The 112,306-nt window shown below is 73.0% G+C and carries 107 protein-coding genes, 2 pseudogenes and 1 riboswitch (2 of these 110 running past the window's edge); of the genes and pseudogenes, 67 read left to right on the top strand and 42 right to left on the bottom strand.

All coding sequences use genetic code 11. The annotated features are described in order from the left end of the window. The 8 genes in view from ACGFIE_RS08845 to ACGFIE_RS08810 are tightly spaced (at most 28 nt apart) and all read left to right on the top strand, a layout consistent with a single transcriptional unit that may run on beyond the window. On the top strand, window positions 1–2,160 hold the 3' portion of the coding sequence (locus tag ACGFIE_RS08845; protein ID WP_393292588.1) for an amino acid adenylation domain-containing protein. 4,266 nt of this gene lie to the left of the window's left edge; 2,160 of the gene's 6,426 nt are visible here — the last part of the coding sequence; its start codon lies off the left edge, out of view; the stop codon is at window positions 2,158–2,160. Further along, a complete protein-coding gene (locus tag ACGFIE_RS08840; protein ID WP_393292585.1) occupies window positions 2,157–7,184 on the top strand; it encodes an amino acid adenylation domain-containing protein in 5,028 nt (1,675 codons plus the stop codon). Before ACGFIE_RS08845 ends, ACGFIE_RS08840 begins: the two co-directional genes overlap by 4 nt. Window position 7,185: 1 nt before the next feature. Beyond that, window positions 7,186–8,295: an NAD(P)H-binding protein gene (locus ACGFIE_RS08835; protein WP_393292583.1), complete on the top strand. Its 1,110-nt coding sequence runs from the start codon at window positions 7,186–7,188 to the stop codon at window positions 8,293–8,295. Continuing rightward, on the top strand, window positions 8,292–9,485 hold the full coding sequence (locus tag ACGFIE_RS08830; protein ID WP_393292581.1) for a Gfo/Idh/MocA family oxidoreductase: 1,194 nt from the start codon (window positions 8,292–8,294) through the stop codon (window positions 9,483–9,485). Before ACGFIE_RS08835 ends, ACGFIE_RS08830 begins: the two co-directional genes overlap by 4 nt. Then, window positions 9,482–10,258, top strand: a complete 777-nt coding sequence (locus ACGFIE_RS08825) for a thioesterase II family protein (protein ID WP_393292579.1) — start codon at window positions 9,482–9,484, stop codon at window positions 10,256–10,258. Before ACGFIE_RS08830 ends, ACGFIE_RS08825 begins: the two co-directional genes overlap by 4 nt. Continuing rightward, complete coding sequence (locus ACGFIE_RS08820; RefSeq protein WP_393292577.1) at window positions 10,255–11,085, top strand: FAD binding domain-containing protein; 831 nt, start codon at window positions 10,255–10,257, stop codon at window positions 11,083–11,085. Before ACGFIE_RS08825 ends, ACGFIE_RS08820 begins: the two co-directional genes overlap by 4 nt. Next, window positions 11,082–11,585, top strand: coding sequence for a (2Fe-2S)-binding protein (locus tag ACGFIE_RS08815; RefSeq protein WP_393292575.1), 504 nt, complete (start codon window positions 11,082–11,084; stop codon window positions 11,583–11,585). The genes ACGFIE_RS08820 and ACGFIE_RS08815 overlap by 4 nt, the downstream gene beginning before the upstream one ends. Before the next feature lie 28 nt (window positions 11,586–11,613). After that, window positions 11,614–13,305 carry a carbamoyltransferase gene (locus tag ACGFIE_RS08810; RefSeq protein WP_393292573.1) on the top strand — a complete coding sequence of 564 codons (1,692 nt, stop codon included), beginning with the start codon at window positions 11,614–11,616 and terminating at the stop codon, window positions 13,303–13,305. A 46-nt stretch (window positions 13,306–13,351) separates the two neighbouring features. Here ACGFIE_RS08810 and ACGFIE_RS08805 read toward each other — a convergent pair whose 3' ends face one another. Both ACGFIE_RS08805 and ACGFIE_RS08800 read right to left on the bottom strand, forming a co-directional pair. Continuing rightward, complete coding sequence (locus ACGFIE_RS08805; protein WP_393292571.1) at window positions 13,352–13,852, bottom strand: VOC family protein; 501 nt, start codon at window positions 13,850–13,852, stop codon at window positions 13,352–13,354. 11 nt (window positions 13,853–13,863) lie between these two features. Next, on the bottom strand, window positions 13,864–14,946 hold the full coding sequence (locus ACGFIE_RS08800; RefSeq protein WP_393292569.1) for a methyltransferase: 1,083 nt from the start codon (window positions 14,944–14,946) through the stop codon (window positions 13,864–13,866). Between the two features lie 59 nt (window positions 14,947–15,005). Between ACGFIE_RS08800 and ACGFIE_RS08795 the strand changes: the two genes are divergently transcribed. The 3 genes from ACGFIE_RS08795 to ACGFIE_RS08785 all read left to right on the top strand — a co-directional run bounded on the left by ACGFIE_RS08795 (window position 15,006) and on the right by ACGFIE_RS08785 (window position 18,162). Then, on the top strand, window positions 15,006–16,403 hold the full coding sequence (locus ACGFIE_RS08795) for an LLM class flavin-dependent oxidoreductase (RefSeq protein WP_393292567.1): 1,398 nt from the start codon (window positions 15,006–15,008) through the stop codon (window positions 16,401–16,403). 301 nt (window positions 16,404–16,704) lie between these two features. Beyond that, the gene (locus ACGFIE_RS08790; protein WP_393292565.1) at window positions 16,705–17,184 is read left to right on the top strand and encodes a hypothetical protein; all 480 of its coding nucleotides are present in this window, start codon (window positions 16,705–16,707) and stop codon (window positions 17,182–17,184) included. A 228-nt stretch (window positions 17,185–17,412) separates the two neighbouring features. Continuing rightward, a complete protein-coding gene (locus ACGFIE_RS08785; RefSeq protein ID WP_393292564.1) occupies window positions 17,413–18,162 on the top strand; it encodes a hypothetical protein in 750 nt (249 codons plus the stop codon). Between the two features lie 181 nt (window positions 18,163–18,343). Here the strand turns inward: ACGFIE_RS08785 and ACGFIE_RS08780 are convergent, their stop codons facing one another. Next, on the bottom strand, window positions 18,344–19,495 hold the full coding sequence (locus tag ACGFIE_RS08780; protein ID WP_393292562.1) for an acyl-CoA dehydrogenase family protein: 1,152 nt from the start codon (window positions 19,493–19,495) through the stop codon (window positions 18,344–18,346). A gap of 91 nt (window positions 19,496–19,586) precedes the next feature. Between ACGFIE_RS08780 and ACGFIE_RS08775 the strand changes: the two genes are divergently transcribed. Genes ACGFIE_RS08775 through ACGFIE_RS08765 form a run of 3 tightly spaced genes read left to right on the top strand, consistent with a single transcriptional unit; the run spans window position 19,587 to window position 22,777 of the window. After that, window positions 19,587–21,314, top strand: a complete 1,728-nt coding sequence (locus ACGFIE_RS08775; protein WP_393292560.1) for an AMP-binding protein — start codon at window positions 19,587–19,589, stop codon at window positions 21,312–21,314. Window positions 21,315–21,338: 24 nt separating this feature from the next. Then, window positions 21,339–21,644, top strand: a complete 306-nt coding sequence (locus ACGFIE_RS08770) for an acyl carrier protein (RefSeq protein ID WP_007460186.1) — start codon at window positions 21,339–21,341, stop codon at window positions 21,642–21,644. Beyond that, window positions 21,641–22,777 carry a class I SAM-dependent methyltransferase gene (locus tag ACGFIE_RS08765; protein WP_393292558.1) on the top strand — a complete coding sequence of 379 codons (1,137 nt, stop codon included), beginning with the start codon at window positions 21,641–21,643 and terminating at the stop codon, window positions 22,775–22,777. Before ACGFIE_RS08770 ends, ACGFIE_RS08765 begins: the two co-directional genes overlap by 4 nt. Before the next feature lie 43 nt (window positions 22,778–22,820). Here ACGFIE_RS08765 and ACGFIE_RS08760 read toward each other — a convergent pair whose 3' ends face one another. Next, window positions 22,821–24,413, bottom strand: coding sequence for a (2,3-dihydroxybenzoyl)adenylate synthase (locus tag ACGFIE_RS08760; protein WP_393292556.1), 1,593 nt, complete (start codon window positions 24,411–24,413; stop codon window positions 22,821–22,823). A 93-nt stretch (window positions 24,414–24,506) separates the two neighbouring features. Here ACGFIE_RS08760 and ACGFIE_RS08755 point away from each other — a divergent pair, with 93 nt between their 5' ends. The 3 genes from ACGFIE_RS08755 to ACGFIE_RS08745 are packed head-to-tail and all read left to right on the top strand — an operon-like array spanning window position 24,507 to window position 26,774. After that, on the top strand, window positions 24,507–25,544 hold the full coding sequence (locus tag ACGFIE_RS08755; RefSeq protein ID WP_393292554.1) for a methyltransferase: 1,038 nt from the start codon (window positions 24,507–24,509) through the stop codon (window positions 25,542–25,544). Window positions 25,545–25,553: 9 nt separating this feature from the next. Further along, window positions 25,554–26,576 carry a methyltransferase gene (locus tag ACGFIE_RS08750; protein WP_393292552.1) on the top strand — a complete coding sequence of 341 codons (1,023 nt, stop codon included), beginning with the start codon at window positions 25,554–25,556 and terminating at the stop codon, window positions 26,574–26,576. A 3-nt stretch (window positions 26,577–26,579) separates the two neighbouring features. Continuing rightward, entirely contained in the window at window positions 26,580–26,774 is a 195-nt protein-coding gene (locus ACGFIE_RS08745; RefSeq protein WP_007460197.1) for a ferredoxin, read from the top strand. Between the two features lie 53 nt (window positions 26,775–26,827). Here ACGFIE_RS08745 and ACGFIE_RS08740 read toward each other — a convergent pair whose 3' ends face one another. From ACGFIE_RS08740 to ACGFIE_RS08725, 4 genes are all read right to left on the bottom strand, one after another. After that, window positions 26,828–27,304 carry a hypothetical protein gene (locus ACGFIE_RS08740; RefSeq protein ID WP_393292550.1) on the bottom strand — a complete coding sequence of 159 codons (477 nt, stop codon included), beginning with the start codon at window positions 27,302–27,304 and terminating at the stop codon, window positions 26,828–26,830. Window positions 27,305–27,633: 329 nt separating this feature from the next. Further along, complete coding sequence (locus ACGFIE_RS08735) at window positions 27,634–29,901, bottom strand: xanthine dehydrogenase family protein molybdopterin-binding subunit (protein ID WP_393292548.1); 2,268 nt, start codon at window positions 29,899–29,901, stop codon at window positions 27,634–27,636. A gap of 23 nt (window positions 29,902–29,924) precedes the next feature. After that, a complete protein-coding gene (locus ACGFIE_RS08730) occupies window positions 29,925–31,133 on the bottom strand; it encodes a cytochrome P450 (RefSeq protein WP_393292546.1) in 1,209 nt (402 codons plus the stop codon). Beyond that, on the bottom strand, window positions 31,130–32,341 hold the full coding sequence (locus tag ACGFIE_RS08725; protein WP_393292543.1) for a cytochrome P450: 1,212 nt from the start codon (window positions 32,339–32,341) through the stop codon (window positions 31,130–31,132). The genes ACGFIE_RS08730 and ACGFIE_RS08725 overlap by 4 nt, the downstream gene beginning before the upstream one ends. 78 nt (window positions 32,342–32,419) lie before the next feature. On the opposite strand from ACGFIE_RS08725, the gene ACGFIE_RS08720 reads away from it, so the two are divergent. From ACGFIE_RS08720 to ACGFIE_RS08635, 18 genes are read left to right on the top strand one after another with little or no spacing between them, the layout of a single operon-like run. After that, entirely contained in the window at window positions 32,420–33,694 is a 1,275-nt protein-coding gene (locus ACGFIE_RS08720; RefSeq protein ID WP_393292541.1) for a cytochrome P450, read from the top strand. Between the two features lie 41 nt (window positions 33,695–33,735). After that, window positions 33,736–34,875 carry a steroid 3-ketoacyl-CoA thiolase gene (locus ACGFIE_RS08715; RefSeq protein WP_393292539.1) on the top strand — a complete coding sequence of 380 codons (1,140 nt, stop codon included), beginning with the start codon at window positions 33,736–33,738 and terminating at the stop codon, window positions 34,873–34,875. A gap of 5 nt (window positions 34,876–34,880) precedes the next feature. Further along, window positions 34,881–36,134 (top strand): CaiB/BaiF CoA transferase family protein, encoded by a 1,254-nt coding sequence (locus tag ACGFIE_RS08710; protein ID WP_393292537.1) that lies wholly within the window; start codon window positions 34,881–34,883, stop codon window positions 36,132–36,134. A gap of 12 nt (window positions 36,135–36,146) precedes the next feature. Beyond that, a complete protein-coding gene (gene fabG / locus ACGFIE_RS08705) occupies window positions 36,147–36,899 on the top strand; it encodes a 3-oxoacyl-[acyl-carrier-protein] reductase (RefSeq protein ID WP_393292535.1) in 753 nt (250 codons plus the stop codon). Continuing rightward, the gene (locus ACGFIE_RS08700; protein ID WP_393292533.1) at window positions 36,896–37,369 is read left to right on the top strand and encodes a hypothetical protein; all 474 of its coding nucleotides are present in this window, start codon (window positions 36,896–36,898) and stop codon (window positions 37,367–37,369) included. The genes fabG and ACGFIE_RS08700 overlap by 4 nt, the downstream gene beginning before the upstream one ends. Further along, window positions 37,366–37,839 (top strand): 3-hydroxyacyl-ACP dehydratase FabZ family protein, encoded by a 474-nt coding sequence (locus ACGFIE_RS08695; protein WP_393292531.1) that lies wholly within the window; start codon window positions 37,366–37,368, stop codon window positions 37,837–37,839. The genes ACGFIE_RS08700 and ACGFIE_RS08695 overlap by 4 nt, the downstream gene beginning before the upstream one ends. An 18-nt stretch (window positions 37,840–37,857) precedes the next feature. After that, a complete protein-coding gene (locus ACGFIE_RS08690) occupies window positions 37,858–38,112 on the top strand; it encodes an acyl carrier protein (RefSeq protein WP_393292528.1) in 255 nt (84 codons plus the stop codon). A gap of 2 nt (window positions 38,113–38,114) precedes the next feature. Then, window positions 38,115–39,320, top strand: a complete 1,206-nt coding sequence (locus ACGFIE_RS08685) for a beta-ketoacyl-[acyl-carrier-protein] synthase family protein (RefSeq protein WP_393292526.1) — start codon at window positions 38,115–38,117, stop codon at window positions 39,318–39,320. Further along, complete coding sequence (locus ACGFIE_RS08680; RefSeq protein WP_393292524.1) at window positions 39,317–40,351, top strand: beta-ketoacyl synthase N-terminal-like domain-containing protein; 1,035 nt, start codon at window positions 39,317–39,319, stop codon at window positions 40,349–40,351. The genes ACGFIE_RS08685 and ACGFIE_RS08680 overlap by 4 nt, the downstream gene beginning before the upstream one ends. A gap of 3 nt (window positions 40,352–40,354) precedes the next feature. Continuing rightward, window positions 40,355–41,470, top strand: a complete 1,116-nt coding sequence (locus ACGFIE_RS08675; protein WP_393292522.1) for a beta-ketoacyl synthase N-terminal-like domain-containing protein — start codon at window positions 40,355–40,357, stop codon at window positions 41,468–41,470. After that, complete coding sequence (locus ACGFIE_RS08670; RefSeq protein WP_393292520.1) at window positions 41,467–42,495, top strand: beta-ketoacyl synthase N-terminal-like domain-containing protein; 1,029 nt, start codon at window positions 41,467–41,469, stop codon at window positions 42,493–42,495. Before ACGFIE_RS08675 ends, ACGFIE_RS08670 begins: the two co-directional genes overlap by 4 nt. Continuing rightward, window positions 42,492–43,301, top strand: coding sequence for an alpha/beta fold hydrolase (locus ACGFIE_RS08665; protein WP_393292518.1), 810 nt, complete (start codon window positions 42,492–42,494; stop codon window positions 43,299–43,301). The genes ACGFIE_RS08670 and ACGFIE_RS08665 overlap by 4 nt, the downstream gene beginning before the upstream one ends. Continuing rightward, window positions 43,298–44,206 carry an acyl-CoA thioesterase gene (locus ACGFIE_RS08660; protein WP_393292515.1) on the top strand — a complete coding sequence of 303 codons (909 nt, stop codon included), beginning with the start codon at window positions 43,298–43,300 and terminating at the stop codon, window positions 44,204–44,206. Before ACGFIE_RS08665 ends, ACGFIE_RS08660 begins: the two co-directional genes overlap by 4 nt. Then, on the top strand, window positions 44,206–44,898 hold the full coding sequence (locus ACGFIE_RS08655) for a 2-hydroxychromene-2-carboxylate isomerase (RefSeq protein ID WP_393292513.1): 693 nt from the start codon (window positions 44,206–44,208) through the stop codon (window positions 44,896–44,898). Before ACGFIE_RS08660 ends, ACGFIE_RS08655 begins: the two co-directional genes overlap by 1 nt. After that, complete coding sequence (locus ACGFIE_RS08650) at window positions 44,891–45,649, top strand: class II aldolase/adducin family protein (RefSeq protein WP_393292511.1); 759 nt, start codon at window positions 44,891–44,893, stop codon at window positions 45,647–45,649. The genes ACGFIE_RS08655 and ACGFIE_RS08650 overlap by 8 nt, the downstream gene beginning before the upstream one ends. Before the next feature lie 3 nt (window positions 45,650–45,652). After that, window positions 45,653–48,433: a cytochrome P450 gene (locus tag ACGFIE_RS08645; protein WP_393292510.1), complete on the top strand. Its 2,781-nt coding sequence runs from the start codon at window positions 45,653–45,655 to the stop codon at window positions 48,431–48,433. A gap of 4 nt (window positions 48,434–48,437) precedes the next feature. Then, complete coding sequence (locus ACGFIE_RS08640; RefSeq protein ID WP_393292508.1) at window positions 48,438–49,607, top strand: LLM class flavin-dependent oxidoreductase; 1,170 nt, start codon at window positions 48,438–48,440, stop codon at window positions 49,605–49,607. Further along, window positions 49,604–50,188 carry an NAD(P)H-dependent oxidoreductase gene (locus ACGFIE_RS08635; RefSeq protein WP_393292506.1) on the top strand — a complete coding sequence of 195 codons (585 nt, stop codon included), beginning with the start codon at window positions 49,604–49,606 and terminating at the stop codon, window positions 50,186–50,188. The genes ACGFIE_RS08640 and ACGFIE_RS08635 overlap by 4 nt, the downstream gene beginning before the upstream one ends. On the opposite strand, the gene ACGFIE_RS08630 is transcribed toward ACGFIE_RS08635, so the two are convergent. Both ACGFIE_RS08630 and ACGFIE_RS08625 read right to left on the bottom strand, forming a co-directional pair. Next, window positions 50,175–50,711: a hypothetical protein gene (locus tag ACGFIE_RS08630; protein WP_393292504.1), complete on the bottom strand. Its 537-nt coding sequence runs from the start codon at window positions 50,709–50,711 to the stop codon at window positions 50,175–50,177. The two genes, ACGFIE_RS08635 and ACGFIE_RS08630, sit on opposite strands and share 14 nt — an antisense overlap. 177 nt (window positions 50,712–50,888) lie before the next feature. Then, window positions 50,889–53,687: a LuxR C-terminal-related transcriptional regulator gene (locus ACGFIE_RS08625; protein ID WP_393292502.1), complete on the bottom strand. Its 2,799-nt coding sequence runs from the start codon at window positions 53,685–53,687 to the stop codon at window positions 50,889–50,891. A 458-nt stretch (window positions 53,688–54,145) separates the two neighbouring features. On the opposite strand from ACGFIE_RS08625, the gene ACGFIE_RS08620 reads away from it, so the two are divergent. Then, the gene (locus tag ACGFIE_RS08620) at window positions 54,146–54,940 is read left to right on the top strand and encodes a hypothetical protein (RefSeq protein WP_393292499.1); all 795 of its coding nucleotides are present in this window, start codon (window positions 54,146–54,148) and stop codon (window positions 54,938–54,940) included. Between the two features lie 123 nt (window positions 54,941–55,063). Here the strand turns inward: ACGFIE_RS08620 and ACGFIE_RS08615 are convergent, their stop codons facing one another. Beyond that, a complete protein-coding gene (locus ACGFIE_RS08615; RefSeq protein WP_393292497.1) occupies window positions 55,064–55,798 on the bottom strand; it encodes an SDR family oxidoreductase in 735 nt (244 codons plus the stop codon). A gap of 127 nt (window positions 55,799–55,925) precedes the next feature. Here ACGFIE_RS08615 and ACGFIE_RS08610 point away from each other — a divergent pair, with 127 nt between their 5' ends. Beyond that, window positions 55,926–56,411 carry an RrF2 family transcriptional regulator gene (locus ACGFIE_RS08610; protein WP_393292495.1) on the top strand — a complete coding sequence of 162 codons (486 nt, stop codon included), beginning with the start codon at window positions 55,926–55,928 and terminating at the stop codon, window positions 56,409–56,411. Window positions 56,412–56,417: 6 nt separating this feature from the next. On the opposite strand, the gene ACGFIE_RS08605 is transcribed toward ACGFIE_RS08610, so the two are convergent. Then, a complete protein-coding gene (locus ACGFIE_RS08605) occupies window positions 56,418–57,971 on the bottom strand; it encodes a glycosyltransferase family 39 protein (RefSeq protein ID WP_393292493.1) in 1,554 nt (517 codons plus the stop codon). A gap of 110 nt (window positions 57,972–58,081) precedes the next feature. Here ACGFIE_RS08605 and ACGFIE_RS08600 point away from each other — a divergent pair, with 110 nt between their 5' ends. The 3 genes from ACGFIE_RS08600 to ACGFIE_RS08590 are packed head-to-tail and all read left to right on the top strand — an operon-like array spanning window position 58,082 to window position 60,249. After that, a complete protein-coding gene (locus tag ACGFIE_RS08600) occupies window positions 58,082–59,113 on the top strand; it encodes an aldo/keto reductase (RefSeq protein ID WP_393292491.1) in 1,032 nt (343 codons plus the stop codon). Then, entirely contained in the window at window positions 59,110–59,616 is a 507-nt protein-coding gene (locus ACGFIE_RS08595; RefSeq protein ID WP_393292489.1) for a DUF664 domain-containing protein, read from the top strand. Before ACGFIE_RS08600 ends, ACGFIE_RS08595 begins: the two co-directional genes overlap by 4 nt. Window positions 59,617–59,664: 48 nt before the next feature. After that, the gene (locus ACGFIE_RS08590; protein WP_393292487.1) at window positions 59,665–60,249 is read left to right on the top strand and encodes a GNAT family N-acetyltransferase; all 585 of its coding nucleotides are present in this window, start codon (window positions 59,665–59,667) and stop codon (window positions 60,247–60,249) included. On the opposite strand, the gene ACGFIE_RS08585 is transcribed toward ACGFIE_RS08590, so the two are convergent. Then, entirely contained in the window at window positions 60,250–61,533 is a 1,284-nt protein-coding gene (locus ACGFIE_RS08585) for an MFS transporter (protein WP_393292485.1), read from the bottom strand. Window positions 61,534–61,752: 219 nt separating this feature from the next. Between ACGFIE_RS08585 and ACGFIE_RS08580 the strand changes: the two are divergent. Together ACGFIE_RS08580 and ACGFIE_RS08575 are read left to right on the top strand one after the other, a co-directional pair. Next, window positions 61,753–62,076 (top strand): annotated as a pseudogene (locus ACGFIE_RS08580) (Scr1 family TA system antitoxin-like transcriptional regulator); the annotation flags it as partial. Further along, on the top strand, window positions 62,067–62,258 hold the full coding sequence (locus ACGFIE_RS08575; protein WP_393292482.1) for a DUF397 domain-containing protein: 192 nt from the start codon (window positions 62,067–62,069) through the stop codon (window positions 62,256–62,258). The pseudogene ACGFIE_RS08580 and the gene ACGFIE_RS08575, both read left to right, overlap by 10 nt. Before the next feature lie 40 nt (window positions 62,259–62,298). Here ACGFIE_RS08575 and ACGFIE_RS08570 read toward each other — a convergent pair whose 3' ends face one another. Continuing rightward, the gene (locus ACGFIE_RS08570) at window positions 62,299–63,633 is read right to left on the bottom strand and encodes an MFS transporter (protein WP_393292480.1); all 1,335 of its coding nucleotides are present in this window, start codon (window positions 63,631–63,633) and stop codon (window positions 62,299–62,301) included. Between ACGFIE_RS08570 and ACGFIE_RS08565 the strand changes: the two genes are divergently transcribed. From ACGFIE_RS08565 to ACGFIE_RS08550, 4 genes are all read left to right on the top strand, one after another. After that, window positions 63,601–64,107, top strand: coding sequence for a MarR family winged helix-turn-helix transcriptional regulator (locus ACGFIE_RS08565; protein WP_393292478.1), 507 nt, complete (start codon window positions 63,601–63,603; stop codon window positions 64,105–64,107). The genes ACGFIE_RS08570 and ACGFIE_RS08565 overlap by 33 nt on opposite strands. A gap of 77 nt (window positions 64,108–64,184) precedes the next feature. Further along, on the top strand, window positions 64,185–65,357 hold the full coding sequence (locus ACGFIE_RS08560) for an epoxide hydrolase family protein (RefSeq protein ID WP_393292476.1): 1,173 nt from the start codon (window positions 64,185–64,187) through the stop codon (window positions 65,355–65,357). Next, window positions 65,261–65,521 carry a DUF2087 domain-containing protein gene (locus ACGFIE_RS08555; RefSeq protein WP_393293202.1) on the top strand — a complete coding sequence of 87 codons (261 nt, stop codon included), beginning with the start codon at window positions 65,261–65,263 and terminating at the stop codon, window positions 65,519–65,521. The genes ACGFIE_RS08560 and ACGFIE_RS08555 overlap by 97 nt, the downstream gene beginning before the upstream one ends. Before the next feature lie 10 nt (window positions 65,522–65,531). After that, window positions 65,532–66,026: a GNAT family N-acetyltransferase gene (locus ACGFIE_RS08550; protein WP_393292475.1), complete on the top strand. Its 495-nt coding sequence runs from the start codon at window positions 65,532–65,534 to the stop codon at window positions 66,024–66,026. 55 nt (window positions 66,027–66,081) lie between these two features. On the opposite strand, the gene ACGFIE_RS08545 is transcribed toward ACGFIE_RS08550, so the two are convergent. After that, the gene (locus ACGFIE_RS08545; RefSeq protein ID WP_393292473.1) at window positions 66,082–67,089 is read right to left on the bottom strand and encodes a helix-turn-helix transcriptional regulator; all 1,008 of its coding nucleotides are present in this window, start codon (window positions 67,087–67,089) and stop codon (window positions 66,082–66,084) included. Window positions 67,090–67,184: 95 nt separating this feature from the next. Here ACGFIE_RS08545 and ACGFIE_RS08540 point away from each other — a divergent pair, with 95 nt between their 5' ends. Both ACGFIE_RS08540 and ACGFIE_RS08535 read left to right on the top strand, forming a co-directional pair. Then, window positions 67,185–68,183, top strand: coding sequence for a tyrosine-type recombinase/integrase (locus tag ACGFIE_RS08540; protein ID WP_393292471.1), 999 nt, complete (start codon window positions 67,185–67,187; stop codon window positions 68,181–68,183). Window positions 68,184–68,212: 29 nt separating this feature from the next. Beyond that, on the top strand, window positions 68,213–69,058 hold the full coding sequence (locus tag ACGFIE_RS08535) for an LLM class flavin-dependent oxidoreductase (RefSeq protein ID WP_393292469.1): 846 nt from the start codon (window positions 68,213–68,215) through the stop codon (window positions 69,056–69,058). A 13-nt stretch (window positions 69,059–69,071) separates the two neighbouring features. Here the strand turns inward: ACGFIE_RS08535 and ACGFIE_RS08530 are convergent, their stop codons facing one another. After that, entirely contained in the window at window positions 69,072–69,443 is a 372-nt protein-coding gene (locus tag ACGFIE_RS08530) for a VOC family protein (RefSeq protein ID WP_393292467.1), read from the bottom strand. A gap of 77 nt (window positions 69,444–69,520) precedes the next feature. Continuing rightward, on the bottom strand, window positions 69,521–71,224 hold the full coding sequence (locus ACGFIE_RS08525) for an acyl-CoA dehydrogenase family protein (protein WP_393292465.1): 1,704 nt from the start codon (window positions 71,222–71,224) through the stop codon (window positions 69,521–69,523). A 126-nt stretch (window positions 71,225–71,350) separates the two neighbouring features. On the opposite strand from ACGFIE_RS08525, the gene ACGFIE_RS08520 reads away from it, so the two are divergent. The 3 genes from ACGFIE_RS08520 to ACGFIE_RS08510 are packed head-to-tail and all read left to right on the top strand — an operon-like array spanning window position 71,351 to window position 74,200. Then, entirely contained in the window at window positions 71,351–71,809 is a 459-nt protein-coding gene (locus tag ACGFIE_RS08520) for a hypothetical protein (protein ID WP_393292463.1), read from the top strand. Next, on the top strand, window positions 71,796–72,989 hold the full coding sequence (locus tag ACGFIE_RS08515; RefSeq protein WP_393292461.1) for a low temperature requirement protein A: 1,194 nt from the start codon (window positions 71,796–71,798) through the stop codon (window positions 72,987–72,989). Before ACGFIE_RS08520 ends, ACGFIE_RS08515 begins: the two co-directional genes overlap by 14 nt. Then, complete coding sequence (locus ACGFIE_RS08510; protein ID WP_393292458.1) at window positions 72,986–74,200, top strand: low temperature requirement protein A; 1,215 nt, start codon at window positions 72,986–72,988, stop codon at window positions 74,198–74,200. The genes ACGFIE_RS08515 and ACGFIE_RS08510 overlap by 4 nt, the downstream gene beginning before the upstream one ends. Here the strand turns inward: ACGFIE_RS08510 and ACGFIE_RS08505 are convergent. From ACGFIE_RS08505 to ACGFIE_RS08490, 4 genes are all read right to left on the bottom strand, one after another. After that, window positions 74,167–74,883, bottom strand: a complete 717-nt coding sequence (locus tag ACGFIE_RS08505) for a thymidine kinase (RefSeq protein ID WP_393292456.1) — start codon at window positions 74,881–74,883, stop codon at window positions 74,167–74,169. The two genes, ACGFIE_RS08510 and ACGFIE_RS08505, sit on opposite strands and share 34 nt — an antisense overlap. A gap of 56 nt (window positions 74,884–74,939) precedes the next feature. Continuing rightward, a complete protein-coding gene (locus tag ACGFIE_RS08500) occupies window positions 74,940–76,331 on the bottom strand; it encodes an MFS transporter (protein ID WP_393292453.1) in 1,392 nt (463 codons plus the stop codon). A 20-nt stretch (window positions 76,332–76,351) separates the two neighbouring features. Next, window positions 76,352–77,119 (bottom strand): glycerophosphodiester phosphodiesterase, encoded by a 768-nt coding sequence (locus tag ACGFIE_RS08495; protein ID WP_393292451.1) that lies wholly within the window; start codon window positions 77,117–77,119, stop codon window positions 76,352–76,354. An 81-nt stretch (window positions 77,120–77,200) separates the two neighbouring features. Further along, window positions 77,201–77,698: a MarR family winged helix-turn-helix transcriptional regulator gene (locus ACGFIE_RS08490; protein ID WP_393292448.1), complete on the bottom strand. Its 498-nt coding sequence runs from the start codon at window positions 77,696–77,698 to the stop codon at window positions 77,201–77,203. Window positions 77,699–77,733: 35 nt separating this feature from the next. Between ACGFIE_RS08490 and ACGFIE_RS08485 the strand changes: the two genes are divergently transcribed. Beyond that, entirely contained in the window at window positions 77,734–78,633 is a 900-nt protein-coding gene (locus tag ACGFIE_RS08485; protein ID WP_393292446.1) for an alpha/beta hydrolase, read from the top strand. 36 nt (window positions 78,634–78,669) lie between these two features. Here the strand turns inward: ACGFIE_RS08485 and ACGFIE_RS08480 are convergent, their stop codons facing one another. From ACGFIE_RS08480 to ACGFIE_RS08460, 5 genes are all read right to left on the bottom strand, one after another. Beyond that, a complete protein-coding gene (locus tag ACGFIE_RS08480; RefSeq protein WP_393292444.1) occupies window positions 78,670–79,872 on the bottom strand; it encodes a serine hydrolase domain-containing protein in 1,203 nt (400 codons plus the stop codon). A 127-nt stretch (window positions 79,873–79,999) separates the two neighbouring features. Next, window positions 80,000–80,644 (bottom strand): response regulator, encoded by a 645-nt coding sequence (locus tag ACGFIE_RS08475; protein WP_393293201.1) that lies wholly within the window; start codon window positions 80,642–80,644, stop codon window positions 80,000–80,002. A 2-nt stretch (window positions 80,645–80,646) separates the two neighbouring features. After that, the gene (locus ACGFIE_RS08470) at window positions 80,647–82,068 is read right to left on the bottom strand and encodes a sensor domain-containing protein (protein ID WP_393292441.1); all 1,422 of its coding nucleotides are present in this window, start codon (window positions 82,066–82,068) and stop codon (window positions 80,647–80,649) included. A 163-nt stretch (window positions 82,069–82,231) separates the two neighbouring features. Beyond that, window positions 82,232–83,074, bottom strand: a complete 843-nt coding sequence (locus tag ACGFIE_RS08465) for an SDR family oxidoreductase (RefSeq protein ID WP_393292438.1) — start codon at window positions 83,072–83,074, stop codon at window positions 82,232–82,234. A 162-nt stretch (window positions 83,075–83,236) separates the two neighbouring features. Further along, on the bottom strand, window positions 83,237–84,010 hold the full coding sequence (locus ACGFIE_RS08460) for a lysophospholipid acyltransferase family protein (RefSeq protein WP_393293199.1): 774 nt from the start codon (window positions 84,008–84,010) through the stop codon (window positions 83,237–83,239). 152 nt (window positions 84,011–84,162) lie between these two features. Between ACGFIE_RS08460 and ACGFIE_RS08455 the strand changes: the two genes are divergently transcribed. From ACGFIE_RS08455 to eis, 3 genes and pseudogenes are all read left to right on the top strand, one after another. Further along, a complete protein-coding gene (locus ACGFIE_RS08455) occupies window positions 84,163–85,578 on the top strand; it encodes a cytochrome ubiquinol oxidase subunit I (RefSeq protein ID WP_393292436.1) in 1,416 nt (471 codons plus the stop codon). Window positions 85,579–85,592: 14 nt separating this feature from the next. Next, complete coding sequence (cydB, locus tag ACGFIE_RS08450; protein ID WP_393292434.1) at window positions 85,593–86,591, top strand: cytochrome d ubiquinol oxidase subunit II; 999 nt, start codon at window positions 85,593–85,595, stop codon at window positions 86,589–86,591. Between the two features lie 35 nt (window positions 86,592–86,626). Beyond that, window positions 86,627–87,526: pseudogene (gene eis / locus ACGFIE_RS08445) on the top strand (enhanced intracellular survival protein Eis); the annotation flags it as partial. Window positions 87,527–87,647: 121 nt separating this feature from the next. On the opposite strand, the gene ACGFIE_RS08440 reads toward eis, so the two are convergent. Then, window positions 87,648–88,079, bottom strand: a complete 432-nt coding sequence (locus ACGFIE_RS08440; RefSeq protein ID WP_393292431.1) for a hypothetical protein — start codon at window positions 88,077–88,079, stop codon at window positions 87,648–87,650. Window positions 88,080–88,175: 96 nt separating this feature from the next. Between ACGFIE_RS08440 and ACGFIE_RS08435 the strand changes: the two genes are divergently transcribed. Further along, the gene (locus ACGFIE_RS08435) at window positions 88,176–88,628 is read left to right on the top strand and encodes a MarR family winged helix-turn-helix transcriptional regulator (protein WP_393292428.1); all 453 of its coding nucleotides are present in this window, start codon (window positions 88,176–88,178) and stop codon (window positions 88,626–88,628) included. Window positions 88,629–88,635: 7 nt separating this feature from the next. On the opposite strand, the gene ACGFIE_RS08430 is transcribed toward ACGFIE_RS08435, so the two are convergent. From ACGFIE_RS08430 to ACGFIE_RS08420, 3 genes are all read right to left on the bottom strand, one after another. Beyond that, window positions 88,636–89,325: a hypothetical protein gene (locus ACGFIE_RS08430; protein ID WP_393292425.1), complete on the bottom strand. Its 690-nt coding sequence runs from the start codon at window positions 89,323–89,325 to the stop codon at window positions 88,636–88,638. An 81-nt stretch (window positions 89,326–89,406) separates the two neighbouring features. Next, window positions 89,407–89,868: a peroxiredoxin gene (locus tag ACGFIE_RS08425; protein WP_393292422.1), complete on the bottom strand. Its 462-nt coding sequence runs from the start codon at window positions 89,866–89,868 to the stop codon at window positions 89,407–89,409. 45 nt (window positions 89,869–89,913) lie between these two features. Beyond that, a complete protein-coding gene (locus ACGFIE_RS08420) occupies window positions 89,914–90,747 on the bottom strand; it encodes a patatin-like phospholipase family protein (protein WP_393292420.1) in 834 nt (277 codons plus the stop codon). A 77-nt stretch (window positions 90,748–90,824) separates the two neighbouring features. On the opposite strand from ACGFIE_RS08420, the gene ACGFIE_RS08415 reads away from it, so the two are divergent. Further along, window positions 90,825–91,553 carry an SDR family oxidoreductase gene (locus ACGFIE_RS08415; protein ID WP_393292418.1) on the top strand — a complete coding sequence of 243 codons (729 nt, stop codon included), beginning with the start codon at window positions 90,825–90,827 and terminating at the stop codon, window positions 91,551–91,553. A 33-nt stretch (window positions 91,554–91,586) separates the two neighbouring features. Here ACGFIE_RS08415 and ACGFIE_RS08410 read toward each other — a convergent pair whose 3' ends face one another. The 3 genes from ACGFIE_RS08410 to zwf form a co-directional block, all read right to left on the bottom strand. Continuing rightward, window positions 91,587–91,712 (bottom strand): hypothetical protein, encoded by a 126-nt coding sequence (locus ACGFIE_RS08410; RefSeq protein WP_363685853.1) that lies wholly within the window; start codon window positions 91,710–91,712, stop codon window positions 91,587–91,589. Next, window positions 91,709–93,121, bottom strand: a complete 1,413-nt coding sequence (locus ACGFIE_RS08405) for an OFA family MFS transporter (RefSeq protein ID WP_393292416.1) — start codon at window positions 93,119–93,121, stop codon at window positions 91,709–91,711. The genes ACGFIE_RS08410 and ACGFIE_RS08405 overlap by 4 nt, the downstream gene beginning before the upstream one ends. 112 nt (window positions 93,122–93,233) lie before the next feature. Then, window positions 93,234–94,613 carry a glucose-6-phosphate dehydrogenase gene (zwf, locus tag ACGFIE_RS08400; RefSeq protein WP_393292414.1) on the bottom strand — a complete coding sequence of 460 codons (1,380 nt, stop codon included), beginning with the start codon at window positions 94,611–94,613 and terminating at the stop codon, window positions 93,234–93,236. Window positions 94,614–94,895: 282 nt separating this feature from the next. Here zwf and ACGFIE_RS08395 point away from each other — a divergent pair, with 282 nt between their 5' ends. From ACGFIE_RS08395 to ACGFIE_RS08385, 3 genes are all read left to right on the top strand, one after another. Beyond that, window positions 94,896–95,675, top strand: a complete 780-nt coding sequence (locus ACGFIE_RS08395; protein ID WP_393292412.1) for an alpha/beta fold hydrolase — start codon at window positions 94,896–94,898, stop codon at window positions 95,673–95,675. 54 nt (window positions 95,676–95,729) lie between these two features. After that, entirely contained in the window at window positions 95,730–96,320 is a 591-nt protein-coding gene (locus ACGFIE_RS08390) for a DinB family protein (RefSeq protein WP_393292410.1), read from the top strand. A gap of 331 nt (window positions 96,321–96,651) precedes the next feature. Further along, window positions 96,652–97,506, top strand: coding sequence for an endonuclease/exonuclease/phosphatase family protein (locus ACGFIE_RS08385; RefSeq protein ID WP_393292407.1), 855 nt, complete (start codon window positions 96,652–96,654; stop codon window positions 97,504–97,506). A gap of 143 nt (window positions 97,507–97,649) precedes the next feature. On the opposite strand, the gene ACGFIE_RS08380 is transcribed toward ACGFIE_RS08385, so the two are convergent. Together ACGFIE_RS08380 and ACGFIE_RS08375 are read right to left on the bottom strand one after the other, a co-directional pair. Further along, entirely contained in the window at window positions 97,650–98,411 is a 762-nt protein-coding gene (locus ACGFIE_RS08380) for a hypothetical protein (protein WP_393292404.1), read from the bottom strand. Continuing rightward, a complete protein-coding gene (locus ACGFIE_RS08375; RefSeq protein ID WP_393292401.1) occupies window positions 98,408–98,710 on the bottom strand; it encodes an AAA family ATPase in 303 nt (100 codons plus the stop codon). Before ACGFIE_RS08375 ends, ACGFIE_RS08380 begins: the two co-directional genes overlap by 4 nt. Before the next feature lie 148 nt (window positions 98,711–98,858). Between ACGFIE_RS08375 and ACGFIE_RS08370 the strand changes: the two genes are divergently transcribed. Then, entirely contained in the window at window positions 98,859–99,866 is a 1,008-nt protein-coding gene (locus ACGFIE_RS08370) for a tyrosine-type recombinase/integrase (RefSeq protein ID WP_393292398.1), read from the top strand. A gap of 7 nt (window positions 99,867–99,873) precedes the next feature. On the opposite strand, the gene ACGFIE_RS08365 is transcribed toward ACGFIE_RS08370, so the two are convergent. Continuing rightward, a complete protein-coding gene (locus ACGFIE_RS08365; protein ID WP_393292395.1) occupies window positions 99,874–100,653 on the bottom strand; it encodes an endonuclease/exonuclease/phosphatase family protein in 780 nt (259 codons plus the stop codon). A gap of 181 nt (window positions 100,654–100,834) precedes the next feature. On the opposite strand from ACGFIE_RS08365, the gene ACGFIE_RS08360 reads away from it, so the two are divergent. Next, complete coding sequence (locus ACGFIE_RS08360; protein ID WP_393292392.1) at window positions 100,835–101,608, top strand: sulfite exporter TauE/SafE family protein; 774 nt, start codon at window positions 100,835–100,837, stop codon at window positions 101,606–101,608. Between the two features lie 38 nt (window positions 101,609–101,646). Here the strand turns inward: ACGFIE_RS08360 and ACGFIE_RS08355 are convergent, their stop codons facing one another. Both ACGFIE_RS08355 and ACGFIE_RS08350 read right to left on the bottom strand, forming a co-directional pair. Then, window positions 101,647–102,156: a peptide deformylase gene (locus tag ACGFIE_RS08355; protein WP_393292390.1), complete on the bottom strand. Its 510-nt coding sequence runs from the start codon at window positions 102,154–102,156 to the stop codon at window positions 101,647–101,649. Between the two features lie 31 nt (window positions 102,157–102,187). Beyond that, the gene (locus ACGFIE_RS08350) at window positions 102,188–103,408 is read right to left on the bottom strand and encodes a chorismate-binding protein (protein WP_393293197.1); all 1,221 of its coding nucleotides are present in this window, start codon (window positions 103,406–103,408) and stop codon (window positions 102,188–102,190) included. Between the two features lie 96 nt (window positions 103,409–103,504). Here ACGFIE_RS08350 and ACGFIE_RS08345 point away from each other — a divergent pair, with 96 nt between their 5' ends. Beyond that, entirely contained in the window at window positions 103,505–103,705 is a 201-nt protein-coding gene (locus tag ACGFIE_RS08345; RefSeq protein WP_007460326.1) for a DUF5999 family protein, read from the top strand. A 123-nt stretch (window positions 103,706–103,828) separates the two neighbouring features. Here the strand turns inward: ACGFIE_RS08345 and gcvP are convergent, their stop codons facing one another. From gcvP to ACGFIE_RS08330, 3 genes are all read right to left on the bottom strand, one after another. Further along, window positions 103,829–106,657: an aminomethyl-transferring glycine dehydrogenase gene (gene gcvP / locus ACGFIE_RS08340; protein ID WP_393292387.1), complete on the bottom strand. Its 2,829-nt coding sequence runs from the start codon at window positions 106,655–106,657 to the stop codon at window positions 103,829–103,831. A 71-nt stretch (window positions 106,658–106,728) separates the two neighbouring features. Then, window positions 106,729–106,827, bottom strand: a riboswitch (glycine riboswitch). A 60-nt stretch (window positions 106,828–106,887) separates the two neighbouring features. After that, window positions 106,888–107,748, bottom strand: coding sequence for an NAD-dependent protein deacetylase (locus ACGFIE_RS08335; protein ID WP_393292384.1), 861 nt, complete (start codon window positions 107,746–107,748; stop codon window positions 106,888–106,890). Between the two features lie 51 nt (window positions 107,749–107,799). After that, a complete protein-coding gene (locus tag ACGFIE_RS08330) occupies window positions 107,800–108,867 on the bottom strand; it encodes a MerR family transcriptional regulator (protein WP_393292381.1) in 1,068 nt (355 codons plus the stop codon). 101 nt (window positions 108,868–108,968) lie between these two features. Here ACGFIE_RS08330 and ACGFIE_RS08325 point away from each other — a divergent pair, with 101 nt between their 5' ends. The 4 genes from ACGFIE_RS08325 (at window position 108,969) to ACGFIE_RS08310 (ending at window position 112,029) form a co-directional block, all read left to right on the top strand. Beyond that, window positions 108,969–109,625 carry an SDR family oxidoreductase gene (locus tag ACGFIE_RS08325; protein WP_393292378.1) on the top strand — a complete coding sequence of 219 codons (657 nt, stop codon included), beginning with the start codon at window positions 108,969–108,971 and terminating at the stop codon, window positions 109,623–109,625. Between the two features lie 178 nt (window positions 109,626–109,803). Next, entirely contained in the window at window positions 109,804–110,139 is a 336-nt protein-coding gene (locus tag ACGFIE_RS08320) for an ArsR/SmtB family transcription factor (RefSeq protein ID WP_393292376.1), read from the top strand. 27 nt (window positions 110,140–110,166) lie between these two features. Next, a complete protein-coding gene (locus ACGFIE_RS08315; RefSeq protein WP_393292373.1) occupies window positions 110,167–110,418 on the top strand; it encodes a hypothetical protein in 252 nt (83 codons plus the stop codon). Between the two features lie 27 nt (window positions 110,419–110,445). After that, window positions 110,446–112,029 carry a serine hydrolase domain-containing protein gene (locus ACGFIE_RS08310; protein ID WP_393292371.1) on the top strand — a complete coding sequence of 528 codons (1,584 nt, stop codon included), beginning with the start codon at window positions 110,446–110,448 and terminating at the stop codon, window positions 112,027–112,029. A gap of 49 nt (window positions 112,030–112,078) precedes the next feature. Here ACGFIE_RS08310 and ACGFIE_RS08305 read toward each other — a convergent pair whose 3' ends face one another. Continuing rightward, window positions 112,079–112,306, bottom strand: partial view of a DivIVA domain-containing protein gene (locus ACGFIE_RS08305; RefSeq protein ID WP_363685819.1) — the end only. 468 nt of this gene lie beyond the right edge of the window; 228 of the gene's 696 nt are visible here — the last part of the coding sequence; the start codon falls outside the window, past its right edge; the stop codon is at window positions 112,079–112,081.

Below are 112,306 nucleotides of genomic sequence, written 5' to 3'. Positions count from 1 at the left end.
CTGGTACGCCGACTACAGGAGCGCATGTGGGACGGCATGGAGCACAACGCCGTCTCCGCCATCTGGGTGCTGCGGGAGATCGCCCGGCGCACCGGCGCCCCTGCCGCCGCGATGCCCGTGGTCTTCACCAGCGCGCTGGGCATCAGCGACGAACTGGTGAGCATGTCCCTTCCGTTCGGCGAGCAGATCTGGGGCGCCTCGCAGACCCCGCAGGTGTGGCTGGACAACCAGGTCATGGAACGCGACGGTGGCCTGAGCATCAACTGGGACGTGGTGGCGGAGCTGTTCCCGCCCGACGTGGTGGAGACGATGTTCGCCGCGTACGTCGAACTGCTGACCACCCTCGCGGCCGGGAACTGGGCGCGGCAGGTGCCGGTCGGGCTGCCCGCCGGGCAGCGGGCCGTGCGCGAGCGGGTCAACGCGACAGCCGCGCCGATACCGCCCGGCCTGCTGCACGACGGGTTCTTCACCCGGGCGGCCCGGGAGCCTGATCGGGTGGCGCTGCTCGGCGACGGGGTGTCGGTGTCCTACGGGGACCTGGCCGCTCGGGCGTTGACCCTGGCCGGGGCGCTGACGCGGGCCGGGGTCGCTCCGGGGGACGCGGTGGGGGTCTGCCTGCCCAAGGGCGTCGACCAGGTCGTCGCCGTGCTGGGTGTGCTCGCCGCCGGTGGCGTGTACGTGCCTGTCGGCGTCGACCAGCCGGTCGTCCGCCGGGAGCGGATCCTCACCCGCGCCGACGTGAAGACTGTCATCGGCGCGGGCGGGCTCGACCCGGCCGGCGACGGCGGCCCGGCCCTGGACGGCTGCGTCCCGGTGGACCCGGCTGCGCTGGCGTACGTCATCTTCACCTCCGGCTCCACCGGCGAGCCCAAGGGCGTCGAGGTGTCCCACGCGGCGGCCGGAAACACCATCGCGGCGGTCAACGACCGGCTGCGCCTCGGCCCGGACGACCGGGTCCTCGCCGTGTCGGCGCTGGACTTCGACCTCTCGGTGTACGACACCTTCGCCCTGCTCGGCGTCGGCGGCGCGGTGGTGCTCGTCGAGGAGGGGCAGCGACGCGACGCCCGCGCCTGGCTGCGGCTCGTCAACGAGCACGACGTCACCATCTGGAACACCGTGCCGGCCCTGCTCGACATGCTGCTCACCGCGGCCGCCGACGAACCGCTCGGCGCGTTGCGGCACGCCCTGGTCTCCGGCGACTGGGTCGGCCTGGACCTGCGCGACCGGCTGGTCGCCCGCCGACCCGACGCCCGGCTCACCGCCCTCGGCGGCGCCACCGAGGCGGGCATCTGGTCCAACGCGTTCGACGTGGGGGAGGTGCCGGCGCACTGGCGGTCCATCCCGTACGGCTTCCCACTGCCCAACCAGCGTTACCGGGTCGTGGACGGGCGGGGACGGGACTGCCCCGACTGGGTGGTCGGTGAACTGTGGATCGGCGGAGCGGGAGTCGCGGCCGGCTACCGGGGGGATCCGGAGCGCACCGCGCAGCGGTTCGTGACACACGACGGAATGCGCTGGTATCGCACCGGTGACCTGGGTCGGTACTGGCCGGACGGCACGTTGGAATTCCTGGGGCGGGCGGACTTCCAGGTCAAGATCCGGGGGCATCGCATCGAGCTGGGCGAGGTCGAGGCGGCCCTGACCGACTGCCCCGGGGTGCGCGAGGCGGTGGTGGTGGCCGTGGGTACCAGCACCCGCCGGCTCGCCGCCGCCGTCGTACCGGAGGCGGGCGTCACCCTCGACCCGGACGCCACGGGCGCGTTCGTCGTCGAGCGGCTGCCCGCGTACATGGTCCCCGAGCACGTCGCAGTGCTCGACGCGCTGCCGCTGAGCGGAAACGGCAAGATCGACCGGGGCGCGGTGGCCACCCTGCTCGCCAGCGGAGACGCCGCACCGCCCGACGAGCCACCCCACGCCGGCCTGGAGAGCGACCTCGGCGCGCTCTGGGCGGAACTGCTGAACAGCCCCGTTCCCGGCCGCACCCGCAACTTCTTCAGCCTCGGCGGGGACAGCCTGCTCGCCACCCGGCTGCTGGCCGTGCTGCGCGAACGCTACGGCGTCGACCTGCCGATGCGGGGCCTGCTCGACCGACCGACCATCGCGGACCTGGCCACCGCCGTGCAGCACGCCGCCGGCACGTACGAGGAAGGGGCGATATGAACGGGCAGGACCTCATCGCCGAACTGGCGCAGGTCGGCGTCCACCTCTGGGAGGAGGACGGCCAGCTCCGCTTCCGGGCACCCACAGGCGTTCTCACCGACCAGCGCCGCGCCGCGCTCCGCCAGCACAAGGAGCAGGTGCTGGCCGTGCTGCGCGACGCCGCCGCGCCCACCGCCGTGGCGCACCCCGAGCAGCGGTACGAGCCGTTCCCGCTCACCGACGTGCAGAGCGCGTACCTGCTCGGGCGGGGCGACAGCTTCGCCTACGGCGGGGTCGGCTGCCACGGCTACGGCGAGCTGACCTTTGCCGAGCTGGACGTGGACCGGCTGGAACGCGCCTGGCACGAGGTCGTCGCCCGGCACGACATGCTGCGGGCCGTCGTCAACCGCGACGGCTCCCAGCAGGTACGACCCGACGTGCCGGCGTACCGGATCGAGGTGCGCGACGCCGAAGCGGCCGGCTTCGCCGACGCGGTGGCCGCCACCCGGGCGGAGCTGGACCACCGCCGCTACGACCCGCAGCAGTGGCCGCTGTTCGCGCTGCGGGTCACCCGCGGCCCGCAGCGCTGCGTCCTGCACTTCTCGATCGACTTCCTGGTCTGCGACTTCGTCAGCATCAACATCCTGCTCGACGAGCTGGGCCGCCGCTACGCCGGTGACCCGCCCAGCGACGAGCTGACGCTGACGTTCCGCGACCACCTGCTGGCCACCGAGCCGCTGCGCGGCGGCCCCCGCCACGACGCCGACCGGGACTGGTGGCTGGCCCGGCTCGACGACCTGCCCCCGGCGCCGGAGCTGCCCCTGCGCGGTGAGGCCACGGCCGCGCCGCCCCGCTTCCGCCGCCTCGACCTGCGGCTCGACCCGACCGAGTGGGCCGGGTTGCGCCAGCGCGCCGGGCAGCACGGCATCAGCCCGTCCGGCGCGGTGCTCGCCGCGTACGTCGAGGTGCTCGCCGCGTGGAGCGTGCACCCGCGCTTCACAGTCGACGTCACCCTGCTCAACCGGACGCCCACGCACCCGCAGGTGGACCGGATCGTCGGCGACTTCACCTCGGTCAGCCTGCTCGCCGTGGAGCAGAGCCCGGACGCGCCGGTGCAGGAACGGGCCAAGCGCATCCAGGCGCAGCTCTGGTCCGACCTGGACCACCGCCGGTTCTCCGGCGTCGACGTCGTCCGTGAGCTGGCCCGCCGCCGGGGCGCCGACGCCGCGCTGATGCCCATCGTCTTCACCAGCGCCATCGGGCTGGGCGGCGACACAGGCGTGGAGGGCTTCGGTGAACTGGGGTACGGCATCAGCCAGACCCCGCAGGTGTGGATCGACTGCCAGAACATCGAGCGCTCCGGTGGGCTGGCCACCAACTGGGACGTCCGCGAAGGAGTCTTCCCCGACGGTGTCGTCGACGAGATGTTCGCCGCGTACGCCGCGCTGCTGCGCCGGCTGGCGGGCACCGACGAGGCGTGGGAGGAGCTGGCCCCGGTGGCGCTGCCCGAGGCGAGCGCCCGCCGCCGCGCCGAGGTCAACGACACCGGCGCGCCGCTGCCCGACGGGCTGCTGCACGAGGGGGTGCTCGCCCAGGCGCTGCGGACCCCGGACCGGGTGGCCGTGGTGGCCGCCGACGGCACCCTCACGTACCGGCAGCTCACCGGCCGTGCCACGGCGGTGGCCGCGCGGCTCGTCGAGGCCGGCTGCCGGCCCGGGGACCTGGTCGCGGTGGTCGCCGAGAAGGGCTGGCGGCAGGTGGTGGCGGTGTTCGGCGTCCTGCTGGCCGGTGGGGCGTACGTGCCCGTCGACACCAATCAGCCGCCCGTGCGCCGCGACCTGATCCTCGACGGCGCGGGGATCCGGCACGTCCTCACCGAGGCCGACCGGGTGGCCGGCGACTGGCCGGAGCCTGTGACGCCGATCGCTGTGGACGACTGCGACGGGCCGGCGCCGACGGCCCTGCCGGCCCGCACGGTCGGCCCGGACGACCGCGCGTACGTCATCCACACCTCCGGGTCGACGGGCACCCCGAAGGGCGTGGTGATCACCCACCGGGCGGCCCTGAACACCGTGGCGGACATCAACGCCCGGTTCGACGTGACGCCCGACGACCGTGTCCTCGGCCTGGCCAGTCTGGGCTTCGACCTGTCCGTCTACGACCTGTTCGGCCCGCCGGCGGTAGGCGCGGCGCTGGTGCTGCCCGCGCCGCAGCGGCGGGGCGATCCCACCCACTGGGCGGAGCTGGTCGCCGAGAACGAGGTGACCCTCTGGAACTCGGTGCCGGCGCAGTTGCAGATGCTCGCCGACTACCTCGCGGCCGCGCCGATGGTCCGGATCCCCTCGCTGCGGCTGGCCCTGCTCAGCGGCGACTGGATCCCGGTCACGCTGCCGGACCAGATCCGCGATCTCGTCCCCGGTCTGGCAGTGGTCAGCCTCGGCGGCGCGACCGAGGCCGCCATCTGGTCGATCATCCACCCGATCGGGCGGGTCGACGCGTCCTGGCGCAGCATCCCGTACGGGGTGCCGCTTACCAACCAAAGCTGGCACGTCCGCGACGCCGCGCTGCGGCCCCGCCCGGACTGGGTCGCCGGGGAGCTGTACATCGGCGGCGCCGGGCTGGCGTTGGGCTACCTCGGCGACGAGGCCCGCACCGCCGAGCGGTTCGTCACCGACCCGTCCACAGGCGAACGCTTGTATCGCACCGGCGACCTGGGCCGCTACCGACCCGACGGGACCATCGAGTTCCTCGGCCGGGAGGACTTCCAGGTCAAGATCCGTGGCCATCGGATCGAGCTGGCCGAGGTCGAGTCGGCGCTGCTCGCACACCCGGGGGTGGGCGGAGCCATCGCGGTGGTCGACGGAGACTCGCCACTGGAGAGGCGACTGGCCGCCGTCGTCCAGCCCGCCGCGGTCGAGCCCGGCAGTGGGCAGCCGGTCGACCCGGCCGGACCCACCGTGGCCGGGTCCGCGCTGGTGGCCGGCACCGACCTGGGGGCCTACGAGGCGTACCTGCACGAGCTGGACTCTCTCGGCCTCGCCGCCATGCTGGACACCCTGCGCGCCGCCGGCCTCGCGCTCGACGACCGCCCGCACAGCCTGCCCGAGGTGTACGCCGCCACCCGCGTCGCGCCCCGGCACCGCCGGCTGCTGCGCCGCTGGCTGCGGGCGCTCACCGACAGCGGGGTGCTGCGCCACGACGACGACGGCTACCGGCTGGCCGGCGCGCCACCACCTGCCGCGCGGGCCTGGGACGCGGTGGCCGAGCGGGCGGCGGCGGTCGGCGAGTCCCCCGAACTGGTCCGCTACTTCCAGGCCAGCGCCACGGCGCTGCCGGCGCTGCTGCGCGGCGACGAGGACCCCCTGGCGCTGCTCTTTCCCGGCGGCGAACTGGCCGTGTCGGACAACCTCTACGCCGACGCCCTGTTCAACAGGTGGGCCAACGCGGTCGCGGCGGCGACCGTCCGGTCGCTGGCCGAGCGGTTGGACGGGCCGGTGCGCATCGTCGAGGTCGGCGCCGGGTCCGGCGGTACGACAGCTGCGGTGCTCGACGCCCTGGACGGCCTCGACGTCGACTACCTCTACACCGACCTGTCCGCGTTCTTCCTCGGCGCCGGCCGGCAACGCTTCGCCGACCGGCCGGGGCTGCGGTTCGCGCAGCTCGACCTCGACGCCGACCTGGCCGGGCAGGGCATGGCCCCGAACAGCGCCGACATCGTGATCGCCGGCGACGTCCTGCACGCCACCCGGGACGTGCCGGCCACGCTGGCCCGGCTGCGCGGCCTGCTCGCCCCCGGCGGGCACCTGGTGCTGCTGGAGATGACCCGGGAGCACTACCAGATCATGACGTCACTGGAGCTGCTGGTGCGGCTCGACGACGACCTCGGCGACTTCGCCGACCTGCGCCGGGGCACCGACCGCACGTTCCTCACCGGCGACGAGTGGCGCGGCCTGCTCGCCGACGCCGGGGCGTCGCCCGTGCTCGACCTGCCGTCGGCCGCCGACCCGATGGCCGGGCTCGGCATGCGGATCATCGCCGCGCGGGTGAAGGCCGACCGGCGGCGGGTCGTTCCCGACGAGCTGCGGGCGCACCTGGCCGACCGGCTGCCCGACTACATGATCCCGGGCGTGCTGCAGGTCGTCGACGACCTGCCCCGCACGGCCAACGGCAAACTGGACCGGGCGGCCGTACGCCGGCTGGTGGCGGCCACGACCGCCGGTCCCGAGGCGAGCGCCACGGCCCCGCTCACCGAGCTGGAGGAGCAGATCGCAGCCGTCTGGGCCGACGTGCTGCGGGTGGAACGGGTCGGACGGGACGCGGACTTCTTCGCCCTCGGCGGTGACTCGCTGCTCGCCGCGAAACTCGCCGGTCAGCTCGCCGAGCGGGTACCGGCCGCCGCCGACGTCTTCTTCGACGAGCTGCTGCGCCGGATCCTGGAGCACCCGAGCGTCGCGGACCTGGCCGATCACCTGGCTGCCGTGGGCAGCGTCCGACCCGACGAGGAGCCGACCGTCAGCGACACCGGCGAGGTGGTGGCGCTGGCCGGTGAGGGCCCGCCCCGCTACGTGCTGGTGCACGACGGCAGTGGCGGCCTCGACGGGTACGCCGGGCTGGCCGAGCGGCTGGCCGCCACCGGGGCGGTGTGCGGGATCGTGGACGGCGGACTGCACCGCTACGCGGGTCTCGACCCGGCGCCGCTTGTGCAACGCCTCGCCGCCGACTACACGAGCGCGCTGGCCGGGCACGTGTCGGCCGGGGAACTCGTGCTGGTGGGTCGGAGCGCGGCCGGGGTGCTGGCGCTGGAGCTGGCCCGGCAGCTCACCGAGTCCGGGGTGGACGTCGCGACCCTGGTGATCGCCGACCCGGTCGACGGCGACGGCTACGGCAGTTCCCCGTACGCGGGCGACGTCACGCTGCTGTGCGCGGACGAGCCGGACCCGACGAGCGTCGACTGGTGGCGCGACGTGTGTCTGGGCGAGCTGACCGTGCGACGGGTGCCCGACGACCCGGGCGAGTGGGCCGGCCCGATCGCCGAGGACGGCTGACATGGCCGCGACTGTCGCCCTGCTGGGCGCCACCGGCGGGGTGGGCCGGCACGCCCTGGCACACCTGCTGGCCTGGAGCGTGGACGACGTTCGCGCCGGCGCCCGCGATCCCGCCCGCCTCGGCGTGGACGATTCCCGGGTGCAGGCGCGGGCGGTGGACGTCACCGACCCGGCGAGCCTGGACGCGTTCTGCGCCGGCTGCCACACAGTCGTCAACTGCGCCGGGCCGGCGGCCTCGATCGGCGACACGGTGGCCCGCGCGGTGGCCCGCTGCGGCGCCGGCTACGTCGACGCGGCCGGCGACGACCCGCTGCACGCGGCGGTGTCCGCCCTGCCCGGGGCCGCCGACCGGGTCGCGGTGCTGTCCGCCGGTCTGATGCCCGGCCTGTCCGGGCTGCTCCCCGCCCACCTCGCGGCCCGGGTGCCGGGGGCGCGGCGGATGACCGGGTACGTCGGCGGTCGCGACGGGTTCACACCCGGCGCCGCCCTGGACTTCCTCGCCGCCGGAGACGCCGAGTACGGCGAGCCGTCGGCCGCGTGGCGTGACGGCGCGCGACGCAGCCACGCCCTCGCCGCCCGGGCGGAGGCGCCGGTGCCGTTCTTCGACGAGCCGGTGCTGTTGCAGCCGTACCTCAGCACCGAGACCGAGCGGCTCGCCCGCCGGCTGGGCCTGACCGACGTCGACTGGTGGTCGGCTTTCGCCGGCAGCCGGTTGCCGGCGGCGCTCGCCGCGGGCGCCCGCCGAGCGCGCGACGGCGCGACGGCGGCGCAGCTCGCCGACGCGGCCGCGCAGCTGTGCCGGGCGGCCGAGCTGGACACCTTCGGGCGACCCCGCTACCAGCTGCTCGTCGTCGAGCTGACCGGCCCGGCGGACGCCCGCGTGCTGGTCTGCCGGGGGACCGGCGCGAACGCGCTCACCGGCGCGGCTGTCGCCCTCGGCGCCCTCGCGGTCGCCGCCGGCGACGTGCCACCGGGCGTGCACCACCTGGCCGAGGCGGTGGATCCCGGATGGGCGGTGGACCTGCTGCGCACCAGCCCGGCGGTCACGTCACTGCGCGTCGAGGACGGCCCGTTGGCGTCGTACGACCTGATCGAGGAGGGGGTGGCGTGAAACCCAGAGTGCTTGTCGCCGGCACCAAGTTCGGCCAGGTGTACCTGCAGGCGTTCCGGCAGCCGGACTTCCCGTTCGAGCTGGCCGGGATCCTCGCCGGGGGCAGCGCCCGGTCGGCGGCCTGTGCCCGGCACTACGGGGTCCCACTGTGGACCGACGTCGCCCAGGTGCCCGAGGACGTGACGCTCGCCTGCGTGGTCATCCGTGGTGGCCTGCTGGGCGGGCCGGGCGGCGAGGTGGCCCGGGCGCTGATGCGGCGCGGCCTGCACGTGTTGCAGGAGCATCCGCTGCACCACGACGAGCTGGTCGAATGCCTGCGCACCGCCGGCCGGGCCGGTGTCGTCTACCACCTGAACTCGTTCTACGTGCACACCGCCCCGGTACGCCGGTTCCTCGCCGCGGCGCGGGCGCTGCTGGCCCGGCAGCCGGCCCGCTACGTCGACGCGGCCTGCGGGTTCCAGGTCGCGTACGCGCTGCTGGACATCCTCGGTCAGGCCCTCGGCGGCGTCCGACCGTGGGGCCTGGCCCCGGCGGTCGAGCTGCCCGAGCAGGTACGCCGGCTGTCTCGGGTGGACGTGCCGTTCCGCAGTCTCGACGGGGTGCTCGCCGGTGTGCCGTTGACGCTGCGGGTGCAGAACCAGATGGACCCGGCGGACCCGGACAACTACGCGCACCTGCTGCACCGGGTGACGATCGGCACCGAGGCCGGCAACCTGACCCTGGTCAGCACGCACGGGCCCACCGTGTGGAGCCCTCGGCCGGACTTCCCGCAGCAGGTGCAGGACCGGGGCGTGGGCCGGCCGCACTTCGCCGACGGCGAGAGCGACGAACCGGACCACCTGGACGTGCCGAGCGCGCAGCCGCTGGCCGACACCGTCGCGCCCAGCTACCGAAGGGTGTTCGACGAGGTGTGGCCGGCCGGCGTCGGGTACGCGCTGGGCAACCTGCACGCCGCGGCGCTGGGTGGGCAGAAGCTGGCCCGCCACGGCCAGTACCACCTGAGCCTGTGCCAACTGTGGCAGGACGTCACCGCCCGGCTCGGGCCACCCGAGCTGGTGCACTCCGTACCGCCGCGGATGTTCGGGGCGTCCGACGTGGCGGATTTGGCCGACGCGGCGGCGAGGGCGGTCGACCCGTCGCCGGCCGACGTGTCGTGGGCCGGCGAACAGCCGGTCGGAGCGCGGCCGTGACCCCCGTCGCGCGGACGTGGCTGCGGTGCTTCCGGCCGCTGCGCTGGCCCGCGCTGCGCCTCGTCTGCTTCCCGCACGCCGGCGGCAACGCCGCGTTCTACCGGACGTGGTCGGCGCAGGTGCCCGACGACGTCGAGGTGCACGGCGTGCAGTATCCGGGCCGGATGGACCGGTCGACGGAGCCGTTCGCGGCCGACCTGCCGAGCCTGGCCGAGGGCGTCGCGCAGGCGGTGCGGGCGCTGCCGGCCGACGCGCCTGTCGTCCTGTTCGGGCACAGCCTCGGCGCGTCGGTGGCGTACGAGACGGCACGCCTGTTGGACGGGCCGGGCAGCGTACTGCGGGCGCTTGTCGTCTCCGGTCGCCCCGGCCCGGGTCGGCTGCGGGCCACGAGCGTGCACCTGGCCGACGACGACACGCTGTGGGCGGAGACCGGACGCCTCGGCGGCACCGGCCGCGAGGCCCTCGACCACGAAGGGGTACGCGCCATCGCCCTGCCGGTGCTGCGCGCCGACTACCGGATCGCCGAGACGTACCGCCCGGAGCCACCCGTACCGCTGCGCGCGCCGGTGCTGGCCTGCGTCGGCGCGGACGACCCGGAGGTCACCGCCGACGAGGCCGGCGACTGGGCGCTGCGCACCCGCGGCGAATTCACCGTGCACACCTTCCCCGGCGGGCACTTCTACCTGCTGGCGCGGCGCAACCAGCTCATCGACACCATCCTGCGGGCCACGCACCGCAGCCCGGTGCCCACCTGGTCGGCGGCCGGCCCGTGATCCCGGCGAGCCTGCACTACCACCGGGCCCGGGACCTCACCGAGGCGCTGGATCTGCGCCGGGCGTACGGGGACCAGTTGCGGCCACTGGCCGGCGGGCAGTCACTCCTGCCGGCGCTCAAGCTGCGCCGGGACCGGGTCGACACGCTGTTGGACCTCGGCCGGGTCACCGAACTGTCGTACGTGGCGCACCGCGACGACCACCTGGCCGTCGGCGCGCTGACCCGCTACCACCGGCTCCTCGGCGACCCGCTCGTCGACAGGTACGCCCCGCTGCTGGCGGTCGCGGCCGCGGCCGTCGGTGACCCGCAGGTGCGGCACCTCGGCACCGTCGGCGGGGCGCTCGCGCAGGCCGATCCGGCCGCCGACCTGCCCCTGTCCCTGGTCGCGCTGGACGCCGTGGTGGTGCTGCGCAGCGCGACGGGAGCACGGCAGGTGGCCGCCGCCGAGCTGGCCGTCGCGCCGGGCGTGACGGTGTGCCGGCCCGACGAGCTCGTCACCGAGGTACGCGTGCCGCTGCCCGGCCCGGCCCGGTGGCGCTACCTGACGTTCGCCCGCCCGGCGTTGGAGTGGTCGGTGGTGGCCGTCGCCGTCGCCGACTCGCGGGTGGCGCTGGCCGGGATGGGTCCGACCATCCGGCGGGCGTACGGGGTCGAGGCGGCCCTCGCCGAGGGCGCCGGTGTCGCGGTCGCGGCGGCACGCGCCGACGAGGGGTGCGACCCGTCCGACGACGTACGGGCCTCGGCCGCGTACCGGCGGCACCTCAGCCGGGTGCTGGTGGCCCGCGCCCTGACCGATTCCGGCACGACGGTGGAGGAGCCACGATGAGCATCGACGCCCGGCCCGGTACGACGACAGTCGCCGTCACCGCCACCGTCAACGGCCGCCCGGAGAGCCGTCGGGTTCCGGCGCGCACCCTGCTGGTGCACCTGCTGCGGGAGGAGTTGGGGCTGACCGCCGCGACGGTGGGCTGCGACACCACCTCCTGCGGCGCCTGCACCGTGCTGTTCGACGGTCGGTCGGTCAAGTCGTGCACCCTGCTGGCCGCGCAGGCCGACGGCGCGGACATTCGCACCGCCGAGGGGCTCGCCGACGGCGACCGGCTGCACCCGGTGCAGGAGGCGTTCGCCGAGCACCACGCCCTGCAGTGCGGCTTCTGCACACCGGGGATGGTCCTCGCGGTGGTGAGCCTCCTTCAGGAGAACCCGGGGCCGCTCACCGAGCACGACGTGCGGCACGCCCTCAAGGGCAACCTGTGCCGCTGCACCGGCTACCACAACATCGTCCGTGCCGTGCTCGCCCTCGACGGGGCCCGACGGGCCGGATGACCGCCAGAGACCGGAAGGGAGGCCGACCATGTCGGCGCGTTACGTACTCGGGGTGAACATCGGCTTCCACGACTCCAGCGCGGCGCTGGTCCGCGACGGCGCGCTCTGCGCCCTGGTCGAGCAGGAGCGGGTCAGCCGCCGCAAGCACGCGGTGGGGCAGCCGCCCGCCGAGGCGATCGCCGCGTGCCTGGCGATGGCGGGCATCGGCGCACGGGAGGTGGACACCGTCGCCATCGGCTGGGACTTCCGGGACATCCCGCTGGGCCGCAACCGACGGTTCACCACCGAGGGGCTGCGGGCGATGCTCTTCCCCGACGACGAGGACCTGCCCATGCCTGCGGTCCGCTGGGTGCCGCACCACGTCGCGCACGCGGCCAGCGCCGCGTACAGCTGCGACTGCGACGAGGCCGCCGTCCTGGTCCTCGACGGCGCCGGCGAGACGCAGTCGACCTCGTTCGGCAGGTACGCCGACGGCGAGATCGAGATCCTGCGGGAGTGGCCCGTGGAGCAGTCGCTGGGCTTCTACTACAACGCCGCAGCCGAGTGGGCCGGACTGGGCTACTGGGGCACCGGCAAGCTGATGGGCCTCGCCGCCTACGGCAGACCCGGTCCGGGCGCGCCGGTGCGACCCGTCGCGGGCGGGTACGAGCTGGTCCGCGGCACGCCCACCGCCGAGGTCCCGAGCCGACGGGCCGCGACGCTCGGCCCGCTGATGGCGTACTACCCGGCCGTCGCCGAGTCACTCAAACCCGAGTTCGGCAAGCTGTTCCCGTACGCGCCGCGCACCGGCGAGGAACCCATCGCGTACGCGGACTTCGCCGCGACCATCCAGCAGGGGCTGGAGGAGACGGTGCTGTCCCTGGCGGCCGAGCTGCGTCGGCGGGTCGACACCCCGGTGCTGGCGCTCGCCGGCGGGGTCGCGATGAACTGCACCATGATCGGTGTGCTGGTCCGCAGTGGACTCTTCGACCGCGTCTACGTCCCGCCGGTGCCCACCGACGCGGGGGTGTCCCTGGGGGCGGCGCTTGTCGCGGCGCGGGAGTGCGGGGAGTTCACGCCCACCCGCATCGACCACGCGTACTGGGGTCAGCCGATCACCACGGAGGCCGGTGAGGCGGCGGCCGCGCGCGCCGGCATGGTGCACCGCCGCCTCGGCGACGACGAGTTGGCCCGCTCCGTGGCCGGTGAACTGGCCCGAGGTCGGATCGTGGGCTGGGCGCGCGGCCGGGCGGAGATCGGGCAACGGGCGCTCGGCGCCCGCAGTCTGCTTGCCGATCCGCGGTCCCGGCGCAACCTGGAACGCCTCAACGTGCTCAAGGGCCGGGAGATGTGGCGCCCGGTGGCGCCGAGCATCCTCGCCGAGCACGTGTCGGACCTGATCGAGGGGCCGGTCGGCGAACCGTCGCGGTTCATGCTGGCCGCCGCGTCGCTGCGCCCGGACGCCCGGCTGCGGGTGCCGGCGGTGACCCACGTGGACGGCTCGGCCCGCCCGCAGACCGTGCACCGCGACACCAACCCCGGCTACTGGGCGCTCATCGAGCAGTTCCGGCAGCTCACCGGCGTGCCGGCGGTGGTCAACACGTCGTTCAACCTGGCCGGTGACCCGATCGTGAACTCGGCAGTCGACGCGGTCGACACCTTCGTACGCGCCAAGGAGATCGACCTTTTGGTGCTCGGCGACGCGGTGGTGGCCCGCAGCGAGGCCGACCTGCCGGCCTGACATGCGTTGGGGCCGCCCGACCGGGCGGCCCCAACGTGTCGCGGGCTCAGGCGCGCGTTGACTGGCGGTCGCGGCGCCACACCTGGCGGAGCCGGTCGACGAAGAAGTCCCGGTTCACCCAGTAGAACTCCAGCCAGATGTTGTCCGGGTCGCGCAGCCAGATCTGCGATCCGGCCTCGTGCTTGCTGGTGGTGATGCCGGAGTGCGTGACGCCGACGGCGTCCAGGTGGGTCACCCACTCGTCCAGGTCGCCGCGCTCGGGCACGTGGTAGGCCAGGTGGTGCAGTCCCGGTCGCCGCTCGTCGAAGCGCTCGCCGCCGGTGGGGCGGTCGCCGTCGACGCCGGTCTCGGGCGGGTTCTCGACGCAGCCCAGCACCACCGAGGCGAACGACGCCGTGTGCAGCAGGGTGCGGAAGCGGAAGCCGGACTCGGGTGGGGTGACGTCGTTGACCACCACCATCTCGAACACCGAGCAGTAGAACGCGGTGCTGCGTTCCAGGTCGACGACTGTGAGGTTGATGTGGTTACGGCCGTCCAGGCGTGGCATCGCCGGCCTCCTCAGGCGGTCCGGCCGGCCGCCGCGACGGCAGGTCTGCCGGTGGCCCGGTCGCCGTCGGCCGCGGGCACCGCCGGCACGGCCTCCAGGACCGACATCGACGAGGTCGGCGTGATCCGCGCCAGCCGGAACCCGGCGTCGTCGAGCAGCGCGCGGAACTCCGGCTCGGTGCGGGTCCGCCCGCCGAAGAGGGCGAGCGCCTTGACGTCCATCACCTTGCCGGTGTCGTCGTGGTTGCCGTAGCGGCTCACCGATTCGACGATTACCACTCGGCTGTCGGGCCGGGCCGCGGCGTGGACGTTGCGCAGGATCGCGGCGGCCTGCTCGTCCGGCCAGTCGTGGATGATCGTCTTGAGCAGGTACACGTCGGCGCCCTCGGGCAGCCTGTCGAAGAAGCTGCCGCCGCGGACCTCGCACCTCTCGGCGACACCCGCGGCTGCCAGCACGTCCGGCGCCTCGGCTACCACGTGCGGCAGGTCGAGCAGGATCGCGCGCAGCTCGCGGTGGCGGGCGAGCAGGCCGGCGACGAAGGTGCCGTGCCCGCTGCCCACGTCCACGAGTGTCCGGGCCGCGCCCAGGTCCAGCGCCGGCGCCACGGTGCGCAGCACGAACGGGTTGACGCTCTCGGCCGACCGCTCGAACCGGACGCACTCGTACGGGTGGTCGGCGAAGTGGTCGTAGTAGCGCGTGCCGCCGTGCACGTGCCCGAACGCGGTCTCGCCGGTGCGCAGGCTGTGCGTCAGGCGGGCCCACGAGTAGATGTCCGGCGGCATGAGGGGGAAGCACTCGCGTACCGAGAACGGGTGGTCGCTGCGCAGCGGCTCGGCCAGCGGGGTGAGCCCGAACACCTCGGGCGTGACCTCGGTGAAGATGCCCCGGCCGGCAAGCGCGCGCAGGCCACGGGTCAACGCGGCGGGGTCGGCGCCGACGCGGCGGGCCAGCACGTCCACCGGCAGCGGACCCTCGATGAGCTGGTCGGCGACCGCCAGGTCACACATGACCCGGATGGTGAACGGAACGATGTAGTCGGCCAGTTCGGTGAGGCGGGTGACCGACGCGAGGTCGATGCGAGGCGTCACGGGCATGTCCGTACCGTATCCGGTCGAGCGTTGCGATACCAGATAGCATACGAGACACTTGATACGTGCATCTGAACCTGTTCACCCAGTGCTCGCCGTCGCCGCAGTTCAAGGGGTTCTGGCGGCACCCCGCCGACCGCACCGCCACCGGCTACCGCGACCTCGGCTACTGGGTCGAGCTGGGTCGCCGGCTGGAGGCCGCCTGCCTGGACGCGCTCTTCTTCGCCGACGTGCACGGCACGTACGACGTCTACCAGGGCTCCTGGCGGGCGGCAGTGCGGCACGCCGTGCAGATTCCGTCGATCGACCCGCTGCTCGTGCTGCCGGCGATCGCGGCCACCACCTCGCGGCTGGGCCTCGCCGTCACCTACTCGACGACGTACCACGCCCCGTACGAGTGCGCCCGGGTGTTCAGCTCGCTGGACCACCTCACCGGCGGACGCATCGCCTGGAACATCGTCACCTCGTATCTGCGCTCCGCGTCGGCGAACGGGCTCGGCTCCTACCTGGATCACGACGAGCGCTACGACCGGGCCGACGAGTACGTCGAGGTGGCCCGCCGGCTCTGGGAGGAGAGCTGGGACGACGACGCGGTCCGGCGCGACGTCGCCGCGAACGTCTTCACCGACCCGGACCGGGTGCGCGAGATCGGCCACGACGGCCGCTGGTTCTCGGTGCGGGGTCCGCACCAGTGCGAGCCGTCACCGCAGCGCACACCTGTGCTCTACCAGGCCGGCGCGTCCGGGCGGGGGATGACGTTCGCGGCCCGGCACGCCGAGGTCGTCTTCCTGACCATGGCCGACCCGGCCAGCGGCGCGTCGCAGGTGGCGAGACTGCGTGCCGAGGTGGCCGCCCACGGGCGTGACCCGCGCGCGGTCAAGGCGTTGCAGGGCAGCATGGTGATGGTCGCCCCGACCAGGGCGGAGGCACGGCGGCGGGCCGAGGAGTACGTGGCGCTGTGGAGTGGCGAGGGCCAACTCGCCAAGTGGTGCGGCTGGATGGACGTGGACCTCGCGGCGTACCCGGACGAGACGCCGGTGGCGGAGATCGCCGGGCAGGGCAGCCAGAGCTTCGTGGGCTTCCTGCGCCGACTCGGACCCGAACGTACCTGGACGGTGGGCGACGTGCGCTACCTGGTGGCGACGGCCCGCCGACCCCGCACCGGAGCGCCGGTGACCCTCTTCGGCACTGTCGAGCAGGTCGCCGACCGGATGGAGGAGTGGTGCGCGGTGGCCGACGTGGACGGTTTCAACCTCATCCCCTGCCCGACGACCCAGGGCATCGACGACATCTGTGACCTGCTGGTGCCGGAGTTGCAGCGGCGTGGCCTGTTCCGCACCGCGTACGACCCGGCCGAGCGGACCCTGCGGGAGCGCTACTTCGGCGCCGGCGCGTCCGTGCCCGCCCGGGTGCCGGCACGGGACACGCACGCGCCTGCCGAACCCGCCGCCGCGCGGGGCTGACGTGCCGCCTCGGCCGCGCGCCGCTCGGGCGCGCCGTGGCCTGAACATTGCGCGGTCAAAACGACGCCACAGTCGGAACGGCGCTACGACCTGAATAATGCCGCGCTCAGAACGGGTGCCGGGCTCAGAACGCCGCCGCGGCCAGGACAGCCCGCCGTCAGGAAGTGGTTCGGGAGCCTATGTCGCGCGGATCGTCACGGCAGACGTCGTCGTCACACCTGGTACGACCGGCCCGTACCTCGCTAGTGTGCGATGCAGGACTAGCGAGAACAGTGAGAATATGGAACGACCAACCAGGGCAGTGGCGGAGCTGGCCGAACAGCGCGGCTACGGTTCGCATGTCGTGACGGCGGTGCTGGCCGACATCGGCTCCGGGTGCCTGAGCGTCATCGCGCCCTTCGTCCTGGTACTCGTCGGCACCGGGCTGCTCGTCGCCGGCGGTGGCCCGGTGACGACCGCGGTGGGCATCGCTCTGATTGTTCTTGCACCCGTGGTCGCCTTCCTCTTCTGGCGGGCGTACGGCCGGACCTGGGCGCGAGCACCCAGGTTGTACTGCTTCGAAGCCGGCTTCGTTCTTGCCGGGAACGGACAGCTGCGGCCCTATGCGTGGAACGAGGTGGATGTGCGGAAGGGGTCGAAGACCCATCTTGTCGGGCAGGGGCAGAGCCCCCAGACCTTCGCCTACCTCGAGGTGCGCACAAAGGAGGGCGAATTGCTGGTCACTCTGGGTGAGGCGAACCATCTCCGAGAGGTTGCAGAGTTGGCGGCACGCGTTCCGTAGCCGACCTGCCTGCGGCAAGGTGCGAACGCCGTCGCGGCGTCGATGTGCACGAGAACCTGTCCCAGGTATCGCCGACGCGTCGGTCGCTTCTCGGCGGTAACCTGTCGGGCTGACGCCGGGTTGGCGGCGAAGGTTGGAGGCCGGATGGTTCACGAAACGACGAGCCGCGCAGTCTGGGAGGCGGACCGGACGATCGCCCGGCTGTGCGCTACGAGCTATGTACAACAGGTGTTTCCCGAAGCGGTCCGCCTCTGGGGCACGGACGGCGATCCGACCGAACCCGACGAGCTCGACGCGGTGTGGCGGATGCCGGGAGAGCACGGCGAGCGGCTGCTCGCGGTCACCGCGCTGGCCGGCGAGTACGAGCTGCCGCGACGGCGTCTCCCGTACGGGACGACGGTGGTCGGTGGCACCCGCGACTATCTCCGCTACACCGTCGACCGGCTCCGTGAGCATGGGCGGAACGACCTCGCCGGGGCGATCGAACAGGAGATGTACGCCGACCGGCTGTGGTATTTCGAACTCGCCGCCGTGGTGACCATGGTGAACGGGGAGCACCGGGTGGAGGACGTCCGTGCCCGGCAGTACGACATCAGCGACGCCAGCCTGCTGCGCGCCCTGTTGACGGCGATTCGGGCCGGCGACCGCGACGCGACCGAGAAGCTACGCCAACCGTTCGGAGAAGACCTGCTCAAGGCTCTGGTCGACGCGTACCCCTCGCTGGACACCTGGCCGCAACGCGCCCAACTGGTGCGGGCAGTCTCCGGCCGCCACGGTCCAGTGGTCACACCGGTGATGGCAGCCATCCTCGACATCCCGGACGACGCAGGCGGATCGGACGACCCCGACATGGCACGGGAGGTCCGGGCCATCGCGCTGAACGTGCTGGAGGCCGGCGGCTCCGTCGAGCGGTTCATGCGCTACTACGAGGACGACGAGGCCGCCGCCGCCGCGATTGCCCGGTACCGGGCGGGATAGCCGCTACGCTCCCGCGCCACGCACCGTTACCGCTCGTCGGCCCGCTGGCCACCGTCGGCATCGGACGCTCAGTCGCCCCCTCGGCTGCTCGTCGCTCGATCGAGTAGAAGCCGGAGATCTGGATCATCGTGTCGTCGGTGCAGGTGTAGCGCTCAGGCCAGATCAGTCCTGACGAGCACGCTCAGAACATCGTGGTGTCGACGTCGGCGCCGGAGAGCAGGGCGCCGACAGTGGCGTAGCTGTCGCGGCTGTTGACGAAGTGCTGTGTCGCGGTGTTGATGTCGCGCAGCCGACGTTGCAGCGGCGAGGAGTCGAACACGGTCGACGCGCCGGCCAGCGCGTACGCAGTCTGCACGGCCTGCAGCGCGGTGGCCGTGACCTGCGTGGCGGTGGCCCGCAGGCAGGCGCGGTCCAGCGCGCTGAGCACCTCGCCGCGCCGCGCGGTCTCCCAGGCCCCGGCCGCCTCGTGGTGCAGCAGCGCCCGGGCCGCGCGCAGGGCCACGTGGGCCTCGCCGAGCCGGTCGTGGAACACCGGCGAGTCGGCAAGTGACCGGGTGCTGAACGTCCGCCGACGGCCGGCGGCGGCGTGCGCCGCCGCGTCGTGCACGGCCCCCTGCGCGATGCCGAGGTCGACGGCCGCGATGAGCAGCCCGGCCTGGGCGATCCGGAAGACGGTGCGGCGTACGTCGTCGCCGTCGCCGACGAGGCTGAAGCCGCGGTGCTCGGGGCAGGTGCGGCCGGCCGCCCGCACGTCCTGGCTGGCCGTGCCGCGCAGGCCCAGCACCTGCCAGGTGTCGACAGGCTCCAGCTCGCCGGCGGGGAAGAGCACCATCCGGGTCAGCGGGGCCCCGTTGGGCAGGGTCCGGGGGGTCCGCCCGTCGAGCACTATGCAGTTCAGGTAGATCCAGCTCGCCTGCGGGCTGCCGGTCACGAACGGCCACTGGCCGCTGACCCGCCAGCCGCCCGCCCCGTCCGGGGCCGCCCGGCCCTTCGGCGCGACCGCGCCCGCGCCCAGCACGTCCGGACCGTGCGCGTAGATCTCGTCGCGGGCGGCGTCGGGAAAGCAGGCGAACAGCAGGTGCGCCAGGCCGACCTGGCCGATCAGCCAGCCGGTGGAGGCGTCCACGGTGGAGAGCTGCTCGATGACGCGCAGCGCCTCGCCCAGCGGCAGGTCGGTGCCACCGTACGCGGCCGGCACCAGCATCCGCAGGCAGCCCGCCGCGCTCAGCTCGGCGAGAACGTCCTCGGGGACCCGTCCCGCCCGGTCAATCTCCGCCGCCCGCTCGGCGAGCGCGGGGAGCAGTCCGTCGACGCGGGGAAGCGTACTGGTCACGGTTGGACTCTATCGCCTTCCTCGTATCTTGTTTAGCCTTGTATCTGCTATCAATCTCGGATAGACGTATCGGGGAGGAGGTGACGGGCCGATGACCGCACACGCCGTGGCGGGATCGCCGCTGCTGAGCTGGCTGGAGCGTCCCCGACAGGACCGGGGTGTGCACTTCGCCGCCGGCGGTGACGACTGGAGCTTCCTGTCGTACGCCGAGCTGGCCGACCGGACCCGGGTGATCCTGGCCGGCCTGCGGGCGGTCGGGGTGACGCCGGGTGACGTGGTGTCCATCGTCGAGCCCGCCGGCCCCGACTTCGTCGCCACGCTGTTCGCCGCGATGGCCGCCGGGGCGGCGCCCTCGCCGATCGCCCCACCGCTGAACTTCCAGGACCGCGCGGTCTACGGGGAACACGTGCTGGGTCTCCTGCGCGCCGCCGCGCCGCGGGTGGTGGTCTGCGCGGCCACCCTCACCGCCGCCATCGCGCCGCTTGCCGAAACCGCAGGGGTTCCGCGCGTGCTGACGGCCGACGAGCTGGCCGACGCCGCAGGCGGGTCCCGGGGAGCGGTCGCGGATCCCGGCCAGCTGGCCCTGCTGCAGTTCACGTCCGGCTCCAGCGGCCGCGCCCGGGGCGTGCAGGTGCCGCACGCGGCGCTGGCCGCCAACGTCGCGGCGATCCGGCGGTGGCTCGCGATGACCCCCGACGACCCGACCGCGTCCTGGCTGCCGGTGCACCACGACATGGGGCTCATCGGTTGCCTGGTCACCCCGGTGGTCAACACCAGCGACCTGTGGCTGATGCCGCCGGAGGAGTTCGTCCGCAACCCCGGGCGCTACCTGCGCTGCTTCGGGGCGCACGGCGCGCGCCTGACCTCGATGCCGAACTTCGGGCTGGAGTACATCGCCCGCCGCGTCCGTCCCGAGGCGCTGACCGGGCTGGACTTCTCCGCCTGGCGCGCGGTCATCGTCGGCGCCGAACGCGTCGACGCCGAGGCGCTGCGCCGCTTCTGCGCCCTGCTCGGCCCGCACGGCTTCGACCCACGCGCGCTGCTGCCCGCGTACGGGCTGGCCGAGGCGACCCTGGCCGTCACCGGACTGCCGCTCGACGAGCTGTACCACGCCGTCGAGCTGCGCCCGGACCGACTGCGGCTGGGCGCGCGGGCCGTTGCGGACCCGGGCGAGCCGGTCGACGGCGACGTCGAGGCGTACCCGGTGGTGGGCTGCGGCCGGCCGTTGACCGGGGTGCGGGTGCGGATCGTGGACGAGGCCGGCGCACCGCTGCCGGACGGGGTGGTCGGCGAGATCGAGGTGCACGGCCCGTCCGTCGCCCAGGGGTACGTCAACGCGGCCGACTCGGCGTCGCAGACCGCGCTGGGCGGTGGGGTGCTGCGCACCGCGGACGCCGGGTTCCTGCACGACGGGCAGTTGCACGTGCTGGGCCGCCTCGGCGACAGCATGAAGGTGCGCGGCCGGGCGGTCTTCGCCGAGGATCTCGAGTGGGCCATCTGCCGCCCCGGGGTGCCGGCGCAGCGGATGGCCGCGCTGCTGGGCCACCACGCCGGCACCGCGACTGTGGTGGCCGTCTTCGAACAGGCCCAGCCGGAGTGGCTGGCGCAGGCGGAGCGCGAGCTGCGCCGCCGGGCGGAGGGCGCGCAGGTGGTCATCGTGGACGCGCCACGCGGCACGATCGCCCGCACCTCCAGCGGCAAACCCAAACGACGCCAGCTGTGGCAGGCGTTCGTCGATGACCGGCTGCCCGGCACCGTGGTCACCACGGGACCGGTCGGTCAGCGAGACCAGACCGAGCAGACGACGACGGCGTCCTGAGGGACGTTCGGACAGGAGGCGGGAATGACCGACGCGACCAGGTCGACGACAGCCGAGGTGCGGACCGAGGCGGAGGTGCGTGACTCGGTGACGGCGATCGTCACCGAACTGGCGCCCAACCCGGAGCAGACCGAGGGGGCGGGTGACTCGCGGCTGGTCGAGGACCTCGGCTTCCACTCCCTCGCGCTGCTGGAGTTGGCCTTCACACTGGAGGACGAGTTCGAGCTGCCGCCGATCGACGAGACGACGGCCCGCAAGATCGTCACGATCGACGCGGTGGTGGAGCACGTGAAGGACATCCTGCGCTCGCGCGGCGAGCTGGCCAGTTGACCGGCCGCCCGGGGAACGCGCCGGGCACGGCGACACTGCGCCCACCGGCGCCCGGCGAGCCGGACCAGCGGGCCCGGGCGTTGTCGCTGCGGCTGTTCCTGGCCATGCTGCACACCCAGGAGCTGCTGGCCGGTTACCTGGGCGCCCGGTTGGGGCTGTACGAGGCGCTGGACCGTGGTCCGGCCGACGTGGCCGAGCTGTGCGCGCGTACCGGGATCGACAGCCGGTACGCGCGCGAGTGGCTGGAACAGCAGGCGGTCGCCGGGTTCGTCGACGTGGACGACGTGACGGCCGCGCCCGAGCGGCGGGTCTACCGACTGCCACCGGGGCACGCCGAGGTGCTGCTCGCCTCGGACAGCCCGCTGTCGCTGGTGTCGCTGACCATGCTGCCGCTGGGCGGGGTGGCCGGCGCGCTGCCGGAGCTGCTGGAGGCGTACCGCACCGGCGCCGGGGTGCCCGACGACGTGTACGGCGACGACTGGCGGCACGGGCACTCCGGCGCCAACCGGGCGCTGTTCACGTACTCCCTGCCCGGGTGGCTCGCCTCGGCGCTGCCGCAGCTCCACCAGCGGCTCGCCGCCGCGCCGAGCCGGATCGCCGACGTCGGCTGCGGCGCGGGCTGGGCGGCGATCGCGCTGGCCCGGGCGTACCCCCTCGCCGAGGTCGACGGCTACGACCTGGACGCGCCGACGGTGGCCGCGGCACAGGCGAACGCCGCGTCCGCAGGCGTCGCCGACCGCGTGCGGTTCCACCGGCGCGACGCCGCGGATCCGGAGCTGGCCGGCAGGTACGACCTGGTCTGCGTCTTCGACGCGTTGCACGAGATGAGCCATCCGGTGTCGGTGCTGGCGGCCTGCCGGCGGCTGCGCGCCGACGGCGGCGCGGTGCTGGTGCTCGACGCCAAGGTGGCGCACCGGTTCGTCGCGCCCGGCGACGAGGTCGAGCGTTTCCAGTACGCCACAAGCGTGCTGCACTGCCTGCCGGCCGGTCTGGCCGCTCCCGACTCGACGGCCAGCGGCACGGTCCTGCGGCCCGCGCAGGTCCGTCTGTTCGCCACCGAGGCCGGCTTCGCCGACGTGCAGATAGTGCCCGTGGACGACCGGTTCCACAGGCTGTACCACCTGACCGGCTGAAACAGGGGCGGGGGAGGGCGGCGGCGCCTTCCCCCGCGCCGGCTCAACCCGCCAGCTCGGCGCCGAGCGCCCGCTTGTCCACCTTGCCCACCGCCGTGTGCGGCAGCGCCGCGCGCAGCTCCAACCGGTCGGGCAGCTTGTACGCGGCCAGCCCCCGGTCGGTGAGGAAGTCGCGCAGCTGCCCCAGGGTGGGGGCGTCGGCGCGGGGCACCACTACCGCGCAGGTCTTCTCGCCCAGGACCCGGTCGGGAACGGCGAGCACGGCGACCTCGCGGACCGCCGGGTGGGCGAGCAGGTGCTCCTCGACCTCGCCGGCCGGGACCTTCTCGCCGCCCCGGTTGACGACCTCCTTGATCCGGCCGACCACTACCAGCTCACCCGTCGGCGTCCACCGGACCAGGTCCCCGGTGCGCAGGAAGCCGTCCGGGGTGAAGGTGTGCGCGTTGTACTCCGGCACCCGGTAGTAGCCGCGCAGGGTGGTCGGGCCGCGCACGATCAGCTCACCCACCTCGCCGGCCGCGACCCGCCGGCCGTCCTCGTCGACGACCTGGAACTCGTCGTCGGCCGACAGGGGACGGCCCTGGGTGTGCGCGGCCAGCTCCGGCCTGTCGTCCGGGCGGGTGCAGCAGATCGGGCCCTCGGCCATGCCGAAGAAGTGCGCCAGGCGGATCCCCAGCTCCCGGGTCACCCGCTCGGCCACGGCGGGACTGAGGTTGGCCCCGCCGACCTCGACCACCAGGCCGCTCAGGTCGGCGCCGAGCATCGGCGCGAGGTCGGCCCACAGCGGCAGGAAGGGCGGCATCAGCGTGGTCAGGGTGACCCGCTCGCGGGCGATCAGCCGGAACGCCTCGTCGGGGCTGGGACTGCCGGCCAGCACGGCCGTGGCCCCCACCCGCAGCGCGCCGAGCACGCCGGGGCAGCCGAGCGCCGCGTTGTGGGCGACCGGCAGCGCGGCGAGATAGACCCCGTCCGGCCCGAAACCCATCGCCGCCGCCGTCGCCCGCAGCTGGTACGCGTAGTCGTCGTGGGTGCGGGGGATCAGCTTCGGCAGGCCTGTCGAGCCGCCGGAGAGCAGGAAGAACGCGACGTCGGACGGGTCCGGGGCGGGCAGCGGCACCGGTTCGGCGTCCACGTCGGACAGGGCGGTGAACTCGCCGGGGTCGCCGACGACGAACACCTCCCGCAGCGACGGCGTCTCGGCGCGGACGTCGGCGGCGAGCTTGCGCAGGTCGTAGCCCTGGACCTGGTCGACCGTCACGTACGCGACCGCCTCGGTGTGCGCGCACAGGTGACCGATCTCGGCACGCCGGTGCGCCGGCAGGGCCAGCACGGGCAGCGCGCCCAGGCGGAACAGCGCCAGGCACAGCACCACGAACTCCACGCTGTTGGGCAGTTGCACCACCACGCGGTCGTGCCGGCCGATGCCGTGGGCCCGCAGCCCGGCGGCCATCCGGTCGGCCCGACGGTCGAGGTCGCCGTAGGACACCCGCACGTCGCCGGTGACAAGCGCGACGCGCTCCGGGTCGGTCCGCGCCCATTCCCGGCCCAGGTCGGCGAGGGACTCGCCGCGCCAGTAGCCCTGCGCGCGGTAGCGCTCGGCCAGCTCCCGCGGCCAGCTCACACATCCGTCCAGCATCCCGTGCCTCCCGTGACGACGGTGACAGCGACCCGCTCACAAGCTAGTGTGCAGATACACGAGATACAAGACACGCGATAGTGGAGGCGGTTGATGCTGGCGGCGCGGCCCCGTACCGACCTCGGTGCGCTGACCAGGCTCACCGAACTCGCCGACTACATCGTGCCGTTCACCATCCGGGTGATCGCCCAGCTCGGCGTGGCCGACCAACTCGTCGACGGGCCACGGCCGGTCACCGAGCTGGCCGAGGCCACCGGCGCGCACGCCCCGTCGCTGCTACGCGCCCTGCGCGCGCTCGCCGGCAAGGGCATCTTCACCGAGGTCGAACCCGAGGTGTTCGGCCTGACGAAACTCGCCGAGCCGCTGCGCACCGACCACCCGCTGTCGCTGCGCGACGCGTACCCCCTGATGGCCGCGGACGTGCGCGCCTGGGCCGGGCTCGCCCGGTGCCTGCGCACCGGCGAGGCCGCCTTTCCCCGGGTCCACGGCGCCGACTACTGGTCCTACCTGGGCGAGCATCCCGCCGACAGCCTCGCCGTCGACCGCTGGATGTCCAGCCTGACCCGGCTGCACCTGCGCACCGTCCTGCCGGCGTGGCCGTGGGCGCAGGCCCGGCAGCTCGTCGACGTGGGCGGAGGCGACGGCGCGTTCCTGGCCGGGCTGCTGCGCCGCTGCCCGCACCTGCACGGCACCCTGCTCGACCTGCCCCACGTGGTGGCCGCCGCGTCGGCGCTGCTCGCCGAGGCCGGGGTGGCCGACAGGTGCCGGATCGTGGCGGGCAGCTTCTTCGACCCGCTGCCGGCCGGCGCCGACCTGTACGTGCTCAAGACGATCCTGCCCGGCTGGGACGACGTCGACGCCACGGCCATCCTGCGCCGGATCGCTGCGGCCATGGCCCCGCAGAGCCGGCTGCTGCTGCTGGAAGCGATCATCCCCACCGGCGACGTCTTCGACGTCGCCAAGCTCGTCGACCTGCACACCCTGGTGCTCACCGGCGGTCGGCACCGCACCCGTGACGACCTCGTCGATCTGCTGGCCCACGCCGGCCTGCGGCTGGACCGAATCGTCGCCACGCCCACCCTCACCGTGATCGCCGCCGGTCCCGCCGGGCCGCAGCTGACATCCCCCTAGGAGGAATCGATGGCCCCGAGCCGACCCCGGATCGACATCGAGTCGGTGTTCCGACTGACCGAGCTGGCCGACTACATCGTGCCGTTCACCGTGCGCGCGGTCGCCGAGCTGGGCGTGGCCGACCAGCTCGTCGACGGGCCACGGCCGGTCACCGAGCTGGCCGAGGCCACCGGCGCGCACGCCCCGTCGCTGCTGCGCGCCCTGCGCGCGCTCGCCGGCAAGGGCATCTTCACCGAGGTCGAACCCGAGGTGTTCGGCCTGACGAAACTCGCCGAGCCGCTGCGCACCGACCACCCGCTGTCGCTGCGCGACGCGTACCCGCTGCTGGAGCCGGACATCGAGGCGTGGGCCCACTTCGACCACAGCATCCGCACCGGAGAGGCGTCGTTCGACCAGGTCCACCCCGAGGGCTACTGGCCGTACATGGCCGCCCACCCGCACGACAGCGCCCGCTTCGACGCCTCCCAGCAGGCGGCCACGCGGCTGGAGCTGCGGGCCGCGCTGCCCGCGTACCCCTGGGGGGAGCTGGCCACTGTGGTCGACGTCGGCGGCGGCAACGGCGCCTTCCTCGGCGGCATCATGGCCCGCTTCCCGCAGTTGCAGGGCACCCTGTTCGACCTGCCGCACGTGGTCGCCGAGGCCGAGCCGGTGCTGCAGAAGCTCGGCGTGGCCCAGCGGTGCACGGTGACCGGCGGCAGCTTCTTCGAGACCATCCCGGCCGGCGCGGACGCGTACCTGCTCAAGCGGATCCTCTACGGCTGGGACGACGACAACGCCGTCCGGCTGCTGAGGGCCGTGCGCGCGGCGATGCGGCCGGACAGCCGGCTGCTGGTGCTGGAGCCGGTGGTCGAGGCCGGCGACCGCTTCGACGTGGGCCGCCTCTACGACCTGCTCCTGCTGGCCATGGTCGGCGGTGGTGCCCGCTCCCGCGAACACATCGAACGGCTGCTCGACGCCGCCGACCTGCGGCTGGGCCGCAGCGTGCCCACCATGATGTTCCCCATCCTCGAGATCGTCCCGAAGGAGGCGTGAGCGATGCGACTGGTCGTGGACTTCTCCCGCTGTGAGAGCAACGCGGTCTGTGTGGGGCAGGCGCCGGAGGTGTTCGACGTCGGCGACGACGACCGACTGCACATCACCGAACAGCCGCTGGAGGGCTCGCTTGCCAACCGGGTACGCGAGGCCGCGCGCCGCTGCCCGAAGCAGGCGTTGTCCGTCGTGGACGACTGAGGAGGCACCCGCTCCCGGTCGCTTCGGGGCGGGTGCCTCGTCACCAACCGCGGCTACTCGTAGTACTCGACGTAGGCGACTATCGAACACCGGTCCTCGGACCCGTAGCCCGGACGGGCCATGCCGAGGCACACCCAGACCTCCGCCTGGTCCACGTTCTCGACGGGCCACCCGTAGTTCGGGATCTCCGCGCCGGTCGAGGTGGAGGTGTCGTCCGCGACGAACGGCCCGCTGGTCGCCCAGTAGCCGTACCAGGTGTCGTAGTACCGGAACCAGGCGCGGGCCGCGTACCCGTCGGCCTTCTGGTCCTTGACGTAGTTGTACCTGCTGGTGTCCAGAGTGGGACGGTACTTGTCGTTGATGCAGACCCGCGCACTGGCGGTGGCGCCGACGCCTCCGGTGGGGCTGTACACGGTCGCGCTGCCGGTGCTGCACCGGCTCGCGGCCTGCGCCGGGGTCGGGGCGACGAGCGTCACCGTGGCCAACGTGAGGACGCCGACGAGGATTCTGAGCAGTCTCGGATGCCGCACGGGTTTTCCTTCCGGGAGAGGTGACGGCCCGCCCACCCGGGACGGACCACGTGCCGCGATCCCGCTCGACACGAGTAACCCGCGGGATCTGCGCCGAGGCTAGGGGCGCGTTTCGGCTGGCCACCAGCGTTCCGGTGCGTCCCGGACAGCACGCCTCTGTCCGGGCTGCTCGCGGGCGTCGTTCGGTCCTGTCCCGAACGCGTCGAGGTGAGCGGTCGCGCCGGCACCTCCCAGTGCCGCGAACCGGTGCAGCACCGGCGGGCCGCGCAGTGATCAAGTGATGAGAAGTAGGTCAGGGACGCTCCTGGCAGCTACTTTCCATCACTTGATCAAGCCGGTACCGAGCTGGTCGGTGCGGTCGCCGCCTGGATCGCTGTCCAGACCCGTTCGGCGGTCACCGGCATGTCGATGTGTCGCACGCCCAGGTGGCGGACGGCGTCGACAACGGCGTTCTGCACCGCCGGCGGGAACCCGACCGCCCCCGACTCGCCCAGGCCCTTGGCGCCGAGCGCGTTGACCGGAGTGGGGGTCTGCGTCGCCACCGTCGCGAAGGAGGGCAGCTCGGCCGCGCCGATCATGGCGTACCAGTTTAGGTCACCGTGCAGGGGCGTGCCGTCGGCGGCGAAGCGGACCTCCTCCACGAGCGCCTGACCGGCGCCCTGCGCGAGGCCGCCGTGCACCTGCCCCTCGGCCAGCAGCGGGTTGAGCAGCACTCCCGCGTCGTCCACGGCCACGACCTGCCGCAGGGTCACCTGCCCGGTCTCGGTGTCGACAAGCACCACCGCCAGGTGCGCGCCGAACGGGCAGGTCGCCGCCGTCGGCTGGAAGTTCGCCTCCGCGGACAGGGCGTCGTCGGCGGCGGCGAGTTCGGTCCAGTAGACGACGTGCCCGGCGGTCGAGCGGAACCGTCCCGCCGTGTACTCCACGTCGTCGCGGGGCACACCCAGGTGTACGGCCGCCGCGTCCCGCCCCCGCTCCACCAGGGCCAGGGCCGCCTCGCGGACCGCCATGCCGCCGGTCTGCAACGACCGGGACCCGCCGGTGCCGCCGCCGGCGGCAACCGTCGCGGTGTCGGAGTGGCGTACGTCGACGCGGTCCAGCGCCACGGCGAGCACGTCGGCGGCGAGCATCGCCCACGCGGTGACGTGGCCCTGCCCGTGCGGGCAGGTACCCGAGTGGACGGTGAACCGGCCGGTGTCGTCGACGCGGATCGAGGCGTACTCGCTGCGGGTGTCGGCGCCGGTGATCTCCACGAAGGTGGACAGGCCGATGCCGAGCTGCTCGACGTCGCCGCGCTCGCGGCGGGCCGCCTGCTCGGCGCGTAACGCCTGGTAGTCGGCCTCGGCGAGCACCCGCTCCAGCGCCGCCGGGTAGTCGCCGGTGTCGTAGCGGGCCCGCGTGATCGTCGTGACCGGGAAGCTCTCCGGCGGCAGCAGGTTGCGCCGGCGCACCTCGGCCGGGTCCAGGCCGATCTCCGCCGCGTACAGGTCGACCATCCGCTCCAGCGCGGCGACGGCCTCCGGTTGCCCGGCGCCCCGGTACGACACCACGGGCGTGGTCGTGGTGGTGACGCTTGACGAGCTGAACTTCGCCCGGCTGATCGCGTACGGGCCGGTGAGCATCGTGCGGGTCCAGAACGGCAGGATCGCGCCGATGCGCGGGTACGCCCCGGCGTCCTGGACGACCTCGAGGGCGTACGACACGATCCGCCCGTCGCGGGTGCCGCCCAGCTCGGCGCTCTGGTGCTGGGCGCGGCCGTGCCCGGCGGCGGTCATGCTCTCGCTGCGGGTCTCCGCCCAGCGCACCGGCCGGCCGAGTCGACGGCTGGCCCAGGCGACGAGGACGTCCTCCCGGCTGGCGAACGCCTTGGAGCCGAACGCCCCGCCGACGTCGCCGTTGAGCACCTGGATCCGGTCCTCCGGCTCGCCGAGGGCCGCCGCGAGCTGGTTGCGCCACAGGTGCACGGCCTGGCTGCCGGCGCGGTAGCGCAGCCCGTCCGGCCCCCACTCGGCCTGCCCGGCACGGGCTTCCAGGGGGCACGGCGCGACCCGGGGGTTGCGCATCCGCTGCCGGACGACCACCTCGGCGCCCTCGTGCAGCTCGGCACGCCCGGCCGGGCGCCGGAAGCCCAGCTTCAGCACCATGTTCGTGCCGGCCTCGGGGTGCAGCACCCGCTCGTCGGCGAGCGCCTCCTCGACGTCGACCAGGGCCGGCAGTGCCTCGATGTCGGCCGCGACGAGGGCGGCGGCGTCGACAGCTTCGGCGCGGCTGGTCGCCAACACCGCGGCGACGGGTTCGCCGACGAAGCGCACCACGCCGTCGGCGAGCACCGGCGTGGTCATCTTCTGGTTGAGCACCCCCGCCTCGGGCGGCAGCGGCGGCAGGTCCACGTCCGCCGCCGTGAACACCGCGACCACGCCGGGCGCTCGGCGGGCGGCGTCGGTGTCCACGCCCCGCAACCGGCCGTGGGCCGCTGTCGAGCGGACGACGACCAGCTCCAGCGAGCCGGGCACCCGCACGTCGTCGACGTACGTGCCGCCGGAGGTGAGCAGGGCGCGGTCCTCGGTGCGCCGGACCGGTCGGCCGATCAAAGACATCTGCGACTCCAGGTTCCGCCGGGTCAGGCCGGGCTGACGGCGAGCGGGATCGACGCGTACGACCGGAAGAGGGCGCTGGGCTCGCGGACCGGGTCGGCGGCCAGCTCGATGCCTACGAGCCGACGCGCGAGCCGCTCGAAGACCACAGCTCCCTCGATGCGGGCCAGCGCGGCGCCGAGGCAGCCGCGCACGCCGCCGCCGAAGCCGACGTGCGGGTTGGGGTGGCGGCCGATGTCGACGCGACCCGGGTCTGCGAACACGTCCTCGTCGTGGTTGGCGCAGCCGAGCAGGAGGAAGACCGACCGGCCGGGACGGATCACCCGGTCGCCGAGGGGGATCGGCTCCAGCGCCAGCCGCGCCGTGTACTGGATCGGGGCGTCGAACCGGACGAACTCCTCGGCCGCGGTGGCGGACAGCGACGGGTCGGCGCGCAGCCGACGCCACTCGTCGGGCCGGTCGGCCAGGGCGATGTTGCCGGTGCAGACCATGTTCATGGTCGTCTCGTAGCCGGTGAAGCAGAGGAAGACGATGTTGTCGACGACCTCCTCGACCCCCTCGGCGGGGTCGGCCACGGCGAGCATCCGGTCGAGCAGGTCACCGCCGAGGTCGGCACGCCGGTCGGCGAGCAGGTCGCGGACGTACCCGCGCAGCCAGGCCAGCGCCTCGTCGGCCGCCGCGCGGTCGGCCTCGGGCAGGAACGGTGTGAAGGCCCGGCCCAGCGCCCCCGAGCGGGGCCAGACCTCGGCCCGGGTCCGCGCCGCCGGCAGGCCGATGAGTTCGCACACGACAGTCGCGGCGATCGGGAACGCCAGGTCGGCCACGGCGTCCATTCGCCCGGTGTCCAGCGCCGGGGCGAGCAGCTCGTCGACGAGGTCACCGACGCGGCTCGCGGTGCGTCGGGCCACGCCGGGGCTGAACGCGCGCACGATCTGCTGGTGCAGGCGGCTGTGGTCGTCCGGGTCGCGGGTGGGGATGATGCGGCGGAACACCTCGCGGGAGAGATCCTGTGCCATCCGGAACTGCGGATCGTCCTCCGGGAAGGTGTTGCTCAGCCGGCGGTCGCGCAGCAGCGCGGCCACGTCCCGGTGCCGGGTCACGCCCCAGCTCGCCGGCCCGAAGCGACACAGCGGGCCGGCGGCACGCATCCGCGCGTACGTCGGGTAGGGGTCGGCGACGACCTCGGGCGCGAGCGGGTCCATCCGCGCCGGCAGGACGCGGCCGGCGGGGCTCACGGCCGCACCGCCACGGGCACACTGGCGTACGAACGCAACGTCCCGTCGGTCTGCCGGTGGGCCGGGCCGGCCGGGGTCAGTGTGCCGAACGTGCGCAGCAGGGTCTCGAACGCCACCTGCGCCTCCACCCGGGCCAGGTAGCCGCCGAGGCAGTGGTGGATGCCGCCGCCGAAGGACAGGTGCGGGTTCTCCGCACGGGTGATGTCCAGGCGGTCCGGCGCGGCGAACTGGTCGGGGTCGCGGTTGGCGCTGCCGAGCAGCAGGATCAGCACCCGCCCGGCGCGGATGGTGCGGCCGCCGACGTCCAGGTCCTCCCGGGCGAGGCGGGCGACGCCCTGGATCGGGGCGTCGTAGCGCAGGAACTCCTCGACCGCCCGGGGGGTCAGGGTCGGGTCCGCGCGCAGCAGGGCGAGCTGGTCGGGGTGGTCGAGCAGGGCGGCCACCCCGGTGGCGATCAGGTTGGTGGTGGTCTCGAAGCCGGCGAAGAAGGCGAAGACCGCGTTGTCCACGATCTCGTCGTGGTCGAGCACGGCGCCGTCGTCGTCGGTCGCGGCGAGCATCCGCGACAGCAGGTCCTCGCCGGGTTCGGCGCGACGCCTGTCGAGGATGTCGCCGAGGTAGCCGCGCAGCCACTCGACAGCCCGGTCGGCGGCGGGGCGGTCGTCGTCGGGCACGATCGCGGCGAATGCCTTGCTCAGGTCCAGCGCGTACGGGCGGATGCGTTCGTGGTCGGCCGGCGGGATGCCCATCAGGGCGCAGACCACCATCACCGGCAGGGGAAAAGCGAGATCCGAGACCGCGTCGAAGCCTCCGGTGCGGGTCGCCGGGGCCAGCAGCTCGGTGACCATCTGCTCGATCCGGGGCCGCAGCCGGCGGACCAGGGCGGGGCTGAACGCCTTGGCCATCAGCCGGCGCAGACGGCCGTGCTCGGGCGGGTCGCGGTAGAGGATGATGCTGCCGAAGAAGTCGCCGGCCGCGCCGTCGCCTGCCGACATCCGGTGGTAGGCGGCGGGGAACTCGCTGCCCAGGCGCGGGTCGCGGACCAGCCGGGCCACGTCGGCGTAGCGGGTGACACCCCAGCTGCCCGGGCCCATCCGGCACAGCGGGCCGGCCGCGCGCAGCGCCGCGTAGGTGGGGTAGGGGTCGGCCGCCACGGCGGGGTCACGGGCGTCGAATCTCGGCGGCATGCCGGTACGGGCCGAGGTCATGCCCGCCAGTATGCTCAACCAAAGATACGAGAAACAAGTACTTCCGAGATACGCGAAACACTATTAGGCTTCCGAGCCATGACCGAGACCGTGGTGAGCGCTGACCCCCGGATCATCGCGATGGAGTTGCTGATGAAGGCCCCGGCCACCGTCAGCAGCCCCTACCCGCACTACCACGCGCTGCGCACCGCGGCGCCGAAGTACCGGATGGAACAACCCGGTCAGGGTGTGGGTTGGGTGCTCACCGCGTACGACGACTGCCGGGCCGCGCTGCGCAACCCCTCGCTGGACAAGTCGGCCCAACGCCCCCGGATGGGCGACTCCCGCGGCCGCGAGGGCGCCCGCACCCTGCTGTTCCTCGACGGGCCGGAGCACACCCGGCTGCGCGGACTGGTCAGCCGGGTGTTCACCCCGCGGCGCACCGAGACCCTGCGTCCCCGACTGGCCGCGTTCGTCGACGGCCTGCTCGACGACATCACCGCCCGCATCGGCCCCGGCGGCGGCGAGGTCGACATCGTCGGCTCGTTCGGCTTCCCGCTGCCGGTCATGGTGATCGGTGAGCTCGTCGGCGTACCGCCGGAGGACTGGCCGCTGCTGCGCCGGCTCACCCGCGCCGCGTCCGGCGGGCTGGAGATCTTCGCTCCGGAGGAGGTGCTCAAGGCCTCCGACCAGGCGCTCGGCGAGATGGAGGAGTACTTCGCCGACCTGGTCCGCAAGCGTCGCGAGGACCCCCGCGACGACCTCGCGTCCGCGCTCGGCCAGGTCGAGATCGACGGCGACCGGCTGTCGGTCGACGAGCTGATCCAGGTGATCGTGCTGCTGTTCGGCGCGGGCTTCCAGACCATGACCGACCTGATCGGCCTCGGCACGCACGCGCTGTGCCGCAACCCGGACCAGTTGCAGCGGCTGCGCGCCGAACCGGAGCTGACCCGCTCCGCGGTCGAGGAGCTGCTGCGCTTCGACTCCCCGGTGCACGTGCTGGGGCGTGCCGCGTTCGAGGACACCACCTTCGTCGACGGCACACCGCTCAGCAGCGGCGAACACGTGATCACCCTGATCGGCGCGGCCAACCGTGACCCGGCCCGCTACGCCGACCCGGACCGTCTCGACATCGCCCGTTTCGCCGGCGCGGAACCGCCGGAGACGCCGCTGTCGTTCGCCTGGGGCCCGCACCACTGCCTCGGCGCGCAACTCGCCCGCGCCGAGGGGCAGATCGCCTTCCGCCGCCTGGTCGACAGGTTCGCGGTGATCGAGCTGGCCGACCCGGACGCCGACGAGATCGACCTCGAGTGGCGGCACAGCAGCACGTTCCGGGGCCTGGAGGAGCTGCGCGTCCGGCTCGTCCCGGCCTGAGCACCCGCGAACCACCACGCGCCGACCAGGAGGGGGAGTCCATGCCGGAGGCGGTGATCGTCGAGGCGGTGCGGACGCCGATCGGTAGGCGCGACGGTGTGCTGTCCGGCCTCAAGGCCGTGCAGTTGCTGCGCCACGTCCAGGTCGAGGTGCTCCGCCGGGCCGGCGTGGAACCGGGCGAGGTGGAGCAGATCATCGGCGGTTGCGTCACGCAGGTCGGCGAGCAGAGCCTCAACGTCACCCGCAACGCCTGGCTCGACAGCGGGCTCGACTACGAGGTCGGGGCGAGCACCGTCGACGCCTCCTGTGGCTCCGCGCAGCAGGCCAACCACCTGATCGCGGCGCTCATCACCGCCGGCGCGATCGACGTGGGCATCGCCTGCGGGGTGGAGTCGATGAGCCGGGTGCCCGTCGGCACCAACCTCTACCAGGGGCCGGGGCACTACAAGACACCCGACTACCCGTACGACGATCCGCCGAAGGCGCAGTTCGGCGGCGCGGAGCGGATCGCGGCCCGGCAAGGGCTGACCCGCGCGGACGCCGACGCCTACGGGCTGCGCTCGCAGCAGCGCGCCGCGCGGGCCCGCGACGAGGGCCGCTTCGACCGGGAGATCACACCGGTGCCGCTGCCCGACGGCACGCGCGTCGACGCCGACCAGGGCATCCGCGAGACCACCGAGGAGGGGCTGGCGGCCCTGCGCCCGGTGGTCCCGGACGGCATCCACACCGCCGGCACCACCTCGCAGATCTCCGACGGCGCGGCGGCGATCCTGTGGATGTCGCGGGAGCGGGCTACCGCGCACGGCCTACGACCCCGGGCTCGGCTGGCACAGCAGGTCGTCACCGGCGCCGACCCCTACTACCTGCTCGACGGCCCCACCGTGGCCACCCGCAAGCTGCTCAAGCGCGCCGGGATGACCCTCGCCGACATCGACGTCGTCGAGGTCAACGAGGCGTTCGCCGCGGTAGTGCTGTCCTGGGCGGCGCACCACGACGCCGACCTGGACCGGGTCAACGTCAACGGCGGCGCCATCTCGCTCGGGCATCCGCTGGGCAGCAGCGGCACCCGGCTGCTGGTGACCGCCCTGCACGAGCTGGAACGCGCCGACGGCGAGGCGGCCCTGGTCACCATGTGCTGCGGCGGCTCGCTCGGCACGGCGTCGCTGCTGGTGCGGGAGTAGGCGGCATGGACACCGAGACGCGTACCGCACCCGCCCGCGACGCCGCGGACTTCTACGCCGACGCCCGGCACGACCTGACCGGGCCGTTGCACGGCGTACGGGTCCTGGACGTCACGAAGGTCTGGTCCGGCCCGATCGCCAGTTGCGTCCTGGCCGACCTCGGCGCGGACGTCCTGCGGGTGGAGATGCCCGGCAACCGGGAGGGGCTGATGCCGCCGGACATCCCCGGCACCGGCCTGTCCTGGTTCCGGCAGAGCGTGCACCGCAACAAGCGCAGCATCGGGCTCGACCTGCGCCGCCCCGGCGCGGCAGAGGTGTTCCTGCGGCTCGTCGCCACGGCCGACGTGGTGGTGGAGAACTACAAGCCCGGAACGCTTGACGCCTGGGGCGTCGGCTACGCGCAGTGCCGGGCGGTCCGGCCGGACGTGGTGCTGGTCTCCGTCTCCGGCTACGGCCAGTACGGCCCCGACGCGCAACGACCCGGGTACGACCCCACCACCCAGGCCGCCGCGGGCTGGATGGCGCTCAACGGCGACCCGGACGGCACGCCCCTGAAGGCGCCCACCTTCCTCGCCGACGACCTCGCCGGGCTGCACGCCGTGATCGGCGCGCTCGCCGCGCTGCGCCACCGCGACCGCACCGGCGAGGGACAGCACGTCGACGTGAGCATGCTCGACTCGCTGCTGTTCTCCAGCAACGGCTACCTCACCCTGGGCGCGACAGGGGTGCCGCTGCGCCGCTGGGGCGACCAGGCCGACTTCGTCGTGCCGGCCGGCTGCTTCCGGTGCGCCGACGGCCACGCCTACGTGGCCGTCGCCCTGGACCGCTCCTGGCGTCGACTCGCCGAGGTCGTCGGCCGCCCCGAACTGGCCCGCGCACCCGGGTACGCGACGAACGAGGAACGCCGCGCCAACCGCGCCACAGTCAACGCGGTAGTCGCCGACTGGTGCGCCGGGCGGACCTGCGCCGAGGTGGTCGCCACCCTCGACGCGTCCGGGATCACCGCCGAGCGGGTGCGGACCTTCGCCGAGGCCGCCACCGACCCGCAGGTCCACGCCCGGGCGATGGTGCAGGAGACGGTGCTGTCCAACGGCAGCACCGCGCCGCTGACCGGGCCGGCGGTCAAGTTCTCCCGGACACCGACAGCCGTCCGCTCCGGCGCACCCGAGCCCGGCGCGGACACCGACCGGGTCCTCGACGAGGTGGGCGTCGACGCGGCAACGCGGGAACGGCTGCGCGCGCAACGGGCCATCGGATGAGCAGGGGGTGACATGACTACGGCAGGCGACGCGCCACGCTGCGCGCTGGTGACCGGGGTGTCCCGGGGAATCGGCCGGGCCGTCGCGCTCCGGCTCGCATCCGAGGGGTACGCGGTGGCGGGCTGCTACAGCGCGCCCAGCGAGGCCGCCGAGAAGACCCGGGCGGAGGTCGAGGCGTACGGGGTCGGGTCGTGGTTCGAGCCGTGCGACGTGACCGACCCGACCGCCGTCGACGCGTTCGTCAGCGCCGCCGAGCGGCACCTCGGACCGCTCACCGCGCTGGTCAACAACGCCGGCATCACCCGGGACCGACCGCTGGTGCTGATGGCCCCGGACGAGTGGCACGACGTGATCGGCACCAACCTCACCGGCACCTGGAACACCTGCCGGACGGTCGCGTTCCGCTTCCTCAAGCGACGCCGCGGCGCCATCGTCAACCTTTCCTCGGTGGCCGGGGTCACCGGCAACACCGGGCAGACCAACTATGCCGCGAGCAAGGCCGGCATCATCGGGCTCAGCCTGTCGCTGGCCAAGGAGGTCGCCGGGTACGGCGTACGGGTCAACGTGGTCGCGCCCGGCTTCATCGAGACCGACATGACCGCCGCGCTGCCGGCGAAGCTGCGCGAACAGGCGCTGGGGCAGATCCCGCTGGGCCGCTTCGGCGCGCCCGCCGACGTCGCCGAGCTTGTCGAGTTCCTGCTCTCCGAACGCGCCGGCTACGTCACCGGCCAGGTGATCCGCGTGGACGGGGGGATCGTGCTGTGACCGCCGCACCCGCGTTCAGCGCCGCGACCCGTCCCGTCGACACGTACGAGGCCGCGGCGGCGCCCCTGCCGGCGATCGACTGGGTCGAGGTGTCCGCCGGGCCGCGTGGCGGTATCGGCCTGCGCGCCGGCGTCACCGTCGACGCCACCGACGTCTACCTGGCCGGGCACTTCCCCGAGCTGACCGTCTATCCGGGCGTGTTCACCCTGGAGACGATCGGGCAGGCCGTGACGGCGGCCGTCGGCTACTGCGCCGGCCGGCTGCCCCAGCTGCACCTGTTGCGCTCCGCCCGGTTCCTCGCCCCGCTGCTGGCCGGCGACACGCTCACCGTCGAGGCGTCGGTCGGCCCGGTCGGCGAGGACCAGTCCTTCGACGTGACCGCCAGGTGCGTACGCGACGACGGTGTCCACGCGGCGACGGTGCGTGCCGTCTACCGCTGGCCGGGCGCGGACGGCGGGAACGCCCGATGAGACTCGAGCACGGCGAGCTGCGGTCCCTGCTGCCGCACCGCTACCCGATGCTGCTGCTCGACCGGGTCGACAACGTCGAGCCGGGCGTGAGCCTGGAGGCCGTCAAGGCGGTCACCGGCTGCGAGCCCTGCTACCGGGGGATCGCCGAGGGACAGGCCCCCGACCGGTACGCGTACCCGGCGTCGCTGCTGATCGAGTCGTTCGGTCAGGGCGCCGCGGTGCTGTGGCTGCTGTCGCGCGGGCCGGGCACGACGGGGTTGCCGATGTTCACCGCGGCCCGTGACTGCGTGCTGCTGCGCCCGGTGTACCCGGGCGACGTGATCCGGCACCGGGTTCGACTGGAACAGGTCGTGCACGGCGCCGCGTTCGCCGCCGGATCCAGCTGGGTGGGGACCGACCAGGTGGCGGAGTTCGGCTCGATGATGGCGGTCGTCCGACCGGCCGACGCCATCGCGGAGCGGAAACGATGAGAGGAAGAGGGACTCGGAATGAGTGAGCGCGACCAGCACATGGCGGAGCTGCGGGACATCGTGGCGGAGGTGCTCGAGTTGGAACCCGAGGAGGTCGCCGACACCGCAGACTTCGTCGAGGAGTACGAGGCGGACTCGTTGCGGGCGATCGAGATCCTGGCCCGGATCGAGAAGAAGTACCGGGTGGAGATCCCGCAGGCCGAGTTGAACGAGATGCGCAGCCTCAAGGCCGTCCACGAGGTGGTGGCGCGACACGCCGGCTGGCAGGACTGACCGTGCACCGCGTGGTCGTCACCGGGCTCGGCCCGGTGTCCGGCATCGGTATCGGCGTGCACGAGTTCACCGACGGGCTGCGCTCCGGCCGGTCGGCAGCCGCGCCCATCACGAGCTTCGACGCGACGGGGTTCCCGCACCACTGGGCCGGTGAGGTGCCCGCGTTCCGGCCGGAGGCGCTGCTGCGGCGGCTGCGGGTCGCCGACTGGGGCCGCTCGGCGCTGTTCGCGGCGGCCGCCGCCCGGCTGGCCGCGCTGGACGCGGGTCTGTCGCTGCCGACCACCGACCCGGGGCGCGTCGGCGCGGTCATCGGCACCACGAGTGGCGAGTCCACTGTGGTGGAGCAGCTCACCGCGGAGTTGGTGGCCGACGGCTACCCGGCCATGTCGGCCGAGGCGCTGCGGCAGGCGCCTGCCGAGCGGCTGTCCTACGCGGTGAGCGCCGAGCTGGGACTGGCCGGGGAGTCGGTCACCCTCACCACCGCCTGCTCGGCCAGCAACTACGCCATCGGGTACGCGTACGACCTGTTGTGCTGGGGGGAGGCGGACGTGATGGTGGCCGGCGGCGCCGACTCGGTGTGCCGCTGGGCGCACGCCGGCTTCTACCGGCTCGGCGCGCTTACCGAGCGGGCCTGCCGGCCGTTCGACCGGGACCGCTCCGGCATCCTCACCGGTGAGGGCGGCGCGGCCCTGGTGCTGGAGACCCTCGATCACGCGCAGGAACGGGGCGCCCGGATCTACGCCGAGGTGCTCGGGTACGGCGTCAACTGCGACGCCCACCACATGGTCGCGCCCAACGAGGACAGCGTCGCGGCGTGCATGCGGCTGGCCCAGGAGAACGCCGGGGTGAAGCCGGAGGACATCGACTACATCAGCACGCACGGCACCGGCACGCCCGCCAACGACCTGTGTGAGGCGCGGGCCATCCGGGCGGTGTTCGGTGACCGGGTGCCGCCGGTCAGCTCGATCAAGTCGATGCTCGGGCACACGATGGGGGCGGCGAGCGGGTTCGGCGCGATCGCCACCACGCTGGGCATCCGGCACGGGTTCCTGCCGCCGACCATCAACTGGGCCAACCCCGACCCGGAGTTGTCGTGGATCGACCCGGTGCCGAACACGGCCCGGCCGGCCACGGTACGGGTCGCGCAGAACAACGGCTTCGCCTTCGGCGGCAACAACGCCATCACGATCTTCGGGGCGATCCGGTGACCGGCCTGGTGACCGGCTGGGGGGTGCTCAGCGCGGCCGGGGACTCGGTCACCGAGTTGCTGGCAGCCGTTCGCGCCGGCGCCGTTGTCGGCGTGGACGTCCGCGACCGCTTCGACGAGCCGCTGCCCACGGCGCAGGCCCCGGCGATCGCCGACTTCGACGTACGCCGGCTGCTGGGTCGCAAGGGCACCAGCTTCCTGGACCGGGCGACAGCCCTGGCGATGGTGGCCTGCGGGCGGGCGTTGGCCGACGGTGGGCTCACCCCGGACGACGACAACCGGCACCGCATCGGTGTGGTGCTGGGCACCACCACCGGCAGCCTGAAGTCCACCATGGACTTCTCCCGGGAGACGCTTGTGCAGGACAAGCCGTACCTGGTCAATCCGGTGTTGTTCCCGAACACGGTGATGAACTGCGCCAGCGGCCAGGCCGCGATCCGCTACGGGCTGCGCGGCGTCAACGCCACGGTGGCCGGTGGCCCGCTCGCCTTCCTGTACGCGCTGCGCTACGCGCTCAATGCCCTGCGCCGGGGATATGTCGATGCCCTGCTGGTCGGCGGAGTGGAGGAGTACACGCCGAACACGGCGTGGGCGGCCGAGCTGACCGGCGCCGGTCCGGCCGGTGAGGCGGCGGCGGTCTACCTGCTGCGCCGCCCGGCACCCGGGCTGACCGGGACGCCGCGCGCCCAGGTACTCGCGGTGGCCACCGGTTTCCAGCCCGAGCCGAGCGCCGACGGGCTCGCCGGCTGCGTCCGTCGGGCGCTGGCCACGGCGAAGGTCCGCCCGGCCGACGTGTGGGCCATCGCGAGCGGTGAACTCGACGCCGACAGCCTCTCCGAGGTGGTGCCGGCGGCCGCGCAGCGAATGTCGGTGCGTCCCGCGTTCGGCGACTGCCAGTCCGCCACCGGCGCGCTGGCGCTGGGCGTGCTGCTCGGCCACTACGCCGAGGATCCGGCCGCGCGCGGCCGGCCCGCGCTCATCGTCGGGCGCTCGCGCGACGGCGCGGTCGCCGCGGCAGTGGTGCGGGGGTAGGACATGTCCGCGACCATCACCGCCACCGCCCTGCGTACCTGCTTCGGCGACGGCCCGGCCACCGTCGCCGCGCTGCTGCGGGGCGCGTGCGGCGCCGCCGGGCTGCGGCGGTCGGACCCGGCCCGGGTGGGCGTCGACCATGGCTACCCGATCGACGACGACCTGCCGTTCGGCCCGAGCCGCTGGCTGACCGACTGCGTGGCCGAGGCCCTCGCCGCCGCCGGCCTCGACCCCCGTCGACAGCGGGTGGTCAGTCTCGTCGGCACCGGGCTGCGCGAGTCGGCCGAGGTGGAACGGGCGGCGCTCGCCGGCGCGGTCGACTTTCCCGCCGAGCGGCTGCACTTCGCCGACGCCGTCGCCGGCGCGGCGCCCGGCGTGCAGCGGGTGGTCACCCTGGCCAACGCGTGCAGCGCCGGCGGTTCCGCCCTCGCCCTGGCGCAGGACCTGGTGGAGACCGGCGAGGCGGACGCCGTGCTGGTCGGCGGCACCGACGGCAGCAGCGCCTCCATGCTGGCGATGATCGGTCGGGTGGCCGGCCACCCGACCAGCCGGGTGCGGCCCTTCGACGCCGACCGGACCGGCGTCCTGCTCGGCGACGGCGCGGCGGTCCTGGTCATCGAGCCGGAACGACCCGACGGCGGCCTGGCCCGGCTGCTGGCCACCGGGCTGTCCTGCGACGCCGGGCACGAGACGGCGCCCGACCCGGCGGGCATCCTGCGGGCGGTCCACGACGCCCACCGCCGCGCCGACCGCCGGCCCGACCAGGTCGACCTGGTGCTGGCGCACGGCACCGGCACGACGCTCAACGACGAGACCGAGGCGCGTGTCATCGCGCAGGTGTTCGCCGATTGTGAGCCCGGCCCCCTGGTCACCGCCCTGAAGGGCGCCGTCGGCCACACGTCCGGAGGGTCGGCGCTGCTCAGCGTCGCCGTCGCCGTGGAGGTCCTGCGTACCGGACGGGTACCGCCGGTGGTCGGGCTGACCCGGCCGGCCCCCGAGGCGGCCGGGCTGCGGCTGGTCCGCGACGCGGCCGTGCGGGCCGACGTGCGGGTGGCGCAGGTGGACGCGTTCGGCTTCGGCGGTCTCAACGCCGTCACCCTCCTGGAGGCGCTGCGATGACCGGCCACGTCCAGGCCGGGCACCTCGCGCCGACCCCGGATCGCACGGTGCCGCCGGCCGCGTCCCGCCGTCCGGGTCAGGTGACCCGCCCGGGTCGGTCCACGACTGACAACGCGCCCGCCGCCGCCCCGGGTGGCGCCGCCGGGGCAGACCCGGCTCGACAGGTGGCGGCCGTTCTCGCGGCGGCACTGCACCTGCCGGGTGTCGACAGGCCGGCCGGTGTCGCCGGGGTATGGGCCGTCGACGAGGAGCCCGCCTGCCCGCCCGAGCGGGCCGCCGACCTGCTCGGCCGCAAGGGTCTGCTGGCCAAGGAACCGGCGACCCGGCTCGCGCTCTGCGCCGTGCACCGCGCGCTGGGCCTCGCCCCGAAGGCGCCCCGCCCGAGCGGACCGGCGGATCCGCGTACCGCGGTGGTGGTCAGCTCCAACCTGGGCAACGTCGCGACCGTCGGCGACATCGCCCGCCGGCTGCGCGAGGGCGGCCCGCGCGAGGTCGGCCCGCTGGAGGCGCCGAACGCGTCCAGCAACGTCATCGCCGGCGCGATCGCGATCTGGTTCCGCTTCGGGGGCCCCAACCTCACCGTCTGCTCCGGGGCCACCGCCGGCCTGGACGCGATCTGGCTGGCCTGCCTGCTGCTGCGTACCGGCCGTGCCGACCGGGTGGTAGTGGTCGGCACCGAACCGGACGACCCGCAGGCCCAGGCCCTGCACGCGGCCCGCGACGGCGTCACCGCCGGTGTGCCGCTGCGCGCCGGGGCGGCCTGCCTGCTGCTCGGCCACGCCGACGCCGCGCCGCGCCCGTTGGCCCTGCTGGGGCCGGTCCGGGCGGGCGTACCCGTCGACGGCACGCCACCCGGCCTCCTGGTCGACGCGGCCGCCGTGGCGGGTGACCACTACGGCGCCGCGGGGGTCGTGCACACGGCGCTGGCCGTACGCCTGGTCGACGCCGAACCGACAGTCACGGTCCGCTGCGGTGACCCCGTCGACGGCATCCGCGAACTCGACGTCCGGGCGGCGCGGCGATGAGCGGCACGCCACCCCCGGTCGCCGTGCACCGGCTCGCCGGCCCGGACACCGGGACGCCGACAGTGCTGCTCGCGCACGGCATGTCCGACACCTGGCGCAGTTGGCGGCCCCTGGCGCAGCGGCTGCCCGCCGGCTGGCGGCTGCTCGCGGCCGAGTTGCCATGGAAGGCCGGCACCGACCACCGCTGGCGGCGTCGGGGCACCCCGGGGGCCTGGCTCGCCGCTGCCGTCCGTGCCCTGGCCACGCCGCCGGACGTCGTGGTCGGCCACTCGCTCGGCGCGAACGCGGTGCTGGAGATGCTCGCCACCGAACCGGACGTCGCGCCGCGCGGGGCGATGCTCATCGCGCCGTTCTACTGCCCGCCCGACCTGTCGATCACCTGGGCGGTGCACGAGCGGGCGCAGGCCAACTTCGTGCAGATCATCGACGAGGGGCTGCGCCACCGTCTCGGCCCCCGCCTGGCCGACCTGGACCCGGAGACCCTGACCGCGATGCGCGACATCATGGTGGACCGGATCGGCCCGGTGGGCTTCACCACGTTGTTCGACCACTTCACGGCGACCGCCGGCCTGCCGCTGCACGCGGTGACCGTGCCGACCATGGTGCTCACCGGTGGCCGCGACCCCGGCCTCGACGGTCCGCGCGTCGGCGCGCTGCGGGCCGAACTGCCCGACGCGCACGTCGTCGTGGAGCCGGACTTCCACCACTTCTGTCATCTCGACCGGGCGGCCGAGGTGGCCCGACACGTCGCGGGCTTCGTCGAGAAGGTCTGCCCCGACCCCGCGATCCGAGGAGGTACGCCGTGACCACGGCGGTTGAGAACGCATCCGTGACGCTGTCCGCCCGACCCGGGTTCGAGGGCGCGAACATCCGCACCTGGATCGGGTTCAAACACTTCGCGTACCTGGTGGAGCAGGGCGTGCTGCAGTGGTTCCGGGAGCGGGGCCACGGCCCCGGGCGGCTCTACCACGAGCACGGGGTGGGGCTGTCCGTCCGGGACTGTTCGCTGCTGCTGCCCGCCGTCCTCGACGTCGACGACACCGCGGCTGTGGTGACGACCCCCGCCGCCAACGGTCGGTTCGCGGTGCGGATGGGTGTGCGCCGCGACGCCGACGTCACTGTGTGTCGGGCCCGGGTGCGGGTGGCCCTGGTGCGGGAGGCGGACGTACCGCAGGCCGCGCCGCTGCCGGCGGAGCTGGCCGGCCTCGCGGAGGATCCGGCCGTCGGCGAGCCGGGCGCCCCCGCCGGCGGCGACCCTGCCGACACGTTGCGCGCCGCAGGCGCGGGCTTCGTGTGGCCGTGGCGGGTGCCCTACTTCTACTGCCAGTACTCGCAGCGGATGCAGCACTCCGGGTACGTCCGGCTGCTGGAGGAGGTGGTGGACCGCTACCTCGCCGACCGGGGTGTCTCGGTGGGCCGGATGCTGCGCGAGCGGGGCTGGATCCCGGTGGTCTCCCGCGCCCGGATCGAGGTGCTCGGCGACGCCCATCTCGACGAGCAGATGTGGGTCAGTTTCACCGTCACCGACGTGCTCAAGAATGTCACGTACGACGCCCGGATGGACTGCCACGTCGTCCGCGACGGTCGCCTGGTCCGGGTGGCCACTGCCAGCATCCTGCACGGGTACGCCGTGAGCCGTGGCCCCGAGGCGGGCCGGCTCGCCACCCTCGACGAGGACACCGTGGCGGCACTGACCGGCGGGCGGCGGTGATGGCCGCCAAGCAGCCCCGCCTGTACTTCTCCTTCCGCAGCCCGTACAGCTGGCTGGCCGTGGAGCGGCTGACCCGGGCGCTGGGCCGGCCGCAGGAGGCGCTGGAGTTCATCCCCTACTGGGACCCGGACGCGCGGAGCGAGGCGGCGTTGACCGCCCGCGGCGGCACCTTCCACTACGTGCAGATGAGCAAGCCGAAGCACCTGTACCTGCTCCAGGACGCCAAGCGGCAGGCCCAACGGCTGGGACTGTCGATGCGCTGGCCGATCGACATCGACCCGTGGTGGGAGGTCCCGCACCTGGGCTGGTTGGCCGCCCGGGAACAGGGCGCGGGGGAGGCGTTCTACCGGGAGGTGATCGCCGCCCGCTGGCAGCGCGGCGAGGACGTGTGCACCCCGGAGGTGATCTCCGAGGTGGCCGAGCGGGCCGGCGTGGACCCGGCGGTGGTGCTCGGCGCGGTGGACGACGAGGCGGTCCGTGCGGCCGGGGCGCACTGCCTGCTGCGGGCGTACGAGGAGGACATCTTCGGCATCCCCTACCTGCGGCTGGGCCCGCACCGGTTCTGGGGCGTGGACCGGGTCAACGACTTCCTCGCCGCGTACGCCGAGCGGACCGGGACGCCTGTCGCGCCCCCGGCGGTGCCGGCGGGCGTGGGCGGGTACGACACCGACACCGGAGGCGGCTGTGGCTGAGCGACGGAACCCGGAGCAGGAGCGTGCCCACCGCCGCCGGCAGTTGGTGCTCACGCTGCGCGCGTTCGCCCTGGCGGGGTTCGACGAGGGCGCGGGTGGGCACGTCACCGCCCGGGATCCGATCGACCCGGACACCTTCTGGATCAACCCGTTCGGGCGGCACTTCGCCCACGTGCGCGACGACGACCTGCTGCGCGTCGACCACACCGGCGACGTGGTCGACGGCTCGGGCCGGATCAACCCCGCCGGGTACGCCATCCACTCGGCCATCCACAAGGCTCGACCGGACGTGGTGGCCGCCGCGCACACCCACTCGATCCACGGTCGGGCGTTCTCGGCCCTCGGCCGGCCGCTCGCGCCGATCACGCAGGACGCGTGTGCCTTCTTCGAGGACCACGAGGTCCACGACGAGTACGGCGGTGTCGTCCTCGACGGCGCGGAGGGCGACCGCATCGCGGCGACGCTGGGCACCGGCAAGGCCGTCGTCCTGCGCAACCACGGGCTGCTCACGGTCGGCGGCTCGGTGGCCGAGGCGGCGTGGTGGTTCCTCGCGATGGACCGCTGCTGCCAGGTGCAGCTACTCGCCCAGGCGGCGGGTGACCTGGTGGTGATCCCCGCCGACGCGGCGCGGGCGGCGCGGGCGGACATCGGCAGCGCGCAGATCGCCCGGCTGAACTTCCGGCCGGTCGCGGAGCACGTCCTGGCCGTCAGCCCCGACCTCACGCACGGCATCACGCCCAGACAGGAGTGACGAGTGGCCGAGCTGCTGAAGACAATGGTCCGGGACCGGGCCGGCGACGTCGCGCTGACCGACGAGCGGACCACCCGGACGTGGGCCGAGGTGGACCTGTCGGTGGACCGGTGGATCGGTGTGCTGCGCGGGGCCGGCCTGGACGTCGGTGACCGGGTGGCGTTCGTGCTCGGCAACCGGCACGAGACCTTCGAGGCGCTGCTCGCCTGCGTGCACGCGGGACTGGTGGCGGTGCCCGTCAACTGGCACCTCACCGCGCCGGAGATCGCCCACATCCTGGCCGACTGTGGCGCCCGGGCGGTGCTCACCGAGGCGGCGTACGCGCCGAGGGTGCGCGACGCGGTGGCGCGTACCCCGGACGGCCCCGACCTGCTGGTGAGCGTCGACGGCGGGGACGGGTGCACGGCGGTGGACGACCTGCCGGTGGGCCCACCCGTCGCGGCGCTCTCCGGTGGCGTGCTGCTCTACACCTCGGGCACCAGCGGACGCCCCAAGGGCGTGGTCAACCCGCTGCTCAAGGTCGGCGCCCCGATCGACCGGGTCGCCGCCACCACCGAGTCGCTCGGCGGCGGGTTGGGCATCCCGACGCAGGGGCAGGCACTGCTGGTCGGTCCCTGGTACCACTCGGCCCAGTTGTTCTTCGCCCAGTTTCCGCTGCTGCGCGGTTGTGGGCTGGTGCTGCGACGCGGGTTCGACCCGGTCGAGGTGCTGCGGGTGATCGACGAGGAGAAGATCACGATCAGTCATCTGGTGCCGACCCAGTTCATCCGCCTGCTCCGGGTCGACGCGGCGACCCGGGCGGCGTTCTCCGGCGCGAGCCTCGCCCGGATCTGGCACGGCGGAGGCCCGTGTCCGCCGGAGACCAAGCAGGCGATGATCGACTGGTGGGGGCCGGTGTTCGTGGAGTACTACGCCGCGACCGAGGCCGGCATCGTCACCCTCGCCGACTCGCACACCTGGCTGGCCCGACCGGGCACGGTGGGCCGGCCGGCGCCGCCGACCGAGGTGGTGGTGGTCGACGACGAGGGCCGGCCGGTGCCCGCCGGGCAGGAGGGCCAGGTGGCTGTGCGCCGGCCCCCGGGCCGGGGTTTCCACTACCACAACGCCCCGGAGCAGACCGAGCAGGCGTACGTCGCCCCGGACACGTTCACCGTCGGTGACCTGGGCCGCCTGGACGCCGACGGCTATCTGTTCCTCACCGGCCGCTCGGCGGAGCTGATCGTCACCGGCGGCGTGAACGTCTATCCCGCCGAGGTGGAGGCGGTGCTGTCGACGCACCCCGGCGTGCAGGACAGTGTGGTCATCGGGGTGCCGGACGAGGAGTTCGGCGAGCAGGTCCGGGCGGTGGTGCAGCTCGACCCGGCGTGGCCGGCCGAGGGTGTCGAGCAGGTCCTCGACGCGCACTGCCGGACCAGCCTGGCCGGTTTCAAGGTGCCGCGCTCGTACGAGGTGGTCGACCGGATTCCCCGCGAGCCCACCGGCAAGCTGCCCCGTCGGGCGTTGCGGGACCGCTACCGACCGGCCACGGTGTCACCGGGTCTGCTCGCGGATCCGGCGAGCTACCTGAGCGGCGTACCGCACGACGAGTTCGCCCGCCGCCGACGGGAGGCGCCGGTGGCCTGGGTCGAGGAGGTCGAGCTGACCCGTACCGACCAGGACCGGTCGGTACGGTCCCGGGGCCGGGGTTTCTGGGCCGTCACCAGGCACGCCGCGGTGTCCGAGGTGTCCCGTGATCCGGCGACGTTCTCGTCGGCGGCCGGTGGCGCGTTCCTCGCCGACCCCCGGACACCTGAGGATCTGCACCGCAACCGGCAGCTGCTGATCAATATGGACGCTCCGGAGCACGCGTGGGTGCGGCGGCTGGTGGCGGGGGCTTTCACCCCCCGCGCGGTGGGCCGACTGGGTGAGCTGGTGACGCGGCACGCCGAGGAGGTGGTCTCGCGGGCGGTGGCCGCGCGCGACATCGACGTGGTGGCGGACCTCGCGGCCGAGTTGCCGCTGCTCGTCCTCACCGACCTGCTCGGCGTGCCACGGGAGGACCGCCGGTTGCTGTTCGACTGGAGCAACAACCTGGTCGGGTTCGACGATCCACGCTACGGCGGCGGCAGCGTGCAGCGCTACCGGGACACCTTCGCGGCGGCCTTCTCCTACGTCCGCGAGTTGGCGGCCCAGCGACGGGCCGCGCCCACCGACGACCTGCTCAGTCTCCTCGTGCACGCCGAGGCCGACGGCCGGGGCCTGACCGACGCGCAGCTGTGCCAGTTGTGGCTGCTACTGGTCATCGCCGGCAACGAGACCACCCGGCACCTGATCTCCAACGGGGTGCAGGCGTTGCTGGAGCACCCCGAGCAGCGCGACCGGCTGATCGCCGAGCCCGACCTGACCCCGAGCGCGGTCGAGGAGCTGCTGCGCTGGGTCACACCGATCATGCAGTTCCGGCGCACCGCCACCCGCGACACAGTCCTCGACGGCACCGGCATCGCCGCCGGGGACAAGGTCGTCATCTACTACGCCTCGGCCAACCGGGACCCGGCCGCGTTCACCGACCCCGACCGGCTGGACCTCGCCCGCGACCCGAACCCGCACCTGGCGTTCGGCATCGGCCCGCACTTCTGCCTGGGCGCGCACCTGGCCCGGCTGGAGATGGCGGCCTTCCTCACCGCGATCCGTCCGCACCTGGGTCGGCTCCGACTGACCGGGCCGGTACGCCGGATGCGGACAAACTTCATGAACGCCGTCACCGCGATGCCCGCGCGCTTCGACGTCGCGCCGGAAGGGGAGTGACCCCATGCCACTGGACCTGCACTGGTTCCTGCCGACGCACGGCGACGGCCGCGACCTGGCCGAGCCCGCCCGCGGTCGCGGCGCCCGGCCGTCGCGCATCACCCGCCGTCCGCCGGACATCGGCTACCTGGCGCAGGTGGCGCGCGCCGCCGACCGGTTGGGTTTCGCCAGTGTGCTCACGCCCGCCGGGTTGTTCTGCGAGGACCCGTGGGTGGTGGCGTCCGCGCTGGCCGCGCAGACCGAGCGACTGAAGTTCATGATCGCGTTACGACCGGGCCTCGCCTCGCCCACGCTTGTCGCGCAGATGGCCGCGTCCCTGCAACGGGTCTCGGCGGGCCGGGTGCTGCTCAACATCGTCGCCGGCAGCGACCCGGACGAGCAGCGCCGCTACGGCGACTGGCTGGACCACGACGCCCGCTACGCCCGCGCCGAGGAGTTCCTCACCGTGCTGGGTGGACTGTGGGCCGGCCAGCCGGTCGACCACGACGGTGAGCACTACCGGGTGAAGGCCGCTCTGCTGGCCCGGCCGCCGGCCACCGCTCCGGCCGTGTTCCTGGGCGGGTCCTCACCGGCGGCGCAGCGGGCGGCCGCCCGGCACGCCGACGTGTATCTGGCCTGGGGTGAGACACCGGCCCAGCTCGGCGAGCTGCTGGGTCGGGCACGCGAGCAGGCGGCTGAGGTCGGCCGCACACTGCGCACCGGGAGTCGGCTGCACGTGATCACCAGGGACACCGCGCGGGAGGCGTGGGCGGAGGCGGACCGGCTGCTCGCCGGCGTCGACCAGGCGCGGATCGCCGCCGCTCGGCAGCGCTTCGCCCGCACCGACTCGGAGGGCCAGCGGCGGGCCGCGGCGCTGCACGCGGACGGCAACGCCCGGATGGAGGTGTACCCGAACGTCTGGGCGGGCTACTCCCTGATCCGCCCCGGTGCCGGTGCGGCGCTGGTGGGCAGCCACGAGGAGGTCGCCGAGCGGATCGCCGAGTACCACGCCGCAGGGGTGGACCATCTGATCCTGTCCGGGCAGCCGCACCTGGAGGAGGCGTACTGGTTCGGCGAGGGAGTGTTGCCGCTGCTGCGCCACGACGGTCTCCTCGACCCCGCGACCGACGCGCACACCCCGACCGATGCGGACGCCGGGTCCCGGCGGACCCCGGAGCTGGCGGTGGGCCGATGAGCCGGCCCGTCGCGGAGCTGCCGATGACCGCGCTGATCGGCAACCCGAAACCCCATTCCCGTACGCGGACCGTCGCGCTGGCCACCGCGGCCGCCCTGCACTCCCGACTGACCCACTGCCCGACCCCGGTCGGAGCGCCGACGGTGATCGACCTGGCCGAGCTGACTGCCGAACTGGTCGGTCAGGGCAGCCGGCCGGAGACCCTCGACGAGGTGCTGGAGGCGGTACGCAGGCCGGGGCTGCTGCTGGTGGCAAGCCCCACGTTCAAGGCGGCGTACAGCGGCCTGCTGAAGCTCTTCGTCGACGTACTGCCCCGGGGCGCGCTGACCGGGGTCGTGGCGGTGCCGGTGATGACCGCCGCCCGGTCCGGTCACCGGCACGTCGTCGACACCTACCTGGGCGCGCTGCTGGCCGAGGTGGGCGCGTACGTGCCCGTGGCCGGCCTGTGTGTGCTGGAGCGCGAGTTCGACACGGCGGAGATGGGCATCGAGCGCTGGCTGGACCGGGCGACGCCGGCGGTGGTGGACGCGCTCGCCGGGGTGCCCGGCGTGCCGGCCGAGCCCGGGGTCAGCCGGCGTTGACCTCGGTGTCGTGCTTGCGGCGCATCCGGCTGATCCAGCCCTGTGCCGTGTGCACCGGAACGTCGAAGTGCTCGGCGACGGCGCTGATCGTGCCGACCTGCTCGTAGACCGCCTCCAGGTCCGCCGGGTCGGGCGCCCGGCGGTACGCGCGACCGGCCTTGAGTCGGCTGAGCCGGTCCGGTTCGCCGCCCCGGCGTGCGGGCCGGGGCGGCAGCGGTCGCGGTGCGGTCTCGGTGGCGGTGGTCGCGGGGACCGGTCCGACCGTCACGGCCGGACGGGGCGCGGCTTCGGCGCGGCTCCTGTCCCGGTCCTGCGGGGGGATGAAGGCGCGCAGCAGGGCATCGAAGTCGACGTAGGGCAGCTCGCCGGTCAGGCCGGCGCTCTGCGGCGCGCGGACGGTGAGCTCCCGTACGACCGGGTGCCCGTTGCCGGTCTCCAGACGCACGACGGTCTGGGCCACCGGGCCGGTGATCTCCTCACCGTCGTCCTCAACGGGCACGATGGTGATGATGTATTGACTCACGACGATGCCTTTCCTGCGCATCTCCGGGCGAGCCAGTGCGGCTTCCGGCCCCCCGGTCAACCCTGTCGGGTTTGACCTGTGGTGGGAGACAAGATATCAGATTCCCGCAGGCAGAAGGCGAGATATCCGACACTCGCCACGGGACGCCTATCCTTCATCTCCGTTTTATTGTGGGCATCAACGCTCAAACCGGGCTCTCCGGGTCGCAGACCCTCGATCCTCGGTCGTCGATCGCGGGTCGACAGCCCGGGACACCAGCAACGCGGCCAGCCCGGCCCGCGACGACACCCCCGTCTTGCGGAAGATCCGGGTCAGGTGGGCCTCCACCGTCTTGACCGTCACGTACACCTGGTCCGCCGCCTCGGCGTTGCTCGCACCGGCGGCCACGAGCCGGGCGATGTCCCACTCCCGCCGGGTCAGGGTCAGCTCCCCGCCCGCGGCCGCGGCCGGCAGGCGACCCGCGGCTCCGGCCGCGCGGCTCTGCTCGCCGGCCACCGAGCGGCGCAGCGGCGGCGAGTCGACAAGCTCCGCGATACGGCGGGTCTCGGCGAGTTCGACCTCCGCCGCCGACCACTCCCGGGCGTCGCACAGGGCCCGCGCGCGCACCAAGCGCGCCGACGCCTCCTCCAGCCTCCATCCCAGACTCGCGAAGGTGTCGGCCGCGGCGGCGGCCAGCTCCGCGGCGCAGCGCGGATCCGCCTCCAGGGTCAGCCGCGCCCGGGCGGTCCGGGTCAACGCGCTCTGCCCGCGCAGCCCCAGCCGCTCGGCGTACCCCTCCGCCACGGCCAACCAGCGCGCGGCCTCGTCGCACCGACCGGCCTTGTGCGCCGTCTCGGCCAGGGCCGAGGCCCAGCAGGCCCGGTTGGTCACCTCGACCTGGTCGAGACCGTCGCCGCCGCAGGCGCGCAGCAACGTCGACGTCGAGCCGGCCCGGTCGCCGGCGAGGAAGCGCAGACGCACCGACACGCGCTGACTCGCCCCGTCGTACCAGTTCTCGCGGCGGGTGCTGGCGTCCAGCACGGCGGTGTCGGCCAGGTGACGCGCCGCCGCCGGGCCGCTGCGCCACGCCACCGCGATGGCCCGGTAGGCGCGCGCCAGCGCCACCATCGGGTCGATGCCCATGGCGACGGCCACCTCCTCGGCGTCCTCACCCTCGACCCGGGCCCGGTCCAGGCTGCCCAGTCGGGCGGTCACCGCGCAACGGCCCACCAGCAGCCAGGGGGTGAGCGCCACGAGACCCCCGCGGCAGCAGATGTCCAGCGCACGGTCGAAGTGGTGCAGGGCGGAGCGTTCCCGCTCGTGGAAGTACTCGGCCCAGCCCAGCAGGGCCAGCAGGTCCGGGTGCCGGGCGAGGTCGGTGTCGGCGAACGCGTCCACCTCGGACGACGCCCGATCCAGCGTCTCGGACACCCGGATCCCGCAGTCGGTGTACGCGGCCACGAACGACTGCACCACCGCCGCCGTGGTCGCGCAGACCGCCGAGCCGGTGCGTTCGGCCAGCGGGCCCAGACTCCGGGCGTGCTCCGCCGCGTCGGGCGCCGCGCAGAGGGCGCCGGCGATCGCGGCCTCGACCGTCAGCAGGAAGTGAGTGTGCGGCTCCACCTGCCCGTCCCGGTACGGCAGCAACAGCGCGTACGCGTCGAACGGCCGGCCCAGCAGGCGTTCCACCCGCGCCCGTGCGGCCACCGCCCGCAGTCGCTTGTCGCAGTCGGCGAGCGGACGGCGGGTGAGTTCCTGTAGCAGGGTGCGGGCCTGGCGCAGTTGACCCGCGCCGACAAGCGCGTCCGCCATCGCGAACTCCAGCCGCGTACGGCGTGGTTCGGTGACCTCGGCGGCGGGCAGCAGCCGCTGGACGTTCGTCAACCACCGGATCGCGTCGAGACGGGGCACGAGACCGCTCTCCGCCGCCTCGATCAGCGCGTCGGCTGTCGCCGGTTCGGCGCACTGGCCGCTTGCCGACAGGTGTTCGGCGTACCGGGTGACCGGATGCCCGAGCTCGCGCAGGACGCGGGCCGCCGTCGCGTGCAGGCGTCGTCGCCGGCCGGGAGACAGCGAGCGGTACACCACGGTGCGGTCCACCTCGTGGCGGAACCGCAGGGTCGACGCCTCGGTGGGGTCGGTCCGCAGCAGGTCGACGGCCACCAGCGCGTCGAGCAGGTCGCTGGTGACCTCCGGGCCACGATCGGCGAGGGCCGCGGCCAGCGCCGGTTCGAACCCGTCCGGGCACACCGCGACGGCCTCCAGCATCTGCCGCTGCTCGTCGGTGAGCGCGTCGAGGTCGAGCTGGACCGCGCCTGTGACATCGACGGGCAGCTCGGCGGGCAGGCCACGCAGGGCGGCGACCGGGCCGTCCAGTGCGCCCGGGCGGTAGGCGAGGACGTAGCGGGGCACGCCGCCGGAGAGCACGTGGACCCGCTGGGCGGCGCGTCCCTCCGCCAGCCCGAGCAGCGCGGCCACGCTGGCGGGATCCAACGGTGTCAGGGTGACCGCCCGGCGGCTCAGGTGGATGCCGGCGGCGAGCGCGGTGGTCACCCGGGTCGGCATCTGCCGCGGCCGGTACGCGGCGACCCACAGCAGACCCGCGGGCGGCGCCTGCGCGAGTCGACTCAGCAGCGTGGCCGTCGCGGGTGACGCGCCGTGCAGGTCGTCCAGGAGCAACAGCAGCGGACCGCCGGCGGGGACCGCCGTGGAGGGCTCCTCCGTCAGCGCCGTGAGGACCTGCCGGATCTGGTGGCCGTCGTGGCCGGTCGCGGCGAGCACCGGCACCCCGGCTCGTCGGGCTCGTGCGGCGACCTCGCGCAGCAGCCGGGTCTTGCCGGTGCCGGGGTCACCCACGAACTCGATCATGGCGGGTTGGCCGTCGTGGACCCCGACCAGGGCGCGGTCGAACAGGTCGAGCGCACAGTTGCGCCCGACCAGGGGGTCGAGAGGGTCCCCCGCCGGTGGCGGGGCGAACTCCTCCTCGCTGATGTTCATCGGCGCTCCACGAGGGACACCCGTACGGTGCGGCCCGTCGGCGTACGCCATCGGGTCGGGCGCGTGTCGTGCGGTGCGGCGACGGCCTGACGGCCTGGTCGGACGCGACGGCGCGGTGCGCGTTGGCTCAGCATCAACTGCCACCCCCAGGATCTGTCCCGTTCGGGCCTCTCGGCGTGCCCGATACCGGCGGTGCCAATTGCCGGCGCTCGGGCGAGCGGCAGGTGCAACTCTAGGTCCGCGTGCCAAGAACTGCGATCGCGGGACCGGTTGCTCCTATTGCCGAAGAGAGCAAATGTTGATGTCCAAAAACCGAAATAGCGGACTTGAGTCTTGACACAGCGCACACCGGCGGTTGCGTTGAGTTCACGACAATGTGGGGTTTCCCCTACTGTCGCATCGTTCCTCGTCGCTTAATGTCGACCCCGGCGGTGCGACGCCTTCTGGGGGGACTTCGGATGACCGTTCAGTACCGATCCTATCTGGACAATTCGTCAGATGCCGAGGTGATGCTCAACGAGTCGGAACGATGGCACGCATTTCAGTGCCTTTTACCGCCACGTGCGGCGGTTGCCGACGCGTTCCTCACCCGGGGCATCAGTCCGCTGCTGCACGGCCTTCAGACCACCGGCGAACTGTCCGCCTGGTCATTCACCCGACAGTCGCCACGGGTGGTGAGTCTGCACCTGCTGGGCAGTGCGCCACGACTGCTGGCGGCCCGACTGGCGGGGCTCTGCCTGGCGGTCGGGGCTCAGGGGCCCGTGCACCTGCCGCACCTCGCCGCTCCGCCGGCGCGCGATCCCCGGCTTGTCGACGTGGCGGTCGACCTGATCGGGATGACCCCGGGGCGGCAGGCCCGCCTCGGCGCCGCCGTGGACCTGGCGATGGTGGCGGCCATACGCAGTTGCCCCGCCCTGGGCGGCGACAGCGACCTCGCCGCGACCGAGGCCGTGGCGGCGCTGCCGAGCGGCCGCTGGCAGCGGATCGCCACCGCCCTGCAGACCGAACGCCACCCGCTGACCTGCTGGTCACACCTGCTGGAGGCGTTCCGCCGCGCACCCGGCTACGAGGGTGCGATGACGTTTGACCTGGTCCACCTGCTGCACAATCAGCTCGGGCTCACCAAGCGTGACGAGCAGCGGGTGCACGCGGGTCTGATCCGTTCCCTGTCGCGGCGTCGGCCCGGCGCACGCCGGTCGCCCCGCTCGCACCTGAGCGTCCCGCACCCCGGACCGGTCCGCCCGGGAAGGTGAACGACACGCGCGGCGCCCTGGCCGGGGCCGTCGACCGACCGGCGAGGAGTCAACGCCTGCGGCACCGAGGTGCGTGCGGTGTTCCGGCGCGCAGGCGTACGCCGGAACACCGCGGGTGCAGGGTCAGCGTGCCAGCCACTGCCGGTAGGACGTCGGCGCGAGCACGGCGCCCTCCTCGGCGATCAGCACGTCGCCGGGAACGGCCGCGAACATGCCGGCGCTGTCGTCGGCGGTGACGGTGCGCGGGTCGCCGTGCGCGGCGAGGGTGGTCCGGCCCAGCTCGTCGAGCGCGAACACGTCGGGGCCGGCGACGTTGCGGACGCCCAGCAGGGGAGCGCCCACGCAGACGTCGGCGACGGCCTGGGCCACGTCGGCCGCGGCCATCGGCTGGACGGGGGTGCGGGGCAGGCGGACGCCGCTCTCGTCGGCGGTCCAGGAGATGACCGCGTCGATGAACTCGAAGAACTGCGTGGCGCGGACGATCGAGTACGGCACCGCGCTGGCCTTGAGGATGTCCTCCTGGAGCACCTTGGCGCGGTAGTAGGCCAGGTCGGGCACCTGGTCGACGCCGAGGATGGACAGGATCACCGCGTGGCCGACGCCGGCCCGCTCGGCGGCCGTCACGAGGTTGTCCATTGTCGTCTGGAAGAAGGCGGGGGAGGCGTCGTCGAAGGTCGGCGAGTTGGTCAGGTTGACGACGACGTCGGCGCCCGTGAGCGCCTCGGGCAGGCCCTGCCCGGTGAGGAGGTCGACACCTGTCGACTGCGAGTGCGGAACCGCCTCGTGCCCGCCAGCCCGCAGGATCGTGACGACCTGGGACCCGATCAGTCCGGTCCCGCCCAGTACGGCGATCTTCATGTCCGTTCCACCTTTCCTGCCTGTTTGTCCGTCGTGCCGCGCACGGCCACTTAACTCGGACTTCCTATGTCCGAGAACTATACTCGGACAGGATGGATCCGAGTATCGGGGTGGTTAAGGTGAGGCGATGAAGATGTCCGGCGGGGTCGAGTGGGCGCTGCACTGCTGCGTCGTGCTCACTGCCAGCAGCAGGCCCGTCCCGGCCGCCCGGCTCGCGGAGCTGCACGACGTCTCCGGCAGCTACCTCGCCAAACAGCTCCAGGCGCTTGCCCGCGCCGGGCTCATCCACTCCGTGCAGGGCAAGTCGGGCGGATACGCGCTGACCCGCGCTCCGGAGAGCATCAGCCTGCTCGACGTGGTCCACGCCGTCGACGGGCCGGGCCCCGCCTTCGTCTGCACCGAGATCCGCCAGCGCGGCCCGCTGGCCAGCCCACCCGAGGCCTGCGCCCGCGCGTGCCCGATCTCCCGCGCCATGTCGAGTGCCGAGAAGGCGTGGCACGCCGCCCTGGCCGCTGTCACGATCGCCGATCTCGCCCGCGACGTGGCCGTCGACTCCGGCCCCGAGGCGCTGCCCGGCGTCAGCGCGTGGCTCACCGGCGACAGCGCCGGCTGACCGCGCTCAGCCGGTGTGGCGTACCTCGGTTTCCCAGATCTGCGCCCACGGACGCCGCAGCCCCCGACAGACGAGGATCGGGCCGCCGTTCTCGTCGTTGTCCACCTCGACCCGCTGATCCACCCGCCCGGCGGGCGCGCACTGCTGGAACCAGGCGTTCAGCGCGTCGGGGCGCTCCCAGCCGACGACGATCGCCACGTCCGCGTCGGCGGGCGGACGGCCGAAGTCGACAGTGCTGTTGTGCCCCGAGTAAGCCCGGGGAAGCCCACGGGCCGGGCCGTAGCGGGCGATCGCCCCGGCCTCTCCGTAGTTGCCGGTGAGGATGACCGCCCGCGCGCGCTCCTGCGGTGGCAGGCCACGATGGACGGCCGCGACCGAGTCGGCGAAAGCCGGCCAGCCGATGGTCTCGCCGGCGTCGTAGTTGACGTCGACCACGAAAGCGGGCAGCCGCTCGGCCGGCAGCACCGGCAGCAGCAACACGAGGTTGGGTAGGAGGAACAGCACGGCGCCCGCCACGAGCACACCCCGCCGCAGCCACGCCGACCCGCGCGACGCCCAGGCGGCGGTCACCACCGCGCCGGCGGCGACGAGGGCGAGTAGCAGAGGCGCGTCGTAGTAACCCTTGCCGCCGGCGACCAGGACGACGCCGACCACGACCACCCAGGCCCAACCCACCGCGCGGTACGCCCGCCACGCCGGCCGGCGCAGCAGTGCGACGAGACCGGCGATCCAGATCGGCACGGCGTACGGGCTGATGATGAGGAACTGCAGGGTGAACGCGTCGAGGCGACCGCTGTAGGAGCTGTCGCCGTCGGCGATGGAGGCGGCCACACCGAGCTGCGGGAAGCCGTGCGTGGCCTGCCAGATCAGGTTCGGAGCGGCCAGCAGCACGGCGATCCCGGCGGCGACGAGAACCCACTTCTCGCGCAGCAGCCGACGCGGCCCGGCGATCAGCACCCCGGCCACCAGACCGACGGCCAGCAGCGCGGGCAGCAGCTTGTTGAGCATGCCCACGCCGAGCACCAGCCCGAGCGCGAGCGCCCACCGGTTGTCCCCGGTGCGCAGCAACCGCACCGCGCACCACACCACCGCGAGCCAGACCAGCAGGTCGACGGTCGTGGTGCTGAGCAGGTGCCCGCTGGCGAGCACGATGCCGGACAGCGCGGCCAGCACCGCCGCGAAGCTCTGCCCGCCCCGACCGCCGCCCAGCTCGCGGGCGATGGCGGCGACCAGCAGGACCGCCACGCCGGCCAGCAGCGCCGACGGCGTACGCAGCACCACCAGGTTGCCCGGCGCGATCGTGTCGAGCAGCCGGGCCAGCGCCGGAACGAGCGGGCCCTGGTCGACGTAACCCCAGGCGAGGTGCCGGCCGCAGAGCAGGAAGTAGAGCTCGTCGCGGTGATAGCCGTACCGGCCGGCGAGCAGCAGCAGCGTCACGCTTGTCGCCGCGGCCACCAGCCACGGCCCCCGCGCGCGCGGACCGGGCTGCGGCAGGCGTCCCGGCTCGGACGACGGCCCCGGCCGGTGCGCTCGATCGGTGTCGATGGCGGGCTCGCTCACCGCCCCATCATCGCCGCTGCCGCCGGGGCGTGGGTGCCCGAAAGCCTGCGGGTGCGGGTGCCCTGAGCAGGTGCGAAGATCAGTTTGGTAACTCGGACCGAAAGGACGACATGCGCTATCGCACTCTGGGCGCCACCGGCACGGTGGTGTCGACCCTGTGTCTGGGCACGATGACCTTCGGCGCGGAGACCGACGAGGCGGGCAGCTTCGCGCAGCTGGACCGGTTCGTCGAGGCCGGCGGCACGTTCCTCGACACCGCCGACGTCTACTCCACAGGCGTCTCCGAGGAGATCGTCGGCCGGTGGCTGCGGGCACGCCCCGACCTGCGGGACCGCCTCGTCATCGCCACCAAGGGCCGCTTCCCGATGGGCGCGGGCGCGAACGACGCAGGCCTGTCCCGAGTACACCTCACGCGCGCGCTGGAGGCCAGCCTCCGGCGGCTCGGCGTCGAGGCCGTCGACCTGTACCAGGCGCACGCGTGGGATCCGCTGACCCCGCTGCCGGAGACCCTGCGCTTCTTCGACGACGCCGTGCGCGCCGGCAAGATCCGCTACGCGGGGGTCAGCAACTTCACCGGTTGGCAGTTGCAGAAGGCCGCCCTGCTCACCCAGCATCTCAACCTCACCCCGATCGTGACCCTCCAGCCGCAGTACAACCTGCTGGCCCGGGAGATCGAGTTCGAGCTGGTGCCGGTCTGCGAGAACGAGGGCATCGGCATCCTGCCGTGGTCGCCGCTGGGCGGCGGCTGGCTGACCGGCAAGTACCAGCGCGACAGTACGCCCACCGGCGCCACCCGACTCGGCGAGAACCCGGAGCGCGGCGTGGAGGCGTACGCGGGTCGCAACGCCGAGGAGCGCACCTGGCGGGTGCTCGACACGGTCGGCCAGATCGCCAGGGACCGTGGCGTGTCCATGTCGGCGGTGTCGCTGGCCTGGCTGGCGGCCCGACCGGCGGTCACCTCGGTGATCCTCGGCGCGCGGACCACCGAGCAGCTCGACGACAACCTGACCGCCGCCGACCTGGTTCTCGACGCCGAGCAGATGCGGTTGCTGGACGAGGCGAGCGCCCCGCTGGTGGGCGACTACCCGTACGGCGGCGCCGGCGTGCGCCAGCGTGGCCGCGACCTGCCGACCGGGTCATGATTCCGTTCCCCGAGCCCACCAGCCCGGCCGGCAGCCGCTCCGAGGTGTTCCTGCGCTACCTCGACTACTTCCGCGAGTCCGTGGTGGCAAAGGTGTCAGCGCTGGCGGAGCCGGAGCTGCGGCAGAGCCGTCTGCCGTCCGGGTGGACCCCGTTGGAGCTGCTCACGCACCTGCGTCACGTCGAGCTGCGCTGGATCGAGTGGGGTTTCCAGGGCCGGACGGTCGCCGAGCCGTGGGGTGACCGCCGCGACGACCGCTGGTACGTCGCTCCCGACGAGACCCGCTCCGACCTGGTGGCGGCGCTGCGGGCGCAGGGCGCGCACACCACCGCCGTGGTGTCGGCGCACGACCTGGCGGAGATCGGAGCGCCGGGCCCGCGCTGGAACGGCGCCGACCCGGCGTCGCTGGAGCGGGTGCTGTTCCACCTGGTCCAGGAGTACGCCCGCCACCTCGGCCACCTCGACGTGGTCGCCGAACTCGCCGGCAACCCGACCGGCGAGTGAGCCCTCCGGCGGGCATCGCCGGGCCGGTCCGCGAAGGAGAATGGCCCGATGCCGCTACTCGTCACGCCCGCCCTGCCCGCCGGAAGTCTCGCCAGCCGAGAGCAACCCCGCCTTGCGGTACGCCCCGGGGTGGCGCTGCGGCCGTGGCACGACGGGGACGCTCCGGTCGTGCGGGCGGCGTTCGACTGTCCGGCGATCCAGCGTTGGCATGTGCTCCGGTTGGACGACGAGGCCGAGGCCCGGGCGTGGACGGCGCAGTGGGTCGGCCGTTGGCGTGCCGAGACGGCCGCCAGTTGGGCCATCGTCGACGTCGATGACCGGCCGGTCGGCCAGGTGGGATTGCGGCAGGTGTCGCTGGTGGAGGCGTCGGCGGACGTGTCGTACTGGGTGCTGCCCGCCGCGCGCGGCAGAGGGATCGCCGCCGCGGCGCTGCGGGCGCTGACCCGGTGGAGCTTCGCGGCCGGGTTGCACCGGCTGGGCCTGGAGCACTCGACCGCCAACGCGGCGTCGTGCCGGGTGGCCACACGTTCGGGCTTCACCGCCGACGGTGTGGTGCGGGGTTCGGTGCGGCACGCCGACGGCTGGCACGACATGCACCTGCACGCGCGGCTGCGCACCGACGGCCCGATCTGATCATCCGATCTGCTCGGTGGTCGGCGCGGATGTCGTCGGCGTCGCCGCGTCCTCGGCGTCGCGCCGCATCGCCCGGGGCAGGCGCAGCGCGACGATGCCGGTGGCCAGCAGGCCGCCGACGCCCGCGACCACAAGGGTCACCGGAGCCGACGTGGCGTCGAGCAGCAGACCACCGGCGAGGTAGGACGTCGCGGCGGCGACACCGATCGCGCCGTACAGGTTTCCGAAGACCCGCCCGAGCAGGCCCGCGGGAACCGTGCGTTGCAGCAGCGTGCTGGAGGCGACGTCCATGGCCGCCAATCCGAACCCCCGGACCCCCTGTAGGGCGATCGCGGCGGCGACGGCCCAGGCGAGCCCGGTCAGCAGGTTCCCGACACTGCTGACCCCGAAGCCCACGATCAGCAGCAGCGGCATCGACGCCCGGGTGCCCCACCGCGACAGGATGGCGTAACCGGCGACAAGTCCGACGCCGACCGCGCCCAACAGCAGCCCGACGGCGGAATTGCCCACCGCGAAGGTGTCGCGGGCCAACAGCAGCAGCGCCACGTCGTCGACCCCGTTGAAGGCGACCACCGCGGTGAAGCCCAGGAAGATCACCCGTACCGTGGGAACACTCAACAGGTAGCCGATTCCCGCTCTGGCCTGCCGCAGCAGGGACGGCTGGCGCGCGTTGCCGGTCACCGCCGGCAGGGAGGGGAGCGTCGCCAGCAGCACGGCCGAGAGGAGGAATGACACCGCGTCGACGAGCAGCAGGCCACGCACTCCGACCAGCGGGAACAGGGCCGCGGCGAGGAGCGGACCGGCCGCCTCCGCCGCGTTGGAGCCGAACCCGATGGTGGAGTTGGCGGTCTCCAGGTCACGGTCGGCGCACAGTGCGGGCACCGCCGCCCGAGACGCCGGTTGAAAGACCTGCGCGGCGGTGGCGCGGATCGCGACGAGTGCCAGCAGCACCGGTAGCGGAGGCAAGGTCAGCACGATCACCAGCAGGACCGCGGCCTGGACGAGTTCGCAGACGACCATCAGCCGCCGGAGGTTGAGCCGGTCGGCGAGGGCACCGCTGAACGGACCCAGCAGCGACGGCGCGAGATCTCCGACGAGCAGCAGGAGGGAGACCGCCAGCGCCTTCCCCGTCGTCTCGGCGACGTGGAACATGAGCGCGACGAGGCTGAGCGAATCGCCCGCGTACGAGACGAGTCGGGCCGAGAACAGAGCGCGAAAGGGTCGACTGCGGCGAAGCAGTTGCGTGGGGCGCAGCGAGTCGTCGCCAGCAGCCGCGCCGGACATCGTGAGTCCCCCGATTCGTGGAGGTGAGCAGCGGCACGAAGCGTGCCGCCGTTGCCGCGCCGATGCGGGGCGCGGATGCGCGGCGAACACCGACCAGCCTCCGGATGAAGATAGCCACTGCGGGGTCGAGGAGCGCGTGATTAACGCTGGCACCGGTCACCGGACGCCTGCTGCCCGCCGTAATCCTCGGCGCCGGACGTCGGTCTCGTCGATCATGCGCGCCGGCGCGTCGGCGACGACCGCGCGCTGATGGCGGCGCAGCTCACGCACCTGCTCGACCACGTGGAGACGGACACCGTGCAGCTCCAGATCGTGCCGCCTGTCGCGCCCAGCTACCCCGGGCTCGACGGGCCGTTCACCATCGCCGACCTGCCGGACGGCTCACGTGTCGCGCACGTCGACAGCACCGCGCAGGCGCAGATCCTCGACCAGACATCGGAGCTTGTTAGCCTGGAACGGCGGTGGGAGCGTATTCGCGGCGAAGCGCTGCCCCGGGGACGTCCCTTGCACCTTCTCAGAGAAGCGGCGGCATCATGGACCTGACCGGGGCGCGGTGGCGCAAGAGCACGAAGAGCGGCGGCAACGGCGGTGACTGCGTCGAGGTCGCCGACAACCTCCCGGGCGTGGTCCTCGTCCGGGACACGAAGGATCGCGACGGCGCGACGCTCACGTTCAGCCCGCAGGCGTGGCGGAGCTTCGTCGCCAGGGCCCGCGACGCCCGCTGACCGTCCACATCGCGCGCACCGCACGGCCGACCCGATCTGCTCACCGCACGCCGGCGGGTTCGGCCGCTTGCGGTGGCACGCCCGTCGGCCAGGTGAGCCGGCGTACGCCGGGCACCAGCGACGTGCCGGCGCAGGAGGCCAGGACCAGCAGGCCGGCGACCGCCAGGGGTACGGGCGCACCGAATGCCTCGGCGGCCAGGGGCGCCAGCGCGTAGCCCAGCGGCATCGCGCCCATCGACACCAGCCAGTCGTACGAGGTGACCCGGGCCAGGACCTCGGGGGGAAACTGGTGCTGCACGACTGTTTCCCAGACCGGGTTGAGGTAGCCGAGGGCGGTCAGCGCCACGGCGTACGCGGCGATCACGGCCGGGGCGGGCGCGGCGACGGCGAGCAGGAACAGCGGCACGGCGTAACTGGCGAGCCCGAGGTTGGCCAGCAGCACCGGCCGGCGCAGCCGGACCCGCCCGGCCAGCAGCGAGCCGGTGAGCATGCCGATCGCGCCGGCCTGCAACAGCAGCACCCAGGTCGCCTCCCCGCCGAGACGGTCGATGGCGATGGCCGGCCCGAGGGTCATCAGCACGGCGGCAGCACCGTTCCACACACCGTGCCCGAGCAGGCTGGTCCAGAACCAGTCTCGTGATCGAACCTCGCCGAAGCCGTGCCGCAGGTCGGTGAGGATCGAGCGGCGCGGCACCGGAACGTGGCTGACCCGCACGAGTGCGAGCAGGGCGGCGCTGAGCGCGAACGACCCGCTGTCGATGACGAACGCCCAGCCGGGCCCGGCGGCCCAGATCAGCACACCGGCCAGCGCGGGCCCGAGCAGCCGGCTGGCGTTGGCGGTGACCCCCATCAGGGCGTTGGCCCGCTGCCGGTCGGCCGGGTCGACGGTGCCGGCGACCAGGGGCGACGCGGTCGGAATGGCGAACGCCGACGCGGTGCCGCCGAGCGCGGAGGCCACCACGACTGTGGTCAGCGACGGGTCACCGCCGAGCAGCTGCACGCCGACCGCCAGTTGGGTCACGCAGCGGACCAGGTCGGCGAGCAGGGCGACGCGGCGAGCGGCGAACCGGTCGGCGACGACGCCGCCGAGCGGCAGGAGGAGCAGCCGGGGCACCATCGCCGCGGCGAGGACGACGGCCAACGCCCCGGTCGATCCGGTCGCGCGCAGCACGGCCAGGGCGAGCGCCGCGGGCACCACCGCGTCCCCGACGGCCGAGACGGTACGGCCGAGGAACAGCAGCCGGAAGGGGCGGGTGCGCAGGGGATGAGCCATGCCGGCAATGTACTTCGACGCCGAACTTTTCGGCAATGAATATTTCGTCGGTGAGCTAAGCTGGCGCCCGTGACCGACACCCCGGACGCCGTCGACCGGCACGTCGAGCGCTGGCTACCCGTGGTGCCCGACCTCGACGTGGACGTCGAGGGCGCGGTGACCCGGATGATCCACCTGACCCGGCACCTGCGCGCCGTGAAGGAGCGGGTCCTGGCCGACCTGGACCTGCCGCCACACGAGTACGACACCCTGCACGCCCTGGCCGGCCGGCGCGGCCGGGCGGCTCCCTCGGACCTCGCCGCGGACCTGGCAGTGGCCCCCGCCTCGATCACCGCCCGCGTCGACACCCTGCTGCGGCGGGGCTTCGTGCGCCGCATCCCGTCCACGGTCGACCGTCGTCGGGTGGACGTGGAGCTCACCGACGCGGGCGAGGCCGCATGGCGCGGCGCGATAAAGGTCCAGGGCGCCGAGGAGCACCGGCTGCTCGGCGCGCTCACGCCGACCGAGCGGCGGTTGCTGTCCGACCTGCTGCGTCGTGTGCTCCTCGTCAGCGAGCAACCGGTCGACGCGCCGTAGACCGGCCATCGAGCGGGCGCACCGCGCCGGCCGTCCACGACACCGACGACCCACCGTGAGCAACGAAGGGAGTTTCGATGTCCCTCCACATCCGACCCTTCCAGGTGCAGGTACCGGAATCCGACCTGCACGAGTTGCACACCCGGCTGGCGCGTACCCGCTGGCCCGAGCCAGCGCCGACCCCCGACTGGTCACACGGGGTGCCGCTGGAAGTGGTGCAGGACCTGTGCCGGTACTGGACCGAGGACTACCGGTGGCGCGCCACCGAGGCGCGGCTCAACGCGGTCCCGCAGTACCTGGTCGACGTCAACGGGACGCGGGTGCACGTGCTGCACGCCCGCTCCCCACACCCCGGTGCGCTGCCGCTCGTGCTTACCCACGGCTGGCCCGGCTCGGTGCTCGAACTGGTCGACCTCGTCGCGCCACTGACCGACCCGGTCAGCCATGGCGGTGCCGCCGTCGACGCCTTCGACGTGGTGATCCCCTCCGTGCCGGGGTACGGCTTCAGCACCAGACCGACAACCAGTGGTTGGGGCGTCCAGCGCATCGCCGCCACCTGGGCACAGTTGATGGCCGGCCTTGGCTACACCCGATACGGCGCGACCGGAAGCGACTGGGGCACCAGCATCTCCAGCATGCTCGGTGCGCTGGACGCCGAACACGTGGCCGGCATCCATCTCGTTCCGCCCCTGGCCGGCCCGGACTCGGAAACGGACGACGAGTTCACCGACGCCGAACGGGAAGCGCTGGACCGGATGCGGGAACGCGGACGAACCTCGTCGGCGTACTCGGAGATCCATCGCACCGCTCCACAGACCGTCGGCTACGCCCTGCTGGACTCCCCGGCCGGGCTGTGCGCCTGGATGGGCGAGAAACTGATCGCCTGGAGCGATCACAGCCTCCGACGGGCCAACGACCTACCGGGCGCGCTGTCGCGGGACCAGATCCTCGACCAGGTCACGCTGTACTGGCTGACCGGCACCGCCGCGTCCTCGGCACGGCTCTACAGGGAGAGCATCGACACGGTGTCAGGCTGGATCAGCGGCGCGTCCACCGACACGATCCACGTGCCCGTCGGTGCGTCCATCTTCCCCGCCGAGTTGCCGCGACCCTCCCGCCGCTGGGCCACCCGGCGCTACCCGGACATCCGCTACTGGATGGAACACGACCGCGGCGGTCACTTCCCGGCCCTCGAAGTGCCCGACCTACTGGTGCGGGACCTGCGTACCTTCTTCCGCCCGCTGCGGTAGCGCGTACACCGGAAAGGTCGCGTACCCCCGATGCGTGGTGCGCCGCCGGCGGGTCGGACCACGCCGCCCTGCGCCGCTACCTCGTCGAGGAACGGCTGCTCACCCGAGAGCACGGCGTCTACCAGCGCATCGACGCGGTGGAAAAGCCGTTGACTCGGCACTGATGATCGACACGTGACCGCCACCGTTCGGCCCACCTGGGTGACCGCCACCGTCCGTCCCGACCATCCCGACGCGACGGACCTGCTGCGTGAGTACATGACGGAGATGGTGGTGCGCTACCACGGCCGCCCGGCCCGACCGGGCGAGGTCGACGAGGCGCTGACCGAGATGCCCAGCGACGACCTGGCGTACCCAGGGGGTGTGCTCCTGCTCGCTTACCGCGACGAGGCCCTGGCCGGCTGCGCCGGGCTGCGGTGGCATCCCGACTGGGCCGAGCTGACCCGCGTGTTCATTCGCCCGGCGCACCGGGGCACCGGTGGGGGTGCCGCCCTGCTTGCCGCCGTCGAGCAGCGGGCGCGGGCGGCCGGGGCGTACCGGATCCGCCTCGACACCCGCTCCGACCTGGTCGAGGCCCGTGCCCTGTACGCCCGGCACGGCTACGCCGAGATCCCTGCGTACTCGCAGGGCCCGTACGCCGAGCACTGGTTCGAGAAACGGCTGAGCTGACCAATTGACGGCCGCCTGGACGCGCGAACTCATCACCTTCACGCGAGCCGGCAGATCAACGCCTGAGAGCGTCGAGGGCCTCGACGGCGGGCGGTGGGTAGAGCGCGGCGAGGGCGTGGGCGGTGCTGGCGAGCTGCTCCCGCAACTCGGGCGGGGCGAGCACCTCCACCTGCGCGCCGAGCTTGAGCATCTCCACGCAGCCGTGTCGGACCGACTCGATCGGCACGGTCGTCGTGACCCAGCCGTCCGCGTCCGGCGCGTCGGCGCGGTCCTGCGCCGCCCGACTCATCGCGGGCGGAAACAGGTAGGTCGTCTGCGCCAGCGCCGCCACCGTCATCCGCACCCGGGCCTCGGCGCGGTACACGCCCTGCTCGTAGCGCGCGGTGTGCTCCTGCCAGGCGCCCGCCAGGTCGAACCCGGTCGGCCGCTCGGCGGCCTCGTCGAGCACCGTCAGGTCCAGGATCGCGCCCACCCGGTAGGTGCGGACCTGCCCGGACGCGGCGGCGACCAGATACCAGCGGCCGGCCTTGAGCACCACGCCGAGGGGATCGAGGGTCCGGGTCACCTCCCGGGGCGCCTGCCACCGCTGGTAGCGCACGGTGACGCGACGGTCCTCCCACACGGCCGTCGCCAGCGCGGCCAGGTGCGGTGTCGGCTCGGGTTCGCGAAACCAGCTCGGCGCGTCCAGGTGGAACCGCTGCCGGATCCGGGCGCCCCCGTCGGCGAGGTCGGTCGGCAGCGCCGCGCGCAGTTTCAGCTCCGCCGTGGCCAGCACCGAGCCCAGGCCCAGCTCGGCGGCCGGGCCGGGCATGCCGGCCAGGAACAACGCCTCGGCCTCACCTGCGGTCAGGCCGGTGAGCCGGGTGCGGTAGCCGTCGAGCAGGCGGTAACCGCCTGCCGGGCCACGCTCGGCGTACACCGGCACGCCTGCGGCCCCCAGCGACTCCACGTCGCGGTACACCGTGCGAACCGACACCTCCAGGGCGTCGGCCAGTTCGGTGGCGGTCATCCGCCCTCGGGCCTGCAGGAGCAGCAGCAGGGAGACCAGCCGGCTGGCACGCACCGTGCGACGGTAGCCGACACCGTCCGCGCCGCCGCACGCGCCGGCCTCGGCGCGCCTGCGTGGCAATCCCATCCGCTGCTGAGAACCTTTTTCACATGGTGTCCTCCGACGCTCCCGTGCTCTCCCGCCCCTCCGCCCGACCGGCCCTGTCGGGCGGGCCGGTCGACGTCACCGAGGCGTGGCTGCGTAACCGTCGGTTGTCCGAGCACACCCGCGACGCCTACCGGCGCGACGTCACCGGGTGGCTCGGCTGGTGCGCCGGTCGCGACCTGGATCCGCTGCGGGCCACCTTCCTGCACGTCAACGAGTACGCCCGCGCGCTGGAGTCCACTCTCGTCGCCCGCAGCGGCCGACCGTTGACCCCGGCGACAGTGGCCCGCCGGCTGTCGGCGCTGTCCAGTTGGTACGACTTCCTCGTCAAGCTCGGCGGTGTGCCGGCCAACCCGGTCTCCGGCGCGGACCGGCCCCGCGTCGACCGGGACCACTCCGCCACCGTCGGGCTCACCCCGGAGGAGGTGGACGCGCTGCTCGCCGCCGCCGACGCGGAGACCGGCCCGACGGCGGCCCGCAATCGGGCGGCGATCGCGCTCCTGGCCGATCTGGGTCTGCGGGTCGGGGAGCTGGTGTCGCTGGACCTGACCGATCTCGGCACCGAACGCGGGCACCGCAGCGTGCGCTTCGTCGGCAAGGGCGGCAAGCAGCGTCGCCGCGCCCTCACCCCGGGCACCGCGTACGCCGTGGACGCGTACCTGGCCCAGCGGGCCGCCACCACCGGCGTTCCGGTGACACACCTGACCGGGCCTCTGCTGGTCACCGCCAGCGGCGCCCGGCTCGACCGGCACTCGGTGTTCCGGATGGTCCGCCGACTCGCCCGAGCCGCCGGCATCCCGGCCTGGGCGCGACTGTCCCCGCACTCGCTGCGCCACGCGTTCGCCACCACCGCCCGCTCCGAGGGGGTTCCCCTCGAGGACGTGCAGGACGCCATGGGCCACGCCGACCCGCGCACCACCCGCCGCTACGACCGGGACCGGCACAACCTCGACCGCGACCCGGCGTACGCGGTGTGGGCCGCCCGGTCCCGCCGCCGCGCCTGACTGTCTGACCCCCCGCCTACGGTCGGCGGATGAGACACGGTCTGGAGATTCCCTGCGGCGGCGGCGCCGTCGCGGTGTCCACGCTGGTCGAGCTGGGTGAGCTGGCCGAGAGCGCCGGGTGGGACGGGGTGTTCCTGGAGGACTACCTGATCCACTACTCCGGCGACGACCCGTCCACCTACGACCCGTGGCTGGTGCTCACCGCGATCGCCGGGCGCACCGACCGGGTGCGCCTGGGCACCACTGTCACCGCGCTGCCCCGCCGCCGGCCCGCGAAGCTGGCCCGCGAGGTGCTGACCCTCGACCACCTGAGCGCGGGCCGGGCCACCGTGGCCGTCGGTGTCGGCGACCCCGGCGACCGGGGCCTGGCCGCGTTCGGCGAGCCGACCGAGGCGGCCGTTCGCGCCGCCATGCTCGACGAGGGTCTCGACCTGCTGACCGGCCTGCTCGGTGGTGAGCGGGTCGACCATCGGGGCACCCACTACCGCGCGGAGCAGGTGGCGCTGCGCCCACCGCCCGTGCAGTCGCCTCGGGTGCCGGTGTGGGTCGGCGGCAGCACCCAGGCCGGGGCGGTGCGCCGCCGCGCGGCCCGCGCCGACGGCATCGTTCCGTACAAGCTCACCGACACCGACGGCTGGGCCGACTTCACCCCCGACGAGGTCCACGACCTGGTCGCGGCCCTGCCTCCGACCCGGGCCGACGGCCAGCCGTTCGACGTGGCGATCGGCGGGCGACGCCGCCGCCCGGACGAGCGCGCCGAGCGGGCCTACCGCCGTGAGCTGGCCGCCGCCGGGGCCACCTGGTGGCTGGAGTACGTCCCGGTGGGCGACCCGGCGGCGATGCGGGCCGCGGTGGCCCGCGGCCCACTGCGCTGAGCGTCGCAGCAGCTCAGTCCTGCGGGCGGGGGCAGATGCAGAAGGGTTGCCCGATCGGGTCCAGCAGCACCACCCAGCGGTCGCCGCCGGGTTGGAACTCCGGCTTCGACGCGCCGGCGGCGACGAACTCCTTCTCGGCCACGGCCAGGTCGTCGACGTAGAGGTCGAGGTGGTAGCGCTTCTGCCCGGCCGGGTCCGGCCAGGCCGGTGGCTGGTAGCCCTCGACCAGGCCGAAGCCGATGGACGCGCCACCGCCGCTGATCATCGCGTACTCGGCTTCGCTGTGGGTGATTTCCCAGCCCAGCGCGCGGTGGTAGAAGGCGGCGTGCGCGGCCGGGTCGGAGCTGTCCAGATTGACCATCGCGAGGTCGGCGGTTGTTGTCATGCGGGCAGTCTGCCCCGCCGTACCTGCCAACCTGTGTCAGGTACGTCGGCGGTTCCTCGACTGAGCCGCAGCGACGCTCAGCAGAGCAGATCCAGGTGGTGGTGGGCGTCCTCGGCGATGTCCTCGTGCCGCAGCCACCGTCGCGCCCACAGCCGGGCGGCCAGTTCCGCCTGCTCGTCGCCCCACGCGGCGTGCTCCACGAGCAGGGCGGCGGTCAGCGCGTACGCCAGGCGCAGCGCCAGGCCCCGGGCGCCCGCGAGCACTCCGGACGCGCCCGGGTCGGCAGTCACCGCCGCGATGGTGTCGCCCAACTGCGCGGCGGCGGCGGCCAGGGTGTCGGCCAGCGCGGGCGACAGCGGCCGGGCCAGGTCGACGGCGGCGGCCAGCCGGCTCAGCAGTGGCGTCCCGGCGTCCTCCCGGCTCAGCGCCCGCAGCACGTCCAAAGCCAGCACGTTCGTGGTGCCCTCCCAGATCGGCAGCACCTGCGCGTCGCGCAGCAGCCGGGGCACGCCGGTGTCCTCCACGTAGCCGGCGCCGCCGAAGCTCTCCACGTACTCGCTCGCGGAGCTGACGGCGAGCCGCCCGGTGGCCAGCTTCGCCAGCGGCGCCACGATGCGCAGTTCCGCCGCGGCCTGCGGGTCCGCGCCCACCTCGACCCGTCCGAGCAGCGCGAACGCGTGCCCCGCGAGGGCGAACGCGCCCGCCGCGTCGACCGCGAGGGTGCCCAGCGTGGCCCGATGCAACGGCGAGGACGCCAACGCGCCACCCGCCACGTGCCGCGCCTCGGCGTACGCGCGGGCGTAGGCGAGGCCCCGTCGCATCCCGCCGGCCGCGGCGGCGGCGTTGTGCACCCGGGTCACCACGACCAGGGTCATCGCCCGGACCAGTCCGGGCACCGTCGGGTCGCCCAGCGGCACCGCGTACGCGTCGCGCAGGCCGATCTCGGCGGTCGGCAGCGCCCGGGTGCCGAGCTTGTCCTTGAGCCGGTGCACGATGACACCGGGGGCGGGCGCGTCCGGTGCCGCGCCGGTGGCCAGCGGCGAGTCGACCGCGTAGCGGGGCACGAGGAACGGGGCGAGCACCCGGCTGCCCCGGCCGGCGCCCTCGGGGCGGGCCAGCGCCACCGCCATCGCGGCGTCGGCGGCCGAGCAGAACCACTTCTCCCCGGTCAGCCGCCACGACCCGTCGGCGGCGGGTCGGCCGATCGTGGCGGAGCGGCCCAGGTCGGAGCCGCCCTGCGACTCGGTCATCCACTGCCCACTGGTGACCGCCGTGGCCGGGTCGGTGGAGATCAGCCGGGGCAGCCACGCGTCGCGGACACCGGCGTCGACGTCGGGGAGGCTGAGCAGCGCCGCCGCACCGTCGGCCATCGCCACCGGGCAGGAGAACGTCGACGACTCCGGCCCGTACAGGTGCAGCAGCGCGTGTTGCACGACCCGTGCGGCGGCACCCCAGGTGCCGCGCGCGTCGGGCAGGTAGGGCAGCGCCACCACGGCGTGGCGGGCGGCGGCGGCGCGCTGCGCCTGCCAGCCGGCGGACACCTCGATCCGGTCGACGCGGGCGCCCCACGGGTCGTAGCGGACCAGCGTCGGCGGATGCGCCTCGGCGTCGGCGTGCGCCGCGCGCAGCGACCCGGTGACGTCGGCGGCCAGGTCGGCGAGGCGGCCCTTCGCGGCGGCGTGTCCGTCCGGGCCGAGGTGACGTTCCAGCCAGGACCGCAGCAGGGCGTCACCGGCGTACGGGTCGGCGGGTGGTGGTACCGGCTGCACGAAGCGGTTCATCGATCGGCTCCCTGGCGCTGCGGGGGGTGTGCGCCGACGGTAGACGATGCGTGGCCGCGTCGAATAGGGGCCCAGTTTCCGGCATGTCGCGCCCCACTGCGATGACCTTCTCTACGGTCGGTAGTCGTGGGTGCCGGTCAGTCGTGGAGCCGATCGGCCCGGCGACGCCGCCCGATGCACGCCGGGCTGGCCTTCGCCGGGTTCGGCATGGCGCTGTGCTGCGTCGGGGTGGCCGGGCTGGGGGCGTGGAACCTGCAGACGGTGCGGCAGGCCGCCGGCCCGATCCGGGAGACCGCCGACGGTTTCCTCAGCGAGGTGACACTCGGCGACAGCGACCAGGCGTACGACCGGCTCTGCGCGGACGCGCGCACCCGGTGGAGTCCGGTCGGCTTCACCAGTTGGGTGCGTACGCCACCGATGGTGACCGACTACGAGATCACCGACGTGTCGGTGTCCACCAAGGGCGGGCGTCCGCGCGGCACGGTGACCGTGAAGGTGACTCGCGACGGCGGCATCAGCGAGGAACGCCGTCTGCCGGTGGTCCGCGAGGACGGCGACTGGAGGGTGTGCGGTGACCCGTTCTGACCCTCCGGCCGGCGAACCAGCGCACCCCGGGTGGCTGCGGAAGCGGCAGGGGGTCGAGCCGACCACCTCCACCGAACTCTTCTTCGACCTGGTGTTCATCTTCACGGTCACCCAGCTGTCGCACTACCTGATCGCGCACCCCGACTGGCGCGGCGCCGCACGTACCGCTGTGCTGCTGGCGCTGGTCTGGTTCGTCTGGATCTACACCACCTGGCTGACCAACTGGCTGCACCCGGACCGGGGTCCGGTACGGGCGATGCTGCTCGGGGTGGCGCTGGGCAGCCTGCTGCTGTCGGCGGCGATCCCGCAGGCGTTCGCCGGCACCGGCCTGCTCTTCGCGGTGGTCTACGTGACCGTCCAGGTGGGCCGCACCGCGTTCTCGTTGTGGGCCGTGCAGGGCACACCGTGGCTGGTCGACGGCTTCCAGAAGTCGCTGCCGTGGATAGCCGGGACGTCGGTGCTCGTGGTGGTCGGTGGCCTGGTCGGCGGGGCCGTCCGGGAGGCGGTATGGGCGACGGCGGTCGTGCTGGACGTGGTGGGCCTGTTGATCGGCTACCCGCTGCCCGGGCGGGGACGGAGCCGCCCCGAGCGGTGGATGGTGGAGGGTGGGCACCTGGCCGAGCGGTCCGGGGCGTTCGTGCTCATCGCGTTGGGTGAGTCGATCCTGGTCACCGGCACGACCCTCACGTCGCACGTCAACCGGGTGACGTCCGGGGCGTTCCTGCTGGCGTTCGCCGGGTCGGTGGCGCTGTGGTGGGTGTATTTCGCCCGCTCGGCCCGGGCCGCGACGGAGGTCATCGCCCGCGCCGGCCAACGCACCGGCGCGTTGAGCCGGGTGGCGTTCAACTACCTGCACCCGGTGATCGTCGCGGGCGTCATCGTGACCTCGGCGGGCGACGAGCAGCTCCTGCGTGAGCCCGGCGCCCCCGCCACCATGGCCGCCGCGCTGTTCACCCTGGGCGGCCCGGCGCTGTTCCTCGCCGGACACGCGGCCTACCAGGCGGTGCTGTGGCGGACAGCGCCGACCAGCCGGATCGTCGCGGTGGTGGTGCTGCTGGCGCTGGTGCCGATCGGTGTGTGGCTCGGGGCGACCGTCGCGGCGTGCGCCGCCATGGCGCTTGTGGTGACCGTCGGGGTCATCGTCGCCGACCGGGTCCGGGTCCGACGGGGCACGCGGTGACCGGGCCCGGACCGGACGGTGGGCCGGTCCACCCGCAGTTGCTGCGGCCGCGCCGCGGCGTGGAGCGGACCACCTCCACCGAACTCTTCTTCGACCTGGTGTTCGTCTTCACGATCACCCAGTTGTCGCACTACCTGAGCGAGGATCTGACCTGGCGGGGCGCCGGCCGGACCGCGGTGCTGCTGGGCCTGATCTGGCTGGTCTGGATCTACACGGTGTGGGCGGGCAACTGGCTGCTCCCGGATCGGGCGCCGGTACGGGCCACGCTGTTGGTGGTGACGCTGGGCAGCCTGCTGCTCGCCGCGGCGCTGCCCACCGCGTTCGGTGTCAACGGTCTGCTCTTCGCCGTGGCGTACGCGGCGGTGCAGGTGGGGCGGACGGTCTTCTCCCTGTGGGCGATCCGCGGCGAGCCGTGGCTCGGCGACAGTTTCCGCCAGTGCGTGGTCTGGGTCGCCGGCACCGGCACGCTCGCGGTCGTCGGCGGGCTGGTGGACACCCCGGCCCGGGAGGTGATCTGGATCGCGGTGATCGCCGTCGACGCGATCGGGCTGGCGACCGGGTTTCCGGTGCCCGGACTGGGGCGCAGCACCCCGGAGCACTGGGAGGTGGAGGGTGGGCACCTGGCCGAACGCTGCCAGGCGTTCATCCTCATCGCGCTGGGCGAGTCGATCCTGATCACCGGAGGAACGCTCACGCAGCGGCTGGACGGGGTGACGATCGCCGCGTTCCTGCTCGCCTTCGCGGGTTCGGTGGCGCTGTGGTGGGTGTACTTCGACCGGGCTCAGGCGGTCATGGCGGCGCTGGCCGCGGCGGGTGAGCGGGCCGGACGGCTCTCGCGGCTGGTGTTCAACTATCTGCACCCGGTGATGGTGGCCGGCATCGTCGTCACGGCGGTCGGGGACGAGCGGCTGCTGCACGCTCCCGGTGAGCCGGTCGGGTGGGCCGGCGCGCTGGTCGTGTTGGGCGGTCCGGCGCTGTTCCTGGCCGGACACGCCGCGTACCAGACGGTGCTTCGTCACCCCGGGGTGGCCGCCCGCGCCGCGGCGGCGCTGCTGCTGATGGCGCTGACGCCGGTAGCGGTCGCGCTGCGGGCGCCGGTCGCGCTGGCCGTCGGGGCGGCGCTGCTGGTCACGGCCTCGGTGATCGTGGCGGACTGGATGTCGGGGCGGGGAACGCCTCAGTCGCGGGGGCCGAGGTCGCCCGAGCGGTAGTGCCGGCGGCAGAGCACCTGGTAGCGCACGTCGGCGGTGTCGACGGTGTCGCCGATGACGACCTGCGCGCCCTCGCGGACCACCCGACCGTCGACGACCCGCGCGTTGAGCAGGCCCTCGCGACCGCACCAGCAGAGCACCTCGACCTGGATGCGGGCCACCTCGTCGGCCAACTCGAACAGGCGTTGCGCGGCGGGGAACAGGCAGGACCGGAAGTCGGTGGCGAGGCCGAACGCGAACACGTCCACGTCGTAGCTGTCGACCAGCTCGGCCATCTGCTCGACGTGCTCGACGGTGTAGAAGCACGCCTCGTCGCAGATCAGGTAGTCGACGCGTACCCCGTCGGCCCAGCGGCCGCGGACGAGCGCCCGCAGGTCCAGGTCGTCGGTGACCTCGATGGCCTCGTGGGCCAGGCCGATGCGGGTGGTGACCTGCGGGCCGAGCGACCTGTCGATGCGGGTGGTGACCAGCCCACGGCGGCCCTGCCGGGCGTGGTTGTAGTTCATCTGCAACGCCATCGTGGACTTGCCGCAGTCCATCGGCCCCCAGAAGAACTTCAACGCCGCGGCGTGCACCGGACGCCCGTCGAGCCCGCGCGCGGCCACGCAGCCGGCCGGTGCGTGCGGCTGGCCGGTGAAGGGGTGGGCCAGGCAGGTCGGGGCGGCAGCGGCGTCGTCGGTCACGGTCGGGCAGCCTAGCCGATCGACCGGTCCGAATCTGTCCGGCGCGGGACGCGTGCTCAGAGCACCCGGGGTGGGGTGTTGCCGGCGGCGACGATGGCCCGCCGGATCGGCACGGCGGCCAGCAGCAGGAACCCGACCACGAAGAAGATCAGCAGTGAGACCAGGCCCACGCGGTAGGAGGCGGTGAGTTGGAACACGAGGCCGAACGCGAGGGGGCCGAGCCAGCTGGTGCCCTTGTCGCTGATCTCGTAGAAGCCGTAGTACTCGCCCTCCTTGCCGGTGGGGATGAGCTGGCTGAACAGTGACCGGCTCAGCGCCTGGCTGCCGCCGAGGACCAGGCCGATGGCGGCGCCGAGCACCATGAACGGCACCGGCGCCTCGGCGGGCAGCCGGAACGCGCCGAGGATCACACCGGTCCACAGCACCAGGCTGAGCAGCACCGTCTTCCACGCGCCGATGCGCCGGGCCAGTGCGCCGAGGCTCAGCGCGCCTCCGAAGGCGAGGAACTGCACGAGCAGGATGGTGACGATCAGGGTGCTCTGCTCCAGCCGCAGCTCCTCGGTGCCGTACTGGCTGGCGAGGGTGATGACGGTCTGGATGCCGTCGTTGTAGACGAGGAACGCGAGCAGGAAGAACAACGTCAGCGGGTACGCCTTGACCTCGCGCAGGGTGTGGCCGAGCTGCCGGAACCCGTCGGTGAGCACGTTGCCGCGCGCCGCCAGGGCCGCCGCGGCGGGGCGTTCGCGCAGCCAGCGCAGCGGCACCAGCGTGAACGCGGCCCACCACACACCGGCGGAGACGATCGACCAGCGGGCCAGGTCCAGGGTGCGTTGCGGGTTGTCGTCCTCGCTGAGCACGGTGACCGCGACCAGGTTCAGCGCCAGCAGCACGCCGCCGCCGAGGTAGCCCAGCGCCCAGCCGCGGCTGGAGATTCCGTCGCGCTCGTCCGGGCCGCCGAGCTGCGGCAGGAAGGAGTTGTAGACCACGACCGCGGCGCCGAACGAGATGTTGGCGACCAGGAACAGCGCCCCGCCGAGGAGGTAACGGTCGCCGGTGACGAAGGCCATCGCGATGGTCGCCGCCGCGCCGGTGAACGCGGCTCCGCCGAGCAGCCGCTTCTTGTGCGCCGACCGATCGGCGATCGCCCCGATGACCGGCAGCACGAACACGGTGAGGAACACCGACAGCGAGATGAGGTACGGGTAGTACGAGCCGGCCGCCACGCGGATGCCCAGCGGGTGCACGTACCCGTCGCAGGTGTCGGCGCCCAGTTCGCAGCCGGCGGCCAGCTCGGCGACGGTGGTCAGGAACGGGCCGAGGAACACGGTGATCACCGTGGTCTGGAACGCCGAGTTCGCCCAGTCGTAGATGTACCAGCCGCTGCGCTCGCGGCGGGTGCTCGCCGGGGGCGGGGTGTCGTCCACCGTGGGGGTCACGGTCTCGGCCATCGGGGGTCCTTCGATGATGGTCAGGCGGCCCAGTGGCCGCGGCTGCGGTAGACGTCGCGCAGCACGCCGACGTGATCGGTCATGATGCCATCCACACCACGATCCAGTAAGTCGTGCATCTGGGCGGGTTCGTCGATCGTCCAGACGTGCACCTGCAGGCCGATGCGGTGGCAGTAGTCGAGGAAGCGGCGATCCACCACCGGCACCCGCCGGTAGCTTGGCGGCACCTGCGCGGCGACCACCGACGGCGGCAGCCGCAGCGGACGCCCGTGCAGGGAGGCGAGCCGCAGCCGGGCGACCCCGCGCATGCCGAGGCTGGTGGCGACCCGTCCCTGCGTGAGCGCCCGCAGTCGGGTCAGTCGGGCGTCGCTGAACGAGGCGAGCAGCACCCGGTCGTCGGCGCCGGCCCGGGTCACCGTCGCGACGGTCGGCGCGACGCCGCCGTCGGCCTTCACGTCGATGTTGAAGCGGACCTGCGGCCAGGCGCCCAGGACCTCGTCGAGCCGGGGTACGACGGCGGCGCCGCCGACGCGTACCGAGGCGAGGTCGGCCCAGCGCAGGTCGGCGATGCGCCCCGCCTCGCCGGTGACCCGCGCGAGCGTCGGGTCGTGGAAGATCACCGCCACCCCGTCGGCGGTGGCGTGCACGTCGGTCTCCACGTACCGGTAGCCCATCCCGATGGCCCGGGCGAACGCCTCGGTGGTGTTCTCGTCGCCCTCGGCCGCGCCGCCGCGATGGGCGAACGCCAGCGGCGCGGGCGCGTCCAGATAGCCGAATCGGGTCAGCACGCGACGCAGTATGCCCCCGGTTGGTGGCCTGCGGGTGGCCGGCCGGCGTCTGTCGCCCTCTCGCGCGGGACCTGGCGGCTGTCAGCCCACGGGGGTGCCGACACCGCCGTGCTCCAGGGTGGCGCGCAGCCGGGCGAGCGTGGAACCGAGTTCCGTGACCTGGGCCGGGGCGATCGACCGACCGATGTGCGTGGCCAGGTGTTCCTGGAAGGTGCCTTCGGCGTCACCGACGAGTTGCGTGCCCTGCGGGGTCAACTCCAGCAGCAGTGACCGGCCGTCGGCGGGGTTCGGCACGCGCCGCACCCAGCCCCGGGCCTCGAGCCGGCCCACGCCCTTGCTGGTCGCCCCGACCCCGATAGCGAAAAACTCGGCGAGATCGGCGACCCGCGAACCAGGATGGTCCCGTAGGTAGGCCAGAAACTCGAACTGCGACGCCACGATGCCGTGCTCGCGGCGCAACGTCTCGTTCAACGCGTTGTAGAGCCGCGTCTCGCAGCGGACCAGGTCACTGAAGACCTGAGCGAGTGTGGCGGGCCCGGCACCTGAAAAAGATGCCGCGGCAGGTATATTAGCTTCCACGGCAGCTACTTTATCGCCTGTGGGAGGCGTCGGACATGAGCAGGGAACAGCGCGCGGCAATCGGCGCCATGCTGAGCGACGGGCCCAAGGACTTCGTGCCGGAGCCGGTCGAGACGATGCGGGAGAGCTTCGCCGCGCTCATGGCGCAGTTCCCGGTTCCTGCGGCGCGGACCTCGGAGCTGACTCTGGGCGGCCGTCCGGCGGTGCTCGTCGAACCGCAGGGCGAAGCCCGCCCCGGCACGATCCTGTACTTCCACGGCGGCTCGTTCGCGCTCGGATCTCCGCGGACCGCGATGGGCCTGACCGCGAGCCTGGTCACGCGGACCGGAATGCGGGCCTTCTCCCTCGACTACCGGCTGGCTCCGGAGAACCCGTTCCCGGCCGCGATCGAGGACTGCCTCGCGGCGTACCGGTCCCTGCTCGACAGCGGCGTCGCCGCCGAGTCGATCGCGTTCGCCGGCGATTCCGCCGGTGGCGGCCTCACGGTGACCACCACCCTCGCCGCCCGAAACGCCGGACTGCCTCTGCCGGGCGCGCTCGTCGCGTTCTCGCCGGGCCTGGACCACACCCGCACGGGCGAGTCGATGGACACCAAGGAGGGCATCGACCCGTTCTTCACCCGAGAGGGCATGGCCCACACGGCCGGGTTCTACCTCGCCGGCCAGGACCCGAACCAGGAGCTCGCCGCGCCCGCCGTGCTCGCCGACCTGACCGGCTTCCCGCCGATCCTGCTGCAGGTCGGCACGAACGAACTGCTGCTCGACGACTCCGTCCGGCTGGCGAACCGCGCCCGCGACGCCGAGGTCGACGTCATCCTCGACATCACCGCCGGCGTTCCGCACGTCTTCCAGTCCTTCATCGGCCAGCTCGACGAAGCCGACCACGCCCTGGACCGCGCCGCCCTGTTCATCACGCAGCGACTACAGACCCGCTGAGCGTCCTGAGCGCGCGCACGGCGTCCGCACGGGGCGTCAGCCGCAGATCAGGTCGTCCAGCAGGGTCATCTGCCGCTGGATGACCGCCACCGCCGGGCCCGGGTCGGCCAGCTCGGTGGCCAGGTACAGGACCGTCGAGCGGCGCCCGTCCGGGCTGACCGCGGCGAGGGTGCTCATCCCGGGCATGGAGCCGACGTGCGCCCAGGAACCGCCGCACCGGTTGGGTATCCACATGACGCCCAGCCCGTACCGGATGCCCGGCCGGATGCCCTGGAACCCGTCGGCCAGCACGGTCCGGCGCAGTTCGGCCAGTTGCGCGGGCCGCAGTAGCTGACCGTGGCCGAGCGCCTGCCAGAAGCGGGACAGGTCGGTGGGGGTGCTGACCAGGCCGCCTGCCGACGCCGTCACCGTCGGATTGAACACGGTCGTGTCGACCAGCGGCCCGCCGGGCTCGAACTGCCGGTACCCGTTGGCGTGCGGCTGGGGAAGCGTCGGCTGGTCGCCAGGGTAGAACGTGTGGGTCAGGCGCAGCGGCAGCAGGATCCGGGAGCGTACCTCGGTGTCCCACCGGTGCCCGGTGACGCGTTCGACGAGCATTCCGGCCAGCAGGTAGTTGGTGTTCGAGTAGCTCCAGGCGGTGCCGGCGACGAACAGCGGCGCGTGCCGCATCGCGGTCGCCACCTGCTGCGCCTCGGTGTAGTGGTCGAAGCGGTGCGCCAGGAACTCGTCGGCCGACCGCAGGGCGGCGAGGTCGCCGGTGGCATCGTAGAGGCCGCTGGTGTGCTGCAGGAGTTGCCGAACGCTGACGTGCCGACCGTCGTTGCCGGTGCCGGCGACGACGCCGGGCAGCCAGCGTTCGATCGGGTCGTCCAGCCTGATCCGGCCCTCGCCGACCAGTTGCAGCACCACCACCGACACGAACGTCTTCGTGGTGCTGCCGATCCGAAAGTACCCGTCGACAGGCATCGGCGCGCCGGTGTCCAGGTCGGCCACACCGCTGCGCGCCACTGTCAACTGGCCCCCGTCGCGGACCAGGCCCTGCGTCCCGGACACACCCAGGTCGTGCAACTCGTCCAGGCCCTCCTGGAGCACCGTGGCCGTCGACACGTGATCCGGGGTGGGCGGTGCGGCCGACCCGGCCGCCGGGCCGACAGTGGTGGCCAGCACTGCCGCCACGGTCGCGGCGGTCACGACGCCGCGCCACCGCACTGCCTTGCGTACTGCGAAAACCACGCTCACCTCACGGCTCCCTTCGGGACAACACTGTGCCCAAACGGTATGAAGAGCCTCGATGTGCGCACCAACCGGAAAACCCCAGCTTCGACGTGGGGGTTAGCCCCCAGCCCCGGCGCGCGTCGGTGCCGACCTACGAACTGAGGTGGCGCAGGACCGCGAGGACGCGGCGGTTGTCGGCCTCGTCCGGGGGCAACCCCAGCTTGTCGAAGATGCTCGCGACGTGCTTCTCCACGGTTCCGCCGGTCACCGTGAGCGCGTCGGCGACGCCGGCGTTCGAGCGCCCCTCCGCCATCAACGCGAGCACGTGGCGCTCGCGTGGGGTCAGCGCCGCCACGCCGCCGGCTCGGCGGCTTACGCGCAGCAGTTGACCGACGACCTCCGGGTCGAGCGCCGTGCCACCCGTCGCGACCCGCCGTAGCGCGTCGGCGAACTCCGCGACGTCGGCCACCCGTTCCTTCAGCAGGTACCCGACGCCCGCCGCGTTGCCCTCCAGCAACCGGGCCGTGTACGTGGTCTCGATGTACTGCGACAGCACCATCACCCCCGTGCGCGGGTGCTGGCGGCGGATCTCGAGTGCGGCGCGCAGCCCTTCGTCGGTGTGGGTGGGCGGCATCCGGATGTCGGCGACCACAACGTCGGGCTGATGCTCGGCCACCGCGGCCAGCAGCGTCTCGCCGTCGCCCACGGCGGCGCACACCTGGTGGCCGTGGTCCTCGATCAGGCGGGTGAGACCCGCCCGGAACAGGGCGGCGTCCTCGGCGATCACCACGCGCACCCTCATGCGCGCAGGGGAAGCTCGACGGTGATCGTCGTCGGGCCACCGGGCGGGCTCGCGATGTGCAGCGTGCCGTCGACCACGGCGACCCGTTGCGCCAGCCCGGACAGGCCGGTGCCCCGGTTCGGGTCGGCGCCGCCGGTGCCGTCGTCGGCGACGCTGAGCCGCAGCACTCCCGGCCCGCCTGTCACCCGCAGGGCGATGGTGTTCGCGAAGCTGTGCTTGGCGGCGTTGGCCAGTAGTTCGGCGGCGCAGAAGTACGCGATGCTCTCGATCGCGGGGGTGGGCCGGACCGGGATGCCGATCTCCAGCTCGACCGGGATCGCACTGTCGGCGGCCAGCGAGGCGAGGGCGTCGGGCAGCCCGGTGTCGAGCACCGGCGGGTGGATCCCGCGAGTCAGAGCGCGCAGTTCGCCGAGGGCGTCCTTGGCGTTGCGCAGCGCGGCGTCGACCAACTCGCGGACGGCGGCGGCGTCCGCGACCTCATCGCCGTCGCCGAGCTTGCGGCGGGCCATGCCGAGGTTCATGGCAAGCGTGGCCAGCCGGATCTGCGCGCCGTCGTGCAGGTCGCGTTCGAGCCGGCGCAGCAGGGCGGCGGAGTCGTCCACCGCTGATGCCCGGCTCAGCTCCAGCTCGTGGACCCGTTGCGCCAGCGGCCCCGGCCCGAGCAGACCTCGGATCAGCCAGGCGTCGGCGGACGTGGCGGCTCTGGTCACCCACGGCGCGGCCAGCAGCATCGCCGCTCCCGCCGCGGCGGCGGCGAACGTGCCACCGAGGGTCGCGACGCGGAACGTGCCGTCGCCGAACAACCCGAAGGGCGTGAACACCGGCACCGGGTCCAGCCGGACCCCCGGCGGGTGGTTGCGGAAGGCCCCCCACAGCAGCGGGTAGCTCAGGTTGACCAGCCCGCCGATCCAGAAGAACACGGCGTACAGCTCGATCAGGCTGGCCGGCAGCTTGGCCAGCAGATACCCGACGACCCGCCAACCGGCACCGTCGCGGGAGCCGGGCCAGGTCCGACCGGCGTGGCTCGCGCGCACCGGCGGCGGCGCCGCGACCCGCACCCCGAGCAGCCGGGCCGCGAGCATGCGGTGCAGTGCGCCGAGCCTGCGGGCCGCTGTCGTCGAGACCAGCAGCACGGCCAGCGATCCCACGCTGACGACGGCGATGGCCAGGTCGGTCGGGGTGGGGTTGTCCCGCCCGCCATTGCTGACGAACCAGCTCAGGTCCACCGCGACAACGAAGAGTGCCACCGGGTTGAGCACGATGAACGGCAGCCCGGCGACGCAGAACACCAACTCGCGGCCCGCGCGCTTTCGCAACGGGGCCACGGCCGCCGCGCGGTCGCCCCGCCACGAACGCCTGCCCTGCCGCCGGTCGTCCGGCGGCGGGGCCGCGCTCGGCGCGCGTACCGGAAGGCCCATGCCCGTCATCCTCCTCGCCGCCCGCCCGGCGTCCTGCTCACCCGTCCCGACCGCCGACGGCGGCACGAAAGATGACGCTAGGCGCGTGGTTGTCCGCGCAGAAGCCGGCTGGCAGCCGTCGTGCACTGGGGGATTTCCCCCAGGCCGGCGGACGTGTGCGGCGTCAGGCCAGCCAGCCGCCGGTCAGCCGGGCGACCGCGGAGCCGTCGAGGTCGGCGAGTTTGACTCCGACGAACTGTCGGGCGCCGTCGGAGGTCTGCGCCCGCACCGGCGGCGTCGGGTCGGTCAGCGCGGCGAGCACCACCGCCGCGGCGTCGGCGGGGGACTGCGCGGCGGCGAACGCCTGCCCGGTGCGGGCCAGGTAGGCGCGTAGCGCCGGCCCGTACGGCCCGGCGGCGGCGATGGCGGCGTCGGCGTCGATGGCGATGTTGGTGACGAACTCGCTGGCCACCGCGCCCGGCTCGACGACCGTGACCCGTACGCCGGTGGTGGCGGCGAGCGGGGCGAGGGACTCCATGTACCCCTCGACGGCGAACTTCGCCGCGCAGTACGCCTCGTTGAACGGCTGCCCGACGATGCCGCCGACGCTGGAGACGGTCACGAGGCGGCCCCGACTGGCCCGCAGGTGGGGTAGGGCGGCGCGGCTGACGTGCAGGACGCCGAAGAAGTTGACCTCCATGACGGCCCGGACGTCGTCAATGCTGTCCTGTTCCAGGGTGCCGACGTGTCCGGCGCCGGCGTTGTTGACCACCGCGTCGAGTCGGCCGTACGCGCCGATCACGTCCTCGACGCAGCCGTCGACCGCGGCCGGGTCGGTGACGTCGAGTGGGCGTACGTCGATCAGGTCGGCGACCCCGGCGGCGCTGGCGGCCTCGCGCAGCCGGTCGGCGCGGGCCACGTCGCGCATGGTGGCCACGGTGCGCCAGCCGGCGCTGGCACAGCCGAGCGCGATCTCCAGGCCGATGCCTGTGGACGTACCGGTGATCAGCACCGTCTGCTCGCTCATGCGTCTGCCTTTCGTCGCGGGGCTGCGGGCGGAGTCGCTCCTGGACCCGCCGCAACAGGTTAAGGGCACGGTCGGTGATCGACTCGGTTTCCTGAAAAGCGCGGTGTCCGCGGCGGTGGAGGCCCCGGTTTCCAGGAAACCGAGTCGATCTCGGAGTCTGCGTCAGGCTGAGCGGCGGCGGTGCGCCCGGCTGGTGTCGGCGGGGCGGCCGGGATCGACGTGGCGGGGCCGCTCGGGTTCGTCGGGACGCAGAGGCGCGAGGGTGTCGGTGAGCGCGTCGACGATCCGGTCGGTGGCCCGGCGGGCGGCGCCGGGGTTCGCGGCCGCCGTCTCGCCCAGGTCGACTGTCGCGCCGAAGTGCACCCGGATCACCGGTCGGCGCCACAGCGCGCGGGCGACGCCGCGCAGCATGCCCCTCGGCGCCCGGTAGGGCAGCACCTCGTGGGCGCCCCACTGGGCGACCGGGATGACGGGGGCGCCGCAGGCCAGCGCGAGTCGGGCGGCGCCGGTCTTGCCGCGTTCGGGCCACATGCCGGGGTCCAGGCCGATGCGGCCCTCGGGGTAGATGAGGATCACCGAGCCGGCCGCGACGGCCGTGGCGGCGTCGTCGAGGGCCCGGTGCACGGCGCTGGTGCCCCGGTCGACCCGGATGTGCCCGGCGTGGCGCATGGCGGCCCCGAGCACCGGCACGCGGAACAGCCCGGCGGTCGCCATGATCCGCGGGGCGATGCCGCGGGTCTGGCAGGCGGCGACCATCACCACCGGGTCGAACGGGCTGATGTGGTTGGCGGCCAGCACCAGGGGACCGCGGCGCAGGTGCGCGGGGACGTCGCCGGTGACCTCGAGGCGGGCGAGCAGGCCGACCAGGGCGCGGGCCAGCAGGAGGGCGCCTCGCCAGATCGGCGGCGGCTGCCAGGGGGAGTGTGCGGTGTCCATCAGCGCGCCATCGTCGCACGCGGCGGGGTGGTCGCGAGGTCGGGTCGGGGTGATCAGGGTCATGGCTGCGGGCGGTGTCGGACCGCCCGAGCGTCTACGACGAGCAGTAGTATTTACTACGTCTGGTAGTACGAATGGCAGGGGGTTCTCAGGTGGACGCGTTGGACGTTGCCCGCTGGCAGTTCGGTGTCACCACCGTCTACCACTTTCTCTTCGTGCCGCTGACCATCGGCCTGTCGGTGCTGGTGGCCATCCTGCAGACGATGTGGCACCGCACCGGCAACGAGCGCTACCTCAAGCTCACCAAGTTCTACGGCAAGCTCTTCCTGATCAACTTCGCCATGGGCGTGGTCACCGGCATCGTGCAGGAGTTCCAGTTCGGCATGAACTGGAGCGACTACTCGCGCTTCGTCGGCGACATCTTCGGCGCGCCCCTGGCCATCGAGGCGCTCGTCGCGTTCTTCCTCGAATCCACCTTCATCGGCCTGTGGATCTTCGGCTGGGACCGGCTGCCCAAGCGGGCGCACCTGGCCAGTATCTGGGCCGCCGCGATCGGCACCAACCTGTCCGCGTACTTCATCCTCGCGGCCAACTCGTTCATGCAGAACCCGGTCGGCTTCCGGATCAACCCGGACAGCGGACGCGCCGAACTGACCGACTTCCCGGCCGTGCTGACCAACAAGGTCGCCCTGATCACCTTCCCGCACACCCTGGCCGGCTCCTTCCTGGTCGCCGGGTCGCTGATCGTCGCGGTCGGCCTCTATCACGTCATCCGCAACCGCGACTCCGCCGACGCCGGCGCGTACCGCTTCGCCACCAAGTTCGGCTCCTGGGTGGTGCTGGTCGCCTCCGCGGCAGTGCTGTTCACAGGCGACATCCAGGGCAAGATCATGACGGACGTGCAGCCGATGAAGATGGCCGCCGCCGAGGGCCTCTACACCACCGAGAGCCCCGCCTCGTTCTCCGTGCTCACCATCGGCAGCCTCGACGGCAGCCGCGAGGTGTTCGCCCTCAAGATCCCCTACCTGCTGTCGTACCTGGGCACCGGCGACCCGCACGGCACCGTGCACGGCATCAACGACCTGCAGGCCCAGTACGCCACCCAGTACGGCGCGGGCAGCTACACCCCGATCATCCCGGTCACCTACTGGAGCTTCCGCTTCATGGTCGCCTTCGGGCTGGCCGCCGGTGCGATCGCCCTGCTGGTGCTGTGGAGCCAGCGCAAGGGCCGCACCCCCCGCAGCAAATGGCTGCTGCGTGCCGGGCTGGCCATGCCGGTGCTGCCGCTGCTGGCCAACTCCTTCGGCTGGATCTTCACCGAGATGGGCCGCCAGCCGTGGATCGTCTTCGGCGAGATGCTCACCCGCAACGGCGTGTCCCGCAGCGTCTCGCTGGCCGAGGTGCTCACCTCGTTCACCGCCTTCACGCTGATCTACGCCACCCTCGCCGTGATCGAGGTCAAGCTGCTGCTGCGCTACGCCAGGGCCGGCGTGCCCGACGTCAGCGAGGAGCACCCCATCGACGACACCCACGACGACGCCGAGCGTCCGCTCGCCTTCGCCTACTGATCCCGGAGCCCATCGTGGACCTGACCACCATCTGGTTTCTCCTCGTCGCCGTGCTCTTCACCGGGTACTTCATCCTGGAGGGCTTCGACTTCGGCGTCGGCATGCTGCTGCCCGTCCTGGGCCGCGACGACAGGGAACGCCGCGTCCTGATCAACACCATCGGCCCGGTCTGGGACGGCAACGAGGTGTGGCTGATCACCGCCGGCGGCGCCATGTTCGCCGCGTTCCCCGAGTGGTACGCCACCCTGTTCTCCGGCTTCTACCTGCCGCTGCTGCTGATCCTGCTGGCCCTGATCGCCCGGGGCGTGGCCTTCGAGTACCGGCACAAGCGCCCCGAGGTGTCCTGGAAGCGCCGCTGGGACACGGCGATCGTGGTCGGCTCGGTGGTGCCGGCGATCCTGTGGGGCGTCGCCTTCGCCAACATCCTGCGCGGCGTGCCGCTGGACGCCGACCACGAGTACGTCGGCGGTCTGCTGGACCTGCTCAACCCGTACGCCCTGCTGGGTGGCGCGACCACCCTCGCGCTGTTCGCCACCCACGGCGCGGTGTTCCTGGCCCTGAAGACCACCGGCGACATCCGCGAGCGCGCGGGCGCCCTCGCGGTGCGCCTGGGTGTCGGCGCCGCAGTGCTCGCGGTCGGGTTCCTCACCTGGACCCTGAGCATCCGCTCCAGCGCGGCCGCCGTCGTGCTCGCCGTCGGCGCGGCCCTCGCCCTGCTCGGCGCGCTGGCCGCCGCCCGGGTACGCCGGGAGGGCTGGGCGTTCACCGGCACCGCCGTGGCGATCGGCCTGGCCGTGGCGACCCTGTTCGCGGCGCTGTTCCCGAACGTGCTGCCGTCCACCCTGGACGCGGCGGGCACGCTGACGGCCACCAACGCGGCCTCCACCCCCTACACCCTGAAGATCATGACCTGGGTGGCGGTGATCTTCACTCCGGTCGTGCTGGGCTACCAGGCCTGGACGTACTGGGTGTTCCGCAAGCGCATCGGCGTGGCCAACATCCCGCAGCACTGAGCGGGTGGGCACCGTATCGGCGACGTTGCGGGATCGCCCTGCTGCGCGGCGCACGCGAGCGCGGCGCGGCGGTCAGCGCGCTGTATCCGACCGTCGCCGCCCCGTACCGGGCCTGCGGGTGGGAGACCGCCGGTGTGCTGCGCACCGTCGACCTGACCACCGCCGCGCTGCCCCGGCACCGGCCCTCGGCGCACCTGACGGTCCGCGCCGGCACACCGGCCGACCTGCCCGCCGTCGCCGCCCTCTACGAGCGCGTCACCCGACACCGCAACGGCATGCTGACGCGCCGGGGTGAGCTGTTCGACCACTTCGCCGCCGACCGGGGTCTGCCCGGCGACGGGCTCACACTCGTCGAGGCCGACGGCGACCTGGTCGGCTACGCCACCTGGCAGCGGGGACGCGGCTACGGCGCGGACTCGGTGCTCACCGTCGACGAGGCCCTCGCCACCACCGTCGAAGCGGCCCGGGAACTCGTCGGCGTGCTCGCCAGCTGGGCCAGCGTCGCGCCGACGCTGCGACTGTGCCCGCTCGACGGCGACACCGTCAGCACCGTCCTGCCGCTGGAGGCGGCGCGCGACCACGAGCGGGACCTGTGGATGCACCGGCCGGTGGACGTCGTCCGGGCGGTGGCCGCGCGCGGGTGGCCCGCCCACGCCCGGGGTGTCGTCGACTTCGCCCTCACCGACGCGCTCGCCGAGTGGAACACCGGCACGTGGCGGCTGACGGTCGCCGACGGCGCCGGCGAGCTGACCCGGATCGACTCCGCGCCGGACCTGCGACTGGACGTGCGCGGTTTCGCCATGCTCTACGCCGGAGCGGCGTACGCCCGGTCGGTCGCGCAGGCCGGGTTGCTGCACCACAGCCCGGCCGTCGACCCGGCCGCCCTGGACCTGCTGGGCGCCGGCGGTCCGGCGCAGCTGCTCGACTACTTCTGACCGGCCGTCGCGCGGGCCGGCCACGCCGGGTGCGGCGCCCCGGCCCGGCACCGGGGTGCGGTCAGGTGCGGCGCGGGCACGCCGCCCGTTGCGGCGTACCCGCGCCGGCGCTGGCGTGTGGTCAGGCCGGTGTCGCCGCCAGTTCGGCGTTCGCCCGCTGGGTGATCAGGGTGAGTACCCGGGCGGCGGCGCTCGCCTCGTCGGTGGGGATGTCCCCGTACAGCCGGGCGGTGATGCCCGCGACGGCGTCGGCGACGCGGGCCTGCGTGGCGCGACCGGCGTCGGTGAGCCGCACGGACGCCTCGTCGAGGTGCGCGAGGTCGGCGTCGGTGAGGCTGGCGATCATCTCGCGCACGGCCGGTTCGTCGACCTTGAGGGTGCTGGTGATCCGGCGCACGAGCTGAGCCGGATCGACGGGGCCGGCGGCGAGGACGTTGAGCGCGAGGACCTGGCCGAAGCTGACGCCGAGGGGCGCGGCGGCCCGTTCGAGCAGTGCCCGGGTGGCGTAGTGGGCCTGGCCGATGGCCTGGCCGGTGAGGGTGGGAGTGGACATGACGCCTCCTGGAAAACATTGGACCAACCAACGTTGGCAGAACCAACGTAACATGGTTCGTGGGTCGCGCCAACGATTCCTGTTAGGCTGCCGCCCATGGACGCCACCGCCCCGCAGTCACCCGCCGGGCTGCGCACCACACCGAGCTGGCTGCTCAACCAGACCGCCAGCCACGCCGGCCGCCTGCTCGCCGAGGGATTCGCCGCCCACGACCTGCGCGGCTACCACTACCGGCTGCTCGCCTCCCTGGCCGAGGACGGCCCCGCCAGCCAGGCCGACCTCGGCCGCCGCTGCGGCATCGACCGCAGCGACGTCGTGGCCGCCGTCAACGACCTGGCCGGTCGGGGACTCGTCGTCCGCGCCCCCGACCCGGCCGACCGCCGCCGCAACGTCATCAGCCTCACCGACAGCGGCGCCGCCGAGGCCCACCGGATGACCGACACCGTCACCCGCGTGCAGGACGACCTGCTCGCCCCCCTGTCCACCGCCGAACGCGCCGAGCTGACCCGACTGCTCACCCGGCTGCTGGACCACCACAACCGACGCTGAACACCGCTCAGCGGGCCTCGCGCAGCTCCGCCAGCCGGGCCTCGATCTCGGCCAGCTCCGCGCGCAGCTTCTCGGCCTGCTGCTCCGCCTCGGCCCGCTCCGTGCCGAGGATCTGCTCCACCGCCTCCTGCACACCGGGCACGTCGACAAGCGCCACCATCTTCAACGCCTCCGCCGGCTTCACCACGTACGGCTTCGCCAGCGCCTTGCTGCCCTGCTGCGCGGCGACAGTCCACTCGCCGTCGGCGTACGCCAGCGTCACCGTGAGGCCCGCGGGCCCCTTCGGCTTGACGGCCTTGACCGCCCGCCGCGCCGGCGTCGCCTTCTCCGCCTGCTCCACCTTCGGCTCCTCCTGTCGCTGCGCCGGCACCCGCGGCGTGTCCAACACGAACTCCGGCTCGGCCACCACCGGCGCCGCCGGCGGCTCCGGCTCGGCTTTCGGCTCCGCCACCCGACGACCCGCGCCCTTGGGCGCCACCGCCAGATCGGCGGGAGAGAACGGCAACTCGTCGCGGCCGAAACGCACGACCACGAACTCGTCGGACACCTGCGGGTCGGTCAGCTCGACGACCTGACCGACCTGACCGGCGATCTGCCCCGCCGACGCGGTGAACACCACCCGCGGCTTACGACCGGCCGCCAACGCCTCCCGGATGCTCTGCACCTCGTCAGTGGACAAACCCTGGCCGGCATCCATCACAACCCTCTTCCGTACACCTGTTTGATTGCTGTCTTGATACCAGTCGACTGCGACACCCGCCGCAAGGGGGGTCAGGCCCTAGCCGCCCAGCGCCCGCAGCGCCCGGTCCGCGTGGTCGTTCATGCTGACCTCACTGTGGATCACCTCGATGACCCGCCGGTCCGCGCCGATCACGAACGTCATCCGCTTCGTGCTCAACGGCCCCAGCGGCACCCGCCGCTTGACCCCGAACGCCTGCGCCACCGCCCCGTCGGAATCCGACAGCAACGGATAGTCGAAACCGTGCAGCGTCGAGAACTGCGCCTGCTTCGCCACCGGATCACGGCTGATGCCCACCCGCGACGCGCCCAACGCCGTGAACTCCGCGCCCAGGTCCCGGAAGTGACAGCTCTCCGCCGTGCACCCCCTGGTCATCGCCGCCGGATAGAAGAACAGCACCACCGGACCGGCCGCCAGGAACTCCGACAGTCGCCGCGGCGTCCCCGTCTCATCCGGCAGCTCGAAGTCCTCCACGACATCGCCGACACCCACACCCGCCACCGCGCACCTCCGTTGTCCGATCGAACGCGCGGTGAGCGTAAGCGATCACACCCAGAGCGCCAGCACCTCGTCGGCCACCGTCGCCGCCTGCGCCCAACCGGCCCGCGCCGCGCCGGCACGCCGCGCCGGATCCAGCACGTCGCGGCCGATCGCCGCACGCGCCGCCGCGTCCGGCGTCACCACCACCACCCGCGACCCGGCCGCCCTCAGCTCGGCCACCTGCGCCGCCAGCCGCGGCATCGGCCCGAACGACGCCGACGTCGGCGCGAGAACCAGCACACGCCGCGCGCCCGCCGCCAGGTCCGCGTTCACGCTCGAGCGCATACCACCGTCGACGAAACGACGCGCCCCGATCGTCACTGGCGGCCACACCCCGGGCACCGCGCAGCTCGCGCCCACCGCGTCCACCAACGACACCCCGTCGGCGCCGTCGAACACCACGAACTCACCCGACGCCGCGTCGACAGCCGTCACCAGCAGCCGCCGCCGCGGCCACTCCCGGACCGGCAACCGGGCCTCGATCACCGCCCGCTGCGACGCCTCCGACGGCGTACGTGCCGCCACCGCCATCGCCCCGATACGCGCCCTCGACCGCACCGCGTCACGCGTACGCCCACCGGCCCACAGCAGTCGCGCCACCACCCACAACCCCAACCGCGCCGCCGTCTCACCCGTCGGCGGCACCAACTGCTCCTCGTACAACCCCTGCAGCGGCACCCCCGAACGCACCTGCGCGCCGACCACCGAACCCGCCGACGTGCCCACCACCAGATCGGCCTCGGCGACCGCCACACCCCGCTCGGCCAACGCGGCCAGCAGTCCCAACTCCCATGCCACCCCGGTCACCCCGCCACCGCCGAGCACCAACGCCCGCCGCATGTGACCCTCCTCTCGACGACCGACCCGCGCCGGTCACGGTAGCGTCGGCCCCACCCACCCGGCACCCGGAGGCATTCATGGCACCCGTCACCGTCATCACCGGCGGCGGTCGCGGCATCGGCGCGGCCACCGCCCGCCGACTCGCCACCGCCGGGCACCACCTCGCCCTGTGCTACCGCCGCGACGACACCGCCGCCGCAGCGGTCCTGGCCGACCTGCACGCGGCCGGCGCACAGGCCATCGCGGTACGCGCCGACACCACCGACCCCGACCAGGTCGCCGCCCTGTTCGACGCCGCCGCCGACCTCGGCCCGCTCACCGGGCTGGTCAACAACGCCGGCGTCACCAGCCCCATCGGCCCGTTCACCGAGCTGCGCGTCGACGACCTGCGCCGCGTCGTCGACATCAACCTCATCGGGTACGTCCTCTGCGCCCAGCAGGCCGCCCGCCGCCTCACCGACGGCGGCGCCATCGTCAACGTGTCCTCGGCCGCCGCGACCCTCGGCAGCCCGGGGGAGTACGTGCACTACGCCGCCGTCAAGGCCGCCACCGACACCCTCACCGTCGGCCTGGCCAAGGAACTCGCCCCGCGCGGCATCCGGGTCAACGCCGTCGCCCCCGGCATCGTTCGCACCGACATCCACGCCGACTCCGGCGTACCCGACCGCGCCGACAGCGCCGCCGGCCGCATCCCGCTGGGCCGCGCCGGTGAACCCGACGAGATCGCCGCCGCCATCGCCTGGCTGCTCGGCCCGGACTCCTCCTACGCCACCGGCACCGTCCTGCGCGTCTCCGGCGGCCTGTGAGCCGGGGCGCGCGCAGCGCCCCGGCTCACAGCCTCAGTGCGTGAACAGCTTCGCCGCCGTGATCACCGTCTGCACGACCCCGTAGCCGAGCAGCACCGCCACCACCAGCCAGGAAATCCACAACCGGGCCTGCTGCCCCTGCCGACCGTCGTCACTCATCGCGTACCACTCCTCTGCGCCACCTCGTCCTCGTCCACGTCCTGCTGCGCCGCCGGTTCGTGGTAACGCTCGGGCACCGGCCGCACCAGCAGGTTCGCCACGAAGCCCACCGCGAGGACGCCCACCATCGTGAACAGCGCCGGCCGGTACGCCGCCGCCGTCAACGTGCCCGGCTTGCCCTGCGCGTCGAGGAACCCGTTCACGATCAGCGGCCCGGCGATCCCCGCCGCCGACCACGCGGTCAGCAGCCGCCCGTGAATCGCACCCACCTGATACGTGCCGAACAGGTCCCGCAGGTACGCCGGCACCGTGGCGAACCCGCCGCCGTAGAACGACAGGATCACGCAGGCGAACAACACGAACAGCGCCGTCGCCGTCTGCCCGAACACGGCCAACAACGCGTACAGCACCATGCCCACACCCAGGTACACCAGGTAGATCGGCTTGCGGCCGATGACGTCCGACGTCGACGACCACACGAACCGGCCCGCCATGTTGAACAGCGACAGCAGACCCACGAACCCGCCGGCCGCCGCCACCGACACCGCCGACGTGCCGTTGTCCCGGAAGAAGTCCTGAATCATCGGGCTGGCCTGCTCCAGGATGCCGATACCGGCCGTCACGTTGCAGAACAGCACCACCCACAGCAGCCAGAACGAGCGGGTCTTCACCGCGTTGGCCGCCGACACGTTCGCCGTGGTGACAAGCGGCTTCGCCGCCACCGCCGCCGGGTCGAAGCCCGCCGGACGCCAGTCGTCGGCCGGCACCCGCACGTTCGCCACCCCGAACATCATGATCACGAAGTAGCCCAGGCCGAGCGTCACGAACAGCCACACCAACGCGCTGCCCGACGCCGTCGACCCCGCGTTCGACGGGTCGTAGGCGGGGTCGTAGAACGACAGGAGCTGCCGCGACAGGGGAGAGGCCACCATCGCGCCACCACCGAACCCCATGATGGCCAGACCGGTGGCCAGACCCGGTCGGTCCGGGAACCACTTGATCAGCGTCGAGACGGGGGAGATGTACCCGATGCCCAGACCGATGCCACCGAGCAGGCCATAGCCCACGTACAGCAGCCACAGCTGCTTCGTGGCGATGCCCAGCGACCCCACCAGGAAACCCACCGCCCAGAAACACGCCGACACGAACATGGCCTTACGCGGCCCGTTCGCCTCCACCCACGTCCCCGCCACCGCGGCGGACAACCCCAGCATCACGATCGCGATGCTGAAGATCACCCCGATCGCCGTCTGACCGGTGTCGAAGTGCGCGATCAACGAGTTCTTGTAGACGCTTGTGGCGTAGACCTGACCGATACAGAGATGGATGGCCAACGCCGCCGGGGGAATGAGCCACCGGCTGTAGCCGGGCGGCGCGACGGTGTGCCGACGATCGAGTGCGGAAAGCATGCGCTGCTTCCTCTCCGACGAGGACGTGAGACACCCTCCACATGCCCACACCCCACGCACGCGGCAAACCTCACCGTCGCCGGACGGTCCCTCCGGTGAGCTGAGCGGTCACTCAGCCCAGGTCCGGGGTGTGCCAGCCACCCGCCAACGCTTCGGCGTCCGCCGGACCCCAACTGCCCCTGTCGTACGCCTGCACCGGAGTCGACAGATCCAGGATCGGCTCGACGATCCGCCACTCCTGCCGAATCGTCTCCGCCCGCGCGAAACGCAGATGCTGCCCGTCCATCGCATCGTCGAGCAACCGCTCGTACGCCTCCTGACGGCGACCCAACGCCGCACCGAAATCCACCGACAGGTCAACCGGACGGCTCGCCACCTCCGCACCCGGGCTCTTCGCCTGAATCGACATCGTGATGCCGTCCCCACGACCCAACCGGAACCGCAGCAGATTCGCCGGCGCCGCCGCCCCACCCGCGGCAGGGATCAACGGACGCGGCGGCTGCTTGAACTCCACCACCACCTCCGTCGCCGTCCCCGGCAGCGACTTACCCGTCCGCAGATAGAACGGCACACCCGCCCACCGGGCAGAATCGACAGTCAACCGGGTCGCCACGAACGTCTCCGTGTTCGAATCCGGCGCGACACCCGGCTCGTCGCGGTAGCCCGCGTACTGCCCCCGCACCGTGAACTCCGGCGACAACGGAGCGATCTGCCGCAACACCGCCGCCTCCGCCTCCCGGAACGCGTCCGTGTCGTCACTCTCCGGCGCGTCCATCGCGATCAACGCGACCACCTGGAGAATGTGGTTCTGCAACACGTCACGAGTCGCGCCCACCGTGTCGTAGAACCCGGCCCGGCCCTGCGTGCCGAACCCCTCGGCGAGAGTGACCTGCACGTTGTCGATGTGCTCGCTGTTCCACAACGGCTCGAACAACCGATTCGCGAACCGGAACGCGTACAGACCCTCCACCGCCTCCTTGCCCAGGTAGTGATCGATCCGGAACACCCGCGTCGGATCGAAGGCCCCCCGCAACGTCCGGTCCAACTCCGCAGACGACGCCAGGTCCCGCCCGAACGGCTTCTCCACGATCACCCGACCACGATCGGCCAGCCCGACCGCCGCCAACCCCTGCACCACCGAACCGAACACCATCGGCGGAATCGCCAGATAGAACACCGGCCGCTCGGCACCGCCCAGACGCTCCGCCAACCGCTGATACGTCACCGGGTCCGCGTAATCACCGGAGATCATCGACAGATTGCCCGCCAAGACGTCGAACGCCTCGTCATCCACCTCGTCACTCGCCTCGGCCACCGACTTACGGGCCGTCGCGACCAACTGCTGATCATCCCAGGGGGAGCGGGCCACCCCGATCACCGGAACATCGAGACGGCCACGTCGGGTCAACTCGTACAGCGCCGGAAAGAGCTTCTTCGAGACGAGATCACCTGTCACGCCGAACAGCACTACCGCGTCTGAGCGCACGGGCATGGCACTTCCATCCGATCATGTGGAAACCTGATCTTCCGAACGGACAACCGCACGCCCCACTGGAAGAATTCCCCGGCAACGACGCACGTGAGGTCGGCGACAGCGACGGCGCACACCCTGAAAAGGCTCACCGATCAGGCGTGACGCGGGCAACACCCCAACCTGATCGAACAATCTCGATCATCCTAGGGCCCGCAAACCCCGACACTCCACCCCGTCCCGCGTATCCGCCACACCAGAAGACGCGCAGCGACGCTGCGCGCACCAGGGGAGGACCCCGCAATGGACCTCGCAGTCGACCGAAGCACCGCAACCGGCCCCGACGTGGTGTGCCTACCGATGTTCGCCACGACCCGCGCCGCCACGGCAGCCGCCTTCCGCCCCGCCCTCGCCGACGCCAACCTGCGCGAGACATACCTGGACCTGCCCGGCCACGGCGACACCCCCGCCACCTGCCCACCCACCTCCCAGGCCCTGCTGGACACCGTCTGCGCCTGGCTCGACCACCACACCGACGCACCCGTCCTGCTGGCCGGCGCCTCCTACGGCGCCTACCTCGCCGCCGGCATCGCCCGCCAACGACCCGACCTGGTCCGCGGCCTCCTGCTCGTCTGCCCCGGCATCACCATCGCACCCGCCAGCCGCACCCTGCCCGACCACCGCCCACCCCCGGGACCCACCGGCTGGCTCGACGACGCCCCCACCCACCTGCGCACCCACCTCGACACCGCGCTCGGCCACCGCACCCCGACCGTCGTCGCCACCGTCCTCGCCGCCCTGCGCTCCGGCGGACCCGGCGACGACACCTTCCAACAAACCCTGCGGACGAGCCCCGAATACGCGCTCCCCGACGAAACCACCGACACCCCCTACGACGGCCCCGTCAGCGTCCTCACCGGCCGACAGGACCACATCGTCGGCTACACCGACCAGTTCCACGCCATGCGCCGCTACCCCCACGGCACCTACACCGTCATCGACGAGGCCGGGCACTACCTGCCCTACGAACAACCGGCGCTGCTGCGCGCCCTCACCCAGAACTGGCTGCGCAGGGCGCGCTGACCCCACCCTCGCCACGGCACACCCCGGCGCAGCCCGTACGCCACAATGGCGGGCATGGCTGACCTCGACGACACGAAGGCCCCGCTGCACTACTACCTGCGCAGGAACCGCGACGACCTCCTCTGGAAGCTCGACGGGCTCAGCGAACGCGAGGCCAGAACGCCCCGCACCGCCACCGGCAACAACCTGCTCGGAATCGTCAAACACTGCCTCAACGTCGAAGCCGCCTACTTCGGGCCCACCTTCGGCCGGCACTTCCCGACGCCCGAGGAACTGGTCCCCCTCAAGGCGTTCGACGACGACCCACAGGTCGACTGGTACGCCCGCGAGGACGAGACGAAGGACGGCCTGATCGACCTGTACCGCCGCGTCGCGGTGTTCGCGGACGAGACGATCGACCAGCTGCCGCTCGACGCGCCCGGGCAGGTGCCCTGGTGGCGACCCGGCCACCAGGACGTGACGCTGCACCGGGTCATCGCGCACGTGACCTGCGACATCGCCCGGCACGCCGGTCACGCCGACATCATGCGCGAGCAGCACGACGGCGCGATCGGTTGGCAGCGGGGGAGCGCCAGCATCCCCGACGGGTACGACTGGCCGACGTACGTCAGCAAGCTGCGAAAGCTGGCCGACCACTTCGAATGACCACCTGCGGCCCCTCACCCAGGACTGGCTGCGCGGAACCCAGTGAATGCAGGGGAGAGGGCCAACGGATACGCGGTGACCGTTCCGAACACGTTCGAACACGCCGGTGACCAGCCCAGACCATCCCGTCCTGTTCGGAACAGGCACCGGCTCTTGTCGTACGACGCGGCACACCAACACAGTGGGAGGCACCCGACAGCGCACAGTACGTGCGACGCCGCACGACCACCGCGGCCGGGGATGTCCGTCCGGCACGATCGCCCGCCTGTCAGACCCTCGACGAGGACGCGGTGACGCAGCCGGCCCAGATCTGATCAGGGCAGGGGAGTCAATGGCAACAATCAATGGCATCACACGGCGTGCGATAACAGCCGGCCTGGTCGGCCTGCTGACGGTGGCCGGCCTGGCTGCCCCCGCGCTCGCCGCCGCCCCGCCGAGTTCACTGGCGGCGATCCCCAACAGGTTCATGACGTGGAACACCAACGGACAGGGGCTCGGCACCCCGGAGTCGCTCGTGGAACAGGTGCGTCGTTTCCGGCCGCAGGTGGTGGCGTTGCAGGAGTCCTGCCTGGACGAGGTGAGCGAGGCCGTACGACAACTCCGGCAGATTGGCCTGGAGTACAGCTACCGCAGCGGCCTGTCCGCACTGAACCCTGGCTGCGCGAGTCGTCTGGGCACCGCGATCCTCTACGCCAAGGGCACCGTTGTCAGAGCGCACAACCGCAAGGGCTACAGCGAGGACGAAGGCTGGCTCGAGGCGCGCGGCATCCAGTCGTTCAGCACGAAAATCGACGGGCAGTGGGTCCGGGTGTTCAACACCCATCTCAGCGCGCCCGGTTACGAAGATCTGCGCCGGCTGCAGGCGCGGGAGCTGTCGGTCGCCACACGGCCGTACCGTCGCGCGCTGGTTCTTGGTGATTTCAACACTCGGCCGTGGATCACGTCCGTCATGACCCCGATCTGGCGGGCCGGGTTCTCCGACGTCGACCCGTACTGTCGGTCGACCAGGGATGCCCGCTGCAACAGGACACTTCCCGAGACGCGCGACGCCAAGTTCGACTACATCCTTCACCGCGGGATCAATTCACGGCAGTGCCTGCTGTACACACCGACCCGGGATCACCGGATCGTCATCAGCGACGTCACGTTGGCCGAGGGCCCACGTCCGGTGTGCAGCGTGACCTGATCGCTGCCACCACGGCGCCGCGGGTCCGGCGTCGGCCAGCCGAGCATAGTTGCGGCCGGGCCGACGCTGGACCCGATTCGATAATGCACATTATGTAAAGTGAAGCGTTCTGGGCGTCCCCTCGCCGTGGACGCCAGTAACCGCTACTCGCGCGTCAGACCTGGCGGCAGCGCGTCGTCGTTGGGCCCGACACGGCGCGCGTTGACCAGCGGATTGCGGTGCAGCGCCGCGACGAGGGCGGCGCTGCCGCCGATGTCGGTCCAGGTGTCGTCCCAAAGGGCAGAGACCAGCCAGGAGCGATCCGCGGGAAAGAACAGATCAGGCAGCGGCCCGTCACCGCGCGAGTGACCGGTCCGCCAGGTGAGGGCCTGGTCGGGTCCGGCTTCGACCAGCACGTAGGACCAGTCCCCGTACAGGGAGACCCGTGGGGCACGCGGGAAGACGACATCGTGGGCGCCGGTCTCGAGATAGCCCAGCCACCACGGCTGGCCCGGGGTGTACGCGGCGAGCTCGTCGACCACGGCGCGCTCATGGTCGACGAAGCTGACGCCGTCGGGTGGATAGAAGGTGGCGTACGCGGCGAACACCGGCGGGATCGCCGCGGTGATCGAGACTCCCTCTGTGGTGCAGCCGGCGAGCCAGGCGACGTCGCCGGTCGTGCCGATCCGCCACTCCCGACCGTCTCTGACGAAGTCCCTTGGATCCGTCGACGTCGACGCGTCACCGGCATCGCTGCCTCCGGCGACAACGGTTGGCGTCGCCCAGGGAGCCCACCCGGGCCGATCGGCCGCCCACCAGGCGTGCTCCTCCGGGCAGACCCAAGCAATGGGTTCGTCGGGCTCCCGGTACACGGTCGGCCGGCCGGACCGGCCACACTCGGGACAGGTGGCGGCCCAGGACGTCATACCGGGCACATTACGTGCTTCTCGATCAGCGCGACCCGTTCCCACACCGGCCCGGGAGGCACGTCCATCAGGCGATGCCCGTACGCCTCGTACACCTCCTGGTGCACCCGGGCGAAGGCGAGCGATTCGGCGTAGCTGATCCGGCGCGCGGCCGTGCGTCGGATGAAGCCCAGCGGGGCGATCAGGAACACCAGCGGCTGGTACGTCCCGCTGTCGACGAAACCGGGTTCCTGCCAGGGTTCGGCGCACCCCTTCGCCTGCCGGGCGGCGACGATGTCGGTTGCCGCCTCCCGGACCACCAGGTGTCCGCGGCGGCTCAGCGCCTCGATCAGTGTGGTCTTTGCCGGCGCCCGGGGCTCCGGTCAGGACGTCGCGCTGCGGTTCGGTCATGGTCTCCCCCTCTTGCGCCCCTTTCGGGTAACGCGAAAATGCTGCATAATATCCCTTATGCATGACAAAAAGGACGAATCGCTCGTAGTGCTGATCGAGGAGTTCCTGACCGCCCGGGCGACCCGCAAGCCCTCCCCGCACACCCTGGCGGCCTACCGGCGGGATCTGCACGCGGTGGCCGCGCTGGTGGCCGACGATGACACCGCTCCCCTCCCCCTCGACGCGCTGTCGATCACCGACCTCTCCCCCCGCGTGCTGCGGGCGGCCTTCGCCCGGTTCGCCGCGCCCCGGGCACCTGCGTCGGTGCACCGCGCCTGGTCCACCTGGAACAGTTTCTTCACGTTCCTGGTCGCCGATCAGGTGGTGGCGGGCAATCCGATGCCGGCGGTCGGACGACCTCGGGCGCTACTCCCCCAGCCGAAGCCGTTGCGCGGTGCCGACACCCCCGAGGTGCTGCTCGCGTCGGTTGCCCGTGACGACGGCCGGCAGCGTGATCCGTGGCCGGAACGGGACGTGGCGGTGGTGGCGGTGGCGCTGTGCGCGGGGCTGCGTCTGTCGGAGTTGTTGGCGCTGCGGGTCGGTTCGCTGGCGGGTCGGCCGGGTGAGCGGCGCATCGAGGTGGCGGGCAAGGGCGGGCGTCCGCGGGTGGTGCCGATCGAGGCCGATCTGGATCGGGTGGTGGCGGACTACCTGGACAGTCGGCGTCGGCGTTTCGGGTCGCGGTCGGTGCGCCCCGACTCGGCGTTACTCGTGGACCGGCACGGTGAGCCGCTGCGCCGCGGTGGTCTGCAGTATCTGGTGGAGTCGTGTTACCGGCGGGCGGGGATCGGTGACCGGGTGCCGCGTGGGGCGCGGTTGCACGCGTTGCGGCACACGTTCGCGACGCGGTTGGCCGAGGACGGGGCGAGCGCGGCGGAGATCATGCGGTTGTTGGGGCACGCGTCGTTGGCGTCGTCGCAGACGTACATCGAGGTGACGGCCGGGCAGCAGCGTGAGGCGGTGCGGGCCAACCGCACCAACCGGGCGTTGGCGGCTCTGACCCCGGGGCGGGAGGCCGCCCGGTGACCGGGAGTCAGCCGAGGTCGACCAGCAGGGGGCGGTGGTCGGAGATGGTGGACGGTGGGGCGGTGACGGCTCGTACGGGTGGGAGCTGGGCGAGGGCGTGCCGGTCGGCGAGGATGTGGTCGAGTTGGACGCAGGGCTGCCCGGAGGGGTACGTGGGGCGTCGGCCCAGGGGTCGCCAGCCGGAGATGAGGCGGGCCGGGCCGGCGGGCAGGTTGAGGTCGCCGAGCAGGACGCGGGGGCCGGGTAGCGCGCGCAGGGCGCGCACGGTCTGGCGGAGTTGGCGGGCGTTCCAGCCGGGGACGAACGACAGGTGGGTCGCGGCGGCGGTGAGGGGGCCGTGTGGGGTGTCGAGGACGGCGGCGAGGACGACGCGGGGTTCGTCGTGCAGCAGGATGAGGCCGCCGCCGGGGCCGGGGACGTAGACCGGTGAGCGGACGGGGGCGGGTGTGAGGCGGGTGATGTGCCAGCTGCGGACGGGGTGGCGGCTGATGAGGCCGATGCCGTAGCAGGGTTCGCCGTGGCCGTCGTCGTCGTGGCGTAGGGGGCGGAACTGTTCGCCGGGGGTGCCGACGACGGCGGCTGCGAAGCGGTGGTGTGGCGCGTCGAGGGCGTGGGCGGCGATTGCGGTGAGGTCGTGGTTGCCGCTGCGGTGTTGGTCGCGGTCGACTTCCTGCAGGGCGAGGACGTCGGCGTCGAGGGCGGCTATGGCGGCGGCGAGTCGGTCGGGGTTGACGAGTCCGTCGGTGAGGGATCGGCCGTGCAGCAGGTTGAAGGTGGCCAGGCGCACTCCTGCACCCTACGTCGCCGTGGCAGGGTTGCCGGGTGGTGAAGGTGCTGCTGTGTTCGATGCTGGTGTTCGTGGCGGTGGGCGCGTTGGGGGTGTGGTTGCGGCGTTCGCGGGGTCGTTGAGGTGAGGCTGGCCACTTGAGGGCGGGTCGGCCCTGGATCGGTGGGGAGAATTGCCGCCCGTGGACGCCGTTTCGTTGAGTACGTTGCTGGTCGCCGCCGCGGCGGCGGGGTGGGTGGACGCCGTGGTCGGCGGTGGTGGGTTGCTGTTGTTGCCGGCGTTGTTGGTGGCCGCGCCGGGGTTGCCGGTGGCTACGGCGTTGGGGACGAACAAGTTGGCGGCGATCTTCGGTACGTCGACGGCGGCGGTGACGTATGCGCGGCGGACGACTCTCGACTGGCGGGTGGTGGGGCCGGCGGCGGGGTTGGCGGTGGTCAGCGCGGGGGTGGGTGCGGCGTTGGCCGGGGCGGTGCCGGCCTCGGCGTACCGGCCGGTGGTGTTGGTGGTGTTGGTGTCGGTGGCGGTGTTCGTGCTGCTGCGGCCTCGCCTGGGGGTGGTGGCGGTGCCGGCGCGGCGCACGCCGGCGCGGGTGGCGGCGGCGGTCGCGGTGGCGGGTATGGGCATCGCGCTGTACGACGGGTTGATCGGCCCGGGTACGGGGACGTTCCTGGTGTTGACGTTCACGGCGCTGGTGGGTGCGGATTTCGTGCACGGGTCGGCGATGGCGAAGGTGGTCAACGCGGGGACGAACCTGGGTGCGTTGGTGGTGTTCGGGGTGACCGGGCACGTGTGGTGGTTGCTGGGCGCGGGGATGGCGGTGTGCAACATCGCGGGCGCGGTGCTTGGTGCGCGGATGGCGTTGCGTCGTGGTGCGGGGTTCGTGCGGGTGGTGCTGCTGGTGGTGGTGCTGGCGTTGGTCGCGAAGTTGGGTCACGACCAGTGGGTGGCCCGCTGACGGAGGCGGACCCGGGCCGGCAGGTGACGTGCGGGCGACTAGCTTCGGCGGCTGGGTGAGTCGAAGCGGCCGGCGCGGATTTCGCGCAGGGCGCGGCGGCGGGTGTCGCCGCGCAGGGTGTCGACGTAGAGGGTGCCGCGCAGGTGGTCGGTCTCGTGTTGCAGGGCGCGGGCGAGGAATCCGGTGCCGGTGATGGTGAGGGGTTCGCCGTGCTGGTTGACGCCGTGGGCGGTGGCGTGCAGGGCCCGTACGGTCGGGAAGTACAGCCCGGGGATGGACAGGCAGCCTTCCTCGTCGTCCTGGGTTTCGTCGGAGAGTTCCAGGGTGGGGTTGATGAGGTGGCCGCGGTGGCCGTCGGCGTCGTAGACGAACACCTGGGCGCTGACGCCGATCTGGGGTGCGGCGACGCCGGCGCGGCCGGGTGCGCCGAGCAGGGTGTCCATCAGGTCGGTGACCAGGGCGCGCAGGTCGGCGTCGGAGGTGGTGACCTTGTCGCATTCGGTGCGCAGGACGGGGTCGCCGATGATCCGGATGGGCCGCATGGTCATGGGGGTCAGCGTATCGCCGTTGGTGGGGGGGTCAGTGTCCGGCCAGGGTGGCGCGGATGGGTGTGGTTTTCGCGGCGGCTTCGGCGACTTCGGCGTAGGGGTCGCTGTCCCAGGTGATGCCGCCGCCGGCCCAGGTGTGCAGGTGTTCGCCGTCGGCGGCGGCGGTGCGGATGGTGAGGCCGAGGTCGATGTGGCCGTGGGTGACCCAGCCGAGGGCGCCCATGCTGGCGCCGCGGCCGACGGGTTCCGCGGCGGCGATGTGGGTCAGGGCGGCGAGTTTCGGTGCGCCGGTGACGGAGCCGCCGGGGCAGGTGGCGCGCAGCAGGTCGGCGAGGCCGAGGCCGTCGGCGGGGGTGGCGCGGATGGTGGATTCGGCCTGCCAGAGGTCGCACCAGCGGCGGACGGTGAACAGGGCGTCGACGGTGACGGTGCCGGTGTGGGCGATGCGGGCGAGGTCGTTGCGTTCCAGGTCGACGATCATGATGTGTTCGGCGCGTTCTTTGGCGCTGGTGAGCAGTTCGGTGCGGCCGGTGGGGGTGGCGGGGCGGGTGCCCTTGATGGGTCGGGTGATGAGGTGTCCGTCGGTGAGCTCGATGAGGGTTTCCGGGGAGGCGCAGCCGATGGCCCAGGTGTCGCCGGTGAGGACGCCGCCGTAGCGGGCGCCGGGTAGCGCGCCGAGGCGGCGCAGGGCGGGTAGCGGGTCGCCGGTGTAGGGGGCGCTGGCGTGGCCGACGAGGTTGGCCTGGTAGATGTCGCCGCGGGCGATGGCGGCGCGGATGGCGTCGACGGCGGCGGCGTGTTGCTGCGGTGTCCAGCTCTCGGTCCACTCGCCGAGCCACCAGGGTGTCGCCACCCGGGCGGGGGCACGTCGGGTGGGGGCGTGGTCGTAGATGACGACGGCGAGGTCGGGCAGGGTCGGGGCGGGTTCGGGTGCGCCGGTGGGGGCGCCGGCGAGCAGCGCTCCGGCGGCGGCGGAGAGGTAGAGGGCGGCGCCGCAGGGCCCGGTGTCGTGGTGGCCGGTGGTGGTGCGGGTGAGGTCGCGCAGGTTCAGGCCGTGTGCGGCGAGGAAGTCCTCGGCGAGTGCGGCGGGGTCGCCGCCGTCGGTGCGGTGCCAGTGCAGGCGGGTGCGTTCGACGAGTGTGTCGCGGCAGGCGGGGGGTGCGGCGGGCACATTGACCAGCACCTGTGGGAGCGTTTCCACGACGTATGGTTCGACCTTCCTCATCCGTTCAGTGGATTTCCCGTGTGGCAGGCCGACTCCTGCTCGATGCTGGACACTTTCGCTTGGTACTGTGCGTCACTGGTCATGTGAACCATGACACAGTGCCCCCACAGTCCGGAGAACCCGATGTGCCAGCACCAACCGACCTGCCCCTCCGCTGAAGCCACCGACCGGGAAGCCGCGCGGGTCCTCGCTTGCTTCCGTGAGCAGGGCTGGAGCCTGCTCTGCAACGGTGTCATCGTCTTCGAGGACACCGGCGAGTTGCTCCCCGACGGCAGCAGCATCGCACCGCACCGCGGCCCCGCCCGCCACGCTCTCGTGGCCTGAACGACCACCCAGCGTTACCGTTTAGCCGCCGTCGACCCAGGCTAGTCCTCCGGTACGGGACGTCGCAGCCCAGGTCGCAGCGGCTGCCGGGGCGGCCATCCCGCCCGCCCCGGCTCGCCGTTGTCAGTCCTCGAACGCCTCGGGCGACGGGCACGAGCAGACCAGGTTCCGGTCGCCGTACGCGCCGTCGATGCGCCGTACCGGCGGCCAGTACTTTCCGGCCCGGTCCACGCCGGCCGGGTACGCGCCCGCCGATCGCGGGTACGGGTGCGGCCACTCGTCGCCGCTGACCATCGCCGCGGTGTGCGGCGCGTTGGCCAGGGGGTTGTCCCCCGCCGGCCACTGCCCCGACGCGACCTGTTCGATCTCCGCCCGGATCGCGATCATGGCGTCGCAGAACCGGTCCAGCTCGGCCAGGTCCTCGCTCTCGGTCGGTTCCACCATCAGCGTCCCGGCGACGGGGAACGACATCGTGGGCGCGTGGAAGCCGTAGTCGATGAGCCGCTTCGCCACGTCGTCGACGCTCACCCCTGTCGTCTTCGTCAACGGCCGCAGGTCGAGGATGCACTCGTGCGCGACCAGGCCCTTGTTGCCGGTGTACAGCACCGGGTAGTGCCCGCGCAGCCGCGCCGCCACGTAGTTCGCGGCGAGGACTGCGACGCCGGTGGCCCGGGTCAGGCCCTCGGCGCCCATCATCCGCAGGTACGCCCACGGGATCGGCAGGATGCCCGCCGACCCGTACTTCGCCGCCGAGATCGCCGGCGTGGAGTCCTCGTGCGCGCCGAGCGGGTCGCCGGGCAGGAACGGGGCGAGGTGTGCGCGCACCGCGACCGGGCCGACGCCGGGGCCGCCGCCGCCGTGCGGGATGCAGAACGTCTTGTGCAGGTTCAGGTGTGACACGTCCGCGCCGAACTTGCCGGGCTTGGCGTAGCCGACCAGGGCGTTGAGGTTCGCCCCGTCGACGTACACCTGCCCGCCGGCGTCGTGGACCTTCGCGCACAGCGACGCGATGCCCGTCTCGTACACCCCGTGCGTCGACGGGTACGTCACCATGATCCCGGCGAGCGCGTCCCGATGCTTGTCGATCTTCGCGTCCAGGTCGACGAGGTCGACGTTGCCGTTGTCGTCGCAGGCCACCACGACGACCCGCATGCCTGCCATCACCGCCGACGCGGCGTTCGTGCCGTGCGCCGACGACGGGATGAGGCACACGTCGCGGTGCGTCTCGCCCCGCGACGCGTGGTAGGAGCGGATGGCCAGCAGACCGGCCAGCTCCCCCTGCGACCCGGCGTTGGGTTGCACGCTCACCGCGTCGTAGCCGGTCACCTCGGCCAGCCACGACTCCAGCTGCCCGATCATGTCCCGGTACCCGGCGGTCTGCGTGTCCGGCGCGAACGGGTGGATGTTCGCGAACTCCGCCCAGCTGACCGGCTCCATCTCGGTGGTGGCGTTGAGTTTCATCGTGCACGACCCGAGCGGGATCATGCCCCGGTCCAGGGCGTAGTCGAAGTCCGACAGCCGCCGCAGGTAGCGCAGCATCGCTGTCTCCGAGTGGTGGCTGCGGAACACCGGGTGGGTGAGGAAGTCACTGGTGCGGGCCAGGTCGACCGGCAGGGCCGCGTCCACGTCGGCGTCGGCGTCGAGGGCGGGCACACCGAACGCCTCCCACACCGCACGCAGGTGCGCGTCGGTGGTGGTCTCGTCGCAGGACATCCCCACCTGGTCGGCGTCGACCAGCCGCAGGTTCACGCCCCGTTCGGCGGCGGCAGCGACGACCCGCGCCGCCGCGCCCGGCACGCGCGCGGTGACGGTGTCGAAGAACGCGACGTCCGCGACGTCCACGCCACCGGCGCGCAGCCCGGCCGCGAGCCGCGCCGCCATGGCGTGGGTACGCGTCGCGATCTCCCGCAGCCCGTCCGGGCCGTGGTAGACGGCGTACATGCCGGCCATCACGGCGAGGAGCACCTGCGCGGTGCAGATGTTGCTTGTCGCCTTCTCCCGGCGGATGTGCTGCTCGCGGGTCTGCAACGCCAGCCGGTACGCCGGGTTGCCGTCGGCGTCGCGGGACACCCCGACGAGGCGGCCGGGCAGCATCCGCTCCAGGCCCGAGCGGACCGCCAGGTAGCCGGCGTGCGGTCCGCCGAAGCCCATGGGTACGCCGAAACGCTGGGTGGTGCCGGCGGCGATGTCCGCGCCGATCTCCCCCGGCGCGCGCAGCAGCGTCAACGCCAGCAGGTCCGCCGCGACGGTGACCAGGGCACCGACGGCGTGCGCCGCCTCGACCAGGCCCGCGTGGTCACGCACCGCCCCGGACGCCCCCGGGTACTGCAGGTGCAGGCCGAAGAACTCCGCCGGCAACTCGTCGCGCCGCACGTCGACGACCCGCACGTCGATACCGAGCGGCTCGGCCCGACTGGCGATCACCGCGATGGTCTGCGGCAGGGCGTCGGCGTCGACGACGTACACCCGGCTCTTGCTCTTGGACGCGCGACGCGCGAGGGTCATGGCCTCCGCGGCGGCGGTGCCCTCGTCGAGCATCGACGCGTTCGCGGTGGCCAGGCCGGTCAGGTCCGTGACCATCGTCTGGAAGTTCAGCAACGCCTCCAGGCGGCCCTGGCTGATCTCCGGCTGGTACGGGGTGTACGCCGTGTACCAGGCCGGGTCTTCGAGGACGTTGCGGCGGATCACCGCCGGGGTGTGCGTGCCGTGGTAGCCCAGACCGATCATCGACACGGCGACGGTGTTACGCGCCGCGAGGGCCCGCAGCTCGGCGATCGCCTCGGCCTCGGTGGCCGGATCGGGCAGGTCGAGGGTGCCGTGCCAGCGGATCACCTCGGGGATCGCGGCGTCCATCAGCTCGTCGATCGAGTCGTGCCCGACGGCCTCCAGCATGCGGCGCTCGTCGTGCGCTGCGGGACCGATGTGACGGGTGGCGAACTGCTCTACGGACATCAGGGGCGCTCCCGGGCGAGGTCGACGGATCGGCCTCCCCCTCTGTCGCGCCCGCACAGCGCTCCACAGTGCCTGCCCACGAGGTCCTTTTGCCTGAGAGGTTCCGGGGAGGATTTGCCCCTTCGGCGCCGCCCCTGCTGCTGTCGGGCGGTCTCTCCCACGTGGGTGGTACCGGCATGGTCAACGCTACCAGCGCCGGTGTTTCCGGCAGATGTCCTACCCCTGTGACGTCACACCCCGGCCGGCGCGGCCAGCGGCGCGGCCCCGCCGGCGACCCGGTCGGCGAGCACCGGCAGCACCGTCCCGAGCGGCGCGTCGACGCACACCGTGGCGTACCCGTCACCCCGGGTCGGCCCCTGGTTGACGATCGCCACCGCAATGCCCCGTTTCGCGGCCCGGATCACGAACCGGCGCCCCGACATGACAGTCAACGACGACCCGAGCACCACCACCGAGCGCGCCTGCTCCACAAGCGCGAAACACCGGGCCACCCGCTGCGGCGGCACCGTCTCGCCGAAGAACACCACGTCCGGTTTCAGCATCCCCGTCCCACAGATCCCGCAGTCCACCGGCCGGAACCCGGCCACCTGCTCGTCAGGGAGATCCACATCACCGTCCGGGTTGACCGCGGCGGCGCGGGCCGCGAAGTCCGGGTTGGCCTCGCGCAGCCGCCGGTCCACCTCCTCCCGGGAGGTCAGGTTGCCGCAGTCCAGGCACACCACCTCGTCGAGGCGGCCGTGCAACTCGACCACCGGGTCGCTGCCGGCGGCACCGTGCAACCCGTCGACGTTCTGCGTGATCACCGCGTCGACCAGGCCGGCGCGTTGCAGCCGCGCCACCGCCCGGTGCCCGTCGTTCGGCGCCGCCCGCGCGATCAACCGCCACCCCAGGTGGCTGCGCGCCCAGTACCGCCGCCGCGCCGCAGGATCGCGGGTGAACGCCTGGAAGGTCATCGGCGTGTGCCGGCGGGCCACCCCACTGGGCCCCCGATAATCCGGGATACCCGATTCGGTGGACAGGCCCGCCCCGCTGAGCACCACCACGCCACCACCGGCCACCAGCGAGGTCAACGCCTCCAGGCTGTTCGTCACCCCTCCATGCTGCCTCAGCGCACCCGCCGACGCCGAACACCCCGTCGACGTTCACACCGCGACGACGTCGGCGACGACACACGCGATGTTGTCCGGCGCCCCCGCGGCCCGCGCCGCGGCGACGAGGTCCCGCACCGCGTCCTGCGGATCGGCCGCCGCGCGCAACGTCGCGGCCAGGGCGACCCGGTCGACGACAGCCCACAGCCCGTCGGAGCACAGCAGGTACCGGTCACCGGGCAGCGCCGTGCGCAACGCCAGGTCGGCCTCGACCTGCTGACCGCCGCCGAGCGCGCGCACCAGCAGCGCCCGCTGCGGGTGCGCGCCCGCCTCGTCACGGTCGAGGCGGCCCTGATCCACCTGGGCCTGCACCCAGGTGTGGTCCTGCGTCAGCAGGGCCATCTCCCCGTCGCGCAGCAGGTACGCCCGGGTGTCACCGACGTGCACCAACGCCAGTTGGGTGCCGCTGCGCAGCAGCGCGGTAAGTGTCGTCGCCGGCCGGTGCTCGCCGGTCGCCAGCCCTCGCACGATCTTGTCGGCGTCGGTCACCGCCCCCGCCAGCATCGTCACCAGCTCGACGGCCGGCACGGCGGTGAGCTCCAACGGCCGCAGAGCCTCGATGGCGGCGGCGCTGGCGGCAGCGCCACCGGGCCCCCGCATGCCGTCGGCGACGGCGAACAACCGTTCGCTGGCGTACGCGACGTCCTCGTTGCTGTCGCGCACGGCCCCCGTCTCACAGGCGGCGACACAGCGGACGGCAACTGTGGGACTGGTCTGCGACATGGTGGTGCCCCCTTCGGACAGGTAATCCACGAGGATGGCGGCGAGCCGCGCCCGCGCCGACGTGTCGTCGGTGACCCGCCGCCAGTACGCGGCGACCGCCTCGGCCGCCGCCGCGGGCTCCAGGGCGCACACGACGCGGATCGTCGCCAGGGGCATGCCGATGCGACGCAGGTGGGCCACCAACCGGGCCAGCGGCACCTGCGCCGGGTCGTAGAGCCGGTAGCCGGACTCGGGATCGACAGCCGCCGGCAGCAGGAGCCCCACCTCGTCGTACAGGCGCAACGCCTTCGGCGTCAGCCTCGCCGCGTGCGCGAACGCCCCGATGGTCAACAGCTCCACGTCGGCATCCTCCTCGCGCCGGTCACCCCGACCGGCACGCACCAGGCTGGGGGTTGCCCCACGGTCAAGGTCAAGGCCGCCGCTGAAGGTAGGTTGGGCGTATGCGCGTCGTCATCGCCGGAGGCCACGGCAAGATCGCCCTGCTGCTGGAGCGGCACCTCGCCGACCGCGGCGACACCGCTGTCGGGCTGATCCGCAACCCCGACCAGGCCGACGCCCTGCGCGCCGCCGGCGCCACACCCGTCGTCTGCGACCTGGAACACGTCGACGTCGACGAGGTCGCCGCGCACCTGCGTGACGCCGACGCGGTGGTCTTCGCTGCCGGGGCCGGCCCCGGCAGCGGCGCCGCCCGCAAGGACACCGTCGACCGGGCCGCCGCCGCGCTGCTCGCCGACGCCGCCACCCAGGCCGGCGTCCACCGTTACCTGCTGGTCTCCTCCATGGGCGTGGACACCCCACCCGCCGTCGGCACCGACGACGTGTGGGCCGCCTACCTGCGGGCCAAACGCGCCGCCGAGGACGACCTACGCACCCGCGACCTGACCTGGACGGTGCTGCGACCCGGCCGGCTCACCGACGACGAACCCACCGGGCAGGTCACCCTCACCCCACACGCCGGCCGCGGCGCCATCAGCCGCGCCGACGTCGCAGTGGTCCTCGCGGCCCTGCTCGACGAACCCGCCACCGCCGGCGCGACACTGGAACTCGTGGGCGGACCGACACCCATCGCCGAGGCGATCCGCGCCGCCGCCCTCTGAGGCGCACCCCGCCGCCCTGCGGCCTTCCTCCCGCCCGGCGCTGGGGAGCGCCGGGCGGCTTCACGTGCGTGGGCGCGGTCGCCGCCCCGACGTTGACACCACGAACCCTCCCTGTCAGACTTTTCTGACGCCGGGTGTCAGAGAAATCTGACAGCCGCTCGGAGGAGGGAATTTCTGGATGAGCGGCACCCCGCCGACCGGCGACGAGTTGGTGCCGCTGCTGGCCGCGCTGGCCAACCCGCACCGGCTTCGGATCCTTGCGTCCCTGGTCCAGGGACGCACCTACGTCAGCGAACTGGCACGACGCCTGCACATGAACCGGCCGCTGCTCTACATGCACCTGCAGAAGTTGGAGGCGGCCGGTCTGGTGACAGGCGAACTGGTGACAGCACCCGACGGCAGCTCGGTGAAGTACGTCCAGGCCGTGCCGTTCACCGTGGCCCTGGACCTGGACGCGATCGCGCTTGCCGCGCAGACCCTGACCGGCCCGGTGCCGGCCGTAGAACGGGAGTGAGCAATGACCCCTCAGGTGGCCTCAGACATGGCGCAGACCTCCACCATCGCCTCGACGGTGGTCGTGGTGACGGTGATCGCCATCGCCGCCTTCGTCGCGATCGGCCTCTACCGCGCCCGCCACGGGACGGCCCGTGAGACGGGCTATCGGGTACTCGCCGAGCGCAGCGCCGACAGCGCCCACGCCGTGGCGGACGAACTCAAGGGCGTGCGCGACGAACTCGGCGAAGTCCGGCAGCGGTTGGCCGCGCTGGAAAAGCTCCTGAGTCAGATCGGTTGACGTGCCGAGCCGGGGAGGACCTGCGACATGACCACATGGGCTCGACTTCGGACACACACTCGGCGCCTGACCGGCGCCGCCGCCCTTCTAGCGGTAGCCACGGCGGCCACTCCGATCGCAGCCCCACCCGCGGTTCCCCGCGTCGCCACCGCCGACGAGTTGACCGCCGGCGAGAACTACCTGCACGCCTACATGGACAAGATCAAAGCGCCCGGCCTGGCGTACGCGGTCGTCCGCGGCGACGACGTGCTCATCCGGGGCGCATGGGGTCTCGACGGCGACGGCCGGCCGATCACGACACGGACGCCGTTCCTGCTCGGGTCGACGAGCAAGTCGTTCACCGCGCTGGCGGTGGCGCAACTGGCCGAGGCCGGCCGCGTCGACCTCGACACCCCGGCGTCCACCTACCTCCCGTGGCTGCGCCTCGGTGACGCGCAGACCGCCCGGACGGTCACCATCCGCCACCTGCTCACCCACACCAGCGGACTCCCGCAGGTGTGGAGCACCACCCTGACCGACCGGTACGACAACCGCCCCGGCGGCCTGGCCCAGTCCGTGCGTGACCTCGCCACCCTGCGGCCCACCACCGCTGTCGGGCAGACCTATCAGTACAGCGACGCCAACTACATGATCCTCGGCGCGCTCGTCGAGAACGTCAGCGGCGACACCTTCGGCGCATACCTGCGCCGACACGTGCTCGACCCCCTGCGGATGACGCACTCCGCGGCCTCCGCCGACGAGGCCAACGCCATCGGCATTCCAGCCGGGCACCGCTACTACCTCGGTCGGCCACAGCGCTTCGCTGCGCCTTTCGACACCGCCGGAGTGCCTTACGGCTTCCTCGCCGCCAGCCTCGACGACCTGTCCCACTACGCCATCGCACAGCTGGGCGGCGGCCGTTACGGCGACACCCGGATCCTCGGCCCTGACAGCGCCCGACAGATGCACACCGGGACCGTGTCCACCGGTCACGGCACCTACGGGTTCGGCTGGAAGAACAGCACGCTCGACGGCATGGGCATCCGCATGGTCTGGCACGCCGGCGCGACCCCCGACTACTTCACCCACATCGTGCTGACCCCCGACGCGAACCTCGCCGTGATCATCATGACCAACGTCTACGGCCTGCCGATGGACGCCCAACTCAGCGCCGGGGCGTTCAACCTCACCCGCATTCTGCACGGCGGCGCACCCGCGTCCGTCAGCGCTGACCCCATCCACTCCTGGGTCCTGGCCGGGCTGGCCGCCGTCACCGCGCTGCTGCTCACCGCCCTGGCCTACTCCTGGATCCGCCTGGTCCGCGGCCGGCGGCAAAGCATCACCCGGCCCGCCCGAACACTCGCCGCCACCGCCGCCGAGGTGGCGGCGTGCGCCACCGTGGCGGCCGGCGCCGCCTGGCTGGTGCCGTCCTTCTGGAAGGGCGCCGGACTCGTCAAACTCCAGTTGTGGGCACCAGACATCGGACACGGCATCACAGTCGTCATCGCCCTCGCCGCGATTCTCGCGCTGACCCGACTGGGCATGGGTGTGTACGCCGTGCTCCCCCATGCATCGTCCTCGCCGACACGAACGACCGTCATTCCCGTGCACCCCGAGCAACGAGACAACTGAAACGCCACCCGGGTGGGGCTCGCCCTACGCGGACCCCACCCGGGTGAGGTCACCGCTGGTGATGACGCGGCAACGCCGCCTGACCGGCCGCACCCCCCACGAAGGACGCCCCCGGCGTCTCCGCCGCGATCCGGTCCATCGTGCGCGCCAACTGCTCACTGCCGTCGTCGAGATGTCGCGCCGCCGCCTGCATGTGCGACACCATCATCTCCCCGAAGATCCGCAACGCCTCCCGGGTCGCCACCGTGTCGTCGAAGCTCGACCCGGCCGAACTGCG

Origin of the sequence: Micromonospora sp. NPDC049275, assembly GCF_043197115.1 — a bacterium.
Lineage (GTDB): Bacteria > Actinomycetota > Actinomycetes > Mycobacteriales > Micromonosporaceae > Micromonospora.
This window is presented reverse-complemented; position numbering and strand designations above follow the sequence as displayed.

Bases quoted from the DNA above. Each gene is read 5' to 3' on its own strand.
- ACGFIE_RS08745 (WP_007460197.1), top strand. From the start codon at position 26,580: ATGCGACTGGTCGTGGACTTCTCCCGCTGTGAGAGCAACGCGGTCTGT.
- ACGFIE_RS08435 (WP_393292428.1), top strand. From the start codon at position 88,176: ATGGACGCCACCGCCCCGCAGTCACCCGCCGGGCTGCGCACCACACCG.
- ACGFIE_RS08500 (WP_393292453.1), bottom strand. From the start codon at position 76,331: ATGGCCGAGACCGTGACCCCCACGGTGGACGACACCCCGCCCCCGGCG.
- ACGFIE_RS08540 (WP_393292471.1), top strand. From the start codon at position 67,185: ATGGTGTCCTCCGACGCTCCCGTGCTCTCCCGCCCCTCCGCCCGACCG.
- ACGFIE_RS08690 (WP_393292528.1), top strand. From the start codon at position 37,858: ATGAGTGAGCGCGACCAGCACATGGCGGAGCTGCGGGACATCGTGGCG.
- ACGFIE_RS08590 (WP_393292487.1), top strand. From the start codon at position 59,665: ATGCCGCTACTCGTCACGCCCGCCCTGCCCGCCGGAAGTCTCGCCAGC.
- ACGFIE_RS08315 (WP_393292373.1), top strand. From the start codon at position 110,167: ATGGCGCAGACCTCCACCATCGCCTCGACGGTGGTCGTGGTGACGGTG.
- ACGFIE_RS08610 (WP_393292495.1), top strand. From the start codon at position 55,926: ATGAAGATGTCCGGCGGGGTCGAGTGGGCGCTGCACTGCTGCGTCGTG.
- ACGFIE_RS08575 (WP_393292482.1), top strand. From the start codon at position 62,067: ATGGACCTGACCGGGGCGCGGTGGCGCAAGAGCACGAAGAGCGGCGGC.
- ACGFIE_RS08670 (WP_393292520.1), top strand. From the start codon at position 41,467: ATGACCGGCCACGTCCAGGCCGGGCACCTCGCGCCGACCCCGGATCGC.
- ACGFIE_RS08735 (WP_393292548.1), bottom strand. From the start codon at position 29,901: ATGTCTTTGATCGGCCGACCGGTCCGGCGCACCGAGGACCGCGCCCTG.
- ACGFIE_RS08755 (WP_393292554.1), top strand. From the start codon at position 24,507: ATGCTGGCGGCGCGGCCCCGTACCGACCTCGGTGCGCTGACCAGGCTC.
- ACGFIE_RS08595 (WP_393292489.1), top strand. From the start codon at position 59,110: ATGATTCCGTTCCCCGAGCCCACCAGCCCGGCCGGCAGCCGCTCCGAG.
- ACGFIE_RS08810 (WP_393292573.1), top strand. From the start codon at position 11,614: ATGTCGGCGCGTTACGTACTCGGGGTGAACATCGGCTTCCACGACTCC.
- ACGFIE_RS08665 (WP_393292518.1), top strand. From the start codon at position 42,492: ATGAGCGGCACGCCACCCCCGGTCGCCGTGCACCGGCTCGCCGGCCCG.
- ACGFIE_RS08760 (WP_393292556.1), bottom strand. From the start codon at position 24,413: ATGCTGGACGGATGTGTGAGCTGGCCGCGGGAGCTGGCCGAGCGCTAC.
- ACGFIE_RS08410 (WP_363685853.1), bottom strand. From the start codon at position 91,712: ATGAGTGACGACGGTCGGCAGGGGCAGCAGGCCCGGTTGTGGATTTCC.
- ACGFIE_RS08625 (WP_393292502.1), bottom strand. From the start codon at position 53,687: ATGAACATCAGCGAGGAGGAGTTCGCCCCGCCACCGGCGGGGGACCCT.
- ACGFIE_RS08370 (WP_393292398.1), top strand. From the start codon at position 98,859: ATGCATGACAAAAAGGACGAATCGCTCGTAGTGCTGATCGAGGAGTTC.
- ACGFIE_RS08600 (WP_393292491.1), top strand. From the start codon at position 58,082: ATGCGCTATCGCACTCTGGGCGCCACCGGCACGGTGGTGTCGACCCTG.
- ACGFIE_RS08720 (WP_393292541.1), top strand. From the start codon at position 32,420: ATGACCGAGACCGTGGTGAGCGCTGACCCCCGGATCATCGCGATGGAG.
- ACGFIE_RS08535 (WP_393292469.1), top strand. From the start codon at position 68,213: ATGAGACACGGTCTGGAGATTCCCTGCGGCGGCGGCGCCGTCGCGGTG.
- ACGFIE_RS08585 (WP_393292485.1), bottom strand. From the start codon at position 61,533: ATGTCCGGCGCGGCTGCTGGCGACGACTCGCTGCGCCCCACGCAACTG.
- ACGFIE_RS08420 (WP_393292420.1), bottom strand. From the start codon at position 90,747: ATGCGGCGGGCGTTGGTGCTCGGCGGTGGCGGGGTGACCGGGGTGGCA.
- ACGFIE_RS08325 (WP_393292378.1), top strand. From the start codon at position 108,969: ATGCGCGTCGTCATCGCCGGAGGCCACGGCAAGATCGCCCTGCTGCTG.
- ACGFIE_RS08620 (WP_393292499.1), top strand. From the start codon at position 54,146: ATGACCGTTCAGTACCGATCCTATCTGGACAATTCGTCAGATGCCGAG.
- ACGFIE_RS08380 (WP_393292404.1), bottom strand. From the start codon at position 98,411: ATGACGTCCTGGGCCGCCACCTGTCCCGAGTGTGGCCGGTCCGGCCGG.
- ACGFIE_RS08840 (WP_393292585.1), top strand. From the start codon at position 2,157: ATGAACGGGCAGGACCTCATCGCCGAACTGGCGCAGGTCGGCGTCCAC.
- ACGFIE_RS08460 (WP_393293199.1), bottom strand. From the start codon at position 84,010: ATGGACACCGCACACTCCCCCTGGCAGCCGCCGCCGATCTGGCGAGGC.
- ACGFIE_RS08440 (WP_393292431.1), bottom strand. From the start codon at position 88,079: ATGTCCACTCCCACCCTCACCGGCCAGGCCATCGGCCAGGCCCACTAC.
- ACGFIE_RS08415 (WP_393292418.1), top strand. From the start codon at position 90,825: ATGGCACCCGTCACCGTCATCACCGGCGGCGGTCGCGGCATCGGCGCG.
- ACGFIE_RS08635 (WP_393292506.1), top strand. From the start codon at position 49,604: ATGAGCCGGCCCGTCGCGGAGCTGCCGATGACCGCGCTGATCGGCAAC.
- ACGFIE_RS08800 (WP_393292569.1), bottom strand. From the start codon at position 14,946: ATGCCCGTGACGCCTCGCATCGACCTCGCGTCGGTCACCCGCCTCACC.
- ACGFIE_RS08470 (WP_393292441.1), bottom strand. From the start codon at position 82,068: ATGGGCCTTCCGGTACGCGCGCCGAGCGCGGCCCCGCCGCCGGACGAC.
- ACGFIE_RS08465 (WP_393292438.1), bottom strand. From the start codon at position 83,074: ATGAGCGAGCAGACGGTGCTGATCACCGGTACGTCCACAGGCATCGGC.
- ACGFIE_RS08530 (WP_393292467.1), bottom strand. From the start codon at position 69,443: ATGACAACAACCGCCGACCTCGCGATGGTCAATCTGGACAGCTCCGAC.
- ACGFIE_RS08525 (WP_393292465.1), bottom strand. From the start codon at position 71,224: ATGAACCGCTTCGTGCAGCCGGTACCACCACCCGCCGACCCGTACGCC.
- ACGFIE_RS08710 (WP_393292537.1), top strand. From the start codon at position 34,881: ATGGACACCGAGACGCGTACCGCACCCGCCCGCGACGCCGCGGACTTC.
- zwf (WP_393292414.1), bottom strand. From the start codon at position 94,613: ATGCCCGTGCGCTCAGACGCGGTAGTGCTGTTCGGCGTGACAGGTGAT.
- ACGFIE_RS08655 (WP_393292513.1), top strand. From the start codon at position 44,206: ATGGCCGCCAAGCAGCCCCGCCTGTACTTCTCCTTCCGCAGCCCGTAC.
- ACGFIE_RS08835 (WP_393292583.1), top strand. From the start codon at position 7,186: ATGGCCGCGACTGTCGCCCTGCTGGGCGCCACCGGCGGGGTGGGCCGG.
- ACGFIE_RS08395 (WP_393292412.1), top strand. From the start codon at position 94,896: ATGGACCTCGCAGTCGACCGAAGCACCGCAACCGGCCCCGACGTGGTG.
- ACGFIE_RS08615 (WP_393292497.1), bottom strand. From the start codon at position 55,798: ATGAAGATCGCCGTACTGGGCGGGACCGGACTGATCGGGTCCCAGGTC.
- ACGFIE_RS08695 (WP_393292531.1), top strand. From the start codon at position 37,366: ATGAGACTCGAGCACGGCGAGCTGCGGTCCCTGCTGCCGCACCGCTAC.
- gcvP (WP_393292387.1), bottom strand. From the start codon at position 106,657: ATGTCCGTAGAGCAGTTCGCCACCCGTCACATCGGTCCCGCAGCGCAC.
- ACGFIE_RS08405 (WP_393292416.1), bottom strand. From the start codon at position 93,121: ATGCTTTCCGCACTCGATCGTCGGCACACCGTCGCGCCGCCCGGCTAC.
- ACGFIE_RS08805 (WP_393292571.1), bottom strand. From the start codon at position 13,852: ATGCCACGCCTGGACGGCCGTAACCACATCAACCTCACAGTCGTCGAC.
- ACGFIE_RS08320 (WP_393292376.1), top strand. From the start codon at position 109,804: ATGAGCGGCACCCCGCCGACCGGCGACGAGTTGGTGCCGCTGCTGGCC.
- ACGFIE_RS08675 (WP_393292522.1), top strand. From the start codon at position 40,355: ATGTCCGCGACCATCACCGCCACCGCCCTGCGTACCTGCTTCGGCGAC.
- ACGFIE_RS08560 (WP_393292476.1), top strand. From the start codon at position 64,185: ATGTCCCTCCACATCCGACCCTTCCAGGTGCAGGTACCGGAATCCGAC.
- ACGFIE_RS08485 (WP_393292446.1), top strand. From the start codon at position 77,734: ATGAGCAGGGAACAGCGCGCGGCAATCGGCGCCATGCTGAGCGACGGG.
- ACGFIE_RS08775 (WP_393292560.1), top strand. From the start codon at position 19,587: ATGACCGCACACGCCGTGGCGGGATCGCCGCTGCTGAGCTGGCTGGAG.
- ACGFIE_RS08390 (WP_393292410.1), top strand. From the start codon at position 95,730: ATGGCTGACCTCGACGACACGAAGGCCCCGCTGCACTACTACCTGCGC.
- ACGFIE_RS08310 (WP_393292371.1), top strand. From the start codon at position 110,446: ATGACCACATGGGCTCGACTTCGGACACACACTCGGCGCCTGACCGGC.
- ACGFIE_RS08715 (WP_393292539.1), top strand. From the start codon at position 33,736: ATGCCGGAGGCGGTGATCGTCGAGGCGGTGCGGACGCCGATCGGTAGG.
- ACGFIE_RS08355 (WP_393292390.1), bottom strand. From the start codon at position 102,156: ATGACCATGCGGCCCATCCGGATCATCGGCGACCCCGTCCTGCGCACC.
- fabG (WP_393292535.1), top strand. From the start codon at position 36,147: ATGACTACGGCAGGCGACGCGCCACGCTGCGCGCTGGTGACCGGGGTG.
- ACGFIE_RS08640 (WP_393292508.1), top strand. From the start codon at position 48,438: ATGCCACTGGACCTGCACTGGTTCCTGCCGACGCACGGCGACGGCCGC.
- ACGFIE_RS08385 (WP_393292407.1), top strand. From the start codon at position 96,652: ATGGCAACAATCAATGGCATCACACGGCGTGCGATAACAGCCGGCCTG.
- ACGFIE_RS08815 (WP_393292575.1), top strand. From the start codon at position 11,082: ATGAGCATCGACGCCCGGCCCGGTACGACGACAGTCGCCGTCACCGCC.
- ACGFIE_RS08725 (WP_393292543.1), bottom strand. From the start codon at position 32,341: ATGACCTCGGCCCGTACCGGCATGCCGCCGAGATTCGACGCCCGTGAC.
- ACGFIE_RS08430 (WP_393292425.1), bottom strand. From the start codon at position 89,325: ATGGATGCCGGCCAGGGTTTGTCCACTGACGAGGTGCAGAGCATCCGG.
- ACGFIE_RS08345 (WP_007460326.1), top strand. From the start codon at position 103,505: ATGTGCCAGCACCAACCGACCTGCCCCTCCGCTGAAGCCACCGACCGG.
- ACGFIE_RS08770 (WP_007460186.1), top strand. From the start codon at position 21,339: ATGACCGACGCGACCAGGTCGACGACAGCCGAGGTGCGGACCGAGGCG.
- ACGFIE_RS08750 (WP_393292552.1), top strand. From the start codon at position 25,554: ATGGCCCCGAGCCGACCCCGGATCGACATCGAGTCGGTGTTCCGACTG.